Below are 113,090 nucleotides of genomic sequence, written 5' to 3' on the forward strand. Positions count from 1 at the left end.
ACGCGCTTCGGTAAGACACGAGCAGTATAACGCGCGTCTGCCAAAAAGCGCTTGATGAGCTCTTCCCGGAACCCCTTTTCGGCGACTACTCCTTACATAATGCCGTTGATTGGCGATTTACGCCATAGAGGCCCGCTCACGGCCATTCACCGGGTGAAAGGTTACTCGGCCGCTTTTGCCTGACGTTCGCCTCTGGCGGCCTCGCATTGCAGCACTAAAACACGCGTGCAAATGATCCTTTTTTCCTGTAGTCCTTATCTGTACAATGGACTGCAAACGGACCATCCAAGTGGTGAAAACATCGAACGACGAACGGCCCCCAAGCCGGCTCATCGGCTACGCCCGCGTCTCGAGCGAGGATCAGCTCTACGACGCACAGATGGAGGAACTGCGCGCCACAGGCTGTCATCGAATCTACGAGGAACACGGCTCCGGCGCATCGCAAGCGCGGCCAGTACTGGCTAGGCTGCTTGGCGAACTCACCGCCGGGGACGTGCTGGTAATTGTTCGTCTTGATCGCCTGGCGCGCTCGATAGGCCATCTGATGACGGTGCTCGAGGATCTGGAGAGCCGCGGTGTCTATTTCCGATCGATCCGCGATCCGATCGATACCGCAACGCCTCAGGGCAGGTTTGCTCTCCAGGTGCTAGGCGCAGTGGCGCAGCTTGAACGCGCGCTGGCCTCCGAACGGACCAAGGCCGGCATAAAGGCGGCAAAGTCGCGCGGCAGGCGTCCTGGAAATCCCGGCCTGCGAGAGCGGCGCCCGGAAGCGATCAGGGTCGTCTCGCAGGCGAGACAAAGACTTTACCTCGACGAACTGATGGCATCCGCGCAAACATGGCTGCCGGTCGTGCGGCAACTTCGGCCCCAGCACAGCTGGGACAATGTCGTACAGGTGCTCAATCGCCGCGGCCAGGACTGGAGCGTGGAACGCCTGCGTCGCGCCGTGCATCGCATGGTTGGCGAAAAACTGGCGGAACAGGAACTCCTGGCGCGGGCTCCTCGCCGGCCCCCAGAGGACCGTTTGATGAAGCTGGTCGCTGCGATTTCGATTGCTGACCCGGATCTCTCGCTTCGAAAGATCGCAGCGCAGCTCGATCAGATGGGGGAGCGCCCAGCTCGCGGTGGCAAGAAATGGCAGCCGTCCTCGGTTCGCCATCTGCTCGACGAAGCCCATCGCTTCGGCCTCATGCCGCGCTGAAGGCACCTCATCAATCGACCTCTTGCACTCGCTTCTCAGGGAACGAGCGTAGGGCGGGCTGTCATCATTTCTGATGTCCCGCAGGCTTGGAACCTGAAGCACACCTGACAGTTAGAACCCTCATGTCGCAGGAGGATCGTCGATGCATGTTCGCGAAATGATCGAAAGCCACCCCAATGTCCATGGCCGATCGGCAGACGCTCTGCTCAGGTGCATTCAAGAATGCTACGCCTGTGCTCAGGCTTGCACGAGTTGCGCGGATGCCTGCCTTTCGGAACCATCCCCGCCCGGACTTGCCCAATGCATACGCCTTAACCTCGATTGCGGCGATATCTGCGCGACGACCGGCATGATCGCATCTCGGATGACCGGCTCCAATATGGAGGTCGTCCACAAGCTCATCGATACCTGCGCCGAGGCATGTCACGCCTGCGAGAGCGAATGCAACGAACATAGCGAAATGCATCCACACTGCCGTATCTGCGCACAGGCATGCAGGCGCCGCTGCTACGAAGCCTGTTTATCCGCCCTGCCGCTTGCGCATTGAGTTTCGGTCCAGCTGCGATAGAAAGACGAAAAATTAGGCGTTCAGCTGCGAGCCCAATGGGCGCAGGCGAGGCGGAACGAGCTTTCCGATCAGTGAAAGCCCGCGAAGCGCCCGTTCGCCTTCAAGAAGCGCTGCCCTCCTCGGAGCTTGGAGGATCCTTGCCCTGTCAGCCCGGCGCTCGTTCTCAGTTCGACGCCAATGTCCCTGCCTCATTCCCGTTGGAAACTGCCGTCGAGGCCACGACCTGCCGCGTCGGCGGCACACAGGCTGTGCGCGGCCCGTCATAGGGCTGGTAGCTGTTGTCCTCGGCGCGATAGGACTTGTAGCGGGCGGCACACCATGCCGCCGCGGCGCTATCTGCACCATTCGATACCGCCCCGGTCGTGGCAACCGTGCTTGAAGAAGCAGCAAAGGGCGACATACAGGTCTTCATCTGTCCGCTATAGGCCCGGTACCTGTTGGTGGCGGCATCAAACGAACGATAATGGCCGGCGCACCAGCTGAGATGCTCCGCCGATAGCGTCGGCGCCGTTACCTCGGGTTCTTCGGGTAGTATCGCCTTCGCGCGAGACGCCACCGCGACCTTCGGCGCGTCGGTGACATAGCTGGAATAGACGGCGGGGATGCGCTCATAATTCTGGTGGGCAATGTCGACACGAACCGGTGTGGTCGTCCACAGATCGGGTTGCGAGAGGCTTTCGAACGTGTGAGCCTCGGAATTGGCCAGCACAACGGAGGCGAGCGAGCCGGCTGCAATGCATATGCCGATAGAGCTCGCAATGCCGAACGCGGCGGAAGCGATGGCCTTCATGATCCATATCCTGCTTGTTTGGAAGGAGATGGACGCGGCGCAAGCCGCGTCCTGGCGCCAGATCAGTTGATGACCTGAATGACCTTGCGGGAAGACGGTTCGACGATGACGCGTTCGTCGTTCACGATCGCATATGCGTATTTCGGGTTTTCGGGCACTGGCGTCACGACAACCGTTTCGGGCAGCGCCTGGCCGACAACAACCTTCTCCTTGACGACGACACGCGTGGACGGGGCCGGCGCTTCCTGGACATAGGTGACGACCTTCTGCGGCGGCGGGTCGATCGCAGTACCGACGATTGCACCGGCCACACCGCCGACAGCTGCGCCGACCGGACCGCCGACGATCGCGCCGGTGACGGCGCCGCCTGCTGCGCCATTGACGGTAGACGACTGGGCGAAGGCTGCGCCCGACATGAGGGCAGCCGACACGGCCGCACCGATCATGATCTTATGAAACATCTTATCCTCCTTTGACTGATACCGGTCTGGCGACCGTGGTCAAAGAACGGGCCAATGCTCACCCTGTTCCACGTATCGGACTTTGGTCCGGGGTGAAAATCGCTGCTCGGCCTATCAACCCAAATATCTGCCTTGCCTGCTCTTGCAGTCACTAGCACTGACGGCCCGCTTCTTCGCCGGCTTTGCGGCCGAACGCAAAGCGGCATACCGAGAAAAGACTGACAAGCCAGAGGCTTGGTCAGGGAGAGGTCTATTTCTGACGACCAGACAAGACGGCGCTGCAAGCGGGCACCTGAGTAAACGCTGCGCAACCCGTCTGCGTCCCATCAAGGGTTGAGCCATGGCAACGACTCGCCTGCGCCATCCCGCCCCTCCGCTGGTTATGGCTTGCAGACCGGCCCAACCTGCGACAGGTCCGGTTGAATAGGGAGTGTTTGGTTGCTAGGCTGCTTCAAGCAACGAGCAGCCAAGGGTACCGTCATGCCGACTGGCACAGTAAAGTTTTTCAATGCCGACAAGGGGTTTGGCTTCATTACCCCGGAAACGGGCGGACCGGATATCTTCGCCCATGTGACCGCCTTGCTATCGGGAAACCTCCTCAAGGAAGGCCAGAATGTCTCCTATGAGGTTGGGCAGGATCGCAGGACCGGCAAGTCCAAGGCCGAAAACGTCAGATTGCTGTAACGCATCCCTCAAGGACGTTGTCGGAGCGCCCTTTCGTTGGCACTCCGCTTACACAATCGCCGCCGAGCAGCCAACGCTCAAGAGCGGCTTGTCAATGCTTGGTCGCGCCGCTCGTCGTTCGCGTTGTTTTTTTCCGGCGGCTTTGTCGTCGGGGCGCTCTGGGCGCCTGCTTTCGATTTTCCCGCCTGTTTGGCCTTGCCGGATACGTTCGGAACCGCTGCCTTCTTCGTTGCTGTCTTCCTGACCGCCTGACCGCTTCTCGCAGCGCTTGCGGCAATCTCCTCAAACGCCTGCAGCCAATGTTTCATGTCCTCCCCGTGCGGCCGCCCCTCCTGCTCCCAGATTTCATAGGCCCGTTGTCTGATACGATCTTCATTCGCTGCCATGCGTCTTCTCCTCGGCAAACTCTTATCAAACGACGTAAATGGCGCGATCAGACCTGACGACAACGGTACGGTCGTGTTTTTGGTTATGGCGCGAGCGTCTTCGAAGCCCAATGCAACCTTCGCACTGCCAGATCCGCCTTTGTCTCTCTGGCCCACCGCCAGACGCCTGTTTCCTTCACCTCAGGAGGAGCGCGAACGTCATGTGTTCTCGGGCGGAATGCCTCTTCTCGAGAGGAAGGCGCAGTTTGGAACCCTAAGCCCCGGTCCGCATTATCAGCCAACTTCAACGGGGATATTTTCATGGATCACGAGACACTCTTGGCAACGACCTTCGCCTTCGCCTCCTTTGCTCTCGTCTGGTGGCAGATGAAATTCTGAAACGACTTTCCCAAGAACCGGCTAAAGACGGCGCGCTCGCCAACCCAGGCCCTGAGGGGCATGTCGTCTATTGTCCTCGACCCAGTTGCCGCTTGCCCGCCGTTTGTGCCTAAAAAGCGTCGTCCGCCTCGCCTGCGGCTTCATGATCAGTCATTGGGTTGATGCGCTCCATCCGGCCTCCGGCGGGCAACAACCGCGCTCATCAGGTCTGGGCTTGAGATGCAAGTGCAGTCGTATAATGCGATTGCCGATCTTATCGCGCAAAAAGCTCGCAAGACGAAAAGTAGGAGAGCCTGTCTGTGGCCTAACCCGCGTCCCGTTCCTGCCGGTATTGTGCATAGAGGCGCTCGAGCCTCTCCTGCACGAATTCGTCGAAACCGGGCGCCGCCTTGTTGTCGAAGACGAAAGTCGCGGTTGTCGGCGTGCGTTTGAACTTCACCGGAAGATCAGCGATCTGTGAGGCCGAGGTCGCCGTCAGGGCAGCTTGCCTTGCCGTTGCGAAGGCAAATGCTCGCTGAAACCGGTCATCGCTCGACAATCGGCCAATGTTGTCCGCGGACAACATCTCGATAAGCGCATCGATGTCGACCTTTCCCAGATGCTCACCAAACTCCATCCATCGGCGGCGACCGATCCCCGGCGCAGAGCCGATTGCGGTGATCAGAGCAATCGGGACCTGGCGTGTGACAGCGCGCATTTTGGCCAGCGCCGCCCTGTCGATACTGAGAGCTGCGGTGATGACGGCGCCGCCAAAGTTCTTCTCCTCCAGCCGATGGGCGAAAAGGGCGCGCTCGATATAGGACAGATCGGCGCGGGCATTGTTTTCCTGGCCCTGGCTGACGACGAGCTGCTCGTCCGTCAAGGCGCGCACGACTGCCTTGATCTTGATCTTGAGCGCCTTGGCCGCTGCCAGGCGCCGGTGACCGAAGGCGACCTGATAGCGGCCCTTGGCCTGCGGGTGCGGCCGCACCAGGATCGGAACCTGCTGTCCGTGTTCCCGGATCTGCTCCGTCAGCTGCCCAAGCTCCGCCGCGTCGATATCGAGACGGTCGGCGACAAATGAGGCATCAATCAAGGCCGTATCGATTTCGACGATGGTGCGACCCTCGGCAAGCTGGCGCTCCAGATCGTTGGCCCGCTCGACCTTTTCGGTGATGCTGCCGAGCGTCTTGGTAATCCCGCCGACAAGGCCCGCGCTCCTCGTCTGCGGGATGAAGCCGGCGATCGGCCGGCTGTCGCGCGCCGGGGATACGGACGGATCGGGCCGGGCTTCGTTCGCGTTCGAGATTTCGATGAGGTTCTTGCGCGCCATTGAGCTATCTCCTGCCCCAGGTAGAACGGATATGCGCCTCGACCTCGCTGTTGACGAGGTTCATCGATTCCAGGGCGCGGTCGTAGGTTCCTCGGATAAACTGTGCCCGATCAACCTCATAAAGCGTTTGCTTGGTGACGCCGGCGTCCGAGATCGCGGTGGATTTCAACATCGCGTTCTGCAGCATGCGGTTGCCGAAGATCGCCCGCATGAAACCGGTCATCTGGCTCTGCGGTCCGTCATTGGGTTCGAAGCGCGTTACAAGGTAACGCATCCAGTCATAGCTTGTGCGCCCGCCTGCCCGCTCGACGACGGACATCAGTTCGCTTGTCATCGTCAGGAACTGCGACATCGACATCACGTCAAGCATCTGCGGGTGCACGGTGATCAGCACGGAGGTCGCAGCACAGAGCGCCGACATCGTGAGAAAGCCGAGCTGCGGCGGGCAATCGATGACGACGATATCGTAAAGACTTTCGATATCGGTCAGCGCCTGACCGATCCGGGCAAAGAACAGGGATTCGGCAGTACCACCCGCCATCGCCTTCGGTGTCTCATGTTCGAATTCCATGAGTTCGAGATTGCCGGGAATGATGTGAAGGTTCGGCGTGTAGGTCGAGCGCACCACTTCCGAGATCGATACCGGGCTCTCGTAGCGGATGGCGCCGTAAATCGTTTCTCCCTCGCCGACGTCGAGTTCCGGTTGGTGGCCGAAGAGCGCCGATAGCGAAGCCTGCGGGTCGAGATCGATGGCAAGCACGCGGTAGCCGCGCAGTGCCAGATATTGCGCGAGATGCGCGGAGGTCGTCGTCTTGCCGGATCCGCCCTTGAAATTCATGACGGAGACGACCTGGAGTTTTTCAGCGCCACGTCGCACCGGAACATATTTCGGCGTACCGTTACGTTCGTCGAGTGCCTGACGGATGCGGTTCATGTCTTCGGCCCCATACTGACGCCGACCGTTGGCAAGGGGGTCCGGTCCGTGGCCGTCCTTGGCGATCTGGCGAAGATAACCCTCGCCGATGCCGATGAACCCGGCGGCTTCCGTCGGGGAAAACAGCCGCATCGTCTTTCGAGACAGCGGCGGGAAAATTTTTGCCTGGTGCTGCTGGAGCTGATAGGCGAGCTCCTGAGCATCCGCTGCCAAAAGCGATGGAAGGTGCTCTTGATCGTCTTTCAGAACTGGATTCGCTAGCATCGTGGTTTCCAATCGAACTGCGCAATTTTCGATAATAAGAGGCCAACTGCGCAGTTATATTATCGCCCGATTCGTTACAGATTTACAAACCCTTAACCACGAGCCTATCCACAGGTCCTGGGACAAACACTTCGCCTGGCTATTGCCGCTGCATTGACCCCGCAGCTGCAGCCCACAGCGCGGGCGTCGTCCAGCCAATGCCGGGATTAGAACAGCGTCGGACGACTTGTCGGCGTTGGATCGACGGCATGTGGATGCGCAGCGGCGATCATCCTCACCAACAAGGCGGCGGAGATCTTCGTTTAGCCCGGCACAATGTTGTCCGCGGACAACGTTGCGAGTGTCATTCCCTCAGCCTAGGTCAAAGCAGCGGAGAGGATCGACTAAGCCTCCTTAGCCGATGCGGCGGAGGTCAAGCCGGGAAAATGGGTTCCGCAACGGTCGATGCCGTCCGGTTCGTGCATCCTTGCACATCCCATCGCCACGCGTCGGCGCAATGCGTCAAAAGTCAGGCCAGCGCCATGCCGCTTGATCAGAGCCTGTCGGTTAAAAGCGCCGTGACGATTGCAGATGTGGCAGGCGACCGTGATGGAAGGCTGCCGGACGACGCGCAGCGTCAGCTCATCGGTGGCACGTGTCGATGTTTTTTTTCGGTCCATCCATTGTCCGTATTTGGCTGCGTTCGTTGACTTATTATCCTCACGACAATGTGGACAACACATCCTGTCGAAATCCGGTTCGAGAACATGCGCGTTGACTCACATTCGATTTGGGAACAAATAAAGAACATATCTGCTTTCTGCACTCATGCAAACCTTGATGAAGACCGGACATGGCTCGCCCTAATGCAAACTCTGTGATTTCTGAGCTTCGGGCGCGCATTCAGCACCTTGATGGAATGGCTGCCCGTCCCAAAAACGTCCTTCCCTTCGGCGTCAGCGAGATCGACGAAACGCTACCAGGCGGCGGACTCGCCTATGGTGCAATCCATGAATTTGCCGGCGGTGGGGCCGGCGCCGTCAATGGGGCGGCAGCTGCGCTTTTTGCCGCCGGCATCGCTGCCCGCACGCACGGCATCGTCGTCTGGTGTCTGGCGCGAGCGGACCTTTTTGCTCCTGCGCTGGCGCAGACCGGTCTGCATCCGGACCGGGTCATCTATGTCGAGGCAATCCGCGAGGACTATGTGCTTGAAGCCTGCGAGGAGGCCCTGCGCTTCGGCGGGCTCGGCGCCGTCGTCGCCGAGACGGCGCGCCTGCCTATGGTCGCGTCGCGGCGCCTTCAACTGGCCGCCGAAGCCTCCGGTGCGCTCGGCCTCGTCATCCGGCGCTGGCGCCGTCCGGCCGAGGCCGGCGAGTTCGGGCGCCCGACGGCTGCCGTCTCGCGCTGGCGCATATCGGTCCTGCCGTCGGAGCCGCTTCCGGTTCCCGGCATCGGCAGGACGCGCTGGCATGTCGAGCTGATCCGGATCAAGGCCGGCGAAAGTGCAGAATTCATCCTCGAGGCATGTGATGGTCAGGGTCGTCTCCGTATTTCTTCCGACGCTGCCGACGGATCGCATCAGACGCGCCGATCCGTCCATTCCGGCTGAGGCGCCGCTCGTCGTCGTCGCGCGCAGCGGTTCGAAGCGGTGGCTGTCGGCCGTCGATGCCAACGCCGCAAGGCTAGGCCTGCGAAGCGGCATGCCGGCGGCCAAGGCCCAGGCGCTGGTGCAGGGTCTCGTCATGGTCGATGCCGATCCTTGCGCTGATCGAGCTGCTCTGGAGCGCATCACCCGGTGGGCGCTCTCTCAATATTCGCCAATCGTTGCGGTCGACCCGCCTGACGGCATCGTCATGGATACCGAAGGGGCCGACCATCTGCAGGGCGGGGAAGGGCCGATGCTGTCACGCCTCGTCAACAGCTTCCGCGCCAAGGGCCTGCCGGCGCGCGCCGTCGTTGCCGACAGCTGGGGAGCGGCCCACGCATTGGCGCGCACGATCGCGCAAGAGACACGGGTGGTCGCCAAAGGCCAGACGGTCGACGCCGTCATCGATCTGCCGATCTCATCGCTTCGTCTCGACACGGAGATCATCACCGGCCTGGGCGTCCTTGGGTTTCGAACCGTCGGCGAGCTTGCGGCAACGCCAAGGGCACCGCTGACGCAGCGCTTCGGGCCCGAAATCGTCCGCAGGCTCGACCAGATGTTTGGCCGGTTGGCAGAACCTATCGATCCGCTTCGCGCGCCCGAATGGGTCGAAGTCTCCAGGTCCTTCGCAGAACCGATCGGTGCGCCGGAGACGATCGCCAAATATGTCGCCGGTCTGGTGCGCAGGCTCTGTCATGGTCTTCAGGAAAAGGGTCTTGGTGTACGCCGCGCCGATCTCATCGTCCACCGGGTCGACAATAGCGTCCAGGCGCTGCGAGCCGGTACCGCCAAGCCAGTGCGCGACGTTGCCTGGCTGACGAAGCTTCTTCACGACCGGATCGAGCGCATCGAGCCGGGCTTCGGCATCGAAAAGCTCTCGCTTGCCGCGACGCTCGTCGAGCCGCTGGAAGACCGGCAGATCGCCTCCAGCCTGATCGACGATGACAAGGTCGACATCGCCGCCTTCGTCGATATTCTCGGCAATCGCGGAAAATTTCGGGTCTACCGGCTGGCACCGGTAGCAAGCGATGTTGCCGAACGATCGCTGAAAGCCATCTCGGCGGTCGCAGAAGAGCAGGGGCAGAACTGGCCGCTGATCTGGCCGCGTCCGGTCCGGTTGCTCGATCGCCCGGAAATGATCGAGGTCATGGCCCTCATGCCGGATCGTCCTCCCGTCTGGTTTACCTGGCGTGGCAAGCGCTACCGTGTCAAACAGGCCGACGGGCCTGAGCGCATCTTCGGAGAATGGTGGCAGCGATCGTCCGAATGGCTCGCCGTGCGCGACTATTTCACAGTCGCCGACGAAAATGGCGAACGCTACTGGATCTATCGCGCCGGCGACGGTGTCGACCCCGAGACCGGATCGCATCGCTGGTTCCTGCACGGGACTTTCTCATGACCTATGTCGAGCTTCAGGTCACGACACATTTTTCCTTCCTGCGAGGGGCCTCCTCGCCCGACGAATTGTTTGCGCGGGCCAAGGCGATGGGCATGGCGGCGCTTGGCATAACCGACCGAAATTCGCTGGCAGGGATCGTTCGGGCGCTGGAGGCATCGCGCGCCACAGGACTTCGCCTCGTCGTCGGCTGCCGTCTCGATCTGAGCGACGGCATGTCGATCCTGGCCTATCCGACCGACCGCGCTGCCTATCAGCGACTGACGCGATTGCTGACGCTTGGAAAGAGCAGGGGCGGGAAAGCCAAGTGCATCCTGAGCCTCGACGACGTCGCCCTTTATGCAGAAGGGCTGATCGGCATTCTGGTGCCGGATCTCGCCGACGAGACCTGCGCCGTCCGGCTGAGAAAGATGGCCGAGATATTCCAGGACCGGGCCTATGTGTCTCTCAGTCTCCGCCGCCGTCCGAACGACCAGCTGCGCCTGCACGAGATTTCCGCCATGGCGGCCCGCTACAAGGTCCGCACCGTCGTCACCAATGACGTGCTGTTCCATGAACCGTCCCGCCGTCAGCTGCAGGACGTGGTAACCTGCATCCGCAATCGCACGACGATCGACGATGTCGGCTTCGAGCGCGAGCGCCATGCCGACCGTTACCTGAAGCCGCCGGAGGAAATGCAGCGACTATTCGGGCGTTACCCTCAAGCACTTGCTCGCACCGCGGAGATCGTCGCGCGCTGCACCTTCTCGATGGAGGAACTGACCTATCAATATCCGCAGGAGGCAATCGTTGCCGGCATGGATGCCCAGCAATCGCTCGAGCATTACGTCTGGCAACATATTCCAACGCGCTATCCCGAAGGATTGCCGCAAAAGGTGCTGCGGTCGATCCGCCACGAGCTCGATCTCATCAGGGAGATGCACTACGCGCCGTATTTCCTGACGATCTTTTCGATCGTGCGCTACGCCCGCAGCCAGAATATCCTCTGCCAGGGGAGGGGGTCGGCCGCCAACAGCGCCATCTGCTATATCCTCGGCATCACCAGCGTCGATCCCGACACAAACGATCTGTTGTTCGAGCGCTTCGTCAGCAAGGAGCGCGACGAGCCACCCGACATAGACGTCGACTTCGAGCACGAGCGGCGCGAGGAGGTCATCCAGTGGATCTACAAGACCTACGGGCATCACAAGGCGGCACTCTGCGCCACGGTCACGCGCTACCGCACGAAGGGCGCCATCCGCGACGTCGGCAAGGCGCTCGGCCTGCCCGAAGACCTGATCAAGGCGCTGTCGTCGGGCGTCTGGGCCTGGAGCGAGGTGGTCGGCGAAAAGCAGGTCAGGGAGCTCAACCTCAACCCGGAGGATCGCCGCCTAGCCTTGACCCTCCAGCTTGCACAGCAGCTGATGGGCGCGCCGCGCCATCTCGGCCAGCATCCTGGTGGCTTCGTGCTCACCCATGACCGGCTCGACGATCTCGTCCCGATCGAACCGGCCTCGATGGTCGACCGGCAGGTAATCGAATGGGACAAGGACGATGTCGAGGCGTTGAAATTCATGAAGGTCGATGTTCTGGCGCTCGGCATGCTGACCTGCATGGCCAAGAGCTTCGCCTTCCTGCGCGAGGCAAAGAACATCGACCTTGGTCTTGCCGACATCCCTCATGAAGATCCGGCGACCTATGCCATGATCCAGAAGGCGGACACGCTTGGAACGTTCCAGATCGAGAGCCGGGCGCAGATGTCGATGCTGCCGCGCCTCAAGCCGGAAACCTTCTACGATCTCGTCATCCAGGTGGCGATCGTCCGCCCGGGCCCGATCCAGGGCGACATGGTCCACCCCTATCTGAGACGGCGGGAGGGCAAGGAAAAGCCGGATTACCCGACATCGGAACTCGAAACGGTCCTGCGCAAGACGCTTGGCGTGCCGCTCTTCCAGGAAAGCGCCATGAAGGTCGCCATGGTCTGTGCCGGCTTTACCGGCGGTGAGGCCGACCAGCTCAGAAAAAGCATGGCGACCTTCAAGTTCACCGGCGGCGTCAGCCGCTTCAAGAACAAGCTGATATCGGGCATGATCGGCAACGGCTATACGCCCGAATTTGCCGAAAAGACCTTTGGCCAGCTCGAAGGCTTCGGATCCTATGGCTTTCCGGAAAGCCATGCCGCCAGTTTTGCATTGATCGCATATGCCTCGAACTGGATGAAATGCCATCACCCCGACGTCTTCTGCGCCGCACTGCTGAACAGCCAGCCGATGGGCTTTTACGCGCCGGCGCAGATCGTGCGCGATGCGCGCCAGCACGGCGTTACCGTGCTGCCCGTCTGCGTCAACCGCTCGCGATGGGATTGCACGCTGGAACCGATTGATGGGCGAAACGATCGGTTTGCAGTTCGGCTCGGCATGCGCATGGTCCGCGGCCTGGCGACGGCGGATGCGGCCCGGATTGTGGCCGCGCGCGCCGACCAGCCTTTCGAGAGCGTCGACGACATGTGGCGGCGCGCCGGCATCCCGGCTGCCTCGCTAGTCGAGCTCGCCGAGGCAGACGCCTTCGGGCCGTCGCTCGGACTGGAACGCCGTGACGCGCTCTGGGCGATCAAGGCGCTGAGAGACGAACCGTTGCCCCTGTTTGCCGCTGCAGGAATTCGCGAGACGAGGACCGTTGCCGAGCAACAGGAGCCGGATGTCGAACTGCGGCAGATGACACAGGGCCATAATGTGGTTCTGGACTACGGACATACCGGACTGACGCTTCGCGCTCATCCCGTCACATTCCTTCGCCAGGACCTCGCGAAGCGTCGCATCGTCACCTGCGCAGAGGCAATGTCGGGGCGGGACGGCCGCTGGCTGATGGCGGCGGGACTGGTGCTGGTGCGCCAGCGGCCCGGATCGGCAAAGGGCGTCATCTTCCTGACGATCGAAGATGAGACGGGCGTTGCCAATGTCGTCATCTGGCCGACGCTCTTCGAACGCTCGCGGCCGATTGCGCTCGGCGCCTCGATGATGGCGATCAACGGACGCATCCAGCGGGAGGGCGACGTCGTCCATCTCGTCGCCCAGGAGCTTTTTGACCTCTCCGCCTGTTTGAAAGGCCTTGCCGATCAGGATCTCGAATTCCGACCGGCGACGGGCAGGGGAGACGAATTTGCGCATGGTTCGCCCGGACGACCCGATACGCGCGAACCGCCGGCAACTGCAATCAAGGCCCGCGACATCTTCATCCCGGATCTGCATATCGACAGCCTGAAGGTCAAAAGCCGAAACTTCCACTGAGATCGGGATTTGTCGCCCGGTTGCCCGCAAGAGCAGGAACATGCGCCGGCCACGCGCTATTGACGCCATCACGATCCGGGACATGTCCCCAATCTCGTCCCAACGGAGCTACAACCATGACCGATCCCCACAGCGACCTGATCGACCACCTTCATCTGCGCGTGGCCGACCTTGAGGCCAGTCGTCGTTTCTATCGTGCGGCGCTTGCTGCCCTCGGCCGGACGTTCACCTCGCACAGCGACAGGCATTTTGCCTGCGATCCATTGTGGGTGGACACGGCCGACGGACAGGTCTCCAGGGTCCATTTTGCATTTCGGGCTGGCGACCAGCAGGAGGTGGACCGCTTTTACGCAGCAGCCCTCGATGCGGGTGGAACAGACAATGGCGCGCCCGGCTTTCGCGACTACCATCCCGGCTATTATGCGGCCTTCGTGCTCGATCCGGACGGCAACAATATCGAAGCCGTCTTCCATCGGCGCTAGATCCTTTTCGGCACCGGGCCTCTCGTTCTCTAAAGCCGAATCTCCTCGGCTGCCCTTTGCTGGAACAAAGAGACCGGCTTGATGTTTTCGGGCAAGGAGGTGCAAATGCCGAAATTCTTCTTTCAGGTCATCGACCGTACGAGCCCGGAACCGACCGAACTTGCCCATGAGTTTCCAAGCCTCGAAGAAGCCAAGAAGGAGGCACGGCTGGCGCTTGCCGAAATGGCGTGCGAGGGCCTGCCGGAAGCGCCGCTCAACATGATCTCGGTCGAGCTTTTCGACGAAAACAGGGTTCCGATCGCCGAATTCCGGCTGCTGCTCGAGGAAATTCCCAAGATGGCGCAGGCGAGATCGGCTGACGGGGCCTGATCTGGCAGTGCCATTCGGCCGCCATTGTGACGGACAAGCCCGCTCCGCACAGGACCCGTTATCGGACAGGAGTTCCCGTGAATACAGCAAATCTTCAATTGGAAGGCATGGTGATGGCTCTTGCAGCGCTGTGCCAGGCGCTCGCCGAAAAGCAACTGCTCAGCCACGAGGCAATAGACGCGGCCCTGGCGCAGGCAAAAGACGCTGTCGAAGGCGATGACAGTCACCATCTGTCGGAGGCCAACCAGAACGCGATCCTGTTTCCGATCCACCTTCTGCGTCTTGCCAACCAGACGCACGAACGGGGCGAACGCTTCACCTTTGCCGACTATGCAGCACAGATCGGCAGGCTGACGTGATGTTTGACGGCTTCGCGCTGGATTTCGTGCAAACGCGATACGGGACGATCCGCGTCAGGCACGGGGGATCGGGTGATACGGTGCTGTTGCTGCTCCATGGTCATCCGCGCACCCACATGACATGGGGCGGCGTGGCGGACCTGCTTGCTTCCTCCGTCAGGCTCGTCTGCCCGGACCTGCCGGGTTTTGGGCGCTCCTACCTGCCTGCCGATGCACCCGACAGCCGTTTCTCGTCAAAGAAAGCCAAGGCCGAAGCGCTTGTCGACATGATGAACAGGCTTGGCCACGAACGCTTCGTGGTCGCCGGCCATGACCGCGGCAGCCTGACGGCCTTCCGGATGGCACTCGATCATCATGACGCCGTCAGCAAGCTCATCATCATCGACGGGCTGCCGGTGCTCGAACATCTGGAGCGTGCCGACTGGTGCTTTGCCAGGGATTGGTATCACTGGTTCTTCTTTGCGCAGCCGGACAAGCCGGAACGCGCCATCAACGCTGATCCACTTGCATGGTACGATCAGGTCGCTCCCGATCGCATGGGACCCGCCGCCTACCAAGATCTGGTCGCCGCCCTCAGCGACCCGGCGGTCGTCCATGGCATGATCGAGGATTATCGAGCCGGTATTCGCATCGACCACGTGCATGAGCGCCAGGACCGCGACAGTAAACGTCTGGTGGAAGCACCGACCTTATGTCTGTGGTCGCTCCGGGACGACCTTGAACAGATCTACGGAAATCCGGTTGCCATCTGGCGCCGTTGGGCACGCCACGTGCATGGGTTTGGAATCGACAGCGGCCATCATGTCGCCGAGGAAAATCCGGCAGCTTTGGCCCGCGCGATTGCCGATTTCATCGCCTGAGATCGCCGCGACGCGACGTCACGTGGCCGGTCTCAACCGGATCCCGGCCTGACGGTGTTGTCGTATCAGACAATGCTCCACTTCCCGCCGTCTTGGCCTCGCGCTTGCCTGTCCTCACCCGTCGCCTGTCTCCTTTCGCCTCGATCTTCGGACCTGCATAAGCTTCCTCAGGCCCGGATGGTTCGCGCAATCGGCACGTCCGGGTGACTGGCCGACAGCCGCGCATCGAGATCGGGGCAGCCATGCAGACAGGCGTTATGGACAGTCGTGACTTCCGCGCCATGTCCTTTTTAACCGCAGGGAGACGATATGCACGAGCAACGCATTGTCGTCCTGATCGTCGATGACGAAATCATGGTCCGCATGGCATTGTCGACAGAGCTTCAGGACGCAGGTTTTACGACGATCGAGGCGATGAATGGCGCAGACGCTCTCAGGCACCTGAACGAAGACAACGATATCGATGTCGTGGTCTCCGACATCAGGATGCCGGGAGCGATCGACGGCTTTGCTCTTTCCAGAGAAGTTGTCCGGACGTGGCCAGACAAGAAAGTCGTGCTGATGTCGGGAGATCGCCCCTTACGGCCCGGCGATTTGCCAGGGGCCGTTCGTTACATCGCAAAGCCCTATGAGATCCGCCAGCTTGTCGCTCTGATCCGGACGCTCGTCTATGGCCACTCTGATTGAAGAAGCTCTATCCTCATAGCGAAGAGGAAGGAACCAGGCCGATCGGCCTTGGCTGCTGACCAGGCTCTGGCGCAAAACCCGAAGACGACCCCTGCAGAAGATCCCTGACTTCGTTTTCCTCCCACCCGGCAGAAACGGCGGAGGCGACCAGCGCGGCGCTCTTTTCTGTCTCGCTCGCCCCGCAGGTCTCCTCGAGACGCCGGCGGGCAACATCAAGACATTGCTTCAGGTTTGTCCTGCGCGAAGCTGCGTCGGGGCAAAAGGTCGGCGATGCAACATAGGTCGTGAATGTCATGGTCAATTCTCCTGATCAGTTAATCGATGAACGCGGATTGGCGCGCACCGTTCCACGCATTTCCCTCAAGGCGCCGGCAAAGGGGAGGCGTGGGCCGTGCCAGCGGCCATGTCGATCCTATCCACCGAGCCGACGGCTGGCGAAGGCTCTCCATGACGCCCGGAACTTCGGCGGATTGCCGGCGTTAAGCGGCCAACAAATGGAGAAAGACATGAGCCAATCCAAATCACCCGCCGTCCAAGCTTATGAACTCGACAAGGCCAACAGGCAGGAGCGGGAGGCCAAGGGCGAGCTCGACCAGGCGCTGGAGGACACGTTTCCGGCCTCCGATCCGGTATCGCACTCGATCACGTCGGTGGCCGGAGCGCCGCAAAAAAGCGACGGGGCCGAGCGTGAAACCTTTGTCGAGGGCGCGCGCGGCTTCATCAAGAAGAATCCGATCGCAGCTGTCGCCATGACTGCCGCGGTGGCATGGATCCTCGGCGCCACGCGGTAAAGACCAAGCGCTGCTTCCGGCTGTTAACCGTCAGTTCACCATAAAAGGAGAGGAACGGCGGACGGCTGTATCGATTTGCGACAACAGGCGTTCCCTTCCCGACTGAACAGAAAGGTGCGGGAAATGGCAAAGGTCCTGATCGTCGAAGATGAAACACTGATCCGTTTTTCACTTGCCGACGCGTTGATCGAGGCGGGTCATGTGGTGATCGACTGTGGGAATGTGCTCGAGGCCGTGGCAGCGCTCGCCAGGCATGACGATATCGCCGCGGTCGTGACCGATGTCGACATGCCGGGGGGCTTAAGCGGCCTCGATCTCGCCGCTCTCGTCAGAAAAACCAGGCCTTCGGTCCCGCTCATCGTGACCTCTGGACGCGTGATCGACCTCTCGGCCGTCGATGGCGCCACCTTTCTTGCAAAGCCCTATGATTTTGCAGCGCTTGCTCGAAGGCTAAGCGAACGTCTTGAAAAAGTCGGCGGCAAGACAGGCTTGCGCCCCGCTCTTTCGTCGACGCGCTACCGCGCTCTTTGACGCGGCGCCGGCCCTGGCGCTGCCTATCATTCCGGAACTTGGTGCTTACCGGCCCGCATCATCTGAGGCGGCGCCAGGGAACAAGTAAAGCGCTTGAAGGTTCATCTCCGCAACCATCAAACATCGTTCATGGACCGGACGCGCGGAGACAGACCGAGTGATGACGACAGCATCCCCTTCGACCGCTTCCCTTCACGTTTCGCGGATCTACTATGTCAACCCGCTTTTGTTGTCTGGCCGGGACCGCTGGCTGGAGGTCTTCGATCACGCGGCCTTCCTCGGCTTCGACACCGTCCTGACGGCCCCGCCCTTTCGAAGGACGGCAGAGAGCCTGTTTTCAACCGTTGATTATGAGACCCTCGACCCGGCGCTCGCCATTGAGGGAGCGGCGGAAGAGGCGCTTGCCGGGCTGGCCAAAGAGGCTGAAAGCCGCGGGATCAGCTTCATGCTCGACCTTGCGATCGGCGCAGGCGTCGCAAACGACGATGCCCGCCTGCTATCCCTTGATCCGAGACGATCGCCTCTTATGCCGCTCATGGGGCCGCCCCCATCCGGCGATGTCGAGGCTTGGCAGGCGCGGCTTTTACGTCTGACTGCTGCTGGGATCAGCGGCTACCGGGCTATCGGCCTCGATAGGCTCGCGGCCGGTCAATGGCAGCAGCTGATCGCAGGAGCCAAGGCCGCAAATGCGGCAACGCGTTTTCTTGCCTATACGCCGGGTACCGACTTTGCCTTGAGAAAGGGCTTGCGCGAGTGCGGGTTCAACGCCACCTTCACCTCGCTTGCCTGGTGGGACTTGCGCGAAAGCTGGTTTATCGAGGAGTACCGGCTACAGCATGGGCTCGCACCGCAGATCGCCTTTCCCGAGGCCCCCTTTGCCAGGCGGCTTGCGCATGGCACCGAGAGCAGGGAGATCCGCGAGCGTCGCTCGCGCCGGGCGCTGCGCCTGGCGGCGGAAATCGGCGATGGCCTTCTTGTGCCGATGGGATTTGAATTCGGTGCCGGGCTGCCGCTCGATCCGACGCATGGGCACGGCGAGGGGCTGCGCAGGATAAGAGCCGAAGGCGCCTTCGATCTGACGAGCGCACTGCGTGAACTGATGGCGGTCCGTAGCAGCCAGTCGATGCAGCTCGTCAATTGCGATACCACGAGCCAGGTCAGCATCCTGTCGCAGGCCGATGCGGCTGATCTTCGCACCGCCGCTACGGTGAGACTGATCGCCGTCAACAGGGACCTTCGTCGATCCGCATTGCTTCCCGAAACGATCCTCAATCGCGCCGTCTCTCCATTCGTGCCGGTGGACCCTGGCGCTTCCGGCCAGCGCCTGGAACCGGGCGAGGTGCGCCTCATACAGACGCGGGCGTGCGCCTCCGTCACGGTAGAGCAGGGAGATCTGTCGCTTGCCGAGGCCACGAGGTCGGCGCGCATCGCCATCGAAAAGATTGCCCCGCAGGTTGATGAGGGCCGCTTCCCGGTCAAGCGCATCGTCGGCGATACCGTGGTCGTCGAAGCCGACATCTTCGCCGATGGGCACGACCTTCTGGCGGCAGCCCTTCTCCACCGTCCGCGCGGCGAGGTCGAATGGCGCCAGGAACGCATGACGCTTGCCGAAAACGATCGATGGCAGGCAAGCTTCGTGCTCGATCGGGTTGGCCGCTTCGAGTTCTGCGTCGAGGCATGGAAAAATCCCTTCGCGATCTTTCGCTACGAACTGGTCAAGAAACATGAGGCCAGGCTCGACCTGCGTCTGGAATTGATCGAAGGCGAGGCATTGATCCGCGCTGGCGCAGCCGATCCCGCCGCCGAGATGGTTGCCGAGGAGCGGGCGGAACTCGACGCACTTGTTGCCGAGCTGGAGCGCCGGGACGGCATGTCCAAGCTCGAGATCCTGCTGGCGCCGCGCACCGCCGAACTCATGGCCCGCGCCGACCGGCGACCGTTTGGAACGCGCAGCGCCGCCTATGGCGTCGAATCGGAGCGGCGCGAGGCTGGATTTGCGAGCTGGTACCAGATCTTCCCGCGTTCACAGAGCGGAGACCCCAATCGTCACGGCACGTTCGAGGATGTGATCCAACGTCTGCCGGCCATTCGCGACATGGGGTTCGACGTCCTCTATTTCCCGCCCATCCATCCGATCGGCCGCACCAACCGCAAGGGCCGCAACAATTCGCTGAGCGCGGCACCGAGCGATCCGGGCAGTCCCTATGCAATCGGCTCGGAGGCCGGTGGCCATGACGCCATTCATCCCGAGCTCGGCGAATTCGACGATTTCGAGCATCTGGTCGAGGAGGCGCGAAAGGCAGGTCTGGAAATCGCGCTCGATCTGGCGATCCAGGCCTCTCCCGATCATCCCTGGCTGAAAGAACATCCCGGCTGGTTCGACTGGCGGCCGGACGGCACCATCCGCTATGCCGAAAACCCGCCGAAGAAATACGAGGACATCGTCAATGTCGACTTTTATGCCAAGGACGCGATACCCGATCTATGGGTCGAACTGCGCGATATGGTCGAGATGTGGGTAGAAGAGGGCGTGCGGCTGTTTCGTGTCGACAATCCTCACACCAAGCCTTTTCCATTCTGGGAGTGGCTGATCGGCGACATTCGCGCGCGCCATCCCGACGTCGTTTTCCTGTCGGAGGCCTTCACGCGGCCCAAGGTCATGTACCGGCTCGCCAAGATCGGCTTTTCGCAATCCTACACGTATTTTACCTGGCGCAACGAGCGCTGGGAGCTCGAACAGTATATGAGCGAACTCACCACGAGCGAGGCGCGCGAATTCTTCCGGCCGCATTTCTTCGTCAACACCCATGACATAAACCCGGATTTCCTGCAGAACGCGCCGCGCCCGGCCTATCTCATCCGCGCAGCGCTCGCAGCCACCCTGTCTGGCCTCTGGGGCGTCTATAACGGATTCGAGCTCTGCGAGGGACGGCCTGACGCCAAGCGCAAGGAATATGCCGACAGCGAAAAATACGAGATCCGCGCCTGGGACTATGACCGCCCGGGCAATATCAAGGCGGAAATCGCCATGCTCAACCGCATCCGCCGGGACAACGCCGCCCTGCATTCCCATCTCGGGCTGACGCTTCTTCCCTCGTCGAACAGGAACGTCATGTTCTTCGAAAAAGCCGACAGCGGGCGTCACAACGTCTTGCTGATCGCCGTCAATCTCAATCCGCACGGGATCGAGGAAAGCAACGTCGAGTTTCCGCTCTGGCGGTTCGGCCTCGGCGACGGCGCGACGCTCGCCTTGGAAGACCTCGTCAGCGGCCAGAATTTCAAGCGCAGCGGAAAGTGGCAGACGATCAGGCTGGACCCGGCCTCTTTGCCATTCGCCATATGGCGGGTCAGGGCAGGAGAGGCCTGAAATGGACACAGCCTTCATCGAAGACAAGAAGACGATCGCCGAGGACCTGCTCTGGTACAAGGACGCGATCATCTACCAATTGCATATCAAGTCCTTCTACGACGCCAATGGCGACGGCATCGGCGATTTCGAAGGCCTCTACCAGAAGCTCGACCATATCGCTGCCCTTGGCGTCACCGCGATCTGGCTTCTGCCCTTCTTTCCCTCGCCGCGCCGCGACGACGGCTATGACATTGCCGACTATCGCAGCGTCAGCCCGGATTACGGAACCATCGAGGATTTCCGCAGGTTCGTCGCAGCCGCCCACGAGCGCAATATCAAGGTGATCATCGAGCTTGTCATCAACCACACATCCGACCAGCATCCCTGGTTCCAGCGCGCCCGCCAGGCCCCGGCCGGCAGCCCCGAGCGCGATTTCTACGTCTGGTCCGACAATGACCAGAAGTTCCCGGAGACCCGCATCATCTTCCTCGACACCGAAAAATCGAACTGGACCTTCGACGCCGTCGCCGGCGCCTATTACTGGCACCGCTTCTATTCTCACCAGCCCGATCTCAACTTCGACAATCCGAAGGTGATGGAGGAGCTCATCGACATCATGCGCTTCTGGCTGGAAACCGGCATTGACGGCTTCAGGCTCGATGCGATCCCCTATCTCGTCGAACGTGAGGGCACCAACAACGAAAACCTGCCGGAGACGCATGCGATCCTCAAGCAGATCCGTGCTGCCCTCGATGCCACCCATCCGGGCGTCATGCTGCTTGCCGAGGCCAATCAATGGCCGGAGGATACGCGCGAATATTTCGGTGACGGCGACGAATGCCACATGGCCTTCCACTTCCCGCTGATGCCGCGCATGTACATGGCGATTGCCAAGGAGGACCGCTTCCCGATCACCGACATCATGCGTCAGACCCCCGATATTCCCGACACCTGCCAATGGGCGATCTTCCTGAGAAATCATGACGAGCTGACGCTCGAAATGGTGACTGATGCCGAGCGTGACTATCTCTGGGAGACCTACGCCTCCGACAAGCGGGCGCGGATCAATCTCGGCATCCGCCGACGCCTGGCGCCACTGATGGAGCGCGACCGGCGGCGCATCGAACTGATGAACGGCCTGCTCCTGTCGATGCCCGGCACGCCTGTCGTCTATTACGGCGACGAGATCGGCATGGGCGACAACATCTATCTCGGCGATCGGGACGGGGTGCGCACGCCGATGCAATGGTCGCCCGACCGCAACGGCGGCTTTTCGCGGGCAGACCCGGCCCGCCTCGTCCTGCCGCCGGTCGCCGATCCGCTCTACGGTTTCGAGGCGCTCAACGTCGAGGCCCAGGTCGCCGATGCCCATTCGCTGTTGAACTGGACGCGGCGCATGCTGGCGCTGCGCGGCCGGCACAGCGCTTTCGGGCGCGGTTCGCTGCGTTTCCTGACGCCGAGCAACCGCCGCATCCTTGCTTACCTGCGCGAGCACGGCGACGAGGTCATATTGTGCGTTGCCAACCTGTCGCGCCTTCCCCAGGCCGTCGAACTCGATCTGTCGGCCTTCGAAGGCCGCATTCCGATCGAACTCACCGGCATGTCGCCCTTTCCGCCGATCGGACAGCTCACCTATCTCCTGACCCTGCCGCCCTATGGCTTCTTCTGGTTCCAGCTCAACAAGGAAGCCGACGGTCCGGCCTGGCGCACTGCGCCGCCCGAGCAGCTGGCCGACTTCGTGACGGTCGTCGTGCGGCGCAGCCTCACCGAACTCGTCGAACAGCCCCAGCATGCTTCCATGCTCAGCCGCGACGTCCTGCCGGCCTATCTGTCGAAGCGGCGCTGGTTCGGCGCCAAGGATCAGCCGCTTCAGGAAGCCCGCCTGGTATCGGCGACACCCATACCCTTTGCCGAGGGGGTCGTTCTTGGCGAGCTCGAGGCGGTCCTTCCCGACCATGTCGAAAGCTACCAGCTGCCGCTTGCCGCCGAGTGGGACGACACGCCGCCGAACGTGCTCGGCCAGCAGCTGTCGCTTGCGCGCATCAGGCAGGGGCGACGCGTCGGCTTCCTCACTGATGGTTTTGCCGTCGAGACGATGGCGCGCGGCATCCTGCGCGGCTTGCGCGACCGCTCGGTCGTCAGCGGCCGCACGGGCCAGATCGAGTTCATCGGCACCGACCAGCTCGACGGCCTGGCTCTATCCGACGATATGCCGATCCACTGGCTCTCGGCAGAGCAATCCAACAGCTCGCTGATCGTCGGCGACGCGGCGATGATCAAACTGATAAGGCACATATTCATCGGCATTCATCCCGAAGTCGAAATGACCCGCTATCTGACGCAGCACGGCTATCAGCATACTGCGCCATTGCTTGGCGAGGTGGTGCGCACCGATGGCGAAGGCCGGCGTTCGACCCTGATCATCGTCCAGGGCGCTATTCGCAACCAGGGGGATGCCTGGAACTGGATGCTGTCCAATCTCAGGCGCGTCGCCGATGAGATCGTCATGACGGAAGCCCCCGTCGAGGCAGCTGACGAGGAGCTGCGACCGCTGCTCAGTTTCGTTTCCATGGTCGGGGAGCGGCTGGGCGAACTGCATGTCCTGCTTGCCCAGCCATCAACAGACGAGGCCTTTTCGCCACGTCGGGCAGGTGCGGCAGATGTCGAAACCATTCGCAAATCCGTTACCGGCGAAATCGCCTATGCCTTCTCCAAGCTTGCCGATCTTGGCGCGGAGGTGGACGAGGGCATGGGGGCGAGGGTGACATCGCTTCTTGAACAACAGGAGGCAATCGTCGCGCAGGCAGGCACGCTTGCCGAGCAAGCCATAGGAACCTTGCTCACCCGCGCGCACGGCGATTTCCATCTCGGCCAGATCCTGGTGACGGAAGGCGACGCCGTCATCATCGATTTCGAAGGAGAACCTGCCCGCAATCTTGCCGAACGGCGGGCCAAGACCAGTCCGCTGCGCGATGCGGCCGGGCTCTTGCGTTCGCTCGATTACCTGACGGCGACCGCCATGCTCGAAAATGACGCGATCTCCGATCATCACGACACCCGCCGGCGCGAAGTCATCACCCGCTTCGGCGCGACAGCCGAAGAGGTCTTTCTCAAGGCCTATAGCGAGGCACTGTCGCTGTCTGCGGACCTGCCCAACTCGGCCGGCGACATCAGGAAGGTCCTCGACATTTTCCTGCTTGAGAAGGCGGCCTACGAGATCGCCTACGAAGCGCGCAATCGTCCCAAATGGCTGCCGATCCCGTTGAACGGTTTTGCCAATATCCTGACCCGCCTCTCGGAGAGCCGCTCATGACGACAGACTTCGCCGACATCTTCTTCGGTGTGGAGCCGGATGCGGTCCAGGCCCTCGCCGAGGGACGCCATGGCGATCCGTTTTCCATCCTCGGCCCGCATCGGTGCGCGGACGGTCGATATAGTGTCCGGCTGTTCCTGCCCGGCGCGTCCTCCGTCGAGCTCGTTGCGCGCGAGACCGGTTTGCATCTCGCGTCTGCCGAGCTCGTCCATCCGGCCGGCCTGTTTGGCGCAATCATCCCGGAGCCTTCTTCCTACGGTCTGCGGGTGCGCTGGCCCGACGCGCTCCAGCTGACCGACGACCCCTACAGGTTCGGTCCCTTGCTCGGCGACCTCGATCTTCATCTCGTCGGCGAAGGCACGCATTACAACCTGACGCGCGCGCTCGGCGCCATTCCGATGACGATCGACGATATTGCAGGCGTGCGTTTTGCCGTATGGGCGCCAAATGCGCGGCGTGTCTCCGTGGTCGGCGACTTCAACAGCTGGGATGGTCGGCGCAATCCGATGCGATTGCGGCCCCAGGCCGGTGTCTGGGAGATCTTCATCCCGCATCTGACCGTCGGCGAGCGCTACAAGTTCGAAATCCTCGATCAGCACGGCAATCTCCTGCCCCAGAAGGCCGATCCGGTGGCGAGGGCGGCCGAGCCGGCTCCTTCGACTGCCTCCGTGGTTGCCTCCACCGATCCCTTCGACTGGTCAGACGCGGCCTGGATGGAGGGGCGGCGCGCCGTCGACAAACGGGCCGAGGCGATCAGCGTCTACGAGGTGCATGCCGGCTCGTGGCTGCGCGACATGAGCGATGGCGCGCGCATGCTGAACTGGGTCGAGCTGTCGCAGCGGCTCATTCCCTATGTGCGAGACATGGGCTTCACTCATATAGAGCTCCTGCCGATCATGGAGCATCCCTTCGGCGGGTCCTGGGGCTATCAGCCACTTGGCCTGTTTGCGCCGACCGGCCGCCACGGCACGCCGGAGGATTTCGCCTATTTCGTCGACCGCTGCCATGGCGCAGGGATCGGCGTCATTCTCGACTGGGTCCCGGCGCATTTTCCGACCGACGCCTGGGGACTGGCACGGTTCGACGGAACCGCACTCTACGAGCATGAAGATCCGCGCGAAGGTTTCCACCAGGACTGGAACACGCTGATCTACAATCTCGGCCGCAACGAGGTCAAAGGCTTCCTGATCGCCAGCGCCCTGGAATGGCTCGAGCACTATCACATCGACGGACTGCGCGTGGATGCGGTCGCCTCCATGCTCTACCGCGACTATAGCCGGTCCGAGGGCCAATGGATTCCCAATCGTTACGGCGGGCGCGAAAACCTCGAGGCGATCGAGTTCTTCAAGCATCTGAACAGCATCGTGCACGAACGATTTCCGCATGCGCTGACGATAGCGGAGGAATCGACGGCCTTTCCCAACATTACCCGCTCGCCGGAGGAAGGCGGGCTCGGCTTCGACATGAAATGGAACATGGGCTGGATGCATGACACGCTCCATTACATGTCGGACGATCCCGTCTATCGCCAATATCACCATGGCTCGATGACATTCGGGATGATCTATGCCTATAGCGAGCATTTCATCCTGCCCTTTTCCCACGACGAGGTCGTTCACGGCAAAGGATCGTTGCTCGCCAAGATGCCGGGCGACGAATGGCAGAAAATGGCCAATCTGCGCGCGCTCTTCGGTTTCATGTGGGGCCATCCCGGCAAGAAGCTCCTCTTCATGGGATGCGAGATCGGCCAGAGATCGGAATGGAGCCACGACGCATCGGTAGAATGGGATCTGATCGATGATCCCGCCCATGCCGGCCTGCAACGGCTGGTGCGCGACCTCAACCGCATCTACGGCCATTTCGCCTGCCTGCACTATGGCGACAGCGAGCCCTCCGGTTTCGAGTGGGCCGTCGCCGACGACGCGCATAATTCGGTTCTTGCCATGCTGCGCTATGACCGCGAGCGCCGCCAGGCAGCCCTCGTCGTGTCGAACTTCACGCCGGTTCCCCGCCCGGATTACCGGCTCGGCGTCTCCTTTGCCGGCCATTGGCGAAAGATCCTCGATACGGACGCATCGATCTATGCAGGCACCGGCACGGGCAGCGGCGACCGCCACAGCGAAGAGATCGGCGCACACGGGCGCAACCAGTCGGTCCGTCTCGATCTGCCGGGACTGTCGACAATGATTTTTCTGCATGAGAAGACCCCCGCCGGCCAGGCACCTGGTTGACCTGGGCCAGGGACACCGTCGTTGCGGCTGCGAGCCGCCTGAGGCATGAGGTTTGCTGCATTGCCGCTTCAGCCTTGATGGGAAAGCCGATGCTGGATCTCTTCGGCTTTCGGAACCAGAAGCTGTGACAATAGTTCACTGGTTACTGTTGCCGAAGCTCGTGAGGCAATGTGGGAGAGGCATATGGCGCCAAGTCAGACACAGATTTCGAACCGCATGTTGACCGCGCTCGAGCCGCAGGACTTCGCGCTTCTGGCCCCGCACCTGGAGCGGGTCGATCTGCCGGCGCATTTCTGCATCGCGGAGCCGCGCAAGAAGCTCGATTACGTCTACTTTCTTGAAACAGGTATCGGTGCGGTGATGACGGTCTCCGCCAACGGCCAGACCGCCGAAGCAGGAATGTTCGGCTGGGAGGGCTTCGTGCCGACGGCCACTATCGTCGGTGACGACCAAGTTCCCTACCGGGTCGAGATCAACGTCGCCGGCTCCGGTTACCGGGTGCCGATCGAGGCAATGCGTCAGGCGACCATGCAGAGTACCTCTTTCCAGGTGCCGCTCATCAAGTACATGCATGTCTTTGCCACGCAGGTCGCCTATACCGCACTCGCCAATATCCGCTATCTGCTCGATCAGCGCCTCGCGCGCTGGATCCTGATGTGTCACGATCGCCTTCGCAGCGACGAGATGGCGATCACCCATGACTATATTGCCTTGATGCTCGGAGCCCGCAGACCCGGCGTCACCACCTCTCTTCACGTCCTGGAAGGACATCGTCTGATCCGTTCGGTGCGCGGATCGATCGTCGTTCTCAACCGCGCCGGCCTCGAAAAATTCGCAGCCGGCTCCTACGGGGTTCCGGAGGAGGAATTCGAACGGCTCATCGGAGGCCGCTAAAGCAAGCAGACGCCGGCATGAGCGCGCAGGAAGCAACAGACAGTATTTGATGGTGACGCATGCGATATTATTTCAACATTCGTGACGGCAAGGACCTGATCCTGGATCCCGATGGGAGTGATTGCGCCAGTCTGGCGATCGCCATCGAGGAGGCCAAGGCCCATGCGCGGGAACTCATGGCGGAACGCCTGAGGTCAGGCAAGGAGCTCGACGGGCAGGCTTTCGAGATCGTCGATGTCGCCGGCGCGCTGGCTGCCGTCGTTCGTTTCAAGGATGCCCTGCCTTCATGAGCCGCTATGCTGCCGGACGCGCAGCCGATCGGAGGCAACTTGCATCATCCTGAACCGGCTGCAATCGCGCACTGGCAAAGCAGCGTCGACCTCCTAGTTTCAGGCCGATGATGGACCAGCTCGCGCAACAGACCACGAATTCCGACTTCGACGGTTGGCGATTTGCCGCCGGCCTTGGCCGCGGCTTTGCCGGGGCATTGATCTTCGCCTTGCCGATGTTCATGACGATGGAAATGTGGGAGCTCGGCTTTTCCATGGATCGCGGCCGGCTGCTGCTCTTGCTGATCGTCAACATCCCGCTTCTGGTCCTCTTGTCGAACGAGATAGGCTTCGAAGCCACCTACACATGGGGCGACGCCTTGCGCGATGCGGCAATCGCCTATGCGATCGGCATTGTCTCTTCTGCAACCATCCTTGCTGCAGTCGGCGTCCTGCAATTTGAACAACCCTTCATCGAGATCGTCGGAAAGATCGCCGTGCAAGCCGTCCCGGCCAGCATCGGCGCGCTGCTTGCCCGCAGCCAGCTTAACGGCGACAGCGACGAGGACGACGAGGATCCGGTGCAAAAGGGTCCGCGAGACTACGCGCGCGAGATGTTCCTGATGGCGATCGGGGCGCTGTTTCTCGGGCTGAATGTCGCCCCCACAGAGGAGATGATCCTGCTCTCCTACAAGATGACGCCATCGCATGTCCTTGCAGTCCTGGTCATGTCTCTGATCGTGATGCATGGCTTCGTCTATGCAGTCTCTTTCAAGGGTGGGCACGAGATCGGCGAGGATGTGGCCGCCTGGCATATGGTCATCCGTTTCACGTTGCCCGGATATGTCATCGCACTTCTCGTCAGCGCCTACGCGCTGTGGACCTTCGAGCAGTTCGGAGATTCCTCCGCATGGCCGGTGCTTGCGAGCGTCATCGTCCTCGGCCTGCCCTGTTCCATTGGCGCGGCTGCCGCGCGGCTGATATTGTGAGGGTGCGAGTGAGCGATAGACCGAAGAAGGCCAGAAACAGATCCCATCCCGTCGAATGGGTCGTCGGGTTGACGAGCACGGTGCTCGTCGTCGCCCTGATTACGTCTGTCGCCTATCAGGCAGCCAGCTATTCAAGCCTGCCGCCCCGCCTGACCGTCACAAGGATCGATACTCCCACGGCAGACCACCAGGTGCGCTTCGAGATCAGGAACGATGCCGACAGGACGGCCGCCTCGGTCCTCGTCCATGGCGAGGCCAGAAGGCCCGACGGTGGCGCCGAAGTTGCCGAAACGACCTTCGATTACGTGCCAGGCCGCTCGCGCACCACGGGCGCCCTGATCTTTTCGACCGACGTCACTGACGCCGACGTGACGATCCGGCCCGCCGGCTACATGGATCCCTGAAAGGACGCGACAATGGCAGCAGAAAAGGCGCCACGTTCCTAAGGCTACCGCTCGTGCGACAGCGCCAGCCGCGCCGTGAAAACCGTACCGTCGACACGCGCAATGGTAAAAGATCCACCCATTTCAGCAACCAGGGCCTTGATCAGCCGGCTGCCCATGCCCGATCTTGCAGCCGCCGGATCGTAGCCGATCCCGTCATCGGAAAGTTCAAAAAGCACCGTGTCGTCCGGTTGCCGCAGGAGGCGGATCCGGATCAATGCCTGGTTCCTGTCGGCGAAAGCGTATTTCATGCTGTTTGTCAGCAACTCGTTCAGCAGAAGCGTGAATGGCGTCGCCTTTTCGGCATCGATCTTGATATCGTCGAGTTCGAAGACGAGATCGACAGCTTGCTCGTGCAGCCCGACCAGCGTGCGCGAAAGGTTCGGGACGAGCTGGCGGGCGTTGACGCTGTCGAACTGATCGAAGCCGTACATCTGCTCGTGCACAGCCGCCATGGCGAGGATCCTGTCGTTCAACCTCTGGACGGTTTCAGGCGTCAACCCTTGCAGTCGTACAAGCCCCATCACGGTCTGCAGATTGTTCTTCACGCGGTGGTGGATTTCGCGCATCAGGACCTGGTTGGTTCGCAACGCTTCGCCAAGTTCGGCCGCATGGCGGGCATCCGTGCGCGCGAGACTGAGAATTTTCAGTCCCGCAGCAACAGTGGCAGCCGAGACGAGCGCCGTAAGAAGGAGCGCGATTGCGACATCGTTCCAAAACGGTCTCAGGATCAGGCCGATATCGGCCGAAGCGATCGCGACAAAGGGCGTACGCTCGACGATGCGATAGGCCACCAGGCGCTTGACATGGTCGACCGGTGAAGTCGATAGGTAGGTGCCTGACGTCGCCTTCCGCATGTAGTCTGTAAAGAGTACATAGTTGCCGAGATCGACCATGTCCGGCGGCTCGGGGTGACGCGCGATCAGCTTGCCGTCACGCCGGAAGAAACTGACGGTGGAGCCGGGGCCAAGCGGCGAGGCGTCCCAGATGGAACGCAGCATGCCGATATCGAAGGCAAGCACCGCCACGCCCAGGAACCTGTGGTCACGCTCAATGCGGGCGGCCGAAAGAAATATGCGTCGTCCGGTATTGCCCATCTGCGTCATCGCCGACGTATAGGCGTCCGCCCCGTTGGCGAGCCGGCGGAAATAGGTCTGATCGAGGATATCGGCAGGCGACCCCTCTCGGTCGGTCGAATAGATGAGCGTGCCGTCGGCGGCGATCACATAGGCGGTCGCGTTCGTCGGAAGTGCTGCGGTCGCCTGGTTCAGCCGCCTCGACAGGTCGCCATCGTCGGGGTCGATCGCCGAGCCGAAGGCATTGTCCATGCGATCGAGGGTCTGACGCGCCAAAGAGTTGATCCAGACTGCGTTTGCCGCGACGATCTTTGCAGTCGCAACGACCTGTTCCTCGCCGCGCCGGACCGCGGAGGAATAGCTCGAATGCAGCCAAACCGCCAAAACGACGCAAAAGGCGGCAAACAGGCAGACAATTGCGGCGATGGCAGCCCTACCGACAATCGTAAAGCCTCTGGTCAGGCCCATGCGACCCTCATGATCCGACACCGTCGGACTGTCGGATAGCAGGCTATCGGTGTCAAGGATCAGTACGGTAGGAGTCCTTCGAGCATGCTCGACGCTCAGGGGGCAGCAAAGGCAGGGCGAGCTCCCCCACCGCGTCCCGACATTCGGCGCTTACTGGCAGGCGCTGTGGCTTGCGGAACAAATCGACCGCACGAACCATTTGCGTCTCCAGCACAAGGGAGAAACGGATGATCAACGATCTCTGGTACAAGAACGCGGTCGTCTATTGCCTGTCAGTCGAGACATTCATGGATGGAAACGGCGATGGCGTCGGTGACTTCCAGGGACTTGCCAGGCGACTCGACTACCTCGCCGGTCTCGGTATCACCGCGATCTGGCTGATGCCGTTCCAGACGTCTCCCGGCAGGGACGACGGTTATGACGTTTCAGATTATTACAATGTCGATCCCCGCTACGGCACGCTCGGCGACTTCGTCGAATTTACTCATGGGGCCAAGCAGCGCGGCATTCGCGTTCTGATCGATCTTGTCGTCAATCACACCTCCGACCAACACCCCTGGTTTCAGGAGGCGCGAAAGGACGAGCAGTCGATCTACCGCGACTGGTATGTCTGGTCGAAAGAAAAGCCCGACGACGCCGATCAGGGAATGGTCTTTCCCGGCGTTCAGAAAACCACCTGGACGCGCGACACGGTCGCCGGCCAGTATTACTTTCACCGCTTCTACGATTTCCAGCCGGACCTCAATACCTCAAATCCCCACGTGCAGGCCGAGATCCTGAAGATCATGGGCTTCTGGATCCAGCTCGGTGTCTCCGGGTTCCGGATGGACGCCGTTCCTTTCGTGATCGCCGAAAAGGGCGCCGGCCTGAAGAAGCCGCGCGAACAGTTCAACATGCTGCGCACCTTGCGCGAATTCCTGCAATGGCGCCAGGGCGACGCCATCATCCTTGCAGAGGCCAACGTGCTGCCGAAGACGGATCTCGACTATTTCGGCGAGGACGGCGACCGGATGCACATGATGTTCAACTTCCAGGTCAATCAGACATTGTTTTACGCGCTTGCAGGCAGCGACTGCGCGCCGCTTGCAAAGGCGCTCGAGGCGACCCGCATGCGCCCGCAATCGGCACAATGGGGCCAGTTCTTGAGGAACCATGACGAGCTCGATCTCGGCCGCTTGAGCGAGACCCAGCGCAACCGGGTCTTTGCCGCCTTCGGACCCGAAAAGACCATGCAGCTTTACGATCGCGGCATCAGACGGCGGTTCGCGCCGATGCTCGACGGCAACCAAAACCGTCTGCGCATGGCCTACTCGCTGATGTTTTCGCTGCCGGGCACGCCGGTGCTGCGCTACGGCGACGAGATCGGCATGGGCGATGACCTGTCCCTGCCCGAACGCAATTGCGCCCGCACACCGATGCAATGGTCGACCGAGCCGCATGCCGGCTTCACCAAGAGTGAAAAGCCGATCCTGCCGGTCATCTCGGGCGGCCCCTACGGGTATGAGCATATCAATGTCGCCGACCAGCGCAGGAGCCCGCAATCCATGCTGAACTGGATGGAGCGCCTGATCAGGATGCGCAAGGAAGCACCCGAAGTCGGGTGGGGAGACTATAGCGTCCTTGACGTTGAAGAGAGCGGCGTCCTTGCCATCCGCTATGACTGGCGCAACAACGCAGTCCTCATCGTCCATAACCTAAACGAAAAACCGGTCGAGGTTACGATCGATCCCGGTCTCAAAGTCGGTGGTGACCTCTTGATCGACATTGCCGATGGCACCGACAGCCGGGCAGACGCGGCCGGTCGCCACTGCCTTTATCTTGATGGATACGCCTACAAATGGTTTCGCGTCGGCGGGCTCGATTACCTGCTGAAGCGCACGGAGGTCTAGAGGATTGGCAGGCTGGTCATCACAAGGTTTACGCCCATGGAGACTTTGCCGGCGCCGCGATTATCCGACGCTTGACTTTCACTCGCAGAAAAACAGTTAAAGCCCGCACGGCATTATTGAGGTACGTATGACGCTAAGAGCAAATTCCGAAACGCGCGTGCTGCTCGTCGAGGATGATCTTCTTCTGGCAATGGACATGGAAGATTTCCTTGTCGATCAGGGCTTTCAGGTCGTCGGTCCGTTTGGCCGGCTGGCCCAAGCCCTCCAGGCGCTCTCAGGACAGCCTGTCGATCTTGCGATCGTCGATCTCAACCTTGCGGGCGAGCTATCCTTTCCGCTCATCGACACCCTCAGGCGCCGGGAAACACCCATTATCGTCTGCAGCGGTTATGCCGAACTGCCGGAGATCCGCTCCAAACTCGCCGACCTGCCCCTCATCGCAAAACCATGGTCGCCACAGGCGCTGACCAAACGCATCGACGAGGTGCTGAACACGCGCATGGCCGAAAGAGGCTAGAGCGGAAAGCTGATGGAGCAGGTGAGCCCGTCGGCCAGATAGTGCAGGTCGACTGCTCCTTCCAGCTCATATTGTACGGAGCGTTCGATCAGCGCTGTTCCAAAACCGGCTGCCTCAGGCGGGGCCACGATCGGGCCGTTGCTTTCCCGCCACTCGATGTCGACCATGTCGACCCCGGCGCGATCGGTATGTTGGCGCCATTTCAGGCGCACTTGACCGGCATCGTTCGATAGCGCCCCATGCTTGCTGGCGTTCGTCACGAGCTCGTTCAGCACCATGCTGACGGCAAGGGCGCTCTTCGGGCCCAGCGTGACGTCTTTGCTGCCGCCGAGGTCGAAACGACCGTTGCGGTCATGAGCGGCAACGATGCGCGCGACAATATCGGCAAGGCGTGCCTCTTCCCAGTTTGACTGGAAAAGAAGCGCGTGCGCCTGGGCCATGGCATCAAGCCGCTGCAACAAGCTGTCGGCATAATCATCGACGGAGAGGCGCCCGCGGGCCGTTCGCCGCACGATCGACATGACCATCGCCATCGTGTTCTTCACGCGGTGGCTGAGTTCGCGCACAAGGATCTCGCGCTGCTCCTCGGCATGGCGCCGGTCGCGCCGCTCGCGCGCTTCTGCAAGTGCCCTGGAGACGGCGGCGGGCAGGCGGATCAGGCGCTGCTTGAGGACATAATCGGTCGCTCCCCGCCGGAAGGATTCGATTGCGGCCTCCTCGCCCAAAACCCCCGACACGAAGATGAATGGCACGTCGGGACAGGCCTTGCTGGCGATATCGAGGGCCGACATGCCGTCAAAATCGGGTAGGGAAAAGTCTGCCAGAATAATATCGAAACCACCTTGCGACACCGCGGCGATGAAATCTGCCCGGCGTGCGGCGCGTATGATCTGCGGCTGGGGCTGCATGGTGCGCAGCTGCTCTGCGACAAGCTCGGCGTCAAGCGGGCTGTCTTCCAGAAGAAGAACTGTCGGCGTAGGGGATATCAAGTCAGCTGTAGCCATTTCCACGATGTCCAGGAGGTGGTTCGTTCAGCAACGCCCAGAAGACGCCGAGGTCCTGAATCGCCTTGAAGAACTCGTTGAATTCCACGGGCTTGACGACAAAGGCATTGACCCCGAGCTCATAGCTCCTCACGAGATCCTGTTCCTCGCGAGAGGATGTCAGCATGACGATCGGGACGTGGCGCAAGCCTTCGGCGCGCTTTACTTTGGCAAGCACTTCCAGGCCGTCTATCTTCGGCAGCTTGAGGTCGAGCAGGACGACGGCCGGATCGCCGCTTTCGCGTCCGGCATGCGGCCCGGTGGCAAACAGGTAGTCGACGGCTTCAGCGCCATCTCTTGCCACGATGATCTCGTTGGCGAGCTGGCATTTTTCAAGGGCGGCCAGGGTCAGTTCGAGATCGCGGGGGCTGTCTTCCACCAGGAGGATCGGACGCAATTCAGGCAAGGATGTCATCCTTTTGTTTTTCGAGCGGCAGAGCAAATGAGAAGCAGGCACCTTTGTCAACCTCGCCGGATGCCGAGACCGTGCCGTCATGACGTTCAATGATCCGTCTGACAAGCGCCAGTCCTATCCCCGTGCCCTCGAAATCCTCTGCGCGCTGCAGTCGCTGAAAAACGCCGAACACCTTGGCGACATATTGCATGTCGAAGCCAACGCCATTGTCAGAGACGCTGTAGACCGTCTGGTTGGAGTAAGATTGGCCTCCCACGACAATTTCAGCGCGCTTGCGCGGGCGTGTGTATTTGACGGCATTTTCGAGCAGGTTGTACCAGACCTGACGCAGAAGCGTCGCATCGCCGAAGCCTGGCGGCAGGTCGGCCACCTGGATGTCGATGTCGCGTCCTTCCTGTTCGGCCTTCAGGCTGCGAAGAACTTCAAGGACGAGCTTGTTCATGTCGACGGGCTTCTTGGAGAGGGCGGTTCGCCCGAGCTGGGAAAAATTCAGGAGATCGTCGACGAGCTTGCCCGCCGCAACGGCCGCGTCCGATATGGTCTGCAGGTAATGCAGCGATTTTTCGTCAAGCGTCGTTTCGCGGCTGCGCAGGAGTTCGGCAAAACCGACGATATGGCGAAACGGCGCCCTCAGATCGTGTGAGACCGAATAGGAAAAGGCTTCAAGCTCCTTGTTGGAGCGCTGCAATTCGCCCGTCAACTGGGCAAGCTCCTCAGCCTTGCGAAGCACGATGCCGACGATGGCGCCGCGCAGGTTGCGGGCAGCGCCGATCTGGCTTTGCGTCCATGGCGCTGACTGCTGGCGAACCTGCTCGCGCCATGTATCGAAGGATTTGCGCGGATGGATGCGCCCTGCCTCGCGCACCAGCTTGTGAGGATCACCACCCCATTTTACGGTCCTGACGATTTCCGGGCGGAACCAGATAAGCCAGTTCGAGTGAAGACCGGACAGACTGATTGCCAGCATGCCGGCGGCCGCGATCTGAGAGGACAGATCTTGCGGAAGATCGGCGGCAAGGCAGCTCGAATGAAAGAGCTCCTCGCCGCGCGACTTCAACCAGTCGGTGATTTCGGCAATGTGAGCACGCTCCGGCACGCTGCCTGCCGTGACGATCTGATCGTCGGTGAGGATAACAGCGCCCTCGGCACCCACCAGCTGCAGGAGATCGTCCTCCGCAGCCAGCAAGTCGACGTGCCAGCTTTGCGCCTGGCTCATCCGGGTCAGCAGGCGCGAGTGCACCTCTGCGAGCTCGACACTTTCGGCGGCTGCTTCGGCCCGTTCCAGGGCGCTTATGCGCATCGCAAGTGACTGCACGACGAAGTCGCAGGCATCGCGGACGGAAATTGAAACGCCATGAGGCGCAGCGCTGTGACAGGAGACGAGGCCCCAAAGCGCGCCGTCGACGATCACCGAGACCGACATCGAGGCGGCCGTTCCCATATTGCGCATATATTCGAGGTGGACGGGCGAGACGCTGCGCAATTGCGACAGCGACAGGTCGAGGTGGGCACGTGGCTGCTGTCCGTCGGCGCGAACAATCGGAACCGGCTGATAGGATGCATCCGGGATCATGCGCACTCGGTTGATCGTGTAAAGGTGGCGCGCCTGTGCGGGGATGTCGCCACTGGGAAAGCGCAGATCGAGATAGGAGGGAAGCCCGCCATTGTTGGCCTCGGCCACGACATGTCCGTTCCAGTCGGCGTCGAAGCGGTAGACAAGGACACGATCGAAGCCGGTCAGCTCGGCCACGAAGGCCGCGCAGGCTTGCAAGCTGCCGGCAATGTCGGTCTCGCCCGAAAGCAATTGCGCAAAGGAGCCGAGACGGGAAACGAGACTGTCGGTTCCGCCCCTCTCGATCCTCTCGAACTCGACGATGAAAGCGGCGTCGGATCGGTGGGCAATGGCGACGAGTGCCTGCTCTTCCAGCCTGACCTGCAGTGACGGGCTGCGGTCCGGGCTCCAGGCGGCGAGCGCCCTATCGAGATCTGGCAGGCTAGCAGCAAGAACCCCGTCTGCCGTCAGGTCCAGGCCGGTAAAGGACAGCAAATTCCGGCTCGCCTGAAGGACGGCACGAGTGTGCATGTCGAGGACGAGCAGGGCGCCGTGCGGCTGAATTGCCCCGGGAATATGGATCGGCTCGCTCGCGCAGCTGTCGAGGTTCGCAGCGGAAGCCGTCAAGACATGCATCTTTTCAAGTCCTTTCGCGTAGCCCTATCTGCCGCTGCGTAAAGATAGGCGCGGGCGCGTGCCTGTAAACCGCAAAAACCGACGTTCTTTCGACAGGAGGCGATTGGAACAAATCGAGCTTTCACACGATTGCGCCTCAACAGCGTGCTGCACGTTTCGCGCACGCCCGAAACCGCAGCCTCCGACCATTGCCGGAGCCTACCTGCCGGCACGCCGATCGCGGAAGATGGAGAAACGATCATGGAAGTCCAGCGGCCCACCTCCTCCAGAGCCGTGATCAGCTTGATGGCGATTGCCGGCCTTGCCCTGGCACTTAGAGGATCGAAAGGAAAGTCGCCGCCGAACGCGACGCCGCCATCCGATGACGAACGGGGCCGGAGCGCGCAGGTCCCGGAAGAGATCCCGGTGCGCGGCCTGCGCGACGTGTTCTGGCGCCTTGTCGAGGAAGTCGGCGATGACAGGGTTATGTTGATTGCGGCGGGCGTGACCTTCTATCTGTTGCTCGCCCTGTTCCCGGCTCTCGCCGCGCTGGTCTCTCTTTATGGGCTCATCGCCGATCCGATGACGATTGCCGACCACCTGCAAAAGCTCTCCATCCTGCTGCCGCCAGGCGCCTTCGATATCGTTGCCGAGCAGATCCGGGCGCTCGCCGGGCGTCGGGAGGAGAGCCTTGGCATCACCTTCTTCGTCGGTCTGGCCTTCGCACTCTGGAGCACCCATAGCGGCACACTTGCCCTTTTTGATGCGATGAATGTCGCCTATGAGGAAAAGGAACGCCGCGGTTTCATCCGCCTCAACCTGATCGGCCTCGTCTTTACTCTTTGTGCCGTCGTCGGCGCAATTGCGGTTCTAGGTCTCGTCGCAGCCATACCGGTTATCCTGTCGTCCGTCTGGCTCGACGCCTATAAGGAGAACCTGGCTTTGATCGGCCGCTGGCCACTGCTGCTCATCATCGTCGCCGGCGCGGTGATGACGATCTATCGCTTTGCGCCCAGCCGGGAGCCGGCAAAGCTGCGCTGGCTCACCTGGGGGGCGGCGCTGACGACGATCGCCTGCTCGGCCATGTCGCTCGGCTTCGGCTTCTATCTCGAGCATTTCGCCAATTATAATGCCACATACGGCGCGCTTGGCGCGTTGATCGGCCTGTTGGTCTGGATCTGGCTGTCCGTGACGATCCTGATCGTCGGCGCCGAGCTCAATGCCGAGCTCGAGCATCAAACAAGCAAGGATACCACGACTGGTGCGCCCGAGCCGATGGGAGCACGCGGCGCCTATGTCGCCGACACACTCGGACGCGCCGTCGACTGAAACGACCGACATTCCAACGCTTTGGTACGCTGGAGTACAAAGCCGGTCATTTGCCAATCGTGGCTCATTGCGATATTCGATCCCTTTAGGGCCTAAGATGGCCAGGAACGGGATCAACTACGCCATGTCCGAGCCGAAAGGCATCTCCAAATCATTGACCGGGATCGTTGGTTTCGACGATTTGACGCTTGGCGGGCTGCCAAGCGGGCGTCCGACGCTTGTCTGCGGCACCGCCGGTTGCGGCAAGACGCTCTTTGCCTCCACGTTCCTTTTGAACGGCGCACGCGATCACGACGAGCCCGGGGTCTTCGTCACCTTCGAGGAGCGCCCGATCGATATCGTCAACAATGTCGCCTCGCTCGGTTTCGACGTGCAGGGGCTGATCGACGAGGGAAAGCTCTATATCGAGCACATCGCCATCGATCCCTCTGAACTGGAGGAAATCGGCGACTACGACCTTGAGGGCCTCTTCCTGCGCCTGGAACTTGCCATCGACCAGGTCGGGGCCAAGCGGATTGTGCTCGACACGATCGAAAGCCTGTTTTCGGCCTTCACCAATCCTGCCATTCTTCGCGCTGAAATCCGCCGCCTGTTCGACTGGCTGAAGGACAAGGGACTGACCACGATCATCACCGGTGAGCGCGGCGATGGGTCCCTGACGCGTCAGGGCCTGGAGGAATATGTTTCCGACTGCGTCATCCTGCTCGACCATCGCGTCCACAACCAGATCTCGACGCGCCGGCTGCGCATCGTCAAATATCGCGGGACGGCCCATGGCACGAACGAGGTTCCCTTCCTGATCGACCAGGATGGATTTTCCGTCCTGCCGGTCAGCACGCTCGGCCTTTCCCATAAGGTTTCGGAAGAACGCATTTCCTCAGGGATCGCGACCCTCGACGAAATGTTGTCCGGCGGCGGATTTCATCGCGGCACGAGCATCCTGGTCAGCGGTGTGGCCGGGTCCGGCAAGAGCTCGGTTTCCGCAAGCTTCTGCGCTGCCGCCTGCGCCGCCGGCGAACGCGCGCTCTATTTCTCCTTCGAGGAATCGCTCGACCAGACCGTGCGCAACATGCGCTCGATCGGCACTGATCTCAGAAAATGGGTCGATGCGAAATTGTTGCATTATGTTGCAGTCCGCCCGACCTTCTACAGTCTGGAAATGCATCTGGCGGTGATGCTTCGCGAGATTGCCCGCTTCAATCCTTCCCTCGTGGTCCTCGATCCGATCTCGGCCTTCATGGGCAGCGGTGATGTGCTCGAGGTCCAGTCCATGCTGTTGCGCATGGTGGATTTTTTGAAGTCGCGCGGAACGACCGCCGTCTTTACCCACCTGATGCATTCGCAGGATGGAACGACGGAGACCGACGCAGGCCTTTCTTCGCTGATGGATGCCTGGATCCTGCTTCTCAATCGGGAGATTGGCGGTGAGTTCAATCGGGAACTCTACCTCCTGAAGGCCCGCGGCACGGCCCATTCCAACCAGGTGCGCGAATTCGTCATGTCCAACGATGGAATTCGATTGCTCGCGCCATATATCGGCGATGGGCGGGCCTTGACCGGCACTCTCAGACAGTCGGAAGAGGCCAAAGCACGTCGTACGGAGGTCGAGCGGAAGGCCGAGGTGGCTCGGCGGGCCGAACTGCTCAAGCAGAAGCGCAGGAAGGTCATGGCGCAGATCGAAGCGCTGCAGGCCGAACTGGAATCGGACGAGGCCGAACTGACCACTGTCCAGGACGCGGAAGCGGCCTATTTGAATCAGGCGGCCTCCGATCGGGCGGCCATGGAGAAAAGCCGCCGTTCGGCGGAATGACGATGGGTGAAATGGAAAACCAAGCAGCGAGCGCGCCCAAGAAGCTGGTCCTTTATGTCGCCGGTCAGACACCGAAATCACTGGCAGCCATCCAGAACCTGGAGCGCATCTGCGCCGAAAGCCTGCCGGGCAAATATGTCATCGAGGTGATCGATCTTCGAAAATCGCCGCAGCTGGCGCGCGAACACGGGATCGTCGCCATTCCGACCCTGGTTCGGGAATTGCCGACGCCGATCCGCAAGATCATCGGCGACCTGTCGAATACCGAGAAAGTTCTCGTCAATCTGCAGGTTGGAGAGGGTGAATGAGCCTTGAGGCAGTTTCGCGAGCGGAGGCCCTGAACGCGGATCTGCGCCGGCGGCTCGAGGAGGCCGAAGAGGTCATCCGGGCGATCCGCGAGGGCGAGATCGATGCGCTGGTCGTTCGCAACCAGAAGCGGGAGGAGGAGATCTTCACGCTCGAGGGAGGCGTCGAATCCTATCGCTCCTTCATGGAGGCGATGGATCTCGGCGCCGCTGCCTTCGATGGCCACGCCAACCTGCTTTATGCCAATCAGGCGCTTTGCGATCTCTTTGCCGTTTCCCGTGACGCGCTGGACGCCAAGCTGCTCTTTGAGGCAATCGGTGCGGAGGCCTCCGCCGTCATCGCCGCTTTGATCGAAAAGCCGACGTCAGGAGCGGCCGGGGTGCAGATCAAGCTCGGACAGGGCGAGGCGACGCGTTATTTGCAGATTTCGGCAGGCCGGATGATGCTCGGGACCAATCCGGGCATCGCCATGAGCTTTACCGACATCACCGCCCGCATCCGCGCCGAAGAGCGCAAGGAAGCCGAACGGACCGTACTCGCCATCCTGTCGTCTGCGGCAGAAGCCGTCGTCGTTTGCGATCTCGCCGGCATCGTCACCCATGCCAATACGGCGGCCTTCGGCCTTGCCAACGGCGACCCGATCGGATCGTCCTTCGACAAGGCCTTCGCACTTGACGTGCGCGGTGCGACCGGGCTCATGCAGGGCGAAGATTTCCTGGCCGTGGTCGTCGAAGGACAATCCATACAGGGAATAGAGGCAATCGCGCCGAAGAGCCGCGGGGGCAAGGACGTGCTCGTCAGCGCCTCGCCGCTCATCGTCGGCGACGGCAAGGTGGCCGGTACCGTTGTGACACTCGTGGACCTGTCGCGGCGCAAGGCGGCGGAAAAAACAGCAGCTCCTGCTGATGGGCGAACTCGATCATCGCGTCAAGAACACCTTGGCCCTGGTCGTGTCGATCTCCAATCGCACCGCCTCCACCGAGGATACGATCGAGGGTTTTCGCAAGGCCTTCTCGGGTCGCATCCATGCGCTGGCGGCCACCCATAACGTGCTTGCCGACCGCTCCTGGTCCTCCATTCTGCTGACGGAGATCCTTGCCGCCGAACTTGCACCCTATGTCAGCGACCTCGGCGCCAAGCTGAAGATCAGCGGCGAGGATGTCGAAATCCTGCCCCGCGCAGCCATCGCCTTCGGTCTTGTCATTCATGAACTGGCGACCAATGCCGTCAAATACGGCGCCCTTTCCAACGATCACGGCCGGATAGAGATCGTCGTCAGACGCGAGGCAGCCTTCATCGAGGTCTGCTGGACCGAGATCGGTGGTCCGCCGGTCACGCCGCCGACACGGAAAGGCTTCGGGGACACGGTCATCAACCGCAGCCTGCAATATTCTCCGAATGGCGGGGCCAAGCTCGATTTTTATCCCGAGGGCCTGCGTTGCGCCATCCGCGTGCCGGTAGAGGATGTTGCTGCTGTCTGACCCGGTCCGGTGGACCCATTCAACTGGGCCGCGGTCGCCCCGACGCAGGATGCGCCAGCGCTGTCGAGATTGAGCTTCCACCGGGCTCGATGCTCGCACCATCGGCACGGGTAAGCCGGGCGGATCGACCCGAGCAACTGACGGCCCGACCATGCCCTGCGATGCGCTGAGCGGCATCATGGACGACCCCACGCCCTGACAATCCGGTCCTATTTCGTTTGATCGCTCCAGCCCGGTCGCGCGCTGTACCGGCGCCTGGGTGCGCTATCGGCAAATACGTTGGGAACAACAGGACAGCAGCGAGGTTTGCCAGCGTTAGCCCTCTTCATTTCAAGTTAGGAGAAGCACATGTCTGACAACGCACCGGCAAAGGGCCTCGCTGTTATCACCGGAGCATCAACGGGCATTGGCTATGAACTCGCCAGATGCGCCGCACAGGATGGCTACGATCTTGTCATCGCCGCAGATGAGAGCCGCATTGCGCAAGCAGCCGACGATCTGCGGCAAGTCGGCGGTGCCGTCGAAGCGGTCGAGGCTGATCTTTCGACCATTGAAGGCGTCGACAGGCTGATGGAACGCATCGAGGCCGACGGCCGTTCGGTCGACTTTTTGATGGCGAATGCGGGTCGCGGCCTCGGCAAGGGCTTTCTTGATCAGGATTTCGCCGAAGCGCGCAAGGTCGTCGACACAAACGTCACCGGCACCATTTATCTTGTTCACCAGATCGGCAACCACATGCGGGCGCGGGGAAAAGGTCGCATTCTTCTGACCGGCTCGATTGCCGGCTTCATGCCGGGCTCCTACCAGGCTGTCTATAATGGCACGAAAGCCTTCATCAATAGTTTCTCCTTCGCCTTGCGAGAGGAGCTGAAGGACAGCGGCATTTCCGTCAGTTGCCTAATGCCCGGTCCGACCGAAACCGAGTTCTTCAAGCGCGCGGACCTCATGGACACATCGGTCGGTCAGGCCAAGAAGGACGATCCGGCCGAGGTGGCCCGCATCGGCTACGACGCGATGCTCGACGGCGAGGGCGATGTCGTCAGCGGCTGGAAAAACAAGTTGCAAGCAGCCGTCGCCAATGTCACTCCCGCCAGCATGCTCGCTCACCAGCATGCCAAGATGGCCGAGCCTGGCTCGGGCAAAAAATAGGTGCTTGCCGCCTGGCGGGCTGACTGCAGCTCGCTCATCCGGGCAAAGAAAGGACCGAGACCAGCGGAAGATGGTCAGAGGCCACTCTGGCAAGAGGATCGTCGAGAACAAAAGTTTTCGACACCTCGATGTCTCGGGTGACGAAAATATGGTCGAGCCGCAGGATCGGAAACCGCGATGGAAAGGTGGGACGATAGCCGGCGGGATTTGCGCGCTGCGCATCGCCAAGCGTTCGCGTCGCCGCTCGATAGGCTGCCGAGCTCGGAACTGCGTTGAAGTCACCGCAAAGAACCGCGCTACTTTTCCGCTCGCCAAGCCAGCCCGCTCCAAGCAGTGTATTCACCTGCTGGATGCGCTCGCGCCCCCGCAGCCCGAGATGGGTATTGATTACCAGCAATTCGTGATCGCCAACTTGGATCTCGAGCGCGATTGCGCCTCTCGGCTCGCCGATCGAGGGAAGTGCGTCGGCCTTTATCGTGCCGGTCGGAAGCGCCGTGATGATCGCATCGCCGTAGCGCTCCTCGGCGACGGTCATGCTCGGATGGAAATGCGCCTGCATTTTAAGAAGTGAAGCAATGGCTCTTGCTTGGTCGACGCCGCCAGTTCGGGATCGAAAAACATCGACTTCCTGAAGCGCCACAATATCGGGCCTCGCCATCGCGATAACGGCGGCGATGCGCGCCGGATCAAGTTTTCGATCCGTACCAATACAGCTGTGAACATTGTAAGTGAGGAGGGTGATCTTTTGACGGGAGCGCATTTCAGGGCCTCTGACCAGCAAGGAACACAACAAGCCTTCATTCGTTCCACCTCAATGTTCTCATTCGCATTCAGGTGAAATCAGATGAGCATGAAATCATTGCTTTGGAAGGCGATGTTCGTGGCTGCGCTCGGCCTCGCCGGCTTTCTTCTCTACCGGATTTTCCATCAATATAGCGCGAACCAGATCCTGGAGTCCTTTACGCGTATTCCTGCTTACAACCTTCTTCTGGCCGCACTCGCTGCAGCGGGCTCCTACCTCTGCCTCACTGGCTTCGATTTCCTGGCGATCCGCTCCATCGGCAAGAAGATCGCCTACAGGCGCGTTGCCCTCGCATCCTTCGTGAGCCTGTCCCTTGGCCACAATATCGGCTTTGCCGGTTTGAGCAGCGGCGCCTTTCGATATCGCTATTATTCGCGATGGGGATTGTCGACAGAGGACGTCGCGAAGATCATCCTCTTCTGTGGCATGACGGTGGGCATGGGACTGGTTGGCCTCGGCGGTCTGGCACTGATCCTCAACCCAGCCGACGCTGCGGCGCTCTTGGGCCTGTCGGAGGCAAGCGCCAGGGTTGCAGGCCTGGGCCTGCTGTTGGTGCCGATGGCTTATGTGGTGGTCGCTGCGCTCGTCAGGGCGCGCCTCCACCTCTGGCGCTGGTCGCTTCAGCTGCCGTCGCCTGGCATCGCCATCCTGCAGGTTGCCGTCGGAACGCTGAATTTTCTCTTCGTCTCGGCCTGTCTGCACGCGCTTCTCGCAGCCTCCGGCGATGTCGCCTTCCTTCAGTCCGTAACGGCCTTCGTACTGGCCAATTCTGCCGTTTTGGGAACTCATGTCCCTGGCGGACTCGGGGTACTGGAGACGACCGTCCGGCATGTTGTTCCCGATGCCGCCTCGATCGGCGCGTTGATCGCCTTCCGGGCGATCTATTTCGTCCTTCCTCTTATGCTGGGAACAAGCCTTCTTTTCATCTGCGAATTTATCCCAGGCCGTTCCCGGCCCGGGAAAGAACCGCAAGCGGGAAAGCCTGCGCAGGCGAGCTCAGCCTGATCAGGCCGTCTTCGGATCGAACAGCGCGGTTCCGATGACAGGGCAAAGCGGCCCGGGACCAACATCGGCATCGAGAGCCTTCAACCGCCCGAGCCCTTCATTCAGCGCATCGATTGCCCGAATGAGCGAGCCCGCTTCATCCACCTTTGCAGCGACGATTTCCGTCGAGGTGCCCAGGTGCTCGGCAAGGAGCTGGCAGCGCAGCTTCGCGATCGCCGCGAAATGGTCCGGCGTGGTCGCATTCAGACGCATGTCGCATTCCGTATCAAGACCCTCTGACCGGTGGTTGAGATTGGACGAGCCGATCCGCAGACTTTGGTCATCGGCAATCAAGAGTTTGGAATGAACGAGGACCTCGATCTCGCCGGTGTCATCGGGAACCACCGGATAAAAGACACGCAACCGACCGTGGCGATCAGCCTGTTTCAGCCGGCGAATCACCCTGCGGCGGTTGCGCCCCATGACGAGCTGCTCGATGAAGCCATGAGATCTGCGCGTGCAGATGATCACGATCTCCGGCCCGTCATCTTCGAGGAGGCGGGCGGCCAGCGCCTTTGCGATGGTTTGCGAGGCCAGATATTGCGTCTCGATATAAAGATGCCGGCTGGCCGATCTGATGATGTCGAGCGTCATACGAAGGCCCTCGCTGACACCGCCACCGGCCAAGTCTTCCCGCTGTGTCAGCGCGAAAGCCGCCGGCATGCGACGTGCCGCAACGGGACTGTGCAGCATATGCTGGTCCGGCGCTCGGCCGGAGGCGGGCGCGGGGACCAGATTGCTATCGCCGCCCCATTCGATCCATCGCCGCCGGATGATTTGTCCGATCTGTCGGGCGGCCTCGCCGGTGACCATGGTCTGGACATCGTGGAGAGGATCATAGGAGCGACCGCTTGTATCGCGCCGACGGCTGTCTGAGGGTGCATGACGTCGATCGTCAAACCGTCGCGACGTCAGGTCAATACCGCCGATGAAGCCGACAGCGTCATCGACGCAGACCAGCTTTTGATGATGCGAGGCATGCCACGCGTCATGGCGGGCAAACAGCATGCGGATACGCGGATCGGCCGGGAAATCGCGCCGATAGAATAGCCTTAGCGACTTTTGCGAATAGATCGGCCCCATCGCCCAGACCAGGATCCTGACTTCCAGGTCAGGATTGGATCTGACCGCGGCCTGCAGCAGGTCACCGAGGCTTTCACTCGACAGTCCGGGCTGCAGCAGGATATCGGGATTGAAGTCCCACCCGACGATGAGGATCGAATTGCGCGCCTGACGCAGGGTTTTGGCAAGAGCGGCGAAATAATCCTGACCGTTGGCGAGAAACGCGACGGCGTCCGCCTGGCCCCGAAAAGCGAAGGATGTTTGAGGATGGCCATGTGACAGATCTTGGGGCGAATTCTCAAGCGAGGCCAATGCGGTCGGAAAGCTGGTATCCATGGTCAACAAGCGTCCTGATCAATTTGATCCCCAAACGCGAGCGTGGCCGCGCAGGTTCCACAGACCCGCTGCTTGGGTCGAATTGGGAACGAAGCGTCAAGGCTCCGCTTCCGCAACGGCCGATCCTTGCCCTGGGCGCAGATCCGAAATTCAACCGCAGGAACCCGCGCCAGGACTTCGAGCCGGCGTCGTCCAAGCGATGTGGCCGCCGGCGTGCTCCGGGCGCAAGGCGACGACGTGCGAGAGCTGGCCCCGAGACCGACATGACCGAGCAAAGTGATCGGACCGCGTCAGTGCCGCACCGCGAAGGCAAATCGCACCGATTGAGCTGGAAGAGGCTGAACCATGAGACCGAGGTCCTGGGCGCCGGCCGATCCGGGTCGCGCGTGATCAGCCTGGAAACAAAACCGGGTGAGCCCTGTTCGGGCTGCCGTTTGCGGAGGAGGCATGACGAAGAACCTTGCACATGTCGGCAAGACGCGGCTTATGTTGGTGCTTCCAAATCTGCGTCAGGATCTACGGCGTCTCTTCGACAGCCACGGCTCGGTGCAAGAGCTTTGCGAGGCCTATGAAGAGGCTTGTCTGATGCGCCTGCGGCCAAGATGCATGTGATGTGGCAGATACAGCCGCCGTTTCGCGGCCGGCTGGACCCTGCCAGCACGGTGTCTTTTGTCAGGGCGCCAGATCCTCGAGAGCCAAGAAAGGCATCGGCACGAAGAGCTTGGCAGAGGCGGACCTGTCGCATTTGCCAAAACCATCGGTTCGTGGCTCAAGAGCGCCTAAACCGGCAAATCTGGCGCAAGCTACCTCCTCACGAGAAGGCAAGCCAGCCCCAAGCAGGCACCCGCCAATGTCCCCGGCGAGGCCGATCGCTAAGGGCGCGACAGAATGCCCGAGAAGAGCTGGCGGAGCATGCCGGCAATCATGCCCGCCTCGTGGGGATCGCCTGTCATGAGAGCAGAAGTGACATTGCGCATCTGCTCGAAGGTGATGTGGGGCGGAAGCGGCGGCACTTCCGGATCGGTCTTTACCTCGAGGATCACGGGGCAACCGGCCTTGAGGGCCGCCTCCCAGGAACCGCCGAGGTCATCGGGGCGATTGACGAAGATGCCGCGCAGGCCGATCAGCTCGGCGAATTTATGATAGGGCATGTCGGGGATCGTCTGGGAGGCGGCGAACTTTGGATCACCTTCCATCACCCGCTGTTCCCAAGTTACCTGGTTCAGGTCCTCATTGTTGAAGACACAGATGACGAAGGTCGGGTTGGCCCAGGTCTTCCAGTATTTGGCAACGGTAATCATCTCCGCCATGTTGTTCATCTGCATTGCGCCGTCGCCGACGAGCCCGACAACCGGCCGATCAGGCTCTGCGAACTTCGCAGCAATAGCATAGGGAACGGCAGCTCCCATCGAGGCCAGGCCGCCCGACAAGGACGCTTTCATGCCGCGGCGGATCTTCAGATCGCGCGCATACCAGTTGGCGCAGGATCCGGAGTCACTGGTAATGATCGCGTTGTCCGGCAGTCGCGGCGACAACTCGCTGACGACACGCTGCGGATTGACAGGATTTGCGTCCACCCTTGCGCGCTCGTCCAGTGTCTTCCACCAGCCCGCGACGTTGTTCGCAACCGTCTTGCGCCAACTGTCGTCGGCCTTCTGTGTCAGGAGCGGCAGCAGCGCAAGCAACGTCTCGCCCGCATCGCCGGTGAGGTTGAGCTCCATCGGGTAGCGCAGTGACAGCATGTCCGGATCGATGTCGATCTGCACGCCGCGCGCCTGGCCTTCCGCGGGCAGAAATTCCGAATAGGGAAATCCGGATCCGACCATGAGCAGTGTGTCGCAATCCTGCATCAGATCCCAGGATGGCTTGGTTCCGAGAAGGCCGATCGAGCCGGTGACCCAAGGCAGGTCGTCTGGAAGGGCAGCCTTTCCAAGAAGGGCTTTTGCCGCACCTGCCTGCAGGCGGTCGGCAACGGCGATCACCGCGTCGGTTGCGTTCAGTGCGCCGGCGCCGACCAGGATCGCCACCTTTTTACCGGCGTTCAGGATGTCAGCGGCGGCCTGAAGATCGTCACCATGCGGGAAGATGCGGGGACGGCTATAGCCCGGTCCTGAATGCACTGTCCCATGTTTGCGCGGCGGCTCCTCGTAGGGCATCTCCTGAAGGTCGTTCGGCAGGATGACGGTCGTCACAGTCCGGTTGGCGAGGGCGATGCGACAAGCGCGGTCGATCAGATGGCGGACCTGCGCCGGGGTCCAGGCCTGCTGGACGAAATCACCGGCGACGTCCTTGAAGAGGGCGGCAAGATCAAGTTCCTGCTGATAGTGGCCGCCTAGCGCATGTCGCGCCTGCTGGCCAACGATTGCGAGCACTGGCTGATGATCCATCTTTGCATCGTAAAGACCGGTGATCAGATGCGTGGCGCCTGGTCCCGATGTTGCGATGCAGACACCGAGCTCGCCGGAAAACTTGGCGTGGGCGCTCGCCATGAACGCCGCCATCTCCTCGTGGCGTGCCTGGATGAATTCTATTTTCCCCGATGCGCGTTGGAGGGCACCGAAGACGCCGTTGATGCCATCGCCCGGGTAGCCGAACAGGCGCCGTACGCCCCAGTCCCTTAGGCGCGAGATGACGAAATCGCCGACAGTCTTTGTCATCGAATCTCTCCATTCCGGACGGCGCCTGATCGCGCCGCTGTTGCCAACCGCCGTCGATAAGTCGATGCGGCTGGAGCTTAGGCTGTCAGACAACCAGGTCGCCCCAAGCGCGATCCCATTCGACCCCTTCGGCAAGTTCAATGAGAATAAGGTGATCGTCCCGTAGATGGCTGCGCGCGATTTCGAACGCGGCGGGCGGGCTCATCTCCTCGCCCGGGAAGATAGCATCGTCGTCTTTCGAAGCGGCAACCTTGCGGACATAGCCACGAATCTCTTCACCGGATCGGTAAAACTTGATGACGAGGTCACCTTCGCTTTCCTGTCCCTGGCTATAACGATGATAGAGTGTCACGGCGATCTCCTGTCAAATCTCGGATGACGTGTGCCGATCTGTCAGCCCGCAGGTATGAAGGGCAGCGCTTCGCAACCGATATCGCTGTAGAGCTGTCCCGAGACGATCAAAGACTGCCGCATGGCCTCGACGCGCCTCTCGGCGTCATCCAGGGAATAGGCCCAAATTTCGGCAGCCCAGGTCTTGTCGTTCCAGCGGCACTGCAACGCGAACCTGTAGATTTCCTGCCCGTTCTGGTCGATCGACACGAAATCATGGTCCGGCCGGTCTGCAGCGGCAGGCTGCGATTGGAACTTGATGATCTGCATAATGTCCTTCCAAATGCGCCGCGATGCGCCTTGCAATCTTTTGTTGTCGCTGCTCTTCGAGCGCCTTTACGAAGATGGCTAGCCTTAATCCAGCTGCACCGGCTTGATCGTGGCAACGGAGATCTCGCCCTCGACCACGCCGCGTATGAGGTCGCTACGATTGCGCTCGACCTCGACGACCGTATAGAGCTTGTCGTCGCGAAAAGCGCTTGCATTGATCGTCGTGACGTCTTCGGCGGGCGCCGAATCCACTTCCATGAAATCCAGCTCGCGACCCGAGGCTACGATACGGGCATCCCCGGGCGTGCGCGCTGCCACCATGACAATCCCGTGATTGAGGCTATTGTCCCATCGCGGATCATCCAGAGCGGCGATCGGCTCAAGCCTATAGAGGTTCAAGGCTTCGTTCTGATCGCCGGCAGCCGCCTCCGCTTGCGCGTCAAGCATCTGTGCACGGCTTTCCACGGAGCGACCGAAACGGGTGGTACTCGTGGCATTGTTGACGGCATCATCACCGCCACGCAAAACATTCGACATGCTTATTCTCCTCGTTCGGGAACACAACCAGCATCGGCGGAGTTGGTTCCCGGTAATCGAGCCAGCGTGAACATCCGCCGCGTGCTGCCTGTTTTGGATGCGCAGGACTGCGCGCGCTATCCCGGCGCTTTCCGTGTCGACGAGGTTTCACGCGGTCAGCCCACATTGCGAAATTGGAGGTAAAATGCCCGATCAAGTTGACGAACAACAAAAGCTCTGGGATCTCATCGAAAAAATCGGCTTCTGCATGCTGACGACCCATAATGGCCTGGACCTGAAAGCGCGTCCAATGTCGGCCTATGTCGAAAGGCTGGAAAACGCCATCTACTTCCTTACCGATGTTGCAAGCCACAAGGATGAGGAAATTGCTCGATACCCGCACGTCAATCTGGCCTTTGCCGATCCTGGCCACCAGAAATATGTCTCTGTCTCTGGCACAGCTGTCATCCAGAACGACCGCGATAAGATCCGCGAGTTCTGGGCAACGCCCGCCAAGGCCTGGTGGGACGACGCGGATGATCCGTCCATCCGCATTCTCAAGGTGACACCATCGTTCGCCGAATATTGGGACAGCCCCGGCACGCTGGTCAGTTACATCAAGATGGCCGCCGCAGCCGTCAGCAAAGCGCGACCGGATATGGGAGATCACGTCGAGGTTGATCTCTGATCGCATGGCCGGGGAAGCGATCATCGCGCCTTGTTGCATGTTCCTGACGAAGACGAAGTCGGACAGCCCACCCATGTTACAGATCGCTCTGTTGTTGATCCTTGCCGTTGCTGGCAGACCACTCCTCTACGCCTGTCTCGGCTACGCCGATTACTCCCTAGAACAGGCCCGGAAAAAACGGCAATTGCGCGAAGCGTTCAGACGCCGGCGGGATTAAACAAAGCATAAGCGTCGCCGGCACCTTGTCGGGACCAATCCGTCTTCATCTGGCAGAGGTGCTGTCCGTTCGCCGAGAGCGGCGGGCGCAACGAAAAAGGCCGCCCGCCGGGCGACCTTTTGGTGTGCTTGCCTTAGGCGACCTTTTGGCCCTTGGGGTTGGCCTGCGCCTGCGCAAGCTGCGTCAGCTTCTTGTCGGTCGCTTCCTCTTCGGAAAGATTTGCCTTAAGAAGAGGAACGGCATCTGTCAGTCCAAGCTGATTGGCCCAGGCGATCAAAGTACCGTAGCGCGCGATCTCGTAGTGTTCAACGGCCTGCGCCGAGGAGATCAGCCCTGCATCGAGCGCAGGCGAGCCTTTGAACTCCTCCATGATTTCCTCACCTTCCGCGATGATGCCCTGGATCGCCTCGCAGGTCTTCCCACGCGCCGGTTTTCCGAGTAGCTCGAACACCTGCTCCAGGCGCTCGATCTGTCCTTGGGTCTCGTCTCGATGCTGGATGAAGCCGGCCCTGCCTTCTTCGGACTGGGCTGCGCGCGCCATCTTCGGCAGAGCCTTCAGGATCTGCTTTTCGGCAAAGTAAATGTCCTTCAGAGTGTCTAGAAACAGGTCATCCAATGTCTTCGCGGTTGCCATAGTGGCTCCTCCTGTCAAATGGGTTATCGCTCCTTGCCGACATTCGTCGCCGTACGAGGGCCTTGATCAATGCGCGCCCTGCCTTGATGTTCCCGTACGCCGCCGTACCGGAACAGAAATCTGTCACACACGTTCTAGTTGGTTGGCATGGCCGGGCGCTAAGGCCTGTTCGATCGGAAAAAGCTTTTATCAGTGATCAAAGTTTGCCATCAGGACGCTGTTGTGAAGCGCCAGTGAATGGCAGCCGGATCCACCGAGCTGACCCGATCCGGGCGGGCTTCGAGGAGCCGCCTCACAGGCACCAGCCTGCGAGGATCGCTAATCTCAGGCGGCACTGCCAGACCCGCGTTTGAAATAATAGAGTTCCATTTCCTGCCGCAGGGCGCGGATTTCAAAGCCAGTTCGTCCTTGCCCCATCCATTCCGTCAGGATGACGTCGCAAAGGATTGCTGGGCTTATCATTTCGCTGTCAAGATTATCCATGCGTTCGGCACCGACTTTTGCGAGGCATGCTTGCTGATCTAAGGCGACCAGCCGCCCAAATACATAGCATGCAACGCCCGTTCATACCGAACCGATTTTGCAGCCTCGGCATTTGCCGACGATATGTGCATGGTCTGGCTTTGGAGGACGCGCGCTCAGATCTCGGGGCATCCCCTGACATTGGCAAAGCTCATGCGGTCTGGCCTGCCGCTTCGGGTAAATCCCTGAACCGTGATGCTGCGCGGGGTCTCGCGGATGATCTGCGCCCGGCGAAGTCCCGCATCGCGGGCGTTGTCCAGCGCATCGCGCGGATCGCAGCGGCGGCGCGGGCCGCGCTCATAATACCGATCATCGTAACGGTCCCGATCGTGATTCTGGACCTCGACACCGCCAGGACCGAGACGCAGTTCGACCTGCGCATCGGCGATCGATGGTGCGGCGAAACTGGCAATCAGCGACGATAAAAGCACTGCTTTGAAACCGATATTCATATTTACCTCCATGGCGCTGATATCCGAACTTGCAACATTAATTTTGGTTCCATCGCATCCAGGCGGTGCTCCCGCTTGCCAATGATCGCTGCGGCAATCCTGCGGTGCGGGCCAGGGCGCGTTTTCTTCCGCGGATTTCAACGCTGAACATATCGCTTCGGATACTTGTTTGGTGGCGAGGTCACGATCGTTGCCGCATTTGCCAAGCCACTCGTGCCGCGATCGCCTTTTTTGAGTGGCCCCATACCGATAACCGATCATAGCGATTGCACGGAAGGTGCATCCTCACTCAGCTGCGGTCCGGCGGCAATCCAGGCCAGGCGCTCGCTTCCTCGGATCATCCCTTCCAAAGCGGAGGTCCTGTGCCCGATCGGGCGCGGGGGCCGCCACCCCAGCCTGGCCGATTTGGGGCGATACAATTCGTTTTCTGATCAGCCACATCGGCAGGATCCCTGGCGTCAACGCGCCAGCAAGCGTCAGTCCAGCGTCATCCGGTTGTCTTACCAGGGCAGATCTCTTGAATTTGTTCATGCCGGCAACTCCTCTTCTCATTTCGAACGTCGAGGTATCGTCGCGGTTCCGTGCGCGCGCTCGAAAAGCGTGTATCTTTAATCGGCCTGGCCGCGGCTCGGCGTAATGAGATGGCGATGGCAGGTTTGGCAAGCGCTTGTAGCTCCAATGCTGACCCGTCAGCGCTAGTGGCTCTCGTCCTCGGAAATATCTTCCAATGTGACGCCGGCAAGTTCCTCGTTCAGTTTTGCTATGTCGCCGAGCGAAAGGATGCCGGTGATGTTTCCACCATCATCAAAAACCAAAAGGCGGCGCATCTGAAGCTCGGACATTCGGTGAGCCGCCTCGCGAAGCTCGGTGCTTTCCAGGCAGCTTTCGATCCCGGTCGTCATTATTTTCGAGATTGGCCCGTCGGTATCGACGTTTTCGGCGACGGCGCGCACGACGATGTCCCTGTCGGTGACGATCCCGAAGACCTCATTCCCAACGACAGGGATGACACCGGAATCAATTTCCGACATAAGCCGCGCAACATCTCGGACGCTGACATGAGGCGCCACAGTCACCACCTGTCGGGTCATTACGTCTCTTACTTGCATGCTGATCTCCTGGCTTGGCCCCCGAATCAAAACACCCGGGCCAGCTTCGTGGTTCCACTCAAGCGCCTGTTCGCTTCATGGAGACCGGTCGGCTGTGCACGGATATGACCGGCACTTCTGGATGCCGCGGCACGTCTCCAGCGCAGCGGGAACCTGGGCCCCCGAGCGAAGTTCAGTTCTTCAAAAGGCCAAAGCGAAAGACGACCATTTTTGAACGCAAACTGGATCCATTTGTGCATCGACATGCAGCGGATGTTTGCCGAAGAGACGCCCTGGCATGTTGCCTGGATGGCAAAAGTCTCTCCTGCCGTCGCAGAACTTGTCGCACGTCACCCCGAAAGAACTCTCTTCACGCGTTTCATCCCGCCTGCGCGCGCCGATCAGATGCCAGGTGCGTGGCAGGCTTATTACCGCAAGTGGGAGGATATGACGCGTGAGCGCATTGGCGAGGATATGCTCGATCTCGTGCCGGAGCTTCGCCGTTTCGTACCGCCTGCCCGAATCTTTGACAAAATGACCTACTCGCCATGGATAAGCGGCAAGCTGCATGCAGCGTTGCAAGCAGAATCCGTCGATACACTCGTGGTCACGGGCGGTGAAACGGATGTGTGCGTGCTAGCGGCGGTACTGGGCGCGATCGATCTCGGATATCGCGTGCGCCTGCTGACCGATGCTGTCTGCAGTGGCGCTGACGACACGCACGATGCCTCGCTTGCCTTGCTCGGAGACCGTTTCTCGGTGCAACTCGAGCTCCTGGAAACCCAGAGTTTTCTGAGGGACGCTTCAAGGGTCCAGTTGCGATGAGGCGCACGCCTTGGATGCAGTGGGGCGACCCCGCGGAGATCGTCTCCACAGGGTCAATCGAGATTACTTGTTCAGATCCTTTGCCATCTGAAGATGGTGTTCCAACGCAGGACGGGTTTTTGCGGCCCAGGCCTTGAGCTCGGGATTGTCCCCCTCCTCACCATAGCGCTTGAACAGATCGACGGCCTCCTCGTGCACGTCTTCCTGGTCGGAATGATAGAGTTTGGTGAAGTCGTCGCCCTGGAGCTTGCTGAGATCGTCGAGCATGCTCTTGTGTGACGACGTCATGGAGGAAGGCGCAGCTGCCTTGACCTTACCGCCGGCAATCATCGCCTTCAGTTCCTCGGAGGTCTTCTGGTGATCCGCCACCATCTGCTGGGCGAAGGTCTTCGTCTTGTCATCGGCGCGTTCGAGCGCAAGCTTGCTGGATTCGATTTCGAACATGTCACTGCTGGCTGCTTCGAGTACGAAGTCTTCCGTTTTCGGCGCCATTCCCATGACCGAATTCACGCCGGTTTTCTCGGCTGCCGATTGCGCAAAGACCGAGGTAGTGGCGGCGGCGAAAATGATCGAAGCGGATAAAACTTTCTTCATGAGGACCTCCTTTTGGACCGGGATGCAAAACAAGGATCCGTGCCAGTTGTTCCCGGGCGCGAGGAACAATGCGACGCAAGCGAAGTTGCTTGCCAATCGGAAAGGAGCCGCAAATGCCCGCCATCGACATTTCCGCACGACCGGTTGAAGAGATTGCATCGCAGCTTTCGGCCATGAGCATCGAAGAGGTTTTCCTGGCGATGCGGCAGTTGGAGACCGCCAGCGAGGCCGTCGACGTCGCCGGGCGCGAGCAAATACTCTCGCGCATCGCGCTGGTGGAGGAGGAAATCGAAGCCCGGTTTCCAGGACAGCTGCTTGCCCCTTATCGCAACTGGAAGAAAACCCATCCACTCTTGTAGATGCACTCGCGCATCTTCTGCAGCCAGAGGAGGCTGATATGAGCAGTTCTGACAGGACCACCGATCACCAGACAATCCGTGGCTGGGTCGAGGAGAGAAAAGGCCGTCCCTCCGTCATCCGCACCAAAGATAAAGGGGGGCCTGCTTCGCATCGATTTCGGCGAAAAGGAAGAGGCGTTTGAGGAGATCGGCTGGGACGAATTCTTTCAGATCTTCGACGAAAACAAGCTGGAATTTCTCTATCAGGAGGAGACGAAGGATGGCAAAACGAGCCGGTTTGCCAAATTCGTTGAGCGAAACAATTAGACTTGGCGTCTGGCCTTGATCGGAACGGTGACGATGAATTTCGACCAGCAGAGAGAGATTGCCGAGCGGCTTGGGGTAGCAAATAGGTTCGATCAAGCCACAGAGGCGCAACGTCGAGTGGGGTTTCTCGCCGACTATGCGCGCGCCGCATCCTGCCGCTCCCTTGTGCTCGGCATCAGCGGAGGCGTCGATTCCCTCGCCGCAGGTCTGCTTGCACAACACGCCGCTGCCTCTCTTCGCGACGTTGGCTACAGCCTCCAGTTCATCGCAGTGCGCCTTCCCTACGGCAAGCAGGCAGACGAGGATGATGCGCAAAAGGCACTCGAGGTCATTTCACCGGATCGGGTCGTGACCATCGATATCAAACCTGCCGCCGACGCCACGCTCGATGGCGTCAGGCGCGAGGCGAGTGATCTCCTCGAACAGAGGCGACTTGATTTTCACCTTGGAAATATCAAGGCCCGCCAGCGCATGGTGGCTCAATATGCGCTCGCCGGAACGACGCGCGGCCTTGTCATCGGCACGGATCATGCGGCCGAGGCAGTCATGGGCTTCTATACCAAATTCGGCGACGGCGCCGCCGACATCCTGCCGCTCGCGGGCCTCACGAAACGGCGCGTGCGAGCGCTCGCAGCGCATCTCGGTGCACCGGATGATCTGGTCTTCAAGATCCCGACCGCCGACCTTGAGTCCGATGCGCCTTTGCGTCCGGACGAGGATGTCTATGGCGTGACCTATGATGAAATTGACGACTTCCTGGAGGGCAGGGACGTAACGCAGGCGGCTGCTCAAAAGATCCTCGCTGCCTATCAGGCAAGCGAGCACAAGCGCCAGCCGCCATTGTCGCCGGGCTAAGGCTGGCCCATTTGATGCGACCTGGTGTTCCACTGATCGTACGCTGGATGACGGAGAGCCTAAGATCGGACCATGGTCCGTATTGCGGGAAGGGGGGCGGTGATATGTCTCGATCTCATGGTGGGAGATCGAATGAGAACACCGCTGCTCGCCGATATAAGGCATGCAATAAGCTTTCTGTCCTCTCTGAATGAGATAGAACGCCGGTCCCTCGTCCTGCGGATCGTCGGTGAACTGGTGCGCCATCGCGAAGGCGTGCTCGGGCATTCACCCGCAGCCGACTGCATTTCGATCGACCGGCTCATCGCCGCCATGTCAACCGCAACCAGCGAAATCGCTGGCATGAACGATGACCACCTTCGGCTGCTCCTGGAAGAATGCGAAAACCTGGTGGCAGCGCTTCAGAGCATTGCAAAACAGCGCGCGGTGACGATCCTGCACTAACGCCGCGGTGGGCATCGACGGGTTTGGCTTCCAATCGCGCGCTCATCAAAGATCTGCCGGCTCGATCCTCGTCGCCCCGCGGCGACCCCAACATTGAGAGTATCTTCCATTTTCTCCTGCCCTGGGTTCAAAAGGTGTCCAGCCGCGCGCGCGTCTCGGTCGACAAGCGCCGAGAACGCGGACAACCAAGAGAGGTTTGCGTTTGGTCCGCTAGCGTACAGGCATGCATCATTCGCGCGTTTGAAGCGTTTGCAGGTGATCATGACTTCTTGGGAGAGCTCAGATGGCTGACGATACTGCCGCGCCGCGACCACGCCTGTCCACATCGGCCAAACAAAGACGGGAAGCTTTCGAGGAAACAGATCGTGTGGCGCGCAGCGCAGTGGAGGAGGAAAGCCGGCGCCGCAGCGAGAAGAGCGCCAAATTGAAAGCGGCAAGGCACCAGGCCCAACAGCAGGGCTCGGACCCATGACGGCAGGCAGCGCGGAAGGCTCGGCGGACGCAAAGATGCCGCCTTCAGGCGCAAGCCTTGCCGATGCCCTCTGCACAGGCGATTAGGCGGTGCGGGCATGGGGTATTTCAACACCGGTGACCCCAGCATTGCCGTCGCCGTCTTGAAGGCGCCTGGCTGAACCACACCTGCCAGCAAGGGATAAGATGCCACCGACGCGGCCGGGGCAATGCGCTGTCGGAGGCGGAAGGTGGCCTCAATCTTAGAGCGGCGATCCGAGTATCGCCTTGCAAAGGATGATTTTTGTTGCGAACGACCGATCAGACCGGGGGTGCCCCGCTTACACGAGACCCGGCCTTGGAACCACGTCCCCCCGCTGCATTTATCGCCGCTCGCCTTTTGGCCGCGGCAGAGCAATCCGAAAAAGGACTAATCTATGTTGCGTCAGGCGAGGGCAGCGCACGCGCAATCTTTGATGCGGTAACCTGCCTTGCGCCAGACCTGAAGCCTGTCTTCTTTCCTCCCTGGGACTGTCTGCCATTCGACCGGGTACCGCCCTCGCGGCAGTCGATGGGACGCAGAATGGAGGCGCTATGGCAATGGGCGCACGGTGACGGATCAAGATTGCTGGTAACGTCGCTCGATGCGCTCCTCCAACGCGTGCCGCCTCAAGCGGTGATCGAGGCCAGCCGATACGAACTCAGGGTGGGTGAGCCATTTGACCGCCTCGCGTTTGAGCGTTTCCTGCAGCGAACGGGCTATATAGAAGACAGTGTCGTTGATGATCACGGCGAATACGGCATTCGTGGCGAATTGATCGACATCTTCCCCGCCGGAGGGGAGCATCCTGTGCGGGCCCTGCTCACGCACGGGGATAGGATCCGGGAGTTGCGCAGCTATGATGCGCTGACGCAACGGACGCAAGGGAGTCTCAACGCGATCTCGTTGGGACCGGCCTCCGAAGCCATACATCGCGACGGGCAGCCCGAATGTACCGAGAGTGCGCCGTCTCCATCGCAGTCCGACATCGCACGGCACCTGTTTGGTCTTTATGGCAACCTTCAAACTGCGTTCGACGCGCTCGGCGAGGTGCCAATGATCTTTGCAGCTGGTTCCGAGGCGCGCGCCGAACGTTACCTCGCCATCATCGATGACGCCAGGCAGGCCGAGCATGTTTTGCGCGGGGGGACGCTGGCAGAAGCACAATCCCTTTATCTCGACAAAAAAGAATGGCAGGCGGTGAGGAGCAAGGTCGCGCTACAGGAACTGGATCTTCGGGGCGGCGAGCCTCTCCCGAAATTCTTTGAAACGCCACGTCCCCGTCGGGCAGTTGCCGACTTCATCGAAACTGCGCTCGGCCATGAGCAAAAGATGGTGCTGGCAGGGCGCGGGGATGTCTTCGACACCCTGCGCAGGCGCGCCGAACGGATCGGAAATCTCCGCGCCAGGCCCGTTCTGCAGTGGTCCGATGTTCAAAACGCCCCGCCTGGATCTCTGCTCACACTTGCCGGCGACCTGGAGCAGGGCTTCGCCTCCGCCGCCGATAATCTCGTCGTTATCGGACTTGGCGATGTCCTTGGATTGCGATCGCCCGCAGGCGCACAGGCGCTTTCCGAGCCCGAACTGCAACTGGGCGATGCGGTGGTTCACGAGGATCACGGGATCGGTATCCTGGCTGACTTGGAGAGCTTGCAGATTGATGGGCTGGTCCAGGACACAGCCCGGCTCGAGTATCGCGACGGCGCATCGATCCTCGTTCCGATGAAGGATTTCGGCAAGATCTGGCGATATGGCGGCCAGCCGGAGGCCGTGCCGCTCGACCGCCTACACACCGAAGCATGGGCCAAGCGCCGGCAGACGATCGCTCGCGATATCGCCCTTACCGCCCGCCACCTGCGCCGTCTCCAAAAGCAGAGACAGGAGGCAAAAGCGCGTTCCTTCGTGGCTCCTCTTCGCGACTACGAGCAGTTCGTCTCTCATTTCCCCTACATTTTGACGCGCGATCAGTCTGAAGCCATCGATGCCGTCCTGACGGATCTCGCCTCGGGGAGGCAGATGAGCAGGCTCGTGTGTGGCGATGTCGGTTTCGGCAAGACAGAGATTGCGCTGCGGGCTGCAGCCGTTGTGGCGCTTTGCGGTGCACAGGTCGCCATCGTGGCGCCGACAACCGTTCTGGCGCGCCAGCATTTCGAGACGTTCGAACGCCGTTTCGCGCGGACCGGGATCAGGGTCGCCATGTTGTCCAGGCTTGTGTCCAGGAAAGAAGCGGCAAGGATCAAGGCCGGACTGGCGGACGGTGAAATCAACATCTTGGTGGCGACCCATGCGATCCTGGCGCGAGATATCAAATTTGCCGATCTCGCACTGCTGGTTATCGACGAGGAGCAGCGCCTGGGAACACGCGCCAAGCAGAAAATGAGTAATCTTTCGCCAGGGCTTCACCGGCTCACCATGTCGGCAACGCCCATCCCACGCACCCTCCAGGCTGCGATGGTTGGCCTACAGGATGTCAGCCTGCTGAACATACCCCCGGCGCGCCGCAGGCCCGTCAGGAGCCATCTCGTCGAGGCCGACCCAGTCGCCATGCGCACGGCGCTCCTGCGCGAGCACCGGCGAGGCGGGCAAAGTTTCGTCATCACCCCACGCATTGAGGATATCGATCATCTTGCCGGGATGCTCAAGGAGATCGTTCCCGAATTAACGGTCAGGATCGCGCACGGAAAATTGCATGCCACGGCCCTAGACCGGGTCGTGGTCGATTTCGCAAATGGCGACGGTAACGTCCTTCTGTCGACCAACATCATCGAGAACGGCCTTGACGTACCTAGGGCCAACACGATCCTCATCTGGAACGCCGATCGTTTCGGTCTGTCTCAATTGCATCAGTTGCGGGGTCGGGTCGGTCGCGGCCAGGCGCAAGCCGTGGCCTATTTCTTGACAGAACCGCAGCATCAGATTGCGGAGGAATCCCGCCTTCGGCTGTCGGCCCTCGTCGAACACGATCGGCTGGGAGCGGGGCTGTCGATCAGCCTGCAGGATCTTGACATCAGGGGCGCAGGCGATCTAACCGGTGAGGACCAGGCCGGCCATATGAAGGCAATCGGCATCAGCCTCTATCAGAAGCTTCTCGAAGATGCGATCGCCGCAGCATCGAAGAGGTCGTCTTCGGCAAATGGGCCGGTTTCGACGGCGCTCGGCGAGAGCGCGTCGATACCCGCCGATTATATTCCCGATCCAACATTGCGCCTGAACGTTTATGCTCGTCTCGAAAAAGCGTCGTCTGTCGGGCAGATCGATGAACTTGCAGAGGAGTTCGAGGATCGGTTCGGCGAGCTGCCCCCGCAGATCGTGACCCTCTTGCGGATTGCGAAACTCAAGACCGTTGCCCGAAATTGCGGTATCGAAAGGCTGGAGGCCGGCCCGACAGGCCTGGCTGTCGGCTTTCGCGCCAGTCCCAAGCCCAGCCTTCTGAAGGTTCTGTCGCGCGGTAGGGACGCTGCCTTGCATCCGGATCGCATCGTGTTTGCGACCCCGACGAATTCGGGCAATGAGCGAATTGCCTTTTTTGAGGATCTGTTTGCGCCTTTGATGATGTCGCCACCGTTCGACAAGGCAGATTCTCGATAGTTTGAGGTAATGACATGGAGATAGTAACAGTGATCGGCTATGCGGCCTCTTTATGTTCGGTAGCAAGCTTCCTGCCGCAAGCGCTCAAGATCGCGCGCAGCCAGGAGACGGCGGCGATTTCGACGAGAATGTACCTTCTGACCGTTACAGGCTTTGCCTTATGGACACTGTTTGGTCTGCTCCGGAACGAGCTGCCGATCATCCTGGCAAACGCAGCCTGCTTCTGTCTCTCGACCTTTATACTTGGCGTCAAATTGCACGCGCGCACAAAGCGCCGGCAGTGAAAGCCGCATCGTGAGCATGGAACACTACGAGATCTATCGCCGGGAGGGCCGATTTGCGGCCTGGCCGGCCAATTACGGAGCTTGGGCCTGGGACGCGGAAGTGCTTGCAGTGTTTGCCGCCGGATGGAAAGGTTCCCAGGGAAGATTGCATGCTCGAGACAAGAACAGCCCCTTTCCACCGCTTCAGGCCCGCAGTCTCGATGGCGGTCGTACATGGGAGATCGAGCCCTTCAACGCCATCATTCCCGGCGGCGAAAGCCTGTCGGCTGACGAGCATCTTTCTTCGCTGCTGAAGGCGGGAGTGCATTTCGATGGCGCCATGTTGGGGCCTCTTCAGACCCCGGTAAATTTTCTCGACCGGGAAACAATCGTCATGGCTGCCCGCACGGGGCTTGGCGGAAATGCGCTCAGCTGGTTTTACGTCAGCCGTGATCGCGGCAAACGCTGGGATGGCCCCTATGCCTTCAACGGATTGATGAAGGAAGGTCTTGCTGCACGCACCGACATCGTCGCTCTTTCGGAAAATCAAGCGCTGTTCATGCTGACGCGCGCCAAGGCTGACGGAACGGAGGGCGAGACCTTTTGCGCGGAGACGCGCGACGGTGCAAGAAGCTTCCGCCTGATCGGAACTCATGTCCGAAACCCCGACGGCTACGCGATCATGCCGGCAAGCGTCGGCCTTCCCGACGGAAGCATCCTGTCAATCCTGCGATGCGGGCACGGCGTCGACAGTCGCGGCTGGCTTGACGCCTATCGATCTTGGGATGGCGGCGGTACATGGCATCGCTCGGGTACTGTCGTCGACAGCACGGGCAAGGGCGGAAATCCTCCCAGTCTGGCTATGTCGGCGGAGGCGCGCCTGTTTTTGGTCTATGGTGTCAGAGATCGGCCTTTCGGCCTGCGCCTGAAAACGAGTTCGGATGGCGGCAGGACCTGGTCTTTGGAACACATCATCCGCAACGACGGGCACCTGCCCGATCTTGGCTATGTACGTTCGATCCTGCGTACCGACGGAAGCCTCGTCTGCGTCTACTACTTCAACGAGGGCGACGAGCGCTATATCGCCGCTTCCATTATCGATACGAGCGGGCTTATATGAGATGCCGGCGCCGCGACGGGCTCACTCAGAACGCGGATCGGGACCTGCCCAGACGATACCTGAGCGAGTTCCTGTCGTGCCTTCCACGTGCCACTCGATCTGAAAGCCTATCCGTTCCAACGCAGCCAGAATGTCCGCCCGATGGCCCGCTCCCATGGCACCAAGGGTCGCATTCAAAGCGGTAAGCCCGCCCTGCCTGTAGATTTCGATATATTGGTCAATGATGATCGGTGCTTCCATTGCCGTCGCCACTCCCTTCGCTGCAAGAACACCCAACCGACACGCAAGTTCCAGGCCCCCCGTCATTCTGATGGTCGTGATGCTTCGCACCGAGCATCGAGGCTTACATCGACGGACGAACGAGCCAAAGGTCGCGTCCCCAGCGGGCCCGTGACGTCGCTATCTTCCGGGAGACAGCACTGCAATGTCTGCCATCGTACAGACGCTCATTCTAAGCCAAAGCCCGGGAACTCGATCGGTAAGAAAACGTTTGATAGCCGGATCAAAACAGGGATGGTACCGATGAGCAACAATCGCAACGAATGGATCGCCGAGCGTGCCTATTCTCTCTGGGAAGACGCTGGCAAGCCCTTTGGCCAGGATGAGATCCATTGGCGCCAAGCCGTACTTGAGCGCGACCTCCTGGAAAAAACGCAGGCGTCCGCCGACGGCAGGGAAGTGATAGAGCGTCCGAGGCTGGCGCTATCGCAAAATGAGCCACGCAGCGTCCTCGTTGTCGAGGACGAGCATCAGCTTCGCTACAATATTGTCGACTTTCTCGATCAAGCCGGCTTCCGGACCCTGGAGGCTGCCAATGCCGATGAAGCGCTTGTCCTTCTGAAGAACAACGTCATAGACACGCTCTATACGGATATCGACATGCCTGGAAGCATGGATGGCCTTGGGCTCGTTGCCAAGGTGCGCACATCCTGGCCGTCGACGCGGGTAATCGTGACGTCAGGGCTGGTAAAGCTCTCGCATAAGGATGTCGCCGCCGGCGTCACCTTTGTCGCGAAGCCGACGGCGGGGCTGGAACTTCTAAAGCTGATGGCCTAGCAAAACAGCGTCAGCCATGACCGCTGCTTGCGAGCATCGAGATCTGTGGTTTCGGTGCTCACAAGCAACCCGCTCAGCGGCAGATGCCGCGCATCCCCTCTTTTCTTCCAGCAGGTGTCGCTGATCGAATGACAGGAGGGATATCGGGAAGCATACCGGCGAATGTATGCGGTCTCCTCCGGCGACAGTGACAACTCCACGTGGCGCAACCTTCTTCATGTCCCGAGAACCCGGACGCAGGAGCCGCGGTCGTCAGATCGGTTTGTGGCGCAGTCCCAATGCTGAACGCCCGGGCCTGATGCATGGGTCCAAGCATTGTCATCAACGCGGTTGCTAGGAGCAACTGATTGATCCTGGATAACATCAGAACCCGTCCTCGTTCAGAAAACGCAACGACAGAGCTGGACTTGGTTCCAAGGGCGTCGCCTGCGTCTGACTAAACCGTGCGATTGGCGACCCCGCATTCGTTTTGGTCTTAAGGCGGAACAATGAGCCCAAATCGAGGTTGACACCTTGCAACCAACGCAAAACCCCTGGAGAATCACATGCGCACGAAAATCATTATCGCGTCTCTCTTCGCTCTCGGCCTTGCTGGTCCGGCCCTGGCCCAGTCCAATCCGGCGCCGACAGGAGCCACCATCGACCGCAACACGAACGATGCCGGCGGCGGCGCGTCTAGCGACGTCAAAAAGCCCATGTCTACCGATAATACCACGACCGGCAGCACTACCTCCAATGGTTCAGCCAAGGCAAACTGCAACGGCAACGAAGCCGCCAGCAGCACTGGCACCGGCAACCTGCAGACGCAGGGCGGCAGCAGCAACGCAACGCCGATGGACGAGGCCTGCTCGGCCCACAACAATTAACGTGATCCAGCTGGAGGAGCAGCTTGCTCCTCCAGCTGATTTGCCTTCTCTCAAGGCCAGCGGCCACGCCCAAGCCTTCAGATCCTCGTTTCGATGTCATGAGCGCTGCCGGTTCGATCAGAGGCGCCTCCAGCCGTCACCCCACGCCCTTCATCGCTGATAATAGAGCCGGACGGCTCTGGTCTCCGATGCTTGAGTGCAAGGAGGATCCATACCAACGCACGTCTCGGCCGGGCCCGAGTGACAAGCTATACGACTGCTGGCGAGGCACCGTCCAAAAGGAGCCTCGGCCGGGGCGCAAATACCCTGAACGAAGATCAAGGTCAGTCGGAAGAGCCACAAACCGTCATTGACAGTCATACGAGTGAACGATGAAGGGATCACAAGGGCAACCCGGTTCGGCACGATTTAAACCCCCAGCGCTTATCTGCAGCCGCACTTCAGTCATCTGCGACTTGCGATGCCCCCTGGCCGGGAGCAATGCCAGAGGGCATCTAGGTGGAGGCGACGCCGTATCGGACCGGAGGTCGGGAAGTGGGGGACCCATCGTCTCACGTGGACGCAACCTCGGCCAGGACGACTTGTTCCCACTAATCCAAATGGAGCCAGGACAATCCCTGCCCGGATTTGCCCAGATAGCAGCGCGAGCCTTACACGACTGTGCTGAGCGATCAGTTCCCCGCCGCACGCTCAGGGTTGGTGCTGCCAATCTCAGAGGGGCCGCTCGTCAATTCGCCTGACGGCACGCACGCATATCGACAGCAGGATGATGAGGAACCTCGTCGCCAAACGCCATCAAGACCGGACATATTAAACGTATCCGGCATAGAAGCTAAAACAACGCCCCGCTCAATGATCGCCAGAGCGAGGTTTGAACAGCGCAATCGCAATCTGATCCAGTGCGCTTGGTTTGGCGGAGAGGTAATAACCGCCGTACCGCTCCGGGATGTTGATTCCCAGATGGGCAGTTGCGAAGACGAACGGAATCCAGGTCTCCTGGAGCCGCTCGGCGATCGGGAACACCAGCTCTCCGTCCAGTCTGATGTCGAGGATGGCGCCATCAGGCGTAGTGGTATCGATCAGGGCGAGGGCGCTTTCAACTGACGAGGCCGGGCCGATGACGATTGCCCCGGCGCTTTCCAAAGCGCGTCGCGTCTCGTCGGCAATGAAGTAATCATCCTCGACAATCAGGACGCGCTTGCCGTCCAGAAGGCGATTGATTTCGGCGCCCATTGGCTTTTAACCTCGTCTCGCTTTAGTGCTCGAATTTTCCAACTCGTACCGCAATCTCACCTTCTGTCCTTTACATCGCAGCCACAAGGCCGATAAGCGCCTAATCAGGAAAAGCGTAAGAAGTTCCTGCCGGGCCGGTGGGTGCGATGAGTGTGCGAGCCGCGACGGCCGGCATAATTCGATCCAGGCCCCTGACATACAGCAAGCGGGGCGCCGCGACAGCTCTGGCGCGCACCAAAGCAGTTTTCAAGCCGGCACCTAACGTTTTGCGACATGCCGATCCTCATCCGGCCCGCAAAATATCTCTTTGAACGCTTTGAGGAATGGGAACAGTCAATGTCTGTGCAGGTTATGGATTCGGTCGCTCGCCGGCTGCCGAGCCCCGCTTGCGGACGTCTATCGTTAAGGATGCCGTGACAGGGAAATGACGGGACGGGCAGCGTGAAGTCAGGGAGGAATGAATGCGCGTTCTTATCGTCGAAGACGAGCCGATCATTGCGGCGGACCTTGAGCGGATCGTGCTGGAGGAGGGGCATCAGGTCATTGGGGTCGTTACGACGCTGGAGCAGGCTCTTGCCCATGCTCCGCGGACGGATGCCGCACTTGTCGACCTTAGTCTTTCGGACGGACCAAGCGGTGCTGCATTGGCGCGCCGACTGATCGACCGTTTTCAGATCAAGGTGATCTTCGTCACTGGCGCGCCAGGGGCCGTCGGCTCTGGCCGCGAAGGGTCGCTCGACGTCATCGTAAAGCCCTTCGCCGACAGCGCTGTCCGCCAAAGCCTGGCGAGAGCGTTTGCGGAGCGCTCCGCGATCGAATAGGCATAGACAAGACCGGTCCCCGAAGAAGCTGAATGTCGAGAGAGGCAGGATGCTGATCATGTTTGTCGAAGGCCGGCAATGATCTTGAGGACAGGCCGGCTAGCCTCCGACATGTCATCTTCGGCCCTGCCGAAAACACGCGAGGCGCCGTTCTTCCGTCTGAAGCACTCATTGACGTTCAGCCGGCTGATGGTCCTACGGTTCTTGAGAAGAGGCGCGCCTATCGAGATATGGAACGCTGTCATATAGAACCGGCAATCCTGAGATCGTGCTTGAGACGAAGCCGGCATCGGCGACGTCATACCGGCCGCAAACGATCGAGCACTCGGTATGCGAGTGACAGGCGGAAGGGAGGAGGATTTGTGTCGTTCATGAAGCGTAGTCGCCGGGCCAGAAAAGAAGCGTCGGCACGTGGCTTGAACACAGGCAAAGGCGTTTCCCGTGATCCATGCACGCTTTGGCACCGTGATCTCGCCCGAAATGACTGGCGGCCGCGCGACAGCCGCCAGATCTGGGAAATGCGCTATCGCTTATAGGCGGTTCGTGCCGTATCGCTGACGCTCCGCATCGATCTGCTCGCGCGTGTAGGGCTGCGCGGTCTCGTCAAAGCGGCTCCAGCCCTGCGCCTGATAGCTGGCTCGGCGTGCGTTATAGTCGACGGGCCGAGACTGATGAAGGATCGTCCTGGCTTCAGAAAGCCGAGTTTCGTCCACTCTTGCGGTAACGACCGAGCCGCCGCGGCGGACGCCTTCAGCGTAGAAGTTTGCTTCTTCTTCGGGAACACCCTCTTTGATCATTGCTCCGACCATCCCGCCGACCGCGCCGCCGGCAATTGCGCCTGCAGCTGCACCAGCGGCGGTGGCCACCAGCCAGCCCGCAGCCACCACTGGTCCAACCCCCGGTATCGCCATCAGGCCCAGACCCGTAAGTAGACCACCCGCGCCACCGGCCACCGCACCGACGCCTGCGCCTGTGCCCGCGCCTTCGGCAGCATAGCTTCCCTGTCCCTCCACCTCGGCACCATTGGCCTTATTCGTCACAATGCTGATATCGTCCGAAGATATGCCTGCATCTTCCAGCGCCCGAACGGCGGCCCGGGCATCGTCGTAGCTGTCATAGAGTCCCGTAATCGTCTGCATGTTCCTATCCTCGATCTGGTTCTTGAGTGTCACTTGGCCATTGTCACGTTGCCCTGGAAGTCCAGAGAGACGCCGGACTCCTTGCCGTCTTTTTTGGCACTTGCGCGCCATACGCCCTGGTCATCGAGCTTGAGGCCTGAAACATCGGTATAGCCAGCCGCTTCAATCCTGGACTTGGCCTGGTCTTCGGTGAAACTATTCTTGCCAGCGACCGGGGCGCCAGGATTGTGTTCAGTGTTGACGGCCGGTGTGGTCTGCGACGTCGCCGGGGTTTCGCTCTGGGCGAAAGCGGCGATTGGCGAAAGCAGCAGGCCAAGCGAAACTAGCGCGATCTTGTGCATGATTGTCTCCTCGTTTGCCCAACACAAACTTCAAGAAAAGCAAAAGGTTCCAGATCTTAGGCGATTGATTGCACGGCGCTTTGCAGGCTGGCGCGGTAAAGGCGGAAGCATTGACCGGGCGGCTGCGACCATAACCGAACGAAGCCCTCCGGAATGATCTAGGCTACGCTCGTGGCATCGAAAAAGTGGCGGCTTCCAGTGCTGCGACCGCGGGTCGACCAGACAATAGTGCAACGTGCAATGGATTTGCCGAGATACCCGGTTCGGAAATGAGGCATGCGGGAACGTCATTTTCCATGAGGCCGCCGATCCTGTCTTCGCACGACCTAGGCAGCCTTGACCGGCGCCCTCAGGCGTTCCGGACCGATTTGAGAAGAATGCACCCCGCTGGCTCGTGAGGATCAGCGGGCAACTTCATTCACGCTCTGCGCGACAGGGGTCGGTTCCCCGGGCGTGTAAAACAGGAGATAGGTGAGTGCGACAAGGATCGCGATGATGAAGATGGTGAGCACGAACTTGATCATGCTCCGGCTGGTCTTTGCCTCGGTATTGCTCATGCCAACGTAACTATCGGTCAATCAAAAGGTTGCGCCGGCAAGGAAAATCGCCGACCACTCGACGGGCAAGGCCGAGCTCGCGTCAGTTGTCCTCTTGCAACGCCCCGCGGCTTATCGGTCCTTACGTACGCTTCCGTACATTAGCATTGTCCCATATTATTAACCGGTCGCGGTTACTGCTCTCGTCACTGGTATGCGAGCGACAGCAATGCAATTCATTAAGACCCGTCTGCCGATGCGGATCGTCCTGCCGAGCCTGTTTGCGGGCGCGATCCTCAGCGGAATCTACGCCACGATGCTGTGGGCCACCAGACAATCTGATCAGATGTCGATTGCCCGCCAGGAGCGGCTGGTCGACGTGACTGTCGGAAAACAGCAAGCGGCGATCGCTCACGACCAGGAAAGCGCCACCGTCTGGGACGACGCCGTGCGCAAGGTTGCCGCGCGCGACCAGGAATAGATCGATTCCAACCTTGGTCGGTGGATGCAGACCTATTTCGGCCATGATGGTGCTTTCGTCCTCGATGCGAGCGGATCGCCGATCTTTTCCTATCTTCCGACGCACCCGCAGCCGAGGCTTTTTCGAAGGTCGACACCTATGTCGTCCCATTGGCCGGCAAGCTCCGGCAGAGATTGGCTCGGGGAGATGAGCAGGGCAAGACAGAACAGACGTTGAGTATCGGAGAGTCTGAAATCGTCGCGATCTCCGGAAGGCCGGCCATCCTGAGCGCAAAACCTGTCATATCCGACACCGGAGATCTGGCACAGGTCAAAGGCACCGAAGCAATCCATGTAGCGCTGCGCTATCTCGATGGTGACTTCGCTCAGACGATGGGCGCAGAATATCTCTTTGCGGATATGCGTTATGAGCGCGCCAAGGGTAGTCACGCCGAACGGCTCTATTATCCCATCAAATCGACCGCCGGCGATCCTCTCGGCTTTTTCAGCTGGACGCCGTTCCGGCCGGGAACGCGCGCGCTCAGGAAAACGGAGCCGGTCTTTGTCGCAGGTGCCCTGCTCTTGCTTGCCGTGGTGTCAGGCTTTGCGCTGGTGCTGCAGAGACGTTCCGCGCGGCTCATGGACAGCCAGAGCAGGCTATTTCATCTTGCCCATTTTGATAGCCTGACAGGTTTGCCAAACCGGGCCTCGTTTACCGCGGAAGTACCACGGCGCCTGGCGGCGGGGCAGGCTGCAGTGCTGTTCCTCGATCTCGACCGGTTCAAACAGGTCAACGACACGCTCGGACACCCGACCGGCGACAAGCTTATCGCAGAGGTGGCGAAGCGCCTGAGCGCGGTTGCAGGGGTTGATGTCTTCTTGGCGCGCATCGGGGGCGACGAATTCACGGCCGTGGCGCCGGCCGAACAACGAGACGCCGTCGAGGCGCTTGCGGAGAAGCTGATCGGCACGATCCGCCAGCCCTTCGAAATAGATGGGCAGCCGATCCTGATCGGGCTTACGATCGGTATTGCCTTCGCAGAGGCCGCGGCCAGCGATGCACAGGCGATCGTTCGCCAAGCCGACATCGCACTCTATCACGCCAAGGCGGCAGGACGAAACCGCTACGCGATCTTTGGGCAGCACATGGAGGGCCTTATCAGCGCTAGACGCGCCTTGGAGCAAGACCTGCGCACGGCCCTTTCAGAGGGCCACCAGATCGAGGTCCATTACCAACCCGTCTACCTGGCCGGCAACAACAGGATGATCTCGGTGGAAGCTCTTGCCCGCTGGCGACATCCCACCAAGGGGATGATTTTCCCGGACGTCTTCATTCCGATTGCTGAAGAGGCGGGCCTTATCGACCGGCTGGGCGACCTCGTGCTTCAAACGGCGCTCCATGCGGCCAAGCGCTGGCCGGACCTCGGTCTAGCCGTCAATGCATCCCCAATCGAGCTTCGCCATGACAATTATGCGCTGCGTGTCACCGCTGCGCTCAACAGGCACGCCTTCGATCCCCGCAGGCTTGAAATTGAGATTACCGAGAGCGCCGTGATCGACGATGACGGAACATGCCGTCGCAATATCGAGGCCTTGAGGCGGCTCGGCGTGCGCTTCGCGCTCGATGACTTCGGCACCGGCTTCTCCTCGTTCGGCCGGCTTCAAGCGCCCGACGTCGACCGGATCAAAATTGACAAGTGCTTTATCGATCAGATGGGTGATGCCGGCAGCAACGAAGCAATCGTCCATGCGATCGTCGACCTGGCCCATGCCCGAGGCCTGAAGACCACGGCCGAGGGAATAGAGACGGCGTGCCAGAGCAGACGACTGGCCGAGCTTGGCTGCGACGAGATCCAGGGATACTTCCTGTCGAGGCCCGTTGAATCCGCCGGGATCGACGCGATGGTGAAGACGCCGGCACTCGAGGGATCCGACATGGCGCGTTTAACGGGCCTTGCCTGATCCCCGGCGGATCTTTTGACTGTCGTCCAAGCAAAGACAGGCTGCGGCGAGGCAAGCGCTATCCAGGCTGCCATCGCTCATTCCTGACCAGGGACCAGACGACCGACCATGGAGCCATCCGACCCGATACGAACGAGCCGAACTGGAAGAAAATCTGCTCGTCGTCTGCCGCTTCATCTGTCTTGTCAGCCTGTTCGCTGAGGTTGGCACGAAGCTGCAGCTTTCGCCCATCAAAGAGTTGCCACTCGACCTTCAGGCCGCCCCCGTTTGACGCGTGATATCGCGCGCTAACGGTTGCCCCTGTCGCCGTCGGTGCGATGTGCTTCCGGCGCAACGCAATCAGGCCACGATAAAAATCCAGCCACTGTCTGCCTCTGTCCGTTTCGCGTTTCGTCCAGTCGAGTTTCGCCGAGGTGAAGGTCGCTTCCGCTGTCGGGTCCGGCAAGTCGTCGGCGTCGAAACCAGGCAGGCGAGAGAGTTCCTGGCGGCGGCCCGCCCTGACCTTCTCGTTGAGATCGTCGTTGAAGTCACAGAAATAGGGGAAGGGCTCTTCAGCACCCCATTCTTCCCCCATGAAGATCATCGGCACTTGCGGACACAAAAGGTAGACGCAAGCAATAGCCTGAAGCGCGGCGACGGGCCGGCTGGCGACCATGCGGTCGCCGAGGGCCCGGTTGCCAATCTGGTCATGGTTCTGAATGAATGAGATGAATGCCGAGGGCGGCAGATGTTTGCTGATCGTTCCCCGTTCGTCTCCACGATAGGGCATGTGCTCCCCCTGGAACACGAAACCTTCCGCCAATCCTCGCCCGATCTTTTCCATTTCATCCGCATAATCGGCATAGTAGCCGAAAGTTTCTCCGGTTGCGGCAACGTGCAGGACATGATGGACATCGTCGTTCCACTGCGCCGAATAGAACCGTGGCCGGCCCTCGTCGTCACGCTCGAGAAGCGAAGCATCATTGTCTTCATTCTCGACGAAAAGGTGGATCTTTCGTTCACCGGCTGCCGAGCGCACGCGCCTCGCCAACTCGTGGAGGAGGTGCTCCTTGGAGCCATCCTTGATCGCGTGAACCGCATCGAGGCGAAGACCGTCGAACCTGAACTCGCTGATCCAGTAGATGGCGTTTTGAACGACGAACTCCCGGATCAGCCGGGAACCTTCCCCGTCATAATTGACGGCGTTGCCCCAGGGCGTCTTATGATGCTCCGTAAAAAGCGGCACCATGAGCGGCAGGTAATTTCCATCCGGGCCGAAATGATTATAGACCACGTCCAGGAAAACACAGATGTCGCGCGCATGGGCTTCGTCGACGAGCCGTTTCAACTCTTCAGGACGGCCGTAGCTGCTGTCCGGCGCGTAAGGCAACACCCCATCGTAGCCCCAACCGCGACGACCGGGAAAATCGGCAATCGGCATGATCTGTATACCGGTCACGCCGAGCGATTTTAGATGGTCGAGGCGATCGATGGCAGCGGCGAAGGTTCCTTCGGGGGTAAATGCGCCGACGTGCAGCTCATAAAGGACGAGGTCCTCCAAGCTGCGACCGCTCCAGTTCCCGGTTTTCCATTGGAAGCCGTTAGGATCGACGACTTCGCTCGGGCCGTGTACATCACGCGGCTGGTATCGCGAAGCCGGATCGGGAACGGACAGACCGTCCTGTAGGATGAAAGAATAGGCAGTTCCTGGCGCCGCGCCTTCGATCTGGCAGCGGTGCCAGCCATCGTCAAAGCGTGTCATCGGAACTGTTTCGCCGCCCTCGATCGCCAGAAAGACCTCGGTCTGGAGGGGCGCCCAAAGGCGAAAATGCACGGCCTCCCCGGCGATACGGGGGCCAAAGTCGTATTCAGTCATGATCGCCACCGTTGCCTGCCTTCAGGACCACGAGGCTGCGTGAGGTCAGAAGGTAGTTCGATCCGCCGACCGGTCGGGCGTAGCCGTCCGGATCGGCCGTCTCAAGCACGACAGTCCAACCGATGTCTATTTGCGGAAGCAAGAAGGAAACATCGCCATCATGTGGGTTGAACAGGATCAACACGTCCTCCCACAGTCCGCTGTCTCGTTCTGTCTGGCGTCGCTCCAGCCTGAGGCCGATCGTTGTGCTGCCGGCATCAGCCCACTGTTCGTCGGTCTGCTCCCCGCCACCGGGATTGAGCCAGGAGACGACCATGCCATCGCGCCAGTTCTCGCGTCGCAGGATCGGCTGTGCATGGCGCAATGCAATTAGTTTTTTTGTAAATTCGCGCAGCACTTCGGCGCTTGCAGGCAGGCCGTCCCAGTGCACCCAGCTGAGATCGCTGTCCTGGCAGTAACCATTGTTGTTCCCCATCTGACTGCGGCCGAATTCGTCGCCGGCGAGCAGCATGGGCGTTCCGTGCGACAGGAAGAGCGTTGCGAGCAGGTTGCGTTTCTGTCGCTCTCGGGCGAGGTTGATACCCTCGTCCTCGGTCGGTCCTTCCACGCCGTAATTGAAGCTGCGATTGTCGCTGTGACCGTCCTGATTGTCCTCCTGATTGGCCTCATTATGCTTGTCGTTATAGGAAACGAGATCGTTCAGCGTGAAGCCGTCATGGGCGGTGATGAAATTGACGCCTGCCCATGGTCGTCGTCCGCGCAGGTCGTAGACATCGCCGGAGCCGAGAACGCGCGCGGCAAAGTCCTGCGTGGTTCCATCCTGATCCTTCCAATAGTCACGAACTGTGTCGCGATATTTGTCGTTCCACTCCGCCCATCCCGGCGGGAACCCTCCAACCTGGTAGCCGCCCGGGCCAATGTCCCAGGGCTCGCCGATCAATTTGACCTTCGCCAGGACCGGGTCCTGGCCGACGGCGTCGAAGAACCCTCCGCGCTGGTCGAAACCTTCGGGCTCGCGACCGAGGATGGTGCCGAGATCAAAGCGAAAACCGTCGACATGCATGTCCTGCGCCCAATAGCGCAATGAATCCGTGACCATCTGCAGCACGCGGGGATGTGAGGTGTTGACTGTGTTGCCGGTTCCGGTGTCGTTGATATAGTAGCGCGGCTCGTCCGGCATGGTGCGGTAATAGGAAAAGTTGTCGATGCCCTTGAAGCACAGGGTAGGTCCCAACTCGTTGCCTTCGGCCGTATGGTTATAGACGACGTCGAGGATGACTTCGATGCCGGCGTCATGGAAGGCGCGGATCATGTCACGAAAACCGGCAATGCCTTGCGGGCCGAAATAACGGGAGGCCGGCGCGAAGAAGCCGAGGCTATTATAGCCCCAGTAGTTTCTCAAACCCCTGTCGAGAAGATGGGCATCATCGGCAAACCAGTGGATCGGCAGCAGTTCGATCGATGTGACGCCAAGGCTCTTTACGTAGTCAACGATTGCCCGCTGCCCAAGCCCTTCGAACGTGCCGCGAAGCTTTTCGGGCACAGCCGGGTGCAGTTGCGTAAATCCCTTGACATGTGTCTCGTAAAAGATCGTCCTGGCCCAGGGGATAGCTGGCCCGGTGTCATTTCCCCAGTCATAAGCGGAGGGATCCACTACCTTGCATTTCGGCATGAATGCGGCGCTGTCGCTTTCGTCAAAGGAAAGATCCTTGTCGTCGCTGTCCATCTGGTAGCCGAACTGGGCTTGCCCCCAGCGGATGTCCCCGACCAACTCCCTTGCATAGGGATCGATCAACAGCTTGTTGGCGTTAAAGCGATGACCGTTCTGGGGCTCATAAGGCCCATGCACACGCAAACCGTAAAGGCTACCTGGTTTCAGTCGGGGGACGTAACCGTGCCAGATCTCATTGGTGAATTCCGGCAGAACAAGGCGTTCGACCTCTGATTTTCCGTCGTCCGAAAAGATGCAGAGTTCTACACGCTGCGCATGAGCGCTGAACACAGCGAAATTGACGCCCTCGTCGTCGCAATTTGCGCCAAGACGCGTATGCTCGCCCGGCAAGATTTCCAGCTTTGATTGTGTCATGTTTCCGCCTCGTGGTGTTGCGAGCGTCTTAATCCGCATGAGGCTCGATAGTTCCCGCCCTGTCCTGTTTCGTACCGGTGACTGGTGGAGGCGGGTTTTGCGGTTTTTGCCTCAAAGCCCGGAACTTTCGCGGTGGGGCGCGGTTGGAGCGCCATGAAAAACACCACTCGTCGGAACACCGATCGTCGCGCTTCACACGGCATGCTGTCATTGATTGTGGTTCTGTTTATCGCCGCCCTGGCGATCGCGGGCCTCTACTTCTTCGTGTTCACGCCGGAAAAGCAGCAAGGACAACCGGCTCCTCACGCGATCAACCAGTCACAATGATGCTGCGATCGGCGCCGATACTGCCGAAGGAGAAACCGTGGGCCTTCCCAAGCAGTCCCTGATGCGAAACAAGCTTCTGGCCTTGTTGCCGGAGCCAGATTATACGCAGCTTACGGCCGAATTCGAGCACGTCGACCTGCCTCGCGGGCTGAAGCTGACGAGCGCTGGCGGCTTTGTCGATCACGTCTATTTCCCGGCCTCTGGTATCGCTTCGGTCGTCGTCACAACGCCGGAAGGACATCGGGCAGAGGCTGGCCTCTTTGGCTTTAACGGCTTCGTGCCGACGAGCGCTGCTGCTGGCGTGGCGTTAAGCGCGCATGATGTTTCTGTCCAAGTTCAAGGTGAGGGCTATCGAATCGATTCCGCCCGATTTTGCCAATGGATGGAGCAGAACCGAAACTTCGCCAGGCTGCTCGCTCGATCAACCGAGGCTTTTTCCGTCCAGGTGGCTTATACAGCCATTTCCAACGCGATTCACGATATCAACCAAAGGCTCGCCCGTTGGTTGCTCATGTGCCACGATAGGGTTTCCGGACACGAGCTAGCCCTTACCCATGAGTTTATCGCTCTCATGCTGGCGGTTCGCCGCCCGAGCGTGACGACATCCCTTCACATGCTGGAGGGTAACGGTCTTATTCGAGCCGATCGCGCCATGATCACCATTCGAAACAGATCCGGGCTGGAAGAATTCGCCAAGGATGCCTACGGCAAGCCCGAGGAAGCGTACCGTCGCCTGATGCAGGGTGTCTTCTGACAAGCGCGCCTTCTTCCCGGCTAGAGCACAGGGGGCGACCGACGCGGTGGATGCTGGGGCCTAGATTTCGCCAATGAGCCGTCGGTATTCCTGCTCCGGCTTTCCATAAGCGCCGCCGGCAAAGTCTTCCAGCCCCTTTCGATCCCGGATCGTGATGCGACCGCGCTCTGCAAGGATAAGCTTCCTGCCCTCCAGGACATGGATCGCGTTCGTTACGCTCGGCCTTCGAACCGACAGAACGAGCGAGATGAAATCATGCGTGAGCGTGATTTCATCTCCATCCATGCGATCGTGACACATTAGCAACCAACGGGCCAAACGTTCCCCGACCTGGTAATTGGCATTACAAAAAGCTGTAAAAGAGATCTGCGAGACGAGACTTTGAATGAATCGCGCCAGGAGATTGGCAAAGACCGGGTTTTGATTAATCAAGGAATGCATAGCTGCAAGCGACATTCGAAAACCGGATCCGGAGATCTGGATTAGGACCTCGTGAATGCTGATCGTGCCACCCACGCCGGCTGATGTCGGCGAGAAGCCTTCGCGACCGAACATGCCCGCTTCTCCTCTCAGCCCGTCCGCTGAAACCGCGACGACCGATCCGATGCCGCGACAGAGGAAGTAAACGTGATCGATGACGCGATCGACGCCGACAATGACGGTGCCGCGTGGCAGATCAACCGGGTGAAGCGCTGGCGCTATATTTTGAATTTCATGGTCGGGCAAGCGCGCGAGAAGGCGATTGCCATTGTAAGCGTTCTCAGAAATGTGCATGGCCTCGACTACGGGCGCAAGCGAATGCTGCGACCGCCCAGCCCTGTGCTTTCCCCGACGGCTGCCGATTCTATAGCATTATGATTTTGCAGATGATTTTCTGTACGCTGGCATACGCTTCGGCGCATTCCTGCAGATCGTTGAGGAGAGCAGGTTTACCTATGTCCCTGCGGATTTGGCGGATATGGCAGGTAAAGAGCCCCTCGCGTCACCAGAATCAGTTCGACAATACGAGCTGGAAAGAAATCGCATGTCCTCGGAAAGCCATTTATGGACGCTCATGGCGGCCCGCAAGGCGGGGAGCGTTCTGTGACCCTGACGGAACAGCGTCATGATAGCGGCGGCGGCGATCTCAAATTCAGGGGCTTGACGACTGACCCCTGCTTTAACCCGCCACTCCTCCAGTGCCTCGGCGATTACCGCAAGTTCCAACGATCCGAATGTGGCATTGACAAAGTCGCGCATGGTTATCCTCTGGGCCGGCGGCGGTGAAATGGCTATTTGAGGCCTCGGCGTCAAGGTCGGCACGTCAGTCTTCGCCTGGCCGCCTAGATCAATCGGCCAGATCAGGCACCACCGATTGATCGTACCGTTCCGTGCTGCGCCATGGAACATTTACGCGCAGGCGCCGTTCCCATGGCCGATACCACGGCTGTCGTTGCCGAAGGTTTGCCCGCGGAGGATAGATGCGCAAGACCAGACCGTTCATCGTCGAAATCAGGCAGAGCAGGAAATCAAGGTCGCTGACGCACAAACCATCGATCTGGGGCGATCTGGATCTCAGTCAGGATCAGGATCTTGCCCAAGCGAAGGCAGCAAATGGGGCTGCGAGCCCTGCGGAGCGCTGGCGTCTGCCGCCAGCGCCGAGAGTATGGTCCAGCATCATGCCTGCAGCGTCTCAGGCTGCGGCAATGATCTCACCTGCGAAGTCGCGGTAGGAATGTAACGGACGACCCAGCATCCGCGTCAGTCGCTCGACATCACCCTCTTTTGGTATCATGCCGTCGCTGACGTAGCGTTCGGCCATGAGGCGCATCTCGTAGGCTGTCCATCTCGGCATGCCGGCAGAAAGTCTCTGCTCGAATGGACCCGGGTCATCGCCTGCATAGACGATCTGGCGCCCAAGCAGGTCGGACCAGATCGACGCCACATTCGCGCCAGTAAGCGTGTGAGGCCCCACCAGGTTGATCGTTTCAACCGGCAATGTCTCGGGGCCTTGGTCACGTCGGATCAGTTCCATCGCCGCTACCTCGCCGATATCGCGGGTATCCACCATGGCAATACCCTTGCTGCCGATCGGCATCGGGTAGATACCGTGGTCGAGGATAACATCCTTAATCATGACCTCGTTATCGATAAAATAGGTCGGGCGCAGGATCGTGGCGCTGAAGTTCATATCATGGAGCATGCGCTCTGCACCCCACTTGACCGCAAAATGCGGCACGTTGACCGCGCGATCGGCGTCGAACACCGACAGATAGACGATCCGACGCACACCCGCTTGCCGGGCGATATTGAGCGAGATGATCGCCTGGGCGAATTCATCGCCGGTGACGGCATTCAGCAGGAAGAGCGTGTCAATGCCATTCAAGGACCTGCGCATGGCGTCGATATCAAGCAGGTCTCCGTGGGCGATCTCCACGCTGGCCGGTAAGCGGGCGTTCAAGGGGTCGCGGGTGAGGACGCGCACGGTGGCGTTGCGGGCGAGGAGTTGATCGACGACGCGGCGGCCGACCCGACCGGTGGCACCGGTAACAAGTATGGTCATGGTTTGACTCCAGTTGGTTTCCGTTGACAGAGATCAGCATAACGATCCACATTCGCACCAATAGACGCCAATTCTGGACAGATCGTCTCGCAGGTGGAACGCACATGGACCTTGTCGCACTCTCCGATTTCAACCTGGTTGCCCGGCACGGAGGGGTCGGACGCGCTGGTGTGCGCTTGTTTGAGCGTGGCGCGCGCCTACTGACGCTGACGGAGGAGGGACGGACACTCTTTGCGCGCACCGGCGCTCTGCTGACTGAGCTCGACGAAACGGCGAAGGAGATCGCATCAGGCGCGCAGACGCCGCGCGGGCACTTGCGCATCAGTGCGCCGCTTTTGTTTTCGCAGACCGCAATGGGAAAGCTCGCAGCCGGGTTCATCGCGAAATATCCCGCCGTTCACCTCCAGGTCACGACGGAAGACAGGGCGGTGGACATGGTCGAAGAGGCTTACGACCTAGTCATCCGTGTCAATCCGAAGCCGGACGAAAGCCTCGTCGGGCGCGTCTTCCTACACGATCGCCTCGTCGTCGTCGCCAATCCGGCCCTTGCTCGCCCGAGCACAGACGATGCTGTTCCCGCTATCGTTCGTGGACCGATGGCTAGCGCCGAAACTTGGGACGTCATTACCCCGGATGGACTGTCGCAAATCGCAGCAAGGCCGATCCTAAGCCTTTCCTCATTCTTCATGGTGCGCGACGCTGTTCGCGCAGGGGTCGGCGCCGCGCCTCTGCCGCTCTCGTTCGTCAGTTCCGAGATCGCGGCCGGTACCCTTGTCACGTGGGGCGAGGTGCAGGGACATCGAACCAGCCTCTGGGCACTCTATCCGACGCGGCGGCTCCTCAATGCACGCGTGTCGGCATTTCTGGAGCACCTGAAGGCCGCCTTTCCCGAAGGATCGCCCGAAGAGCTTGCTGGTTATATGGAAAGATGACGCAGGTTGGCCGGCGCCCCAATCAGCTCACAATCATCACATGGAAGGGATAGTGGGCAGGGAATGCGGCCGGGGCAGCAGGCCCGACTGGACAAGGTCGGCCGGACCCGAACACGGCAGGGCCAAAGCTCCACCCCCAGATCTTGGAAATTGCCTGTCGCGACATAGATAGGCACGCGGATCCTGCAGCCGAGATGCGTCCGCTTGCTGCACAAGGAGATATGCTTGCTTCAATGGGAATGGTGAGAGACTTGATGAAAACTGAGGCAGCAGCGGCCGATCGGTCAGTTGAGGCGGAAATGGACTGGCAGTCGGAGGGCGTCAGCGTCCCGCATGGGTCGGAAGCCCGGATGTCTTATATGGCGGGGAGGCAGAGGTTCGTTGGCTGCTTCCTCAACGGAAAACTCGTGGTCAATGGTCGACACTTTACGACGCTTTCGCAGGCGGCAAGGGCATTGGCGGTCAACCGGATGGGACGGTCACCAAACCTGAACGGATGGGCTTACTGGCAGGTTCGTTTGCCCGGGACAGACCAATGGATCCCGATGGCCACTCTGAAAAAGTCCGGCCGTCGAACCGGTCTGGACGCCTCCCGTGAGCGCGGGACCGGCTTATAAAGTTGCTCGGTCTTCATCAGCTCGCCGAACTGATCGGTTAAAACCATCTCGTGGCGGCCGGTCGAACTGAAGAATGCCGGCTGCGCTGGCGCCGACGTCTTGCCGCACGTTTTATTGCTAATGCCTTGCCCGCTTCGAGGCGCGGTTAGAGATAAGACACGGATTTTTGCCAATGCCGCAAGGACTTCCCATCGGGCGCAGACTTCCTTTCGCATTTTCGTGGTGCGAAGACTATCGCGCTATCGGCGTCAAGCACCCATCGTCGTTGGAGGTCTGCCGGTCGTATGCCGCTTCCACCATATGCAAAGTCTTCGCTCGACCATTCCATGAACCACTGGCAATCGAGGGGCGGCGCAAAAAGCGGGTCTGCAAGGCTTTTGACCGGTAGGCTTTTGCCGAGATTGAAAAGGAGCAGACGCTCCTCCTCCGGGTCTTGCGTGAAATAACGCAGAAGGAAGGCCGAAGGGCCAAGCACACTTCCATCGACTTGTGTGCGGGGGCAGGATCGCGATGCTGCGGCAATGGCAGGTGTGCGTCGCCGTAGAGCAAGCAGATCGCTGTGAAGCGCAAGCTGAGCATGGTTACGTTCGCGTTCGCTCCAGTCAAGCTTGGAGGCTTCGAACGTGGACGGCTCGGCGGGGTTTGGCATGGTGGTGCCGAAGGCCTCGTCCTGGAGGTTCGGAAACTGCCGCAGGAAGTCAAGCCGCCCCTTGCGTACAAGCGATCCTAGCTCGTCATGGTGGTCCGCAAAGAAAAAAACGGCGTTGATGCGCCAAATTCCTGTCCTTGGAACAGCATTGGAATTTGGGGGCCGAGGAGCAGGAGCGCCGTGATCGTCCGCATGCGCGCGGCCGACGCGAGCCGACCGACGCGTTGGCCCGTTCCCGAATTCGCGATCTGGTCGTGATTTTGCAGGAAATGAATAAAATGGCGGGCCGGGAGATCCAGGCCCGGCCGCCCTCGGCTAGCGTCCTGCCAATCGTAGCGTTGACCCTGGAACAAATATCCATATTTGGCCGCCGACACGAATTCTTGCGGGCTTCCGCTATGGTCATGATAATAGGCATCGTTTCGGCCCGTGAGGGCGACAGTGGCGGAATGATGAAAATCGTCGTTCCACACCCCATCCAGCCCGTACCCGCCGCTGGCCTGGGCCATGACCAACCGTGTGTCCTGAGGCTCGTTTTCCGCAATGAGATAGATCGGTCTCAGGTCGGCCGCTGCTCGCGCCTTTCGCGCAATGAGCGCTACGATATGCTCGTCGCTGCTGTCGAAGAGGGCCTGGGTGGCGTCGATCCTCAGGCCGTCAAAATGATATTCGTCAATCCAGAAGGCCGCATTTTCTGCGATGAAGTCGCGAACGCCTGCACATTCCTCGCCGTCGAAGTTAAGCGATTTGCCCCATTCGTTCTTATAGCGGTCGGTAAAATAATGGGGTGTGAACCGCTCGAACCGCTCGCCGGCGCCAAAGTGGTTGTAGACGACGTCGAGAATGACGGCGATACCTTGTCGGTGGGCCTCGTCCACGAAAGCCTTGAGCTCGTCTGGCGTGCCGTAGGTCCTCGTCGGTGCATATGGCAGAACGCCGTCATAGCCCCATCCGAAGTCACCAAAGAACTCGTTGACCGGCATCAATTCCACACACGTGATGCCGATCTCCGTCAAAAGCGGCAGTTTGCTGGCAGCAGCCCTGTAGGTGCCCTCGGGCGTGAAGGTGCCGATATGCATCTCGTATAGGACCTGTCCGAATGGTTCGACTCCTGCCCAGGCGCCGTCCTGCCAGGAATAGTCTGCAGCATCGACAACCATGGACCAGCTATCCGGGCCATGAGGCTGGAACCGGGAGGCGGGATCGACCAGGAGATCCTCGGCCTTGCCAAGCCGGAAGCAATAGAGCTGCCCGGGGCGCACCCCGTCAAGATCGAGCCGAAAATAGCCGCCGTCCTCGGGCTGCATCGCATGGTCGCCTGCCTGATCAAAGACAAGCCGGACCTGCGAGTGTGCAGGTGCCCATACCCGAAAGGAAACGGTGTCGGCCAGGCATTCGCAACCAGCGCCATATCGCCGTTCCCGTCGCTTGTGAAAATCGCCTGTCTTGCGTGATGATACTGACATGGCTGTCCTTCCGGCCCGGTGGCGTGAGAACCTCGGTCTCAGGCTTTTGTTCCGTCAGGACCTGCTCTGCGCCAGAATCGCAAAGACTTCGTATGGACGAAACTCCATTGTCGCATCCACCTTGTGGACCGGATCGTAATTGCTGATGAGGCAGCGGCCCGAACCCTGCAGTTCGTTCGGCAGATCAAGGGTGATGGTACGAGCGGAAAAGTTTGCCAGTACGGTCAGCCGCTGCTCGTCCAGCGTACGGGTGTAGGCAAAAATGTCTGGATGCTGGTCGAGAAAGGATTGGAAACGACCGTAGACGATGATCGGATGGGATTTTCTGAGCAGGATCAGCCTTCGGTAGTGGTTCCAGATCGAGTGTTCGTCGGACATCGCGACCTCGGCATTGATCGCTACGTAATTTTCATTGACGTCAATCCAGGGAATGCCGGTGGTGAAGCCGGCATTGGCGCCGGAGCTCCATTGCATCGGCGTCCTTGCATTATCGCGACCGTTTTCATTTGCGCCCCTGATGAAGTCTTCGGGCGAGAGGCCGGCCTCAAGATGAAGCCGGTGCATGTTAAGCGTTTCGATATCGCGATATTGTTCGATCTTGGTGAAGGGGGCATTGGTCATGCCGATCTCCTCGCCCTGGTAGACGAAGGGCGTGCCTTTTAGAAGATGCAGGACCGTGGCCAGCATCTTGGCAGACTCCACCGGGTAACCCTTCACGTCACCGTACTTGGAAACGGCGCGGGGAAGATCATGGTTGCCCCAGAACAAGGAGTTCCAGCCATCCTCGGCCAGCGCATACTGCCACTTGCCGAGGATCGATTTGAGCTTGACCAGGTCGAAGGGTCGGGAGCGCCATTTTCCGTAGATCTCGTCCCATTGCTGCGTCACGTGCTCGAACTGGAAGACCATCGAAAGCTCTTGGCGAGCGCGCCCGGAATAAAGCAGCGCGGAGCCAGGCGTGGCGCTCCACGTCTCTCCGACAGTTATGACGTCCCGGCTACCGAAGGTCGCCCGGTTCATCTCCTGAAGATAGTCATGCAGATGCGGCCCGTCCGTCACGATGTTCTGATCCACCTGCTTGCCGATATAATCGATGACATCCATGCGGAAGCCGGCGATCCCTCGTTCGAGCCACCAGTTCATCATCTGGTAGATCTCGTGGCGGACGTCTGGATTGGCCCAGTTGAGGTCCGGTTGCCGGCGCGAGAAGAGATGCAGATAATATTCGCCGGTCTGCTCGTCCAGCGTCCAGGCCGGTCCCCCAAAAGACGAGGTCAGCTTGTTTGGTGGACCACCGCCCTCGGCGGGCTTGCGCCATATGTAATAGTCGCGATAGGCGCTCTGTCTTGATGCGCGCGATTGGACGAACCAGGGATGGGCATCGGAGGTGTGATTGACAACGAGGTCGAGGACAACGCCGATGCCGCGCGAACGGGCCTGCGCAACGAGGTCGTCAAAATCGGCCAACGTTCCGAATTCCGGCGCGACAGCCTGGTAATCGGAAATGTCATAGCCACCGTCGTCCATCGGCGACGCATAGATGGGCGATAGCCAGATCAGTTCTATGCCGAGTGCCTTGAGATATTCAAGCTTGGACGTGATGCCGGGCAGGTCGCCTACGCCGTCTCCGTTGCTGTCGGCGAAGCTGCGGGGATAGACCTGATAGACGGTCGCCGTGTGCCACCACGCCTTGCGGCTCGTTGAAGGTAATTCCATGCCAACGTCCTTGTGCAAACAACTTTAGGGCGCCACGCGCGTTGTCGCGCTGTTGGTGGGAACGCGCGTTTGCCACTGCCCGTTCCCAAGCACGCTGTCGCGGCTGGCGAATGCAATGGCCGCTGGTTCGCTGTCGCCCTTGAGTTCCATTTTCCGTCTCATTGGCCGAGCAGGACAACGCGGACAGCGTTTGAAACAATACTCGCTTCAGGACGTTTCCCGCGCGAGGCGCAAGGAGAATGAAAATGAACCGTCATGATCGAAGGATGAGCACCCGCTTTCCTTGGGTGCGGAGCCTCGTTGCTTGGGCACTTCTGGCAACGCTGATGGTTTTTGTGTATATGACGTCGACGATCGTGATCTGGTGGCCGCGATAGGACTTCCAGGAACCATGGAACTCGGTTCGGTCAACACCAGCGCAGATGAACAGACCCCACCCGTCCGCCAGCTACGGGCAGAGGGCAGGGCGTGAGCGGACGAAGGTCAGCTACTAAACTGATCGACCACACACGAAATCGGGCTCGCGATCTGGCCACAGGCAGAAGAGGAATGAGAGCGCGACCAATTAGAGGGCGGCAACCTGGCCAATCTCACCGTGCAAGGAGGCCGCACGCCGCGGACCGACAGGTTCATCGTCAAAAGCGACGTTGGGCATGCCGGTCAGTGCGCGGCTGTGCCAGCTCTTTCGGAACAACCTGAGCGCAACCATCGACTTGGGAGCATTCTTTTGAATGTTGCGTAACGTCGTTTGTCCAACATCAGGGTGCGGTACGATCTCTGCGTTCGTGATTTCCTTTCTTCCCCACCCTGACCGAACCGCCCCGAATAAAGGACGCCGCATGCTGCACACAGTGCGACTATCGACCGGATAACTCCGTACGCTATAGGACAGGGGCGGAACTCCCTTTGCTCATGGTCATTGTTGATGGGTCGGTCGGAGGAGTCCGCAATGAACACAGCAGTCAACGATTCCCTGCAGGCGGAAGTCCTGACATTGGTTCCTGCAATACGGCGATTTGCCTATCGCTTCGAGAGGGATCCCGCAGATGCCGAAGATCTAGCCCAGGAAACATTGTCGAAAGCATTAGGCCATCTCGATCAATATACCGTCGGGACAAGTCTCAAAAGCTGGTGTTTTACCATCATGAGAAATACGTTCCTCAATAACGTCAACCGCCGCAAACGCCATGTCCTTGTTGCTGAAGTCGACGAGAGCTTGACGACAACCGGATGGTGTAATCAGGAGGCCGGACTGTATGCAACGCAAGTCTGGTCGGCGCTCTCCACCCTCCCGCTTCACCAGAAGAACGCACTGCTGATGGTCCTTGACGGCCTCACCTACGAGCAGATCGCGGCTGCATTCGAGTGTGAAATGGGCACGGCAAAGAGCCGAATCGCGCGCGCAAGATCCGCGCTGGCAGCGATACTGGGTGAGATAAATCCTACGGCTGCGGCAACAATTCCAATGGCATAGCAGATCCCGCGAGGCGTGACCGCCAAAATTCGCCTCATCCGCAACCTTCTTACCCGAATCAGCAAGCTAGCAGCAACCTGGAGAGCTAAAACGGGCCTCCACCATGCAATTAAGGCGCCAGCGGTAGATGTCGGCGCAGGCAATCTAGCTGCTTCATCGCCAAAGAATATGCGAAACCTGTTGGCGTGACGCGCCGGCAGATACCGGAATTCGCAACCTTAGGTAACAGTTTTAGACTGCCGCCGGGCCGGAAGTCGCAACCGTCCGTGCGGCAGTCTCAGCTGCTACTGCCGGACTGCGACGTGCATCTGGGAAGCCCAACATCTTCGTGTTCGGACTATGCCGACCTGTCGCGACATGCACCGGTGGCCTTTATTAAGGTCTTTGGTGACTAATGCCTTTTGGCCGTTGAACACAGGTGTCCCCGATGACTGCTGTTGCTGACAAGAGATGCTGGCACGACGCCGACTTCTTTGAAACCTTCGAAACGCCCGGATTGAGGCTCCGATCGGATGGCAGCATCGTGGCCTTCAGCGGTCCGGCTGTCCCGTTCTTCGCCGGGCGACTTCAAGTCGGCGCAATGCTGGATGACGTCCTGGCAGGCTGTGAGAAAAGCGGTCTTATCAAGGCCGGCTCCACAGGATCGATCATGGCTGCGGTCGCGGGCGGTCACGAGCGCCACCTCTTCGAAATGGGGGACGGCAGGACCATCCTGATGGAATTCGGCGAAAGTCATGCGGGCCGTAGCCTGCGGTTCGTGGATGTCTCCTATGTGGTGGAAATGACCGGCAGTCAGCAGCGAGATCTCCTGACCGGTCTCGCCAGCCGCGCGGCCCTGCTGCGCAGGCTTTCTGAACTCGGTGACGGCACGAGCTCCGGTCAAGGATCGGCTGTGCTCTATGTCGATCTCGACAGGTTCAAGGCGGTCAATGATACGCTCGGTCATGCAGTCGGTGACCTGCTTTTAAAGCGTGTCGGCGACCGCATCGCCAAGATGATCGGGCCAGGCGATCTTCTGGCTCGCGTCGGCGGCGATGAATTTGCCCTTGTGCAGGGCTCGGGCAACCAGCCAGAGGCGGCCCAGTCGCTTGCGGCTAGAATCATCGAAATCGTCAGCCGCACCTACCTCATCGGGGGCCATTCGGTGCAAATCGGAGCCAGCGTAGGTATCTCTCTGAACGACGATGCGCCAGATGAGGTGATCCGCAAGGCCGATCTTGCATTGTTCAAGGCCAAGTCGGACGGCAAGGGAACCTATCATTTGTTTTCCGCCGCACTCGACGATGAGGCGCAGAGACGCCGGGAGCTTGAGGTGGCGCTCCGGCGCGCTCTCGTGCTGAAGGAGTTTTCGGTCGTCTACCAGCCCCAATACAGGATTGAAGGCAAGGTCCTGGTCGGTTTTGAAAGCCTGGTCCGCTGGTCCACGTCAGATCGCGGTCCGATATCGCCAATCGAGTTCATACCCCTGGCCGAAGAGGTCGGCATGATCGACCAGCTCGGACAATGGGTGTTGCGTACCGCCTGTACCGAAGCGGCCGGCTGGCCGGACGAGCTCACCGTCGCCGTCAACCTCTCACCCGTTCAGTTGAGAAACAGCGGCCTGATTTCCGTCGTGGCGTCCGCATTGGCTTTTTCAGGCCTTCCTCCTTCGCGACTGGATCTGGAAATTACGGAGGGCGCGCTCATAGAAGACGCGGATCTAACCCTCTCCATTCTGCGAGAGCTAAAAGCGATGGGCATCAGGATTTCGATCGACGACTTCGGTACAGGCTACTCGTCGCTGAGCTACTTGCAGAAGTTTCCGTTCGACAAGATAAAGATCGACCGGTCGTTCATCACCACGCTGGAAACGAACACCGACAGCGCGGCAATCGTGCGGGCCGTGACTGCGCTCGGCGCAAGCCTTGGCATGGTGACCATTGCCGAAGGAGTTGAAACTGAAGATCAGCTTCGGTTGGTCGCGCGCGATGGATGCACCCAGGCGCAAGGCTACCTGACCGGACGACCATTGTCGGCAAGCGACGCCACATCTTTGGCAAAAGCAACGAAAGGCTAGGCAATGTCTCTCTACAGGTTGGCTTATCTCAGCTCCAATCGGCTTGGACGCGAACCGGCATCGTTTCGCAACGAAATTGATCGAATACTTGCGGCTAGCCGACGAAACAATCCGGCCGTCGACGTCACCGGTGCCCTCGTTTTCAGCTCCGGCTTTTTCGGACAGGTCCTGGAGGGGCCGCAAACTGCGGTAGAGGCAACCTTCGAGAGGATTCAGCAAGATCCGCGCCACGGCAACGTGGCGCTGCTGGATTGTGTTCCGATCATCGGGCGCACGTTCGGCGACTGGTCCATGGCCTACGTCGGCAGTCCGTCGATCAGCTTCCGGTCGGATCTCGTCTTGGATCCCGAGCTACTAACCAGCGACGCTCTCGTCTCGACGCTGCGTTCACTAGTCCTGGATGGTGTCGAACCGTAATCGGCCGGCCTCGCCGTCGGCTGCCTCCAATCATGAGAAAACACACGCGTCGTCCGCTAGCGGTTCGCGAAATTGCCGGGAAGTCTTATTCCTCATCAGGAGGAGAGACACCGATTGCAGCTTCGGGGCACAATCGGGGTTCGTGCAGTGCTGACCCTACCGCGAGCCAGGGCATGAACGAAAATGCACCGCCCTCGGCTCGTCCGGCAACAGACGCGATCGCTGTCGATCTGGTTGCTGACAAGTCACCGGAACATCCCGATGACAGCGAAGTTTTATTTTTAGACGCGACGCCAAGCCTCTTGAAGTGTCACGAGAGATGTCGCGTCTCCTGCACGACGCTCTCGGTCCATAGGATCGGGGGCGTTGGTTGGGTGAAGTGAGTCCCGGCTAGTCGGGAGGCTCGACCCGTCGTCACGCAGACTAGATCCCTGAAAGCTTGTGGGCTTGCTGGTGCAGACCGCTCACTGAGAAGCAAGGATGACCCCACATCAATTCTTAGGTCACTCGGCCATGCGGCAGATCATAGTTGTACAACACATTGGTGACGCGCCGACCATCGCTGCCGTATGACCTGTTTGCAGCTGCAAACAACCTCAGCCTGCCCGCAGATCCCCATGTCCCTGAGATCTCAACAACGCCATCAACATCGGCCCCAAGGAGAATTCGCCGCGCTCGGTGCGCTTGGTCAAGTCTCGAAGATAGGCCCCGGCGGAGTTGATCATGTTCGCGCGTTCCAGAATGCAGGCCACAGCCACGGCCGCGTTTTCGGGACCCATAATCTCGCAGGCATCCTGATACGCAGACGGGCTCACCCCGAGCATCGATCGCACCACGACCGCCGCCGACATCAGATCACGCCAAGTTGCTATTCCCGCGCCACCTTGTCCGTACTGACCGATCTGCGGGCAGGCCCTTAGTACGACACCGAGAGGGAATGCCTTTAGCGGCTCCCTCCGAGGGCCCCGATTTTTCTCTGCCTTTCCGCCCTGCTCTTTTTCAGAGCTAGGTTCAAGTTCAAGTGAGGGGTCGGTTTTTGAATTCTGTAAGTGCCGCTCACTCTGGGCATCATTGCCGCTCATATTGTCTTGAGGAGCCTGTGTTTCCAAGCGATTGAGAACCTCGTCCTTCAACATCCTCATCTCATCGAGGATGTCCGACACCCCGGGTAGTGTCGGGACACGCGGAATTCGGCTGACCAGCGCAACGTACATGCTCTCTACCGACTGCCAGTCGCCTTTAGCCCCTTCTTCCACCGCAGCCGAGATCAGCTTGCGGATATCGCGCCGGCAAATCGTCAGGTTCTCCTTGACCTTCCTGAGCGCAATGCGTTCCGCTATGACCTGCTGTGCCAGCATCGCAAGCTCTTCGGCGCGGGCAAGGAGAGGGGACAGGTCGAATCCAAAGGCATTTTCGATATCCCCGGCGGCGTCCTTGCGGGCATAGCGCTTGCCATTCGCGCTATCTTTGCGAACGATAAGGCCAACGTCGACCAGCGCTGCAAGGTGACGGCGAAGCGTGGAGCTTGGCATGGCGTGCGCGCGCAACGACAGCTGAACGTTTGAGGGAAAGACGATCAGTTGCCCATCGTGACGCAGCTCATTGTCAGGGTAAAAACTCAAGAGTGCGTCGAGGACGGCAAGGCTGTTCGACTGAATGCCGAGCAGGTCCTTGGCCGCGGAAGCGTCTCGGAACACTTTCCACTTTTCGACGGTTTTATCTGCCCTGATCTCGGCAAGGGCTTGTTGCCGCCTCACAAGCGCGAGCGACATCGGCCGCCGCCCGAAAGGCGTCGTCACATTTCCGGTTTCCATCGTTTCTCACCTGTTAGCAGGCAAAAGGAAAGCGCTCATCAAAAACGATGCCAAAGACTCTTGACGATGATTCTCGGAAATGCGAATCTGGATGTGCTAGAAACAGATCAGGGCTTCCGAGACGGCGACGTTTTGGGGCTCTTTTCTTTTGCGGGTTACACGTCCTTCTTGTTGCGCTTGGCCGTCTGATGCGCCTCAAAGAGCGCAGGCAGTTGCTCTATCAAGAAGGCAGCGAAATCCGGCGCCGACTTCTTGTCGATTGTGATTTCGAGTTTCGACTGGCTGTTCTTGATCTGCGCAAGCCGGCTCCCGTCGGGTGTCGACAGCATATTGTAACTGCCCACTTCCACATTGATCGGCTTCAGATGTGCCAGGGTCTGCCTGAAGCGTTCCTCCGAAGCCAGGTGGCCCAAACCCTCCGCATAGGTGCAGACCTCAGAAGGCTCCTCAACCTTGTCCATGAGGGCTGCGAGTTGCTGCCAATTTGGCCGGCCAACGCCGGGAGCAGGGCCAATGGCTTCGACTAGCTCGGCTGGCAGCAGATCGACTATTTGAAGCATGATCGAGAGCGTACTCTTGTCCAGCGACATAGCAGACATGATGACTTCCCGCGAAAAGTCTTCCTTAAGACGGGCGGCAAACCGCGCCTTCTCGATGAAGGAAAGATCTTGGCGTTCGTTGTTTTCCTGGCCCTGGGCGATGACCAGTTGTTCATCCGTCAGATCGCGGACAACTGCCTTGACTGGAAGGCCAGCTTCGAAAGCTGCGCGAAGACGCCGATGACCAAATGCCACCTGATATCGACCAGGCTTTTCCGGATGAGGACGCACCAGGATCGGGACGTGCTGGCCCTGCTCCTTGATCGATAAGACAAGCCCGGAAATATCTCCTCCCATGCGGTCCTGCACGAAGGAAGGCTCGATCAGTTGCGGCTCGAGGTCGATGACGGTTTGACCTTCCGCCAGCCGCCGTTCGATCTCACTGGCGCGTCGACTGCGGTCATTGAGGTCGCCAAGCGACTTGCTAACGGCCGTCATGGGCTTCGACTTGCCGGCATCCATGAACGGTCTGGAATGTGGCGGCGGCGTCGCGCTGTCACCATGCAGGGAGGAGAGGAGGTTCTTCCGGCTCATGATCTCCCCCACGTCGCCTTGATAAGGGACTCGATCTCGCCGTTGACGTTGTTCATCGATTCCATGGCGCGATCATAAGTCGAGCGCGTGAACTGCGTTCGCTCGACTTCAAACAGGGTCTGCTTGGTTATTCCGGCATCAGAGACCGCCGTGCTTTTCAGCATCGGGTTGACGAGCACATCCTCGCCGAACATCGAGCGAAGAAACGCGACCATCTGGTTCTGTGGGCCGTCGGTAGGCTCAAAGCGCGTAATGAGGTAGCGCATCCAGTTGTTACGGTCTTCGGCTCCAGCTTCGGCGATTTCCTCAAGCAGCGCGCTCATCATCGAAAGGAACTGGTTCATCGACATGACATCCAGCATCTGAGGATGAATCGTGATCAGAGCCGATGTCGCCGCTGTGAGCGCCGATAGCGTAAGGAATCCCAGCTGCGGAGGGCAATCGATGACGACAACGTCGTAGGCGTCCTCGACTTCCCGGATCGTGGCCTGTAACCGGGCAAAGAAGAGAATGTCGTCCGGCTTGCGTTGAAGAAGCGCCTTTGGCGTATCGTGTTCGAACTCCATCAGCTCGAGGTTTCCCGGGATGATATGGAGATCAGGGATGTACGTCCCGCGGACAATTTCCTGAATCGGACGGCGCTCTTCGTCGTACCGGATGGCACCATAGATCGTCTCGTTCGGACCAACGTCGACTTCCGGCTGGTTTCCGAACAAGGCCGACAGGCTCGCTTGAGGATCGAGGTCGATCGCCAGTACCCGATATCCCCTCAGCGCGAGATATTGTGCAAGGTGCGCCGAGGTCGTTGTCTTGCCCGAACCTCCCTTGAAGTTCATGACAGAAATGATCTGCAGTTCCTCTCCGTCACGTCGATGAGGCAGATAACGACCGCTTGTTCGACCTGGGCGGTCGAGATAGGCGCGAATTGCTGAGATTTCCTGAACGCTGTACATGCGCCGACCGCCGGCAACGGCGGGCCTGAATTCGATGCCCCCTCCTTCGGAAGCCTTCTTTTCGAGGTCGACGGCCACGGTTCGCAGATATCCTTCAGCGACACCCAGCAGTTTGGCAGCCTCAGACGGCGTGAAGGCCCGGATCCCTTTACGAGCATGGGGCGGAAAGATATTTGTTTGATGTTCCTGCAGCTTGGTCGAAAGCGACGAAGCGTGCTCCGCAATCGTGAAGCGGAGAGAAGAGTTTCGGCTTTCCTTTGCCTTTGCGGTGTTCATCATATTATCGCCTGCGGGCCTCACATGCGGAAAAAAGCCAACCAACGAGCTGACACCGCAGATAAGGAATAAGACCCGATTCCCCTCACAGGGCAAGACCATTGGGTTAACAACCGGTTACACGAACGGTAAGCGAGCAGCCTTTCAAACGGACAAATGGCCAAAACCCAAGCAAAATGAATGCCTTCGGCGGCGCATGAGCGCTCGACCGAGGCATTGAAAAATGAGTCGATAACAGCCCGAAATCGAGGCATCCAGCCCGTTGCACCCTCCCGCTGATCGTTTTGCCCCCTTGGGCGTGCGACTCAATGAGCGATATGGCCGGCAGGCACGCGGCCGCTTCAGGTCACTAGCTCGACGCCCTCTGCAGGAGCTTAGCCCCCTAAAACAGGCAATAGAGGAGCAGCGTCGACTACATTAAATGTGCGTTTTCCGCCAGCATTTCGCGCCCGCGGGCGAGTGGACCGGGCAAGGGATTTGGCTTAGACTTTTTTGAACGGAATCAGTGTTTTCAAAGGGAGAGCGGTAAAATGTTCGGCTTCTTCAAACGAAAGAAACACAGTTCTTTCTCTCCCGAGGTCCAGTTACTTTGGTCTGAGGTAGAAAAGCTTCGGGTTCGGTTTCGAAGCAGGGGGACCTCGATCGAAAAAGCCATGGATTCCGTTTCTCAAGAGCTTTCCAGGCAGCTGTCTACTGAGGGCTCCTTTGCCACGGACTTGATCCTCAAGCGAGGATGGTCTGTCAGCGACGCGGCGCATATGATGATTGCCGAGCATGTTTCGGCTGCGCTCCTCAGCGAGCGGACGCACTCCGATCAACGGACTGCTGGCGACAAAGCCAAGGCGTACCTACAGCTATTCAAATGGTGCTCGGAAAGAATGATCAGTTCCGGACGATTGCCAGCCGAGCGAGCTCAGGCCGAAATTCAGGCATTTGAGGAGGAAATCGGATATCGCGGCGCGGCCCACGCAGGCTGATTAAAAGTGGAGGCCGCGCGGACCGACCACGGACCCTAGCAGAAGCCGTTGATCTTGAGAATCTTATGGGCCTCGATAATCGCCCTCAGACGATCCTCCGACGCCCGATCTCCCTGATTGGCATCGGGATTCCAGACAGGAAAGCCAGAACTATGCGATGAGCGCGCGCCTCGAGCATCGTTGATCACTGAGCAGGGAATTCGAGCTTGCGAACATCATAGCCGAGGTCGGCGGCTTTCCGCACCATGCGACGAAGGTTCGCCTTTGAGGGGATAGTGCGCGAGTAGATCCAGAGATCGGTCATTGACGGGTTGGCGCTGATGAACCAGGCCTTGTCAGGCGACTTGTAGAGAACCCAATATTTGAATATGATGAAGAACGGGTAGCGGACACGCATCTTCGCATTCGTTGTTCCAAAATCCTCGATCTTGCCGGTTCCGTGAATGGTCTTTAGGCGCCCCTGTGGCGTATGAACGTGACATCCGTCCTCAACGAGAACCTCGTCCGGCACCTGGCCCTTCCGGTAGGTCGAATAACCAGCAACGCAGCCATCGGTCAGCGACATCGGTGTCCGTCCAATCTCGAGCCAAGTTCCGGAATAGTGGTCCGGTCCAACCTTGACGACGGCCGGCGTGGTAGCAGCCTGCGTTGCAAAGCCGACGGTCAAGGCGAGCGTGGCGGCAAAAACGGCCGAAAAAACTACAAGGTGACGACATGATGGCGTCCTTTCGATGCAACAGATGCGTTAATGGTGATCGGGCTGGGTCATGATCCCTGCGTAGCGAACTGCGATCAACGCCATGAGGCTGGCGACCGCAAAGCTGTTGAGATTGAGAAGAATGGTCAGATCCGGATCGCTCCACACATGCAGCGGCGGACCGAGGCCATAGCGAGATAAAACGAAGCCCAGGAACACGAAGACGGCCATGCCGCGTTGCCACCATATTTCCTCGGCGCGAAATGAGAGAGCTGCCAGCATGATGCAAGGGGCCAGAAAAAGCTGCGTGCCGGAGCCGGTACCAAAAAGCTTTGTCTCAAAGAGCGTATCAAGCGTGGCGACCAGCGGCAGCGCGATCCGGGCGGCCAGAGGTGCAAGGTGGGCCATGAAGGCAATGATCATGAACAGCGGGGCGGCAAGCAGGGTGGCCAGCGCTTCCGTCGTGCCATTGCCGACCAGATACCAGACGTAGAGCGGATAGAAGGGCTTGTTTATCAAGATAACCCACACGATCGCCACGGTCGCCTGCGTCTGGGGGTCGAGATGGCGCCGCTCGTTTTTGGCCGTCATGCAAAATACTCGGTCGAAGCCGGGGACAGGAGATAGTGGCCGACCCCCCAGACATTGCCGTTCTCGTGACCGAATAGGCCCGCGGTCGCGAGGAAAAACAGTCGCCACCGGCGCTGCCAGAGCGAAGCGTCCTTGCCATAGACCTCGCGCAAGATCGGCTGGATGCGATCGATTCTTTCATCAAAGGAGTTGAGCCAGTCGAGCGCCGTGCGGCGGTAATGCGAACCCGACCAGCGCCACTCCTTCTCCACATTGAAGAGACTGGCGAACTTGTGGGGCAGGTCATGCGCCGGCATAATGCCGCCCGTAAAAAAATGAAGTGCAATCCAGTCGGCCGGATCGCCAGGGTCGAAGCGATATGAGCGATCCTTGTGCGTAAAGACGTGCAGAAAAAGCTTCCCGTCCGACGTTAGCCAGGCTCGTACGCGCTCCAAAAGCACGCTCCAGTTGGACATGTGCTCGAACATTTCTACCGAGATGACGCGATCGAAACGCTCATCCGTGGCGAAATCGTTCATATCGGCGGTGATGACTGTGAGATTGGTGAAACCGTATTTAGCCGCCACATTCAGGATATAGGCGCGCTGTGACGCGGAGTTGGACACCGACGTGATCCGGGAGCTGGGGAATTTCCGCGCAAGGTGAAGCGAAAGCGAACCCCAGCCACAACCAAGTTCAAGAATGTTCATGCCGTCCCCGATCGCGGCGTGCTCCACCGTTTCGGAGAGGGCACAAGTCTCTGCTTCCTCCAGCGTCGTGGTGGACGTTGGATAGAGACAGCAGGAATATTTGCGCTGCGGACCGAGCACCAAGGCGAAGAACTCGGGCGGTACCTCATAATGCTGGCGGTTGGCTTCGTGGGGATGAGCCGCGACGGGAAAATGCATCATCGTGTCGACGAAAGCCTGTTCATCCGAAGCCGGGCTCGCAGCGAGCTTTCGCCTGGTGCGGCTGCAGAGGAAATCGATGCCGGCAAGCGTCATGCCATCGCTCAAGGGCGTGCGCTCAGCGGTGTTTATGGCAAAAGCCAACATATTCATGGCAGTTCTCCGTTTCGACGGGGTCCGGGAAAGAACGCGTTGACGCGCCTCTGAAGGATGCGGAACTTTTCTCCGCGCGATCGCAGCATGTGGTCTTCGAGCGGCGGAATGCCCGAAACATGCACCAGGAGCCAGTACATCAGCGCCGGCGCCAGCAGGGAGGTAAATGTCGATACGGACGAGCTCAAGGATAGAAGTGGCCAGGCGCACCAGAAGAGCCATTCGAAGAAATAGTTGGGATGGCGCGAGTAGCGCCACAACCCGATTTCGCAAGTCTCGGTCTTGGCCGCAGGGGTCCGACGAAATTGGGCGAGCTGGCGATCGGCGATCGCCTCTCCGACCAACGCAACGATGCCGATGAGGATTGCCACGACATCCACCGCGCGCGCGAAGGGCGCGCCATTGGTTGCAGCCATATGGACGGCCAAGACAAGAATGAAGGCGGCGAGCGCCTGGATTTGTAGAAACAGAAACAGCCTCCAGGCGGCGGTCTCACCCCATTCCTGGATTAACCTGGCGTAACGCGGATCTTCTTGGCCACTACGGGTCCGCGCGCCGATGTGACAGGCAAGCCTTGCCGCCCAGGCGCCTATCAATGCCAGCACCGTCATGCGCCGCCAAAAATCTCCGTCGGCTACGAGCACGGCAGCAATGCCGCCAGATCCGACCGCAAGTGACCAGACCGTGTCGATCCAGCCGCTGAGGCCCGTGACGCGCTGCAGGCCCCAGGCGCCGGCCATGGCAAGCGATAGGCAGACTGCGATGCTGAGGAAAACCTCCATGTCGGTCCTTCCACTATCGTTCAACTTCGCAGTCGTCATCTACGGTCTGCGCGGGTCAGCGGTTTGCGCCATCTCTCAAAAAAACAGGAAAAAAAATTGCGCCGGTTACGAACCGAGCCGAGCGAGCTTTCGTACCTTCCTTCCGTATCAGAGAGCGTCGACGAGAGGAATTGATGACATTTTATCAGCGGATCCCGGGCGAACGGCGCCTGAACATCGCAGTCGTGGGCAGCGGGATTTCCGGCCTTTCCGCCGCATGGCTACTATCGCACCGCCACGAGGTCACTGTGTATGAGGCGGCCGATCGGATCGGCGGGCACAGCAATACGGTGGAATACGAAAGCGCAAGCGGGCCTGTCGTGGTTGATACAGGCTTCATTGTCTACAACGAACTGACATATCCCAACCTGACGGCACTCTTCCATATGCTGCAGGTGCCCACGGCCGCGTCCAACATGTCTTTTGCGGTCTCGATGGACAACGGCGCGTTCGAATATTCCGGGGGGACCGGCTTCGGGCTGCTTGCGCAACCGATCAACGCGATCAGCCTGCGCTTCTGGTCAATGATGCGCGATCTTCTACGTTTTTACCGCAATGCGCCGCGCGATCTGGCGACGATGGACGGCATATCGCTCCAGCAGTATCTCGACCTAAACGGCTATGGCCGCGCATTCCGATATGATCACCTTTACCCGATGGCGTCCGCCATCTGGTCGACGCCAACTATGGATGTCGCGGCCTATCCCGCGGCCAGTTTCGTTAGATTCAGCTGTAACCACGGCCTGCTCAAATTGTGGAACCGCCCGACCTGGCGCACGGTGGAAGGGGGAAGCCGTGAATATGTCAGTCGCATGACGCAACGCTTCTCCGACAAGGTCCGGATCTCGACGCCGGTTACCGTCATCCGCCGCGAGGAGGGGCGGGTAATAGTTCATGATGCTTCCGGTCAGCAGCAGGCATTTGATGATGTGGTCGTGGCTACTCACGCCGATCACGCGCTTCGCATGCTTGCCGATGCCAGCGATGAAGAGCGGCGTGTCCTTGGCGCTTTCCGTTATTCGCGCAACGAGGCTGTGCTTCATACCGATACTAGGCTGATGCCGAAACGGCGCGCCGCCTGGTCGAGCTGGAACTATGTCGCCGACCGTCGAATGGACGGGCGCGCCGAGCCGCAAAAGCCATCAATTACCTACTGGATGAACAAGCTGCAGCCCCTCGGCGCCGCGCCGCCAACATTCGTCACCTTGAACCCGCAACGCGAGCCACGTCCGGATAGCATCCTTCGTCGCGAAGTCTGCGACCATCCCGTCTTCAACCTTGAAACCGAGCAGGCGCAACAGGAATTATGGTCGCTGCAGGGAAAGCGCAACACGTGGTTCTGCGGAGCCCATTTCGGCGCGGGCTTCCACGAGGACGGCCTTCAAGCGGGGCTGGCCGTGGCGGAAGAGCTCGGCGGATTGCGGCGACCCTGGCAGGTGGCGCAGGAAAGCGCGCGCATCGCGCGCAAGCCCCTGACCCGACCGACAGAGCGCCCGATCGAGCTGGAGGTGCTGGTATGAGGACAAAAGCCTGGTCGGCCGTTCTCGGCCCGATGTTGAGATTGCAGCGGACGTCAAAGAGGCGGCGGCTCGTGAACACATTATGCGCGCTGGCTCGTCGCAAGATCAGTGTGGGGACGTCGGCGATCTGGATGGCGCGCGTCTGCAGCCTGTCCGGCCGCCGCCGCCTGCCGATCACGCGTCGCTCGTTCCTGCGCCCAACGCCCGACAACTCATGCTTGAGCGAAAGGATGGCAAGCCATGAGCCAGCCTGACGATTCCCTTGGCGTTCCACTCGCTCCTTCCGGCAACACACAGAAGCTTGGCCCTGGCGGCCGTCTCGTAACGCGGCTTATTTCGGAGATGAATTTTGGCCGGCTGCGGATCGTGCTTCCCAATGGCACCGTCATCGAAAAAGTCGGACCTGAACCGGGGCCGGATGCGATGCTCGTCATGCGGCGATGGCGGATGTTGTATCATCTTCTCACGGCCGGCGATATCGGCTTTGCGGCGGGTTACCTTGACGAGGACTGGACGACGCCGGACCTGACCGCCTTGATCCGCCTGGCGGCGAGGAACAGCGACGCGCTTTCGCCCGCGATCGACGGCAACATCCTGATGCGGCTATTCAATCGGATCGGCCATCGGTTCAACGCCAACACGCGCAGGGGAAGTCGCCGCAATATCGAAGCGCATTACGATCTCGGCAACGACTTCTATCGGGAGTGGCTCGACAGCACGATGCTTTATTCCTCGGCGATTTTCGACGACACGACGCCCACACTGGAAGCCGCCCAGCAGATGCGGCTTTCGCGCATCCGCGAGAAACTTGCTCTTCGAGGCGGTGAACGCGTTCTCGAGATCGGCTGCGGGTGGGGTGCCCTTGCCGCTGATCTCGCCACGCATTCTAACGCGCAGGTGGTCGGTTTGACGCTGTCGCCCTCGCAACTTCGGTGGGCACAAGAGGTAGCAGTGGCGAGCGGCAAGGGCCAGCAAATCGATCTGCGGCTGCAGGACTACCGCGACACGGACGGACAGTTCGATCGCATCGTGTCGATTGAGATGTTCGAGGCAGTGGGGCAAGCCTATTGGCCGAGCTACTTCGAGACCCTTCGTCGATGCATGGCGCCGCAGGGCCGTGCGGTTCTGCAGATCATTTCCATCGAGGACAAGCGTTTCAGAAGCTATCGCAGCAGCATCGACTTTATCCAGAAATACATATTCCCAGGGGGATTCCTGCCGTCCGAGGCAGCGCTCGTCGCTGCTATCACCTCGTCCGGGCTCAAGCTACAAGAGGTCGACCACTTCGGGAAGTCGTATGCGAGAACGCTGCGGGAGTGGCGCAAGCGGTTTCATGCCCGATGGCCCGCCATCGCGACCCTTGGCTTCGACGAGCGCTTCAAGCGGTTGTGGCACTATTACCTCTGTTACTGCGAGGCCGGTTTTGAAGAGAGCAGTATCAATGTTGGGCTTTATACCATCAAGCATTCATAGGTCCCGCAACCAAGGAGAGCAAAGATGACACCAATGATGCCGGCGGCCATGGTTATCAATCTTTGTTTGTACGGCATGGCGAATGCCGCCGATATCGAAGGTCGGTGGGCGCGAGGCGACGGGAATGCCAGCGTAAGGATTGCGCCGTGTGGCTCCGACATCTGCGCAATCAACACCTGGATAAAACCGGGGACGCCCAAGGAAAAACAGGGCGATAAGCTGGTCATGACCATCAAGAAGGGCACGAGCGGGGTCTATTCCGGCACAGCGTTTGATCCACAGCGTGACCTAACCTACAGCCTGACGGTAACGGTTGATGGAGACAAGATGGTCACGAAGGGATGCATCATTGCCGGCCTCCTGTGCAAGGGCGTCGAATGGGCGCGGATTAAGTGAGGATTAAAAGCTCATGCCCACTTCGAAGCCCGGTCGGGCAGGGCGGGATCGCACAGTTTTGAGGTTAGGGTGTCGAAGGTTGGCAAACACCCGCCGCGCGATCCCGCCTGCACAACTCGAGAAACGCATAATTGTTCCTACCTGCTGCCTGAGCCAGGGCATGCGTCTTCTCTGCGGACATTAACCACATAGAAACGTTGATTCATCGAGGCGCATTTATTGCGGGAACTTTACCCCGCCGCCGGGCTTCATACGCGGGCCGTGCAGCCGGGGGACTGAAGCCCTGACCCCACTAAAGTCGGCTGTACGGTCCACCGTATCTGATGATCCGGACTAGTAGGGGAACCCGTGTCCGGGATATGCAATGCATAGCCTGATTCTCTCAAAGTCTCTCGCCCAGTTTCAAGCGCGAAGCGATCTCGCGCATCTCGCACATGCTAGCGGCCGCGCGGCCTGCTCTTGCCGCGAGCGCTTTGAACCGCAGCCTCTCTAAGAGCTCAAGCTCCCCGATGAAGATGGCCACCTGCCGGCTGCCAGCTGGGTCGTGAACGACTTGTTGGGCCAAAGGGCCGCCGTTTAAATCCGGAGAGAACGCTCGATCTGTCCGGCATCGAACCGCTTCAGCCTCAATCTCAGCGCGGTATTTTCCTGACGAAACTTGACGATCATCAGCCGCTTCAACCGGCGGTTCTCCTCCTCGAGCGCGTTAAGATCGTCCTCGCCCTTATCGCGGGCAAAGACTTCGAGGCGTGCATCGACTACGCGCGCCGGGATAGAGGCGCGCTTGACAGGCTCGGAAGAATGAGCAGGCTTAATGGCGATTGGCGGATTGTCATGCGCCGCAGACTTATCGATGGCCGGAAGCTCATGCTCCAGGCCCTGCAGGGCTAGATTGTGCTCGGTCAGGATCGTTGCGATCGGAACACGAGGCTCCATCGAGGACGTACCCGCTAAGACGGGAACCACAGCATTGGCAATAGGTTCCGCGTCCGCCCGGTCGACATCAGGCAAAACGCCATCAGTCTCAATCTGCAGCGCAACGGCCCGCAGATCGAGATTGCCCCAGATGGATGGAGATCGAGCTTGGGCCTGCCGCCGGTTCTTGTATTCGACGACGAAGTTGCGCTGTGTTGTTCTCATCGTTCCTCAGCTTCACATCAATTGATCGAGTGCAGTGCCCACTGCCTCGTTGAGGAAGTCATCTCAGACATGAAGCCTTGCCTAATTCATACCTAGCCGCTTGCGCAGCGAGGTATTTTCGGCGCGAAGTTTTTCGGCGAGCAACTTACGCAGCCTGCGATTTTCTTCCTCAAGCTGGGCAAATTCAGCGAGTTCATCGTCAAAGGTGGCAGTGCCCGCGGACGCTCCGGCAGGCGCTACAGCAAGGGCTTTCTTCCACGTGTAGTAGGTCTGGTCTGATATCGCGACAGCCTTCACGGCATCCTTCAATGTTTCGCCATCGGCAATGGCAGCTTCAACTTGATTGATTTTCTCGCGCTTCTCGTCGTCACTCAATCCGCGCGCCTTGGGTTTTGCCGTCCTTTGACTGGTCGTGTCAGCCTTTGCCGCCGTTGGTTTCCTAGACCTTGACCTCTTGACGCGAGCGGACTCCGCTTCAGTCTTTGTTATGGTGTTATCAGACGGTGGAAGGAGTTCTTCGTCGGCCATCGATGATCCTCATGTTGTTGCACGCGTTTTCGACCAGGTTGGGGCTGGAGTCAACGTCGCGGCATCGAAAACCCCGATGAGCATGCCTCCACCGTCGAATTGCGGCAGACAGATCGCCAGCGGATACCTGCGGGATCTGACTGCAAAGGCGCAGCGAGGGGAATATTCACTTTGTCAGACGCTCTTCGCTCAGCTCAGGGGCAACTCCGTGCCATCGGGCAGGCCAGTTGGCGAGTCATACACGCGGAAGTTGCCGAATGCAGCCATAGCCATCTGTTTTTAATACCTAAAAGCTCAGAAAATTAGAAAGTTTCCGGCTGGCAACTTTCTGCGACCGGGTGGCTACACGGGACTACGCTCGCGTATCGCTCTTTCACACCGATGAGATAGGAGATAGCTCGGAAGTCCATGGGAGGTGACAGCAGAACGTCGTTCTTCCCGCGAACCGACTTGGTGGATGTATAACGTATCGCGTCCAAACCGGCGCTCTTAGCGCAGTGTGCGACGAACCGCGACAAGACCTATTCGGGTCTCAGCCAACCTCGATCGATGCCAGGCGCGGTGCAACCCTCTATTCGAAGAAGTTGGGAAGGTCGCAACGCTTGAAGATAGGTCGTAGTGAAAGCTCGACCGAAGAGGATTTGATCTTCGGATTGCAGAACAACTGCGAATTATATTGGATGCCCGTTGTGGAAAAGTTTCATAGCGTGCTGCACAAGCTCAGAGGTCCGAGACGGTATTCGGCGTTTACGGGCCAGGAGACGGCTACGTTCTTCTCACTGCCTTGGTACGTATCAGTGAGCTCAGCATTCCCGTTGTCGGGAGAGAGGCAGAACTTCTCCGATTGCGGGACTTTGTAAATGACGAGCGGCCGCTTCTGGCCCAGCTTCTGGGTGGCGATGCAGGCTCGGGCGAAAGTCGCCTCGCAATGAAGCTCATGAATTCTCTCGAGGGTTAATGGCGTCGCGGTTTTGTTGAGAAAAAAGATCTTGCCGGTCTGGAAGGTGAGTTGGCCCTGGCAAGTAACAGCTCTTTATTGCGCTCTGTTATCATCGGGGACTCGTTTGGTCACAGTGATGCCCAACTAGAGGCCATGCTTGGTCTGTGCGCGGTCGCTACTGCTGCACGTTGCGAAATCAATGGACCCCACGACTCGAATGTAATCTGCAAGCCGCTGATACCTGATGTCGAAGATGATATTGCAGTAATCATGGTCGTAGAAGACATCGTGGCGTAAGCAAGCTTCCGCTTTTTTCGCCGTCGTCAACGGTGACGAAGCCATAGTTGCCATGGAGGAGCGCCCCGATCGCTTCGACGCTGTGGTAACTGACACACGGATGCCGGAAAGGCGGATGGTTGGGATGTTGCTCGGCGAGCCAGAGAGCTGCAGCGGCGCTGCCAATAAGCTACATGACTGGAGACAGCGCGGTGCAATGGACGGCTCCACGGCGTGCCCAGAAGGGTTCTGCTTCACAAGCCACTTGTTGCTGCACAGCTCGTCACAGCATTGACTAATCTTCTTAACGAAGCCGACACGGCTGGCATTGGGAAGTAGGCCGCTGAAATTACATACAAAGATCAGCCTCAGACGCCCTACGACATATGATGAGCGTGATGGGGTGCCCGCAAGGCTGGGCAAGCTTCGACGAATCTATTTGCTATCGTCCGCTATCGAGCGCAGGTTGAAATCCTCGGCAGCCATAGAACGGGCGCTGCCGATTGAGGCCCTTAAGCTTCGCCCCAACCGGAAGGAGGACAACATGTCTTCCGAAATCAACACCGCCAATCTGAAAAGCAAAGACCTGAAGATGCTTCAGGAAGTTCTCGTCAGTTGCGGCTATAAGGGCAAAATATCGGCGAACGCGGGGCGAGAGTTCATCGTTGCAGCCACGCTGATAATTAGGCTTTTCCACCAGGGTCTGAGAGAGCCGGTCCAACTTGCTAACGCTCTGCGCAGAAACTTCCGTAGCTCGCAGAAGGGGGCGGAGGTCATAAACTTTTCGGGTCCACATCGAGTCGTCTTCCCGGAGAGGACGCCGCCGGGGCGTCGCGTTCACTGACAAAACGCCTCAATTCAATGCGACAGGCAGCTCTGAGCGCTGAACCGACCAACCTTCCACATACGCTTGGCTGCCATCCCCTCACAATCTGCGAGGGAGTTGGGGATAGACAGATCAAAACGAGGCGCTATGTTCTTTTCATCGCTAGCAAACGAGCTCGTAGGCGCTGGCGGCTGAGGGCTAAGAGCTCCCGCCTGCCAATGCAGGGGGGCCTCATGGCCAAAGACCCGACTGCCCCATCTCAGAAGATCATCGGCGCAGGCCGCGATAGCCTGCTCGTGCTTATCGCTGAAGACGAGGCCCTCATAAAAATCAATCTCGAAGAGGTCGTGACGGAAGCCGGCTTTGAAAACCTCGCAATCTCGAATGCCGATGAAGCTATACGTGCTTTGGAGAAAGACTCGGCGCGCTTTTGCGCGGTGATAACCGACATAAGGATGCCAGGAAAAACGGATGGTTGGGATTTGGCTCGGCGCGCTCGGGAATTGCAGCCGCACATGCCAGTGATTTATATCACTGGGGACAGCGCTAAGGACTGGTCAGCTCAAGGCGTTCCTAACAGCGTGTTGCTTCAGAAGCCTTTTGTTCACGCGCAGCTCATTACAGCGCTGACAACGCTTCTTAACGAGGCGGGCACGACCGGGATTGACCCGTAGTTGGCTCGCACCAGTGATTTTGATCAACTCACGCCATCTCGACATTTCCTGTGAGAGCGGCAGGGTCCCGGCGTACGTTCCGTCGACATTATCCGCACCCGCCATCGCCGCAATGCAATGACTTTTTTTATTTTCCGCCGTGAGTGCGCACGCTAAAATACCAGTCCGCCAGACAGCTGATGGAGGGAACAAATGAGCCAGGAGAGAGGCGATAGCCGTTACGCTGAGCAAGTCGAAAATCGTTCTTTTCGCCGTAGGCCGCACCCGTCTTCGCGCCGACCTCCAGCTCCATCAGCTTCTCGGCCGCAAAGCCAATCATCTCGCGCAGCAAATCCGCATCAGCGCTCTTCTCAACAAGCGAGCGGAGGTCCATCATGTCATTGGTCATCGGTGGTCTTTCCAAAAGGTTGTGCTTGAACAACCCAACCCTACCGGAAAAAGCCGATGACCACCGCTATCGACCTACACCACCTCTCGGGACATCATCCTGGACCCCTGAAAAATGCGCCGATCATGACGCGAGTTACTGGAAGCCGCCATGAAGTCGTTCGTCGCGGGATGCCGAGCTGATTGCTGTCCATTGCCGCTGCCCTCTATTGCGATGGTAAGGGTTGCTTCAGGGTATATTTGAACCGGGCCTGGTTCTCGCTCACTTTCGATTGCATAGCCGATCGGCGTCAGCTCGGTGCTGTAGAAGCCGACGACGCGACCCTGCCAGGAGGATCCCTTCGCTTTCTGGACGCAGTCACCCAACGAAAACTTGCCTCTCACCACATGATGAACCGCGGGAACATTCGGGCCGCGAGATTGTTGTATACTGGGGTTCACTATTCCTGTGTGGGCCTAGCCAGACGATTTCCTCGTCGTTTTCGAACGGCACATGGGTTCGGCAGAGGTGGCCATCGGCGTCTCGGCATTCCGCCTGCCAGCCGGCCTCACGGATATCGGCGCTCGTTTGTAGATTGACCGAGTTAGAGTTTTTCATCACCGCTTAGCCTCCACAATGATCTTAATTGCGGCTGCCGTGTCGCCGGACAAGCGCCAGAGCCGATCGGCAAGGGTGACCTCCCGAGATGATCGCCTGGCTCGACCGCCGCCTCCGCCATGACCTGCCAAGACGACATGGCAAGGGCTCAAACAAGCCCCCAGACCACGAGATCGAAACCAGGGAATACGACATCGCCCGTTTTTTAGGAGATCAAGGCGACGTATGTGAAGGCATTGGCGAAGAGGAAGCAGGCGGCATGACCGGCTCTTTATCCGCGAGCAGCGGCCAACTCGACTGCCTTCCTTGCGTCTTCAGACCTGATTCGACCCTCAATGACGTCTCGGCAGGCATTCCATGCGCGCTTCCATTTCGGAGTGTCTTGGTTGGGCTCGTGAATGAGCCAGTTGATTGCCTCCTCAGGAGAGCCGACTACAATGCGCATGCGGCTGTCTCCCAGGACCAGGGGAATGTTCCAGCGGTGTACCATCATGGCTGCTCTCCAACTGTTTGGGCCTCAAAGAACGTTAATTCCCCGCTGCCTCGCATCGTTCCAGATCAAGTGAGTAATAATCATTTTGCTGGGAGCGCGGCATCAATCGACGCTCAAGCTCGATCAACGTCTGAGAATGCCGGCTTCTTCAGCCGCGCGGATGAAGGCGAGCTGTGCTTTTTCTCTGGCGACCTTCCCGTCCATAGAGGCGAGACAGGCTCGCCGAGCAGCGGAAAAGGATTTGCCCCCCTTGATTGGCCAAGAGGTCATCAGGCACGCCATTGCATCACGCGTGCTGGTGACGCTCCGGAAATGATCGGAGTTGTCGATCATCAGTTCGATTGGCTTGTCCCACAGATCGTCGCTCATGTTGTCACCTCAGGAGGAGGATCCCCCCGGGAATGAAATACGCAGCCTGCCCAGTCGTTCCGGCTATCGGACCAAGGTCCCTGGTGCGTATGCGACTAAAGGCCGGATGTGCGGCGATGACCTTCCTCGAAGCCTTCACCAAGTACGGGCCTGACGTCGAGCGTATCGGCGAAGCCCTCGGCATCACCCCACAAGAAGCGGACCGCCTCATCAACGATCTCATGGATCGCCGGTACCAGAAGCGCGCAGTATAGCCTGAAGCCGGCATGAAGGAGAGCCAGATCCATAAGGCTGTCGTTGCCAACCGGCGCGCTCTTGCTATGCCTGGAACGTTCATCGGCACGATTCCGGAGATGGGAGCAATGGGCCAACACGGTCTTACAAAGAGCCTCCCGGACCTGATCATCATCGGCCCGAAGCTCCACGGCTATCTCGAATTGAAAACAGAGACCGGGAAGCTCAACGGCCCGCAGCGGACTTCAAAGCCCTCTGTGAGGCTCACGGCATTCCGTTCTACGTCACCTATGGCAGGGACCAGCCTATCAGGCTGCTCGAGGACCTTGGAATCGTCAGGAGCGCAGCATGAGCAACCGCGCCTGGATGCCGCTCCATATCGGCGACTATCTTACAGACACCGGCCATCTCACTGCGACCGAGCACGGCGCCTATCTGCTGCTGATCATGCACTATTGGCAGAACGGGTGCCTGCCGAAGAACGAGCGCATCATCGCCCGCATTGCCAAGCTTCGCCCGAGCAGTGGGAGGAGAGCCGCGACATGCTCGCCATGTTGTTCGGCCCAGGCTGGACCCACACGCGCATCGATGCCGAGCTGTCGAAGGCGGACGAGATCACTCGCCGACTACCTGAAGGACGCTCCGGACGATCTGGCTGTGCATTGGGGCCTCCAGAAGCGAAAAACACCACAGAATTCGCGATCGGTAGTGTTGCCAAGGTAAACCTTGCAAGGCTTTTAGTGACTGGTGTGGTGATTTGTGCAGAGCGGTCACCGAATCAGCCGCCTCCGGGCGGCTTTTCAGTTTCAGGCGTCGATCTTCGCGGCGGGCTTCTTCCGCTTCCGTGGTGCTATTGCCTTGATAGCAGTCCTGCTGCTCGCTAACTCAGCATCCCTCGCAAGACGCAACTCGCGAAGGCGAGCAGTCTTCTCGTCGCGGGCGGCGTTTCGAGCTGAAGTAAGTGCTTGAGATTCCTTGGTGGTGATCTCGGCTTTGTCTTGCAGGGATTTCTGGGTCATCGCCTTTAAGTAGCGCGCTAACGTCGAAATAGAAGACCGACGCGCGCCTCAATTTCCTAGATCAGTCGGCTCCCCGTTGAAACAATACGGTCTGGCGAAGCACATTCTGATGGCCAAACGGATGGCTCGTGACCAGCGATAACCCTGCGGCCCGCCATTCATGTCGGAGTAGAGCAGCCCGGTAGCTCGCTTGGCTCATAACCAAGAGGCCGCGCGGTCGGGCCTTGTCGTTGGGGCCCATCGACAGTTCTGCTAATTTTACGTTACGGCCTTCGGTCGACTTTTGGGAGCAGGTTTTTCTCGGGCAGGCAGACATCGCGGTTCTCCACGGTCGACGTTCAAGCTCAAAGACCAGAGACACGGCCTGCCAGTTCGTGCGCCTTGTCGACCACATCGGCGTCAGGATGCGCGTTCTCTGCATCCGCCGCTTCCAGCACCGCATTCAGGATTCGGTCTATACCGAGCTGAAGTGGGCTATCGCTCACCTCGGACTTGAGGCGGCATACGACGTCCAGAAGACTACGATCATCCACCGGCGGACCGGCGCGGAGTTCATCGTCTACGGCATCGAGCGAAACCTTGGCCGTCCCGCTTACTGCGTTGGCGACGCCGAAGCGCGGTCGATCCTTCAAAAATACTCGTGTTGACCTATCATCTGTCTGACGAGGTGAGTCGATGGGACGTTCAATACATTTGTCCGAAATGGCTGAGAGGACCGTCGAGATCCTGCAGGGGCGGACGATCGACCAATGCGGTGCGATTTGCTTCCGGATCAACGATATTGGGGCAGTTGAAGTGCTGCTGATCACCAGCCGAGACACCGGCAGGTGGGTAATTCCAAAAGGAAATATCGAAAAGAACGAGCCCTTGTACAAATGCGCTCGACGCGAGGCATTGGAGGAAGCCGGCGTCATTGGATGCGTAGGGAAGAAATCCATCGGTTATTTTTCCTACCTGAAGGACTCGTCTAAGCCTCCTTTTTTCGTCAGCGTTTTCGCACTCCAGGTCGAAAATGCGGCCGACGAATTCAAAGAAGCGGGTATCCGAAAACTCGTCTGGGTTTCGCCCTCAGAAGCGGCGGCTTTGGTCGACGAGCCAGAACTAAAGGGAATCTTCAGATTGATCTCTAGTGAGTTCGCACCAAAGGCTTTTCGAAAGGCGATTGGGAGGCGTTTCCTCTCGAAATAGGGCTGATTATAACCGTCCTATCATCGGTGACCTTGCCCCGTTGAAATAATCCATTTTGAAGTAAGCTCTGGCCCATTGAGAGGACCAGGGAATGAAGCGCAAGCGTTTTACAGACGAACAGATCATCGGCATTCTGAAGGAGCACGAGGCGGGCACGCCAGTCGCGGAGCTTTGCCGCAAGCACGGCGTCAGCGATGCCAGTATTTATAAGTGGAAAGCCAAGTTCGGCGGCATGGACGTGTCCGAGGCCAAGCGGTTGAAGACCCTGGAGGACGAGAACACGAAGCTGAAGCGGCTCCTGGCGGATGCCATGCTCGACAATGCTGCTTTGAAAGACCTTTTGGGAAAGAAGTGGTGACGCCCGCAGCAAAGCGGAACGCTGTCAAGCATCTGATGAGCCACCATCAGATGAGTGAACGGCGGGCGTGTAAAGCCATCGGCGTTTGCCGGATGACGATCCGTTATGAAACGAGCCGCAGCGACGATCATGACCTTCGCGAGCGAATGAAGGCGTTGGCGCATGGACGTCGCCGCTTCGGATATCGACGCATTCACGTGCTGCTCAGGCGCGAGGGCCACATTGTGAACCACAAGAGGCTCTTCCGGCTCTATCGGGAAGAGAAGCTGACGGTGCGCAAGCGCGGCGGTCGCAAGCGAGCGATTGGCACGCGAGCACCGATGCTTGTCCCGATGGCAGCCAATGATCGTTGGTCGCTGGACTTCGTATCGGATCAACTCACCGACGGTCGCAGGTTCCGGGTGCTGACGGTCGTCGACGATTGCACCAGGGAATGCCTGGCACTCGTCGCCGATACATCACTTTCCGGTCTGCGGGTTGCACGCGAGCTTGACCGGATCATCGAGGGGCGTGGCAAGCCAAAGATGATCGTCAGCGACAATGGCAGCGAGTTCACCAGCAATGCGATCCTGAATTGGACGGATCGGACCAAGGTGGAATGGCACTACATCGCGCCGGGCAAGCCGATCCAGAACGCCTTCATCGAAAGCTTCAATGGGCGGCTGCGAGACGAGTTCTTGAATGAAACTCTCTTCTCGTCACTGACCCAAGCTCGATCAGCGCTTTCAAACTGGCGCAGCGATTACAACGATCACCGACCGCATTCCGGCCTCGGCTGGATGACACCTGCCGAGTTCGCTCAGACAATCAACCCGCGACGTGATGCGGTGCTGCGCAGCCGAAATGGCTCCGCACCGCAACCCGCCGCTACCGCCCCGAATACAGCAACCCAAAACCGTTGGAGCGAACTCAAAACTGGATAAAACTTGGGGGCAAGGTCAATGAGACCGTCGCTATCGAACAAAAGCCGAGATCCATTTCAGCCGGTCCATAGCGTAGCATTTTCTCTGATAGCGTCGGCTCAAGAGCGCGTTGTTATCTTCACTGATATATCCGGCGTTCCATGCCTTCTCATCAATCGCCATCTGGATCACTAACTTACTGTCGGCTTCTTCGGCAGTTCGTCTGGCAAACTTCAGATCTTTTTTATTGTAACAAATTGTCGATAGTTGGCAGATGCCTTCAGTCTTCCATTGTGGTATTCTTTAAGTAGCAGGCGATTGGGGAATGCAATCATGACTTGGCAAGCCGATGTCAGGATGCTCGATTTTCGGATCAAGGAACATTCGAATTGCCTAAAAGAGCTGCGTGTAAAGCGGGCAATGATGGCTAGATTGGGAACTTGGGCACTCGATCAAGAGATTGATCGGCACGAGAGATGGCGTTCAATCCAGGAACGGCTGCGGAATATGTTGGTCAAGGAGCACGCAAGTGAAAAGGGTGCCTCCCGATAAACGAAAGAGACCCTTTTCGTGCTGAGTTCGCGTCATCAGCGGGGCAGAAATTAGCGGACACACGACGGTGAGCAATCGGACCAAAGTCTGACGCGAGCTTTTGACATTAAACATTTTGGGACGCCTAGCAGCTGGCGAAAAAAAGCCCCGCTTAGGGCGGGGCTAGAAGTGCGGACTGGAAAAAGTGAGGAGCGCATCCCCACGGCCTCATGAACGCAAAGTTCAAGGAAAAGTTCCCCGGCTTTGTTGGCAGACATGCAATGGCACTGACCGCGGCGCAGGTGGCGGCCCTCGTAGCTAATGGCGTTGCCTCCTGTCCACAACCGAACGGATAATACAATATGGCTGGATACGGCGACAGCGGCTTCACCGCCTGGTTGCAGACAACGGTTACACGCTGCCGAGCGGCGCTCCGGCTGTTGCTGTGACCGTGGCAGCAACTATATCGATGCGGTCTATGGCGCTCGCTTCCTTGGCTCGGTCGTTGGCGCCGCACAGGAGCGCCAGTGGCCGCGCGAAAGTGAGATCGTCAACGGCAAGGTTCTGCAGTCGAATGCCGTTCCAGGTGCGGTCGTGAACGCTTCGTATGAGGCGGCACATCAGAAGGCGGTTGCAGCGGGTTCGCTGTCTGTCGTTGGCTCTGCCTCCTCGGCAGTCAAGCGGGAGAAGGTCGGTCAGGTCGAGGTAGAATATCAGTCCGTCGAATCCGATGTCACCGCCGCCGGCATCACGCCACTGATCTCGATCGTCGACGGCATGGTCGCACCTTACCTACGCTGCGAGGATCTGGTCTATTCCGGCATCATGTCGACCGGCGGTTCTCGCTGTGGCTGATCCGCTCTACACCCGACTGCAAGCGACAGCGCAGCGCCTGATCACGAAATACGGGGAAGCAGGCAGCATCCGCCGCATCGCGCCGCCTGATCCGGTGACCGGTGGCGATGGCACACCGACGGATTATCCATGTCGGCTGTTCCCGGCCACCTATGACCGCCGTTACGTGGGGGCACGAACATCGTGGCTTCGGACGCGCAGCTTTACATAGGCTCGATCGGAATAGGCGTCTCGCCCAAGGTCGGAAATGTGGCGATTGGCGCCGACGGCACGGAATATCACATCGTGCATGACGACCGAACAACTCTGACGGCATGACCAACGTCGTCTTCATCTGCCAAGGAAGGACTGTATCCCCATGACCAACGTCGTGCTCACCAAGAAGTACAAGGGCCGGGAAGCCGGCGCGATCTCCAGGACCTCCCCGAAGGCGAGGCGACCGCGCTCGAAACCATCGGCGTTGGTCAAAAGCTGAAGGAAGAGCAGCCAGCCCCGGAAAAGGCAGACAAGGGCGAGAAACCTCAGACGGAGGCTTCCAGCTCGTAAATCATCTCAATCGGTCTGAGGTCGTAATAGTATTCCGCCGCCCCGCTTCTGCTGAAGAAAACAGGTCGAGACATGTGGGCGCTATAGGTCTTGCCGTTGTGCTCGACATAGGAGGGCAGTGGCACGGCTGTCACGACACTCTTCAGCCGGGGACAGCGTTCGCTGAACAACACCGTCTTTGATTTGTCGCGGACTTTTATGATTGACATTGTCAATATCTCCTGCGCTGGCGAAAGATAACCCAGATGGCCACCCTTCGCCAGCAGATCCTAGATCTCGTCGACAAACTCTCGCCGGGTTCTCGAAAAGGCATTCCTCAACGCGATCGACAACATCAAGAGCGAGATCATCTTGCGCGGCGTGGTGGCAGAGCTTGAGGCGAGGGACTTCGAGGGTGCGATCAACGCGCTGCATATCGATCCGGCGGCGTTCCGTCCGTTGTCAGAGGCGCTCAGACAGGAATACGACGCCGGCGGGCTACTGACCTCGCAGAACATGCCACGGCTACCCGCGTCAATGAGACGATCGCCTACGGGTGGATGATGCTCATCGGGATCTTGGTGCTCGGGTATACTGGATTCGCCACGGCCCAAGATGTAGCCCCGATCTGGCGCACCGGTAGAGCTCGCCCGTATCGGTACTTCGAAGAGGACCGGGAGCCGCATCCCTGTAGCGAGCTGGAACCTTACGAGTTTCCTGACCGCCCATTCAATCCAAATGACACTGGGAGCCGGTGATGCTCGCAACAATTGGCGCCGTCATCAGCGACATAGGCCGCCTGATCGGAATCGGCGGCGTCTTGTTCATCGGCCTCTTGCTCTACGAGGAAGGCATCCCCGGCGCGCACCGCATACCGTTCTTGCCGAGCATTCCGATCCTTGGCGATCTCACCGCCGGGTCGGGTTCACACCCATGCGGCCCAGCAAGTGAAGCTCGCGACAGCTGACATGTGACGAAGTTTGAACGGCACACACTAGCCTCGCAGCTTGGCGAGGAACGTCGTCGCGCGACGGAAGCGGCGCTGATCACCGAAGAGTACCGCAAACGCGCTGATGCCGCCCTGCGGCTCAAAGCGGAAACGCAACAAAAGCTGGAGAAGGCCATTGCTGAAGACGCTAGCGACGATAGCCCACTGTGGGCTACCATGATGTTGAATGGCTGTATCGGAAAGGATCAAAAGCGCCTCGATGCAGCCGCTGAGACAAAGGGCAGGCGGCGGTAATCCTCCCGGAGCTGCCGGCATGCAGAGGGCCTACCCGTTGCTGACGGACAAGCCGCGAAATACTCAACTGCGATGGGAGTTCATCGCGGATGGGGAAGATCTGAAGAACGATCGCTGCGCCGGGTTTTACGACGCGGTGCGGGGAACGCTTCGGGCCTTCGGCGCGTCGTCCGGCATCAGGGTGATTCTGGCATCTCGAGCCGCATCGACGAAGGCTTTTCTCGCCGAAGCGCCGCCGCCCTGATTTTCCATAGCGGTGAACAAAGGGCGAGCGCGCGCTGGAATGTGGTGTTGCCGGCCTTCTTCGGCCATTTGCCGGACATCAGGAGCGCGGTAAGGTCTGAGACAGTGGAAACGTCTCGGTATCCGGGCCCTTCGATTTGGACCGAAATTTTTCTGATAGGGACGGGCGAGACTCCGAGCTCGGCCATTCCATCACCTCACGCTCTACTGATTCGCGACTCAACAGGTGCGGCTGTGATTAGTTACGTCAATAACCCTTTCGGGCGACGCGAGCGAGACCTGTCTGCGGGGTTAGAGCGGGTGCTTGGTGCCGACCCCGCGTTTCAAGTAGCGGGATTTAGGGGTTCCACACTAATCCACCAGAAAACGCGAGGCCGGCCACGAATAGTGACGAAATGTCTGCGGTCTAAAGCAAGTTATCAAAATGACCTAAAGCAATCCGTCAACATGAACAGGTACGGTCCGATCGGACAACGACGCCGGTTGCCTTGGTGAGGTCGAGGAATGACATTCGGCTTTGATTGGTGGGATCACGCGGCCTCAGGGCTAACAGAGGGAAGGGCAGGATATGCCGCCACGCGATCCCAATATAATGACTTACACGTGATCAGTTTGTTCCCTGTCGGCGAATAAATTTGAGTCGTTGCCATCGCGCCTGGCCCGGCCGTAATCATCTCGATGAACTCGGCACTAGACATGACCCGAGTCGCGGATAGCAGGCCGAATTAGCAAACAAATGTGACTGCCCATCGCGCATAAGATC

General features: G+C 59.7%; 110 protein-coding genes and 7 pseudogenes. 69 read left to right on the top strand and 48 right to left on the bottom strand.

The window, feature by feature from the left end; genetic code table 11:
* Positions 1-265: 265 nt before the first annotated feature.
* Both LVY75_33905 and LVY75_33910 read left to right on the top strand, forming a co-directional pair.
* The gene (locus tag LVY75_33905; protein XAZ26274.1) at positions 266-1,201 is read left to right on the top strand and encodes a recombinase family protein; all 936 of its coding nucleotides are present in this window, start codon (positions 266-268) and stop codon (positions 1,199-1,201) included.
* Between the two features lie 142 nt (positions 1,202-1,343).
* Complete coding sequence (locus tag LVY75_33910; GenBank protein ID XAZ26275.1) at positions 1,344-1,748, top strand: four-helix bundle copper-binding protein; 405 nt, start codon at positions 1,344-1,346, stop codon at positions 1,746-1,748.
* 184 nt (positions 1,749-1,932) lie between these two features.
* Here the strand turns inward: LVY75_33910 and LVY75_33915 are convergent, their stop codons facing one another.
* Positions 1,933-2,559 (bottom strand): BA14K family protein, encoded by a 627-nt coding sequence (locus tag LVY75_33915; protein ID XAZ26276.1) that lies wholly within the window; start codon positions 2,557-2,559, stop codon positions 1,933-1,935.
* A 62-nt stretch (positions 2,560-2,621) separates the two neighbouring features.
* The gene (locus LVY75_33920) at positions 2,622-3,020 is read right to left on the bottom strand and encodes a DUF1236 domain-containing protein (GenBank protein ID XAZ26277.1); all 399 of its coding nucleotides are present in this window, start codon (positions 3,018-3,020) and stop codon (positions 2,622-2,624) included.
* 480 nt (positions 3,021-3,500) lie between these two features.
* Between LVY75_33920 and LVY75_33925 the strand changes: the two genes are divergently transcribed.
* Positions 3,501-3,704 (top strand): cold-shock protein, encoded by a 204-nt coding sequence (locus LVY75_33925; protein ID XAZ26278.1) that lies wholly within the window; start codon positions 3,501-3,503, stop codon positions 3,702-3,704.
* A gap of 77 nt (positions 3,705-3,781) precedes the next feature.
* Here the strand turns inward: LVY75_33925 and LVY75_33930 are convergent, their stop codons facing one another.
* The 3 genes from LVY75_33930 to repA (LVY75_33940) form a co-directional block, all read right to left on the bottom strand.
* On the bottom strand, positions 3,782-4,201 hold the full coding sequence (locus LVY75_33930; GenBank protein ID XAZ26279.1) for a DUF2934 domain-containing protein: 420 nt from the start codon (positions 4,199-4,201) through the stop codon (positions 3,782-3,784).
* 571 nt (positions 4,202-4,772) lie between these two features.
* Positions 4,773-5,780 (bottom strand): plasmid partitioning protein RepB, encoded by a 1,008-nt coding sequence (repB, locus tag LVY75_33935; protein XAZ26280.1) that lies wholly within the window; start codon positions 5,778-5,780, stop codon positions 4,773-4,775.
* A gap of 4 nt (positions 5,781-5,784) precedes the next feature.
* Positions 5,785-6,978, bottom strand: a complete 1,194-nt coding sequence (repA, locus tag LVY75_33940; GenBank protein ID XAZ26281.1) for a plasmid partitioning protein RepA — start codon at positions 6,976-6,978, stop codon at positions 5,785-5,787.
* Positions 6,979-7,810: 832 nt separating this feature from the next.
* Between repA (LVY75_33940) and LVY75_33945 the strand changes: the two genes are divergently transcribed.
* The 8 genes from LVY75_33945 to LVY75_33980 all read left to right on the top strand — a co-directional run bounded on the left by LVY75_33945 (position 7,811) and on the right by LVY75_33980 (position 16,021).
* Positions 7,811-8,566, top strand: coding sequence for an ImuA family protein (locus LVY75_33945; protein ID XAZ26282.1), 756 nt, complete (start codon positions 7,811-7,813; stop codon positions 8,564-8,566).
* A complete protein-coding gene (locus LVY75_33950) occupies positions 8,487-10,001 on the top strand; it encodes a DNA polymerase Y family protein (protein ID XAZ26283.1) in 1,515 nt (504 codons plus the stop codon). The genes LVY75_33945 and LVY75_33950 overlap by 80 nt, the downstream gene beginning before the upstream one ends.
* Positions 9,998-13,264, top strand: a complete 3,267-nt coding sequence (locus LVY75_33955) for an error-prone DNA polymerase (GenBank protein XAZ26284.1) — start codon at positions 9,998-10,000, stop codon at positions 13,262-13,264. Before LVY75_33950 ends, LVY75_33955 begins: the two co-directional genes overlap by 4 nt.
* Positions 13,265-13,380: 116 nt before the next feature.
* Complete coding sequence (locus tag LVY75_33960; GenBank protein XAZ26285.1) at positions 13,381-13,746, top strand: VOC family protein; 366 nt, start codon at positions 13,381-13,383, stop codon at positions 13,744-13,746.
* Positions 13,747-13,851: 105 nt separating this feature from the next.
* Positions 13,852-14,115: a hypothetical protein gene (locus LVY75_33965; protein ID XAZ26286.1), complete on the top strand. Its 264-nt coding sequence runs from the start codon at positions 13,852-13,854 to the stop codon at positions 14,113-14,115.
* A gap of 77 nt (positions 14,116-14,192) precedes the next feature.
* Entirely contained in the window at positions 14,193-14,474 is a 282-nt protein-coding gene (locus LVY75_33970; GenBank protein XAZ26287.1) for a hypothetical protein, read from the top strand.
* Positions 14,474-15,334 (top strand): alpha/beta hydrolase, encoded by an 861-nt coding sequence (locus LVY75_33975; protein XAZ26288.1) that lies wholly within the window; start codon positions 14,474-14,476, stop codon positions 15,332-15,334. Before LVY75_33970 ends, LVY75_33975 begins: the two co-directional genes overlap by 1 nt.
* A gap of 309 nt (positions 15,335-15,643) precedes the next feature.
* On the top strand, positions 15,644-16,021 hold the full coding sequence (locus LVY75_33980; GenBank protein XAZ26289.1) for a response regulator: 378 nt from the start codon (positions 15,644-15,646) through the stop codon (positions 16,019-16,021).
* A 13-nt stretch (positions 16,022-16,034) separates the two neighbouring features.
* Here LVY75_33980 and LVY75_33985 read toward each other — a convergent pair whose 3' ends face one another.
* The gene (locus tag LVY75_33985; GenBank protein XAZ26290.1) at positions 16,035-16,316 is read right to left on the bottom strand and encodes a hypothetical protein; all 282 of its coding nucleotides are present in this window, start codon (positions 16,314-16,316) and stop codon (positions 16,035-16,037) included.
* Positions 16,317-16,527: 211 nt separating this feature from the next.
* Here LVY75_33985 and LVY75_33990 point away from each other — a divergent pair, with 211 nt between their 5' ends.
* From LVY75_33990 to LVY75_34030, 9 genes are all read left to right on the top strand, one after another.
* Positions 16,528-16,812, top strand: a complete 285-nt coding sequence (locus tag LVY75_33990) for a hypothetical protein (protein XAZ26291.1) — start codon at positions 16,528-16,530, stop codon at positions 16,810-16,812.
* A 123-nt stretch (positions 16,813-16,935) separates the two neighbouring features.
* Positions 16,936-17,343, top strand: coding sequence for a response regulator (locus LVY75_33995; protein XAZ26292.1), 408 nt, complete (start codon positions 16,936-16,938; stop codon positions 17,341-17,343).
* Between the two features lie 160 nt (positions 17,344-17,503).
* Complete coding sequence (locus LVY75_34000; protein XAZ26293.1) at positions 17,504-20,710, top strand: alpha-1,4-glucan--maltose-1-phosphate maltosyltransferase; 3,207 nt, start codon at positions 17,504-17,506, stop codon at positions 20,708-20,710.
* Between the two features lies 1 nt (position 20,711).
* Positions 20,712-24,005, top strand: coding sequence for a maltose alpha-D-glucosyltransferase (gene treS / locus LVY75_34005; GenBank protein XAZ26294.1), 3,294 nt, complete (start codon positions 20,712-20,714; stop codon positions 24,003-24,005).
* Positions 24,002-26,236, top strand: coding sequence for a 1,4-alpha-glucan branching protein GlgB (gene glgB, locus LVY75_34010; GenBank protein XAZ26295.1), 2,235 nt, complete (start codon positions 24,002-24,004; stop codon positions 26,234-26,236). Before treS ends, glgB begins: the two co-directional genes overlap by 4 nt.
* A 183-nt stretch (positions 26,237-26,419) precedes the next feature.
* Positions 26,420-27,130 (top strand): Crp/Fnr family transcriptional regulator, encoded by a 711-nt coding sequence (locus LVY75_34015; protein XAZ26296.1) that lies wholly within the window; start codon positions 26,420-26,422, stop codon positions 27,128-27,130.
* Positions 27,131-27,189: 59 nt separating this feature from the next.
* Entirely contained in the window at positions 27,190-27,420 is a 231-nt protein-coding gene (locus LVY75_34020; protein XAZ26297.1) for a hypothetical protein, read from the top strand.
* A 110-nt stretch (positions 27,421-27,530) separates the two neighbouring features.
* Complete coding sequence (locus LVY75_34025; protein ID XAZ26368.1) at positions 27,531-28,388, top strand: TIGR02587 family membrane protein; 858 nt, start codon at positions 27,531-27,533, stop codon at positions 28,386-28,388.
* 8 nt (positions 28,389-28,396) lie between these two features.
* Positions 28,397-28,792 (top strand): hypothetical protein, encoded by a 396-nt coding sequence (locus LVY75_34030; protein XAZ26298.1) that lies wholly within the window; start codon positions 28,397-28,399, stop codon positions 28,790-28,792.
* Between the two features lie 44 nt (positions 28,793-28,836).
* On the opposite strand, the gene LVY75_34035 is transcribed toward LVY75_34030, so the two are convergent.
* Positions 28,837-30,375: an ATP-binding protein gene (locus LVY75_34035; protein ID XAZ26299.1), complete on the bottom strand. Its 1,539-nt coding sequence runs from the start codon at positions 30,373-30,375 to the stop codon at positions 28,837-28,839.
* A 227-nt stretch (positions 30,376-30,602) separates the two neighbouring features.
* On the opposite strand from LVY75_34035, the gene LVY75_34040 reads away from it, so the two are divergent.
* Together LVY75_34040 and LVY75_34045 are read left to right on the top strand one after the other, a co-directional pair.
* Positions 30,603-32,264, top strand: a complete 1,662-nt coding sequence (locus LVY75_34040) for an alpha-amylase family protein (GenBank protein ID XAZ26300.1) — start codon at positions 30,603-30,605, stop codon at positions 32,262-32,264.
* A gap of 127 nt (positions 32,265-32,391) precedes the next feature.
* On the top strand, positions 32,392-32,781 hold the full coding sequence (locus LVY75_34045) for a response regulator (GenBank protein XAZ26301.1): 390 nt from the start codon (positions 32,392-32,394) through the stop codon (positions 32,779-32,781).
* On the opposite strand, the gene LVY75_34050 is transcribed toward LVY75_34045, so the two are convergent.
* Genes LVY75_34050 through LVY75_34060 form a run of 3 tightly spaced genes read right to left on the bottom strand, consistent with a single transcriptional unit; the run spans position 32,778 to position 36,427 of the window.
* Positions 32,778-33,785, bottom strand: coding sequence for a response regulator (locus tag LVY75_34050; protein XAZ26302.1), 1,008 nt, complete (start codon positions 33,783-33,785; stop codon positions 32,778-32,780). The genes LVY75_34045 and LVY75_34050 overlap by 4 nt on opposite strands.
* Positions 33,772-34,230, bottom strand: coding sequence for a response regulator (locus LVY75_34055; GenBank protein ID XAZ26303.1), 459 nt, complete (start codon positions 34,228-34,230; stop codon positions 33,772-33,774). The genes LVY75_34050 and LVY75_34055 overlap by 14 nt, the downstream gene beginning before the upstream one ends.
* Positions 34,223-36,427, bottom strand: a complete 2,205-nt coding sequence (locus LVY75_34060) for an ATP-binding protein (protein ID XAZ26304.1) — start codon at positions 36,425-36,427, stop codon at positions 34,223-34,225. Before LVY75_34060 ends, LVY75_34055 begins: the two co-directional genes overlap by 8 nt.
* Positions 36,428-36,712: 285 nt before the next feature.
* Here LVY75_34060 and LVY75_34065 point away from each other — a divergent pair, with 285 nt between their 5' ends.
* The 6 genes from LVY75_34065 to LVY75_34090 all read left to right on the top strand — a co-directional run bounded on the left by LVY75_34065 (position 36,713) and on the right by LVY75_34090 (position 42,481).
* Positions 36,713-37,735 (top strand): YihY/virulence factor BrkB family protein, encoded by a 1,023-nt coding sequence (locus LVY75_34065; protein XAZ26369.1) that lies wholly within the window; start codon positions 36,713-36,715, stop codon positions 37,733-37,735.
* Positions 37,736-37,859: 124 nt separating this feature from the next.
* Positions 37,860-39,545, top strand: a complete 1,686-nt coding sequence (gene kaiC / locus LVY75_34070) for a circadian clock protein KaiC (protein ID XAZ26370.1) — start codon at positions 37,860-37,862, stop codon at positions 39,543-39,545.
* Between the two features lie 11 nt (positions 39,546-39,556).
* Entirely contained in the window at positions 39,557-39,853 is a 297-nt protein-coding gene (locus LVY75_34075) for a circadian clock KaiB family protein (GenBank protein ID XAZ26305.1), read from the top strand.
* A complete protein-coding gene (locus tag LVY75_34080; GenBank protein ID XAZ26306.1) occupies positions 39,850-40,899 on the top strand; it encodes a PAS domain-containing protein in 1,050 nt (349 codons plus the stop codon). Before LVY75_34075 ends, LVY75_34080 begins: the two co-directional genes overlap by 4 nt.
* Positions 40,802-41,332, top strand: a complete 531-nt coding sequence (locus LVY75_34085) for a sensor histidine kinase (GenBank protein ID XAZ26307.1) — start codon at positions 40,802-40,804, stop codon at positions 41,330-41,332. Before LVY75_34080 ends, LVY75_34085 begins: the two co-directional genes overlap by 98 nt.
* A 348-nt stretch (positions 41,333-41,680) precedes the next feature.
* A complete protein-coding gene (locus tag LVY75_34090; GenBank protein ID XAZ26308.1) occupies positions 41,681-42,481 on the top strand; it encodes an SDR family NAD(P)-dependent oxidoreductase in 801 nt (266 codons plus the stop codon).
* 34 nt (positions 42,482-42,515) lie between these two features.
* Here the strand turns inward: LVY75_34090 and LVY75_34095 are convergent, their stop codons facing one another.
* Positions 42,516-43,241 (bottom strand): endonuclease/exonuclease/phosphatase family protein, encoded by a 726-nt coding sequence (locus tag LVY75_34095; GenBank protein XAZ26371.1) that lies wholly within the window; start codon positions 43,239-43,241, stop codon positions 42,516-42,518.
* Between the two features lie 84 nt (positions 43,242-43,325).
* Between LVY75_34095 and LVY75_34100 the strand changes: the two genes are divergently transcribed.
* Entirely contained in the window at positions 43,326-44,288 is a 963-nt protein-coding gene (locus LVY75_34100) for a lysylphosphatidylglycerol synthase domain-containing protein (protein XAZ26309.1), read from the top strand.
* Here the strand turns inward: LVY75_34100 and LVY75_34105 are convergent, their stop codons facing one another.
* Positions 44,289-45,725, bottom strand: a complete 1,437-nt coding sequence (locus LVY75_34105) for a phospholipase D-like domain-containing protein (GenBank protein ID XAZ26310.1) — start codon at positions 45,723-45,725, stop codon at positions 44,289-44,291. It lies immediately after the preceding gene.
* A 447-nt stretch (positions 45,726-46,172) separates the two neighbouring features.
* On the opposite strand from LVY75_34105, the gene LVY75_34110 reads away from it, so the two are divergent.
* Positions 46,173-46,337 carry a hypothetical protein gene (locus LVY75_34110; GenBank protein XAZ26311.1) on the top strand — a complete coding sequence of 55 codons (165 nt, stop codon included), beginning with the start codon at positions 46,173-46,175 and terminating at the stop codon, positions 46,335-46,337.
* Between the two features lie 260 nt (positions 46,338-46,597).
* On the opposite strand, the gene LVY75_34115 is transcribed toward LVY75_34110, so the two are convergent.
* From LVY75_34115 to LVY75_34130, 4 genes are all read right to left on the bottom strand, one after another.
* A complete protein-coding gene (locus LVY75_34115; GenBank protein XAZ26312.1) occupies positions 46,598-48,382 on the bottom strand; it encodes a thiamine pyrophosphate-requiring protein in 1,785 nt (594 codons plus the stop codon).
* Between the two features lie 85 nt (positions 48,383-48,467).
* Positions 48,468-48,734 carry a hypothetical protein gene (locus LVY75_34120; protein ID XAZ26313.1) on the bottom strand — a complete coding sequence of 89 codons (267 nt, stop codon included), beginning with the start codon at positions 48,732-48,734 and terminating at the stop codon, positions 48,468-48,470.
* A 41-nt stretch (positions 48,735-48,775) separates the two neighbouring features.
* Positions 48,776-49,042, bottom strand: a complete 267-nt coding sequence (locus LVY75_34125) for a hypothetical protein (protein XAZ26314.1) — start codon at positions 49,040-49,042, stop codon at positions 48,776-48,778.
* 84 nt (positions 49,043-49,126) lie between these two features.
* A complete protein-coding gene (locus tag LVY75_34130; protein ID XAZ26315.1) occupies positions 49,127-49,579 on the bottom strand; it encodes a hypothetical protein in 453 nt (150 codons plus the stop codon).
* Positions 49,580-49,763: 184 nt separating this feature from the next.
* Here LVY75_34130 and LVY75_34135 point away from each other — a divergent pair, with 184 nt between their 5' ends.
* A complete protein-coding gene (locus LVY75_34135; protein ID XAZ26316.1) occupies positions 49,764-50,246 on the top strand; it encodes a pyridoxamine 5'-phosphate oxidase family protein in 483 nt (160 codons plus the stop codon).
* Between the two features lie 350 nt (positions 50,247-50,596).
* Here the strand turns inward: LVY75_34135 and LVY75_34140 are convergent, their stop codons facing one another.
* The 4 genes from LVY75_34140 to LVY75_34155 all read right to left on the bottom strand — a co-directional run bounded on the left by LVY75_34140 (position 50,597) and on the right by LVY75_34155 (position 53,180).
* Positions 50,597-51,097, bottom strand: coding sequence for a ferritin-like domain-containing protein (locus LVY75_34140; protein ID XAZ26317.1), 501 nt, complete (start codon positions 51,095-51,097; stop codon positions 50,597-50,599).
* Between the two features lie 324 nt (positions 51,098-51,421).
* Complete coding sequence (locus LVY75_34145; protein XAZ26318.1) at positions 51,422-51,580, bottom strand: hypothetical protein; 159 nt, start codon at positions 51,578-51,580, stop codon at positions 51,422-51,424.
* A gap of 155 nt (positions 51,581-51,735) precedes the next feature.
* The gene (locus LVY75_34150; protein XAZ26319.1) at positions 51,736-52,071 is read right to left on the bottom strand and encodes a hypothetical protein; all 336 of its coding nucleotides are present in this window, start codon (positions 52,069-52,071) and stop codon (positions 51,736-51,738) included.
* Positions 52,072-52,766: 695 nt separating this feature from the next.
* The gene (locus LVY75_34155; protein ID XAZ26320.1) at positions 52,767-53,180 is read right to left on the bottom strand and encodes a CBS domain-containing protein; all 414 of its coding nucleotides are present in this window, start codon (positions 53,178-53,180) and stop codon (positions 52,767-52,769) included.
* Positions 53,181-53,423: 243 nt separating this feature from the next.
* Between LVY75_34155 and LVY75_34160 the strand changes: the two genes are divergently transcribed.
* Complete coding sequence (locus tag LVY75_34160; protein XAZ26372.1) at positions 53,424-53,984, top strand: cysteine hydrolase; 561 nt, start codon at positions 53,424-53,426, stop codon at positions 53,982-53,984.
* A 63-nt stretch (positions 53,985-54,047) separates the two neighbouring features.
* Here the strand turns inward: LVY75_34160 and LVY75_34165 are convergent, their stop codons facing one another.
* Complete coding sequence (locus LVY75_34165; protein XAZ26321.1) at positions 54,048-54,578, bottom strand: DUF4142 domain-containing protein; 531 nt, start codon at positions 54,576-54,578, stop codon at positions 54,048-54,050.
* A 113-nt stretch (positions 54,579-54,691) separates the two neighbouring features.
* Between LVY75_34165 and LVY75_34170 the strand changes: the two genes are divergently transcribed.
* The 8 genes and pseudogenes from LVY75_34170 (at position 54,692) to LVY75_34205 (ending at position 62,003) form a co-directional block, all read left to right on the top strand.
* Positions 54,692-54,937, top strand: coding sequence for a hypothetical protein (locus tag LVY75_34170; GenBank protein XAZ26322.1), 246 nt, complete (start codon positions 54,692-54,694; stop codon positions 54,935-54,937).
* A 38-nt stretch (positions 54,938-54,975) separates the two neighbouring features.
* Positions 54,976-55,243, top strand: a pseudogene (locus LVY75_34175) (hypothetical protein).
* Positions 55,244-55,270: 27 nt separating this feature from the next.
* The gene (nadE, locus tag LVY75_34180; GenBank protein ID XAZ26373.1) at positions 55,271-56,098 is read left to right on the top strand and encodes an ammonia-dependent NAD(+) synthetase; all 828 of its coding nucleotides are present in this window, start codon (positions 55,271-55,273) and stop codon (positions 56,096-56,098) included.
* 132 nt (positions 56,099-56,230) lie between these two features.
* Positions 56,231-56,542, top strand: a complete 312-nt coding sequence (locus tag LVY75_34185) for a hypothetical protein (protein ID XAZ26323.1) — start codon at positions 56,231-56,233, stop codon at positions 56,540-56,542.
* A 1,033-nt stretch (positions 56,543-57,575) separates the two neighbouring features.
* A pseudogene (locus LVY75_34190) lies at positions 57,576-57,896 on the top strand (transcription-repair coupling factor).
* 192 nt (positions 57,897-58,088) lie between these two features.
* Positions 58,089-60,620 carry a DEAD/DEAH box helicase gene (locus LVY75_34195; GenBank protein XAZ26374.1) on the top strand — a complete coding sequence of 844 codons (2,532 nt, stop codon included), beginning with the start codon at positions 58,089-58,091 and terminating at the stop codon, positions 60,618-60,620.
* Positions 60,621-60,634: 14 nt separating this feature from the next.
* Positions 60,635-60,904, top strand: a complete 270-nt coding sequence (locus LVY75_34200) for a SemiSWEET transporter (protein XAZ26324.1) — start codon at positions 60,635-60,637, stop codon at positions 60,902-60,904.
* Between the two features lie 16 nt (positions 60,905-60,920).
* Positions 60,921-62,003: a glycoside hydrolase gene (locus LVY75_34205; protein XAZ26375.1), complete on the top strand. Its 1,083-nt coding sequence runs from the start codon at positions 60,921-60,923 to the stop codon at positions 62,001-62,003.
* 21 nt (positions 62,004-62,024) lie between these two features.
* On the opposite strand, the gene LVY75_34210 is transcribed toward LVY75_34205, so the two are convergent.
* The gene (locus LVY75_34210; protein ID XAZ26325.1) at positions 62,025-62,243 is read right to left on the bottom strand and encodes a hypothetical protein; all 219 of its coding nucleotides are present in this window, start codon (positions 62,241-62,243) and stop codon (positions 62,025-62,027) included.
* A 282-nt stretch (positions 62,244-62,525) separates the two neighbouring features.
* Here LVY75_34210 and LVY75_34215 point away from each other — a divergent pair, with 282 nt between their 5' ends.
* Positions 62,526-63,059 carry a response regulator gene (locus LVY75_34215; protein ID XAZ26326.1) on the top strand — a complete coding sequence of 178 codons (534 nt, stop codon included), beginning with the start codon at positions 62,526-62,528 and terminating at the stop codon, positions 63,057-63,059.
* A 545-nt stretch (positions 63,060-63,604) separates the two neighbouring features.
* Positions 63,605-63,925, top strand: a complete 321-nt coding sequence (locus tag LVY75_34220; GenBank protein XAZ26327.1) for a hypothetical protein — start codon at positions 63,605-63,607, stop codon at positions 63,923-63,925.
* An 849-nt stretch (positions 63,926-64,774) separates the two neighbouring features.
* Here the strand turns inward: LVY75_34220 and LVY75_34225 are convergent.
* Positions 64,775-65,158: a response regulator gene (locus LVY75_34225; GenBank protein XAZ26328.1), complete on the bottom strand. Its 384-nt coding sequence runs from the start codon at positions 65,156-65,158 to the stop codon at positions 64,775-64,777.
* A 461-nt stretch (positions 65,159-65,619) separates the two neighbouring features.
* Between LVY75_34225 and LVY75_34230 the strand changes: the two genes are divergently transcribed.
* The gene (locus LVY75_34230) at positions 65,620-65,979 is read left to right on the top strand and encodes a response regulator (protein XAZ26329.1); all 360 of its coding nucleotides are present in this window, start codon (positions 65,620-65,622) and stop codon (positions 65,977-65,979) included.
* Positions 65,980-66,509: 530 nt separating this feature from the next.
* On the opposite strand, the gene LVY75_34235 is transcribed toward LVY75_34230, so the two are convergent.
* The 3 genes from LVY75_34235 to LVY75_34245 form a co-directional block, all read right to left on the bottom strand.
* A complete protein-coding gene (locus LVY75_34235; GenBank protein XAZ26330.1) occupies positions 66,510-67,118 on the bottom strand; it encodes a hypothetical protein in 609 nt (202 codons plus the stop codon).
* 29 nt (positions 67,119-67,147) lie between these two features.
* Positions 67,148-67,459 carry a PepSY domain-containing protein gene (locus LVY75_34240; protein XAZ26331.1) on the bottom strand — a complete coding sequence of 104 codons (312 nt, stop codon included), beginning with the start codon at positions 67,457-67,459 and terminating at the stop codon, positions 67,148-67,150.
* Between the two features lie 401 nt (positions 67,460-67,860).
* Positions 67,861-68,016, bottom strand: a complete 156-nt coding sequence (locus LVY75_34245) for a hypothetical protein (protein XAZ26332.1) — start codon at positions 68,014-68,016, stop codon at positions 67,861-67,863.
* Between the two features lie 208 nt (positions 68,017-68,224).
* Here LVY75_34245 and LVY75_34250 point away from each other — a divergent pair, with 208 nt between their 5' ends.
* Positions 68,225-68,476, top strand: coding sequence for a hypothetical protein (locus LVY75_34250; GenBank protein XAZ26333.1), 252 nt, complete (start codon positions 68,225-68,227; stop codon positions 68,474-68,476).
* A 212-nt stretch (positions 68,477-68,688) separates the two neighbouring features.
* The gene (locus LVY75_34255) at positions 68,689-70,416 is read left to right on the top strand and encodes an EAL domain-containing protein (GenBank protein ID XAZ26334.1); all 1,728 of its coding nucleotides are present in this window, start codon (positions 68,689-68,691) and stop codon (positions 70,414-70,416) included.
* A 58-nt stretch (positions 70,417-70,474) separates the two neighbouring features.
* On the opposite strand, the gene treZ is transcribed toward LVY75_34255, so the two are convergent.
* Both treZ and glgX read right to left on the bottom strand, forming a co-directional pair.
* Positions 70,475-72,271: a malto-oligosyltrehalose trehalohydrolase gene (gene treZ, locus LVY75_34260; protein ID XAZ26335.1), complete on the bottom strand. Its 1,797-nt coding sequence runs from the start codon at positions 72,269-72,271 to the stop codon at positions 70,475-70,477.
* Positions 72,264-74,357, bottom strand: a complete 2,094-nt coding sequence (glgX, locus tag LVY75_34265) for a glycogen debranching protein GlgX (GenBank protein XAZ26336.1) — start codon at positions 74,355-74,357, stop codon at positions 72,264-72,266. Before glgX ends, treZ begins: the two co-directional genes overlap by 8 nt.
* 153 nt (positions 74,358-74,510) lie before the next feature.
* Between glgX and LVY75_34270 the strand changes: the two genes are divergently transcribed.
* Both LVY75_34270 and LVY75_34275 read left to right on the top strand, forming a co-directional pair.
* Positions 74,511-74,684 carry a hypothetical protein gene (locus LVY75_34270; protein ID XAZ26337.1) on the top strand — a complete coding sequence of 58 codons (174 nt, stop codon included), beginning with the start codon at positions 74,511-74,513 and terminating at the stop codon, positions 74,682-74,684.
* 37 nt (positions 74,685-74,721) lie between these two features.
* Positions 74,722-75,438 (top strand): Crp/Fnr family transcriptional regulator, encoded by a 717-nt coding sequence (locus LVY75_34275; protein XAZ26338.1) that lies wholly within the window; start codon positions 74,722-74,724, stop codon positions 75,436-75,438.
* Positions 75,439-75,498: 60 nt separating this feature from the next.
* On the opposite strand, the gene LVY75_34280 is transcribed toward LVY75_34275, so the two are convergent.
* Positions 75,499-76,164, bottom strand: coding sequence for a Crp/Fnr family transcriptional regulator (locus LVY75_34280; protein ID XAZ26376.1), 666 nt, complete (start codon positions 76,162-76,164; stop codon positions 75,499-75,501).
* On the opposite strand from LVY75_34280, the gene LVY75_34285 reads away from it, so the two are divergent.
* Entirely contained in the window at positions 76,066-76,296 is a 231-nt protein-coding gene (locus tag LVY75_34285; protein ID XAZ26403.1) for a hypothetical protein, read from the top strand. The two genes, LVY75_34280 and LVY75_34285, sit on opposite strands and share 99 nt — an antisense overlap.
* 75 nt (positions 76,297-76,371) lie before the next feature.
* Here the strand turns inward: LVY75_34285 and LVY75_34290 are convergent, their stop codons facing one another.
* On the bottom strand, positions 76,372-76,677 hold the full coding sequence (locus LVY75_34290; GenBank protein XAZ26339.1) for a hypothetical protein: 306 nt from the start codon (positions 76,675-76,677) through the stop codon (positions 76,372-76,374).
* A gap of 433 nt (positions 76,678-77,110) precedes the next feature.
* Positions 77,111-77,980, bottom strand: coding sequence for an NmrA family NAD(P)-binding protein (locus tag LVY75_34295; GenBank protein ID XAZ26340.1), 870 nt, complete (start codon positions 77,978-77,980; stop codon positions 77,111-77,113).
* A gap of 104 nt (positions 77,981-78,084) precedes the next feature.
* Between LVY75_34295 and LVY75_34300 the strand changes: the two genes are divergently transcribed.
* A complete protein-coding gene (locus LVY75_34300) occupies positions 78,085-78,912 on the top strand; it encodes a LysR substrate-binding domain-containing protein (GenBank protein ID XAZ26341.1) in 828 nt (275 codons plus the stop codon).
* Positions 78,913-79,674: 762 nt separating this feature from the next.
* On the opposite strand, the pseudogene LVY75_34305 reads toward LVY75_34300, so the two are convergent.
* Positions 79,675-81,440, bottom strand: a pseudogene (locus LVY75_34305) (DUF3459 domain-containing protein).
* Between LVY75_34305 and LVY75_34310 the strand changes: the two are divergent.
* A complete protein-coding gene (locus tag LVY75_34310) occupies positions 81,357-81,632 on the top strand; it encodes a hypothetical protein (protein ID XAZ26404.1) in 276 nt (91 codons plus the stop codon). The pseudogene LVY75_34305 and the gene LVY75_34310 sit on opposite strands and share 84 nt — an antisense overlap.
* 66 nt (positions 81,633-81,698) lie before the next feature.
* On the opposite strand, the gene LVY75_34315 is transcribed toward LVY75_34310, so the two are convergent.
* Complete coding sequence (locus LVY75_34315; GenBank protein ID XAZ26342.1) at positions 81,699-83,360, bottom strand: alpha-glucosidase; 1,662 nt, start codon at positions 83,358-83,360, stop codon at positions 81,699-81,701.
* A gap of 949 nt (positions 83,361-84,309) precedes the next feature.
* Here LVY75_34315 and LVY75_34320 point away from each other — a divergent pair.
* The 3 genes from LVY75_34320 (at position 84,310) to LVY75_34330 (ending at position 87,307) form a co-directional block, all read left to right on the top strand.
* The gene (locus LVY75_34320) at positions 84,310-84,834 is read left to right on the top strand and encodes an RNA polymerase sigma factor (protein XAZ26343.1); all 525 of its coding nucleotides are present in this window, start codon (positions 84,310-84,312) and stop codon (positions 84,832-84,834) included.
* Between the two features lie 427 nt (positions 84,835-85,261).
* The gene (locus LVY75_34325) at positions 85,262-86,890 is read left to right on the top strand and encodes an EAL domain-containing protein (protein ID XAZ26344.1); all 1,629 of its coding nucleotides are present in this window, start codon (positions 85,262-85,264) and stop codon (positions 86,888-86,890) included.
* A 3-nt stretch (positions 86,891-86,893) separates the two neighbouring features.
* Positions 86,894-87,307: a BLUF domain-containing protein gene (locus LVY75_34330; protein ID XAZ26345.1), complete on the top strand. Its 414-nt coding sequence runs from the start codon at positions 86,894-86,896 to the stop codon at positions 87,305-87,307.
* Positions 87,308-87,903: 596 nt separating this feature from the next.
* Here the strand turns inward: LVY75_34330 and LVY75_34335 are convergent.
* The 3 genes from LVY75_34335 to repA (LVY75_34345) all read right to left on the bottom strand — a co-directional run bounded on the left by LVY75_34335 (position 87,904) and on the right by repA (LVY75_34345) (position 91,483).
* Positions 87,904-89,121, bottom strand: a complete 1,218-nt coding sequence (locus tag LVY75_34335; GenBank protein XAZ26346.1) for a replication initiation protein RepC — start codon at positions 89,119-89,121, stop codon at positions 87,904-87,906.
* 155 nt (positions 89,122-89,276) lie between these two features.
* Positions 89,277-90,254, bottom strand: a complete 978-nt coding sequence (gene repB / locus LVY75_34340; GenBank protein ID XAZ26347.1) for a plasmid partitioning protein RepB — start codon at positions 90,252-90,254, stop codon at positions 89,277-89,279.
* Positions 90,251-91,483, bottom strand: a complete 1,233-nt coding sequence (repA, locus tag LVY75_34345) for a plasmid partitioning protein RepA (GenBank protein ID XAZ26377.1) — start codon at positions 91,481-91,483, stop codon at positions 90,251-90,253. The genes repB (LVY75_34340) and repA (LVY75_34345) overlap by 4 nt, the downstream gene beginning before the upstream one ends.
* 530 nt (positions 91,484-92,013) lie before the next feature.
* On the opposite strand from repA (LVY75_34345), the gene LVY75_34350 reads away from it, so the two are divergent.
* Complete coding sequence (locus LVY75_34350) at positions 92,014-92,460, top strand: hypothetical protein (protein ID XAZ26348.1); 447 nt, start codon at positions 92,014-92,016, stop codon at positions 92,458-92,460.
* Between the two features lie 35 nt (positions 92,461-92,495).
* On the opposite strand, the pseudogene LVY75_34355 reads toward LVY75_34350, so the two are convergent.
* The 5 genes and pseudogenes from LVY75_34355 to LVY75_34375 all read right to left on the bottom strand — a co-directional run bounded on the left by LVY75_34355 (position 92,496) and on the right by LVY75_34375 (position 95,609).
* A pseudogene (locus tag LVY75_34355) lies at positions 92,496-92,597 on the bottom strand (molecular chaperone DnaJ).
* A 47-nt stretch (positions 92,598-92,644) separates the two neighbouring features.
* Positions 92,645-93,025, bottom strand: a complete 381-nt coding sequence (locus LVY75_34360; protein ID XAZ26349.1) for a lipocalin family protein — start codon at positions 93,023-93,025, stop codon at positions 92,645-92,647.
* Between the two features lie 180 nt (positions 93,026-93,205).
* Positions 93,206-93,748, bottom strand: coding sequence for a hypothetical protein (locus LVY75_34365; GenBank protein ID XAZ26350.1), 543 nt, complete (start codon positions 93,746-93,748; stop codon positions 93,206-93,208).
* A complete protein-coding gene (locus tag LVY75_34370; GenBank protein XAZ26351.1) occupies positions 93,745-94,788 on the bottom strand; it encodes a cyclopropane-fatty-acyl-phospholipid synthase family protein in 1,044 nt (347 codons plus the stop codon). Before LVY75_34370 ends, LVY75_34365 begins: the two co-directional genes overlap by 4 nt.
* Positions 94,785-95,609: a DUF1295 domain-containing protein gene (locus LVY75_34375; GenBank protein XAZ25892.1), complete on the bottom strand. Its 825-nt coding sequence runs from the start codon at positions 95,607-95,609 to the stop codon at positions 94,785-94,787. The genes LVY75_34370 and LVY75_34375 overlap by 4 nt, the downstream gene beginning before the upstream one ends.
* Before the next feature lie 134 nt (positions 95,610-95,743).
* On the opposite strand from LVY75_34375, the gene LVY75_34380 reads away from it, so the two are divergent.
* The 3 genes from LVY75_34380 (at position 95,744) to LVY75_34390 (ending at position 98,998) form a co-directional block, all read left to right on the top strand.
* Positions 95,744-97,129, top strand: a complete 1,386-nt coding sequence (locus tag LVY75_34380; protein XAZ25893.1) for an NAD(P)/FAD-dependent oxidoreductase — start codon at positions 95,744-95,746, stop codon at positions 97,127-97,129.
* Positions 97,130-97,369: 240 nt separating this feature from the next.
* Positions 97,370-98,602, top strand: coding sequence for a cyclopropane-fatty-acyl-phospholipid synthase family protein (locus LVY75_34385; GenBank protein XAZ25894.1), 1,233 nt, complete (start codon positions 97,370-97,372; stop codon positions 98,600-98,602).
* A 24-nt stretch (positions 98,603-98,626) separates the two neighbouring features.
* Positions 98,627-98,998 (top strand): DUF2147 domain-containing protein, encoded by a 372-nt coding sequence (locus LVY75_34390; GenBank protein ID XAZ25895.1) that lies wholly within the window; start codon positions 98,627-98,629, stop codon positions 98,996-98,998.
* Between the two features lie 576 nt (positions 98,999-99,574).
* Here LVY75_34390 and LVY75_34395 read toward each other — a convergent pair.
* Together LVY75_34395 and LVY75_34400 are read right to left on the bottom strand one after the other, a co-directional pair.
* Positions 99,575-100,138 carry a hypothetical protein gene (locus LVY75_34395; GenBank protein ID XAZ25896.1) on the bottom strand — a complete coding sequence of 188 codons (564 nt, stop codon included), beginning with the start codon at positions 100,136-100,138 and terminating at the stop codon, positions 99,575-99,577.
* Positions 100,139-100,219: 81 nt separating this feature from the next.
* Positions 100,220-100,666 (bottom strand): transposase, encoded by a 447-nt coding sequence (locus LVY75_34400; GenBank protein XAZ25897.1) that lies wholly within the window; start codon positions 100,664-100,666, stop codon positions 100,220-100,222.
* 1,760 nt (positions 100,667-102,426) lie between these two features.
* On the opposite strand from LVY75_34400, the gene LVY75_34405 reads away from it, so the two are divergent.
* The gene (locus tag LVY75_34405; GenBank protein ID XAZ25898.1) at positions 102,427-102,726 is read left to right on the top strand and encodes a hypothetical protein; all 300 of its coding nucleotides are present in this window, start codon (positions 102,427-102,429) and stop codon (positions 102,724-102,726) included.
* Positions 102,727-102,941: 215 nt separating this feature from the next.
* On the top strand, positions 102,942-103,382 hold the full coding sequence (locus LVY75_34410; GenBank protein ID XAZ25899.1) for a response regulator: 441 nt from the start codon (positions 102,942-102,944) through the stop codon (positions 103,380-103,382).
* Positions 103,383-103,590: 208 nt separating this feature from the next.
* On the opposite strand, the pseudogene LVY75_34415 reads toward LVY75_34410, so the two are convergent.
* The 4 genes and pseudogenes from LVY75_34415 to LVY75_34430 form a co-directional block, all read right to left on the bottom strand.
* Positions 103,591-103,770, bottom strand: a pseudogene (locus tag LVY75_34415) (transposase).
* Positions 103,771-103,988: 218 nt separating this feature from the next.
* Positions 103,989-104,141, bottom strand: a pseudogene (locus tag LVY75_34420) (DfrB family trimethoprim-resistant dihydrofolate reductase).
* A 497-nt stretch (positions 104,142-104,638) separates the two neighbouring features.
* Complete coding sequence (locus LVY75_34425; protein XAZ26378.1) at positions 104,639-104,812, bottom strand: DUF982 domain-containing protein; 174 nt, start codon at positions 104,810-104,812, stop codon at positions 104,639-104,641.
* Between the two features lie 171 nt (positions 104,813-104,983).
* Positions 104,984-105,229, bottom strand: coding sequence for a DUF982 domain-containing protein (locus LVY75_34430; protein XAZ25900.1), 246 nt, complete (start codon positions 105,227-105,229; stop codon positions 104,984-104,986).
* A gap of 116 nt (positions 105,230-105,345) precedes the next feature.
* Between LVY75_34430 and LVY75_34435 the strand changes: the two genes are divergently transcribed.
* The 7 genes and pseudogenes from LVY75_34435 (at position 105,346) to LVY75_34465 (ending at position 110,678) form a co-directional block, all read left to right on the top strand.
* Complete coding sequence (locus tag LVY75_34435; GenBank protein ID XAZ25901.1) at positions 105,346-105,483, top strand: hypothetical protein; 138 nt, start codon at positions 105,346-105,348, stop codon at positions 105,481-105,483.
* A gap of 328 nt (positions 105,484-105,811) precedes the next feature.
* Positions 105,812-106,186 (top strand): YdaU family protein, encoded by a 375-nt coding sequence (locus LVY75_34440; GenBank protein XAZ25902.1) that lies wholly within the window; start codon positions 105,812-105,814, stop codon positions 106,184-106,186.
* A gap of 526 nt (positions 106,187-106,712) precedes the next feature.
* Positions 106,713-107,129, top strand: coding sequence for a phage terminase large subunit (locus LVY75_34445; GenBank protein XAZ25903.1), 417 nt, complete (start codon positions 106,713-106,715; stop codon positions 107,127-107,129).
* A gap of 28 nt (positions 107,130-107,157) precedes the next feature.
* Complete coding sequence (locus tag LVY75_34450; GenBank protein XAZ25904.1) at positions 107,158-107,670, top strand: NUDIX hydrolase; 513 nt, start codon at positions 107,158-107,160, stop codon at positions 107,668-107,670.
* Between the two features lie 91 nt (positions 107,671-107,761).
* Positions 107,762-108,951 (top strand): IS3 family transposase gene (locus LVY75_34455; GenBank protein ID XAZ25905.1). Its coding sequence is split into 2 segments (ribosomal slippage): positions 107,762-108,011 and positions 108,011-108,951, totalling 1,191 coding nucleotides; the frame shifts between segments, so codons are not numbered across the junction.
* An 831-nt stretch (positions 108,952-109,782) separates the two neighbouring features.
* Positions 109,783-110,316, top strand: a complete 534-nt coding sequence (locus LVY75_34460; protein XAZ25906.1) for a hypothetical protein — start codon at positions 109,783-109,785, stop codon at positions 110,314-110,316.
* Positions 110,309-110,678: pseudogene (locus LVY75_34465) on the top strand (hypothetical protein). Before LVY75_34460 ends, LVY75_34465 begins: the two are co-directional and overlap by 8 nt.
* Before the next feature lie 159 nt (positions 110,679-110,837).
* On the opposite strand, the gene LVY75_34470 reads toward LVY75_34465, so the two are convergent.
* Complete coding sequence (locus LVY75_34470) at positions 110,838-111,071, bottom strand: hypothetical protein (GenBank protein ID XAZ25907.1); 234 nt, start codon at positions 111,069-111,071, stop codon at positions 110,838-110,840.
* Positions 111,072-111,598: 527 nt separating this feature from the next.
* On the opposite strand from LVY75_34470, the gene LVY75_34475 reads away from it, so the two are divergent.
* The 3 genes from LVY75_34475 to LVY75_34485 are packed head-to-tail and all read left to right on the top strand — an operon-like array spanning position 111,599 to position 112,328.
* Positions 111,599-111,808: a hypothetical protein gene (locus LVY75_34475; protein XAZ25908.1), complete on the top strand. Its 210-nt coding sequence runs from the start codon at positions 111,599-111,601 to the stop codon at positions 111,806-111,808.
* Positions 111,809-111,811: 3 nt separating this feature from the next.
* Positions 111,812-112,084, top strand: coding sequence for a hypothetical protein (locus tag LVY75_34480; GenBank protein ID XAZ25909.1), 273 nt, complete (start codon positions 111,812-111,814; stop codon positions 112,082-112,084).
* Between the two features lie 19 nt (positions 112,085-112,103).
* Entirely contained in the window at positions 112,104-112,328 is a 225-nt protein-coding gene (locus LVY75_34485; GenBank protein XAZ25910.1) for a hypothetical protein, read from the top strand.
* Positions 112,329-113,090: the final 762 nt, after the last annotated feature.

Origin of the sequence: Sinorhizobium sp. B11 (genome assembly GCA_039725955.1) — a bacterium.
Classification (GTDB): domain Bacteria; phylum Pseudomonadota; class Alphaproteobacteria; order Rhizobiales; family Rhizobiaceae; genus Rhizobium.

What these genes read in the sequence shown, in the direction of transcription:
- LVY75_34250 (XAZ26333.1), top strand. Translation starts at nt 68,225, where the DNA reads ATGCAATTCATTAAGACCCGTCTGCCGATGCGGATCGTCCTGCCGAGC.
- LVY75_34200 (XAZ26324.1), top strand. Translation starts at nt 60,635, where the DNA reads ATGGAGATAGTAACAGTGATCGGCTATGCGGCCTCTTTATGTTCGGTA.
- LVY75_33905 (XAZ26274.1), top strand. Translation starts at nt 266, where the DNA reads ATGGACTGCAAACGGACCATCCAAGTGGTGAAAACATCGAACGACGAA.
- LVY75_33990 (XAZ26291.1), top strand. Translation starts at nt 16,528, where the DNA reads ATGAGCCAATCCAAATCACCCGCCGTCCAAGCTTATGAACTCGACAAG.
- LVY75_34245 (XAZ26332.1), bottom strand. Translation starts at nt 68,016, where the DNA reads ATGAGCAATACCGAGGCAAAGACCAGCCGGAGCATGATCAAGTTCGTG.
- LVY75_34060 (XAZ26304.1), bottom strand. Translation starts at nt 36,427, where the DNA reads ATGCATGTCTTGACGGCTTCCGCTGCGAACCTCGACAGCTGCGCGAGC.
- LVY75_34405 (XAZ25898.1), top strand. Translation starts at nt 102,427, where the DNA reads ATGTCTTCCGAAATCAACACCGCCAATCTGAAAAGCAAAGACCTGAAG.
- LVY75_34115 (XAZ26312.1), bottom strand. Translation starts at nt 48,382, where the DNA reads ATGACAAAGACTGTCGGCGATTTCGTCATCTCGCGCCTAAGGGACTGG.
- LVY75_34315 (XAZ26342.1), bottom strand. Translation starts at nt 83,360, where the DNA reads ATGGAATTACCTTCAACGAGCCGCAAGGCGTGGTGGCACACGGCGACC.
- LVY75_33975 (XAZ26288.1), top strand. Translation starts at nt 14,474, where the DNA reads ATGTTTGACGGCTTCGCGCTGGATTTCGTGCAAACGCGATACGGGACG.
- LVY75_34485 (XAZ25910.1), top strand. Translation starts at nt 112,104, where the DNA reads ATGCAGAGGGCCTACCCGTTGCTGACGGACAAGCCGCGAAATACTCAA.
- LVY75_34240 (XAZ26331.1), bottom strand. Translation starts at nt 67,459, where the DNA reads ATGCACAAGATCGCGCTAGTTTCGCTTGGCCTGCTGCTTTCGCCAATC.
- LVY75_34035 (XAZ26299.1), bottom strand. Translation starts at nt 30,375, where the DNA reads ATGGGCCTGACCAGAGGCTTTACGATTGTCGGTAGGGCTGCCATCGCC.
- LVY75_34270 (XAZ26337.1), top strand. Translation starts at nt 74,511, where the DNA reads ATGAAAAACACCACTCGTCGGAACACCGATCGTCGCGCTTCACACGGC.
- LVY75_34365 (XAZ26350.1), bottom strand. Translation starts at nt 93,748, where the DNA reads ATGACGGCCAAAAACGAGCGGCGCCATCTCGACCCCCAGACGCAGGCG.
- LVY75_34080 (XAZ26306.1), top strand. Translation starts at nt 39,850, where the DNA reads ATGAGCCTTGAGGCAGTTTCGCGAGCGGAGGCCCTGAACGCGGATCTG.
- LVY75_33945 (XAZ26282.1), top strand. Translation starts at nt 7,811, where the DNA reads ATGGCTCGCCCTAATGCAAACTCTGTGATTTCTGAGCTTCGGGCGCGC.
- LVY75_34025 (XAZ26368.1), top strand. Translation starts at nt 27,531, where the DNA reads ATGGACCAGCTCGCGCAACAGACCACGAATTCCGACTTCGACGGTTGG.
- LVY75_34090 (XAZ26308.1), top strand. Translation starts at nt 41,681, where the DNA reads ATGTCTGACAACGCACCGGCAAAGGGCCTCGCTGTTATCACCGGAGCA.
- LVY75_33985 (XAZ26290.1), bottom strand. Translation starts at nt 16,316, where the DNA reads ATGACATTCACGACCTATGTTGCATCGCCGACCTTTTGCCCCGACGCA.
- LVY75_34100 (XAZ26309.1), top strand. Translation starts at nt 43,326, where the DNA reads ATGAGCATGAAATCATTGCTTTGGAAGGCGATGTTCGTGGCTGCGCTC.
- kaiC (XAZ26370.1), top strand. Translation starts at nt 37,860, where the DNA reads ATGTCCGAGCCGAAAGGCATCTCCAAATCATTGACCGGGATCGTTGGT.
- LVY75_34050 (XAZ26302.1), bottom strand. Translation starts at nt 33,785, where the DNA reads ATGGCTACAGCTGACTTGATATCCCCTACGCCGACAGTTCTTCTTCTG.
- LVY75_34410 (XAZ25899.1), top strand. Translation starts at nt 102,942, where the DNA reads ATGGCCAAAGACCCGACTGCCCCATCTCAGAAGATCATCGGCGCAGGC.
- glgB (XAZ26295.1), top strand. Translation starts at nt 24,002, where the DNA reads ATGACGACAGACTTCGCCGACATCTTCTTCGGTGTGGAGCCGGATGCG.
- LVY75_34335 (XAZ26346.1), bottom strand. Translation starts at nt 89,121, where the DNA reads ATGGAAACCGGAAATGTGACGACGCCTTTCGGGCGGCGGCCGATGTCG.
- LVY75_33920 (XAZ26277.1), bottom strand. Translation starts at nt 3,020, where the DNA reads ATGTTTCATAAGATCATGATCGGTGCGGCCGTGTCGGCTGCCCTCATG.
- LVY75_34205 (XAZ26375.1), top strand. Translation starts at nt 60,921, where the DNA reads ATGGAACACTACGAGATCTATCGCCGGGAGGGCCGATTTGCGGCCTGG.
- repA (XAZ26377.1), bottom strand. Translation starts at nt 91,483, where the DNA reads ATGAACACCGCAAAGGCAAAGGAAAGCCGAAACTCTTCTCTCCGCTTC.
- LVY75_34155 (XAZ26320.1), bottom strand. Translation starts at nt 53,180, where the DNA reads ATGCAAGTAAGAGACGTAATGACCCGACAGGTGGTGACTGTGGCGCCT.
- LVY75_34125 (XAZ26314.1), bottom strand. Translation starts at nt 49,042, where the DNA reads ATGCAGATCATCAAGTTCCAATCGCAGCCTGCCGCTGCAGACCGGCCG.
- LVY75_34450 (XAZ25904.1), top strand. Translation starts at nt 107,158, where the DNA reads ATGGGACGTTCAATACATTTGTCCGAAATGGCTGAGAGGACCGTCGAG.
- LVY75_34430 (XAZ25900.1), bottom strand. Translation starts at nt 105,229, where the DNA reads ATGAGCGACGATCTGTGGGACAAGCCAATCGAACTGATGATCGACAAC.
- LVY75_34040 (XAZ26300.1), top strand. Translation starts at nt 30,603, where the DNA reads ATGATCAACGATCTCTGGTACAAGAACGCGGTCGTCTATTGCCTGTCA.
- LVY75_34475 (XAZ25908.1), top strand. Translation starts at nt 111,599, where the DNA reads ATGCTCGCAACAATTGGCGCCGTCATCAGCGACATAGGCCGCCTGATC.
- LVY75_34350 (XAZ26348.1), top strand. Translation starts at nt 92,014, where the DNA reads ATGTTCGGCTTCTTCAAACGAAAGAAACACAGTTCTTTCTCTCCCGAG.
- repB (XAZ26347.1), bottom strand. Translation starts at nt 90,254, where the DNA reads ATGAGCCGGAAGAACCTCCTCTCCTCCCTGCATGGTGACAGCGCGACG.
- LVY75_34460 (XAZ25906.1), top strand. Translation starts at nt 109,783, where the DNA reads ATGGCGTTGCCTCCTGTCCACAACCGAACGGATAATACAATATGGCTG.
- LVY75_34160 (XAZ26372.1), top strand. Translation starts at nt 53,424, where the DNA reads ATGCAGCGGATGTTTGCCGAAGAGACGCCCTGGCATGTTGCCTGGATG.
- LVY75_34235 (XAZ26330.1), bottom strand. Translation starts at nt 67,118, where the DNA reads ATGCAGACGATTACGGGACTCTATGACAGCTACGACGATGCCCGGGCC.
- repB (XAZ26280.1), bottom strand. Translation starts at nt 5,780, where the DNA reads ATGGCGCGCAAGAACCTCATCGAAATCTCGAACGCGAACGAAGCCCGG.
- LVY75_33910 (XAZ26275.1), top strand. Translation starts at nt 1,344, where the DNA reads ATGCATGTTCGCGAAATGATCGAAAGCCACCCCAATGTCCATGGCCGA.
- LVY75_34320 (XAZ26343.1), top strand. Translation starts at nt 84,310, where the DNA reads ATGAACACAGCAGTCAACGATTCCCTGCAGGCGGAAGTCCTGACATTG.
- LVY75_34045 (XAZ26301.1), top strand. Translation starts at nt 32,392, where the DNA reads ATGACGCTAAGAGCAAATTCCGAAACGCGCGTGCTGCTCGTCGAGGAT.
- LVY75_33950 (XAZ26283.1), top strand. Translation starts at nt 8,487, where the DNA reads ATGGTCAGGGTCGTCTCCGTATTTCTTCCGACGCTGCCGACGGATCGC.
- LVY75_34385 (XAZ25894.1), top strand. Translation starts at nt 97,370, where the DNA reads ATGAGCCAGCCTGACGATTCCCTTGGCGTTCCACTCGCTCCTTCCGGC.
- LVY75_33995 (XAZ26292.1), top strand. Translation starts at nt 16,936, where the DNA reads ATGGCAAAGGTCCTGATCGTCGAAGATGAAACACTGATCCGTTTTTCA.
- LVY75_34300 (XAZ26341.1), top strand. Translation starts at nt 78,085, where the DNA reads ATGGACCTTGTCGCACTCTCCGATTTCAACCTGGTTGCCCGGCACGGA.
- LVY75_34215 (XAZ26326.1), top strand. Translation starts at nt 62,526, where the DNA reads ATGAGCAACAATCGCAACGAATGGATCGCCGAGCGTGCCTATTCTCTC.
- LVY75_34140 (XAZ26317.1), bottom strand. Translation starts at nt 51,097, where the DNA reads ATGGCAACCGCGAAGACATTGGATGACCTGTTTCTAGACACTCTGAAG.
- LVY75_34325 (XAZ26344.1), top strand. Translation starts at nt 85,262, where the DNA reads ATGACTGCTGTTGCTGACAAGAGATGCTGGCACGACGCCGACTTCTTT.
- LVY75_34220 (XAZ26327.1), top strand. Translation starts at nt 63,605, where the DNA reads ATGCGCACGAAAATCATTATCGCGTCTCTCTTCGCTCTCGGCCTTGCT.
- LVY75_34145 (XAZ26318.1), bottom strand. Translation starts at nt 51,580, where the DNA reads ATGGATAATCTTGACAGCGAAATGATAAGCCCAGCAATCCTTTGCGAC.
- LVY75_33915 (XAZ26276.1), bottom strand. Translation starts at nt 2,559, where the DNA reads ATGAAGGCCATCGCTTCCGCCGCGTTCGGCATTGCGAGCTCTATCGGC.
- treS (XAZ26294.1), top strand. Translation starts at nt 20,712, where the DNA reads ATGGACACAGCCTTCATCGAAGACAAGAAGACGATCGCCGAGGACCTG.
- LVY75_34310 (XAZ26404.1), top strand. Translation starts at nt 81,357, where the DNA reads ATGAGGCTGGAACCGGGAGGCGGGATCGACCAGGAGATCCTCGGCCTT.
- LVY75_34185 (XAZ26323.1), top strand. Translation starts at nt 56,231, where the DNA reads ATGAGAACACCGCTGCTCGCCGATATAAGGCATGCAATAAGCTTTCTG.
- LVY75_34000 (XAZ26293.1), top strand. Translation starts at nt 17,504, where the DNA reads ATGACGACAGCATCCCCTTCGACCGCTTCCCTTCACGTTTCGCGGATC.
- LVY75_34015 (XAZ26296.1), top strand. Translation starts at nt 26,420, where the DNA reads ATGGCGCCAAGTCAGACACAGATTTCGAACCGCATGTTGACCGCGCTC.
- LVY75_34135 (XAZ26316.1), top strand. Translation starts at nt 49,764, where the DNA reads ATGCCCGATCAAGTTGACGAACAACAAAAGCTCTGGGATCTCATCGAA.
- LVY75_34330 (XAZ26345.1), top strand. Translation starts at nt 86,894, where the DNA reads ATGTCTCTCTACAGGTTGGCTTATCTCAGCTCCAATCGGCTTGGACGC.
- LVY75_33960 (XAZ26285.1), top strand. Translation starts at nt 13,381, where the DNA reads ATGACCGATCCCCACAGCGACCTGATCGACCACCTTCATCTGCGCGTG.
- LVY75_33980 (XAZ26289.1), top strand. Translation starts at nt 15,644, where the DNA reads ATGCACGAGCAACGCATTGTCGTCCTGATCGTCGATGACGAAATCATG.
- LVY75_34225 (XAZ26328.1), bottom strand. Translation starts at nt 65,158, where the DNA reads ATGGGCGCCGAAATCAATCGCCTTCTGGACGGCAAGCGCGTCCTGATT.
- LVY75_34375 (XAZ25892.1), bottom strand. Translation starts at nt 95,609, where the DNA reads ATGACGACTGCGAAGTTGAACGATAGTGGAAGGACCGACATGGAGGTT.
- LVY75_33965 (XAZ26286.1), top strand. Translation starts at nt 13,852, where the DNA reads ATGCCGAAATTCTTCTTTCAGGTCATCGACCGTACGAGCCCGGAACCG.
- LVY75_34150 (XAZ26319.1), bottom strand. Translation starts at nt 52,071, where the DNA reads ATGAATATCGGTTTCAAAGCAGTGCTTTTATCGTCGCTGATTGCCAGT.
- LVY75_34065 (XAZ26369.1), top strand. Translation starts at nt 36,713, where the DNA reads ATGGCGATTGCCGGCCTTGCCCTGGCACTTAGAGGATCGAAAGGAAAG.
- LVY75_34470 (XAZ25907.1), bottom strand. Translation starts at nt 111,071, where the DNA reads ATGTCAATCATAAAAGTCCGCGACAAATCAAAGACGGTGTTGTTCAGC.
- LVY75_34095 (XAZ26371.1), bottom strand. Translation starts at nt 43,241, where the DNA reads ATGCGCTCCCGTCAAAAGATCACCCTCCTCACTTACAATGTTCACAGC.
- LVY75_34435 (XAZ25901.1), top strand. Translation starts at nt 105,346, where the DNA reads ATGACCTTCCTCGAAGCCTTCACCAAGTACGGGCCTGACGTCGAGCGT.
- LVY75_34370 (XAZ26351.1), bottom strand. Translation starts at nt 94,788, where the DNA reads ATGAATATGTTGGCTTTTGCCATAAACACCGCTGAGCGCACGCCCTTG.
- LVY75_34105 (XAZ26310.1), bottom strand. Translation starts at nt 45,725, where the DNA reads ATGGATACCAGCTTTCCGACCGCATTGGCCTCGCTTGAGAATTCGCCC.
- LVY75_34290 (XAZ26339.1), bottom strand. Translation starts at nt 76,677, where the DNA reads ATGCGCGACTTTGTCAATGCCACATTCGGATCGTTGGAACTTGCGGTA.
- LVY75_34395 (XAZ25896.1), bottom strand. Translation starts at nt 100,138, where the DNA reads ATGAGAACAACACAGCGCAACTTCGTCGTCGAATACAAGAACCGGCGG.
- LVY75_34440 (XAZ25902.1), top strand. Translation starts at nt 105,812, where the DNA reads ATGAGCAACCGCGCCTGGATGCCGCTCCATATCGGCGACTATCTTACA.
- treZ (XAZ26335.1), bottom strand. Translation starts at nt 72,271, where the DNA reads ATGACTGAATACGACTTTGGCCCCCGTATCGCCGGGGAGGCCGTGCAT.
- LVY75_34130 (XAZ26315.1), bottom strand. Translation starts at nt 49,579, where the DNA reads ATGTCGAATGTTTTGCGTGGCGGTGATGATGCCGTCAACAATGCCACG.
- LVY75_34400 (XAZ25897.1), bottom strand. Translation starts at nt 100,666, where the DNA reads ATGGCCGACGAAGAACTCCTTCCACCGTCTGATAACACCATAACAAAG.
- LVY75_34295 (XAZ26340.1), bottom strand. Translation starts at nt 77,980, where the DNA reads ATGACCATACTTGTTACCGGTGCCACCGGTCGGGTCGGCCGCCGCGTC.
- LVY75_34230 (XAZ26329.1), top strand. Translation starts at nt 65,620, where the DNA reads ATGCGCGTTCTTATCGTCGAAGACGAGCCGATCATTGCGGCGGACCTT.
- LVY75_34020 (XAZ26297.1), top strand. Translation starts at nt 27,190, where the DNA reads ATGCGATATTATTTCAACATTCGTGACGGCAAGGACCTGATCCTGGAT.
- LVY75_34360 (XAZ26349.1), bottom strand. Translation starts at nt 93,025, where the DNA reads ATGTCGCTGACCGATGGCTGCGTTGCTGGTTATTCGACCTACCGGAAG.
- LVY75_34075 (XAZ26305.1), top strand. Translation starts at nt 39,557, where the DNA reads ATGGAAAACCAAGCAGCGAGCGCGCCCAAGAAGCTGGTCCTTTATGTC.
- LVY75_34390 (XAZ25895.1), top strand. Translation starts at nt 98,627, where the DNA reads ATGACACCAATGATGCCGGCGGCCATGGTTATCAATCTTTGTTTGTAC.
- repA (XAZ26281.1), bottom strand. Translation starts at nt 6,978, where the DNA reads ATGCTAGCGAATCCAGTTCTGAAAGACGATCAAGAGCACCTTCCATCG.
- LVY75_34195 (XAZ26374.1), top strand. Translation starts at nt 58,089, where the DNA reads ATGATCTTTGCAGCTGGTTCCGAGGCGCGCGCCGAACGTTACCTCGCC.
- LVY75_33925 (XAZ26278.1), top strand. Translation starts at nt 3,501, where the DNA reads ATGCCGACTGGCACAGTAAAGTTTTTCAATGCCGACAAGGGGTTTGGC.
- LVY75_34170 (XAZ26322.1), top strand. Translation starts at nt 54,692, where the DNA reads ATGCCCGCCATCGACATTTCCGCACGACCGGTTGAAGAGATTGCATCG.
- LVY75_34425 (XAZ26378.1), bottom strand. Translation starts at nt 104,812, where the DNA reads ATGCGCATTGTAGTCGGCTCTCCTGAGGAGGCAATCAACTGGCTCATT.
- LVY75_34210 (XAZ26325.1), bottom strand. Translation starts at nt 62,243, where the DNA reads ATGGAAGCACCGATCATCATTGACCAATATATCGAAATCTACAGGCAG.
- LVY75_34110 (XAZ26311.1), top strand. Translation starts at nt 46,173, where the DNA reads ATGACGAAGAACCTTGCACATGTCGGCAAGACGCGGCTTATGTTGGTG.
- LVY75_33955 (XAZ26284.1), top strand. Translation starts at nt 9,998, where the DNA reads ATGACCTATGTCGAGCTTCAGGTCACGACACATTTTTCCTTCCTGCGA.
- LVY75_34165 (XAZ26321.1), bottom strand. Translation starts at nt 54,578, where the DNA reads ATGAAGAAAGTTTTATCCGCTTCGATCATTTTCGCCGCCGCCACTACC.
- LVY75_34380 (XAZ25893.1), top strand. Translation starts at nt 95,744, where the DNA reads ATGACATTTTATCAGCGGATCCCGGGCGAACGGCGCCTGAACATCGCA.
- glgX (XAZ26336.1), bottom strand. Translation starts at nt 74,357, where the DNA reads ATGACACAATCAAAGCTGGAAATCTTGCCGGGCGAGCATACGCGTCTT.